103 protein-coding genes (2 of these 103 cut by a window edge) are annotated in these 115,343 nt (G+C 50.1%); 68 read left to right on the top strand and 35 right to left on the bottom strand.

Going from position 1 to position 115,343, the window contains the following annotated elements:
• From C557_RS0102455 to licT, 3 genes are all read left to right on the top strand, one after another.
• Positions 1-1,277 carry the 3' portion of a beta-glucoside-specific PTS transporter subunit IIABC gene (locus C557_RS0102455; RefSeq protein WP_018750235.1) on the top strand. 631 nt of this gene lie to the left of the window's left edge, so only the last 1,277 of its 1,908 coding nucleotides appear in the window; its start codon lies off the left edge, out of view; it ends in the stop codon at positions 1,275-1,277.
• A 1-nt stretch (position 1,278) separates the two neighbouring features.
• The gene (locus C557_RS0102450) at positions 1,279-2,727 is read left to right on the top strand and encodes a glycoside hydrolase family 1 protein (protein WP_018750234.1); all 1,449 of its coding nucleotides are present in this window, start codon (positions 1,279-1,281) and stop codon (positions 2,725-2,727) included.
• A gap of 78 nt (positions 2,728-2,805) precedes the next feature.
• A complete protein-coding gene (licT, locus tag C557_RS0102445) occupies positions 2,806-3,651 on the top strand; it encodes a BglG family transcription antiterminator LicT (protein ID WP_018750233.1) in 846 nt (281 codons plus the stop codon).
• Positions 3,652-3,692: 41 nt separating this feature from the next.
• Here licT and C557_RS22815 read toward each other — a convergent pair whose 3' ends face one another.
• The 4 genes from C557_RS22815 to C557_RS0102425 are packed head-to-tail and all read right to left on the bottom strand — an operon-like array spanning position 3,693 to position 8,274.
• Positions 3,693-4,349: a metallophosphoesterase family protein gene (locus tag C557_RS22815; RefSeq protein WP_240472902.1), complete on the bottom strand. Its 657-nt coding sequence runs from the start codon at positions 4,347-4,349 to the stop codon at positions 3,693-3,695.
• Positions 4,318-5,403 (bottom strand): ABC transporter ATP-binding protein, encoded by a 1,086-nt coding sequence (locus C557_RS0102435; RefSeq protein ID WP_040676286.1) that lies wholly within the window; start codon positions 5,401-5,403, stop codon positions 4,318-4,320. Before C557_RS0102435 ends, C557_RS22815 begins: the two co-directional genes overlap by 32 nt.
• 19 nt (positions 5,404-5,422) lie before the next feature.
• Positions 5,423-7,144, bottom strand: a complete 1,722-nt coding sequence (locus C557_RS0102430; RefSeq protein WP_018750230.1) for an ABC transporter permease — start codon at positions 7,142-7,144, stop codon at positions 5,423-5,425.
• A gap of 11 nt (positions 7,145-7,155) precedes the next feature.
• On the bottom strand, positions 7,156-8,274 hold the full coding sequence (locus C557_RS0102425) for an ABC transporter substrate-binding protein (protein ID WP_018750229.1): 1,119 nt from the start codon (positions 8,272-8,274) through the stop codon (positions 7,156-7,158).
• Between the two features lie 190 nt (positions 8,275-8,464).
• Here C557_RS0102425 and C557_RS0102420 point away from each other — a divergent pair, with 190 nt between their 5' ends.
• Positions 8,465-9,364 carry a LysR family transcriptional regulator gene (locus C557_RS0102420; RefSeq protein ID WP_018750228.1) on the top strand — a complete coding sequence of 300 codons (900 nt, stop codon included), beginning with the start codon at positions 8,465-8,467 and terminating at the stop codon, positions 9,362-9,364.
• 80 nt (positions 9,365-9,444) lie between these two features.
• Here the strand turns inward: C557_RS0102420 and C557_RS0102415 are convergent, their stop codons facing one another.
• Complete coding sequence (locus tag C557_RS0102415; protein WP_169338198.1) at positions 9,445-10,587, bottom strand: Fic family protein; 1,143 nt, start codon at positions 10,585-10,587, stop codon at positions 9,445-9,447.
• A 390-nt stretch (positions 10,588-10,977) separates the two neighbouring features.
• On the opposite strand from C557_RS0102415, the gene C557_RS0102410 reads away from it, so the two are divergent.
• From C557_RS0102410 to C557_RS0102270, 28 genes are all read left to right on the top strand, one after another.
• On the top strand, positions 10,978-11,337 hold the full coding sequence (locus C557_RS0102410) for a hypothetical protein (protein WP_154656108.1): 360 nt from the start codon (positions 10,978-10,980) through the stop codon (positions 11,335-11,337).
• 922 nt (positions 11,338-12,259) lie between these two features.
• Positions 12,260-12,763 (top strand): phage tail terminator family protein, encoded by a 504-nt coding sequence (locus tag C557_RS0102400; protein WP_026263257.1) that lies wholly within the window; start codon positions 12,260-12,262, stop codon positions 12,761-12,763.
• Positions 12,753-12,953: a hypothetical protein gene (locus C557_RS0102395; protein WP_018750223.1), complete on the top strand. Its 201-nt coding sequence runs from the start codon at positions 12,753-12,755 to the stop codon at positions 12,951-12,953. Before C557_RS0102400 ends, C557_RS0102395 begins: the two co-directional genes overlap by 11 nt.
• A complete protein-coding gene (locus C557_RS0102390) occupies positions 12,946-14,274 on the top strand; it encodes a phage tail sheath family protein (RefSeq protein ID WP_018750222.1) in 1,329 nt (442 codons plus the stop codon). The genes C557_RS0102395 and C557_RS0102390 overlap by 8 nt, the downstream gene beginning before the upstream one ends.
• 13 nt (positions 14,275-14,287) lie before the next feature.
• On the top strand, positions 14,288-14,764 hold the full coding sequence (locus C557_RS0102385; protein ID WP_018750221.1) for a phage tail tube protein: 477 nt from the start codon (positions 14,288-14,290) through the stop codon (positions 14,762-14,764).
• A gap of 24 nt (positions 14,765-14,788) precedes the next feature.
• Positions 14,789-15,208: a phage tail assembly chaperone gene (locus tag C557_RS0102380; protein ID WP_018750220.1), complete on the top strand. Its 420-nt coding sequence runs from the start codon at positions 14,789-14,791 to the stop codon at positions 15,206-15,208.
• Between the two features lie 192 nt (positions 15,209-15,400).
• Positions 15,401-17,413 carry a rhomboid family protein gene (locus tag C557_RS0102375; protein WP_018750219.1) on the top strand — a complete coding sequence of 671 codons (2,013 nt, stop codon included), beginning with the start codon at positions 15,401-15,403 and terminating at the stop codon, positions 17,411-17,413.
• On the top strand, positions 17,410-18,087 hold the full coding sequence (locus C557_RS0102370) for a LysM peptidoglycan-binding domain-containing protein (protein ID WP_018750218.1): 678 nt from the start codon (positions 17,410-17,412) through the stop codon (positions 18,085-18,087). The genes C557_RS0102375 and C557_RS0102370 overlap by 4 nt, the downstream gene beginning before the upstream one ends.
• Before the next feature lie 15 nt (positions 18,088-18,102).
• Positions 18,103-19,059 carry an XkdQ/YqbQ family protein gene (locus C557_RS0102365; RefSeq protein ID WP_018750217.1) on the top strand — a complete coding sequence of 319 codons (957 nt, stop codon included), beginning with the start codon at positions 18,103-18,105 and terminating at the stop codon, positions 19,057-19,059.
• 5 nt (positions 19,060-19,064) lie between these two features.
• A complete protein-coding gene (locus tag C557_RS22810; RefSeq protein ID WP_026263256.1) occupies positions 19,065-19,526 on the top strand; it encodes a DUF2577 domain-containing protein in 462 nt (153 codons plus the stop codon).
• Complete coding sequence (locus C557_RS0102355; RefSeq protein ID WP_018750215.1) at positions 19,523-19,921, top strand: DUF2634 domain-containing protein; 399 nt, start codon at positions 19,523-19,525, stop codon at positions 19,919-19,921. The genes C557_RS22810 and C557_RS0102355 overlap by 4 nt, the downstream gene beginning before the upstream one ends.
• A complete protein-coding gene (locus C557_RS0102350; protein ID WP_018750214.1) occupies positions 19,914-20,993 on the top strand; it encodes a baseplate J/gp47 family protein in 1,080 nt (359 codons plus the stop codon). The genes C557_RS0102355 and C557_RS0102350 overlap by 8 nt, the downstream gene beginning before the upstream one ends.
• Positions 20,986-21,573 (top strand): putative phage tail protein, encoded by a 588-nt coding sequence (locus C557_RS0102345; protein WP_018750213.1) that lies wholly within the window; start codon positions 20,986-20,988, stop codon positions 21,571-21,573. The genes C557_RS0102350 and C557_RS0102345 overlap by 8 nt, the downstream gene beginning before the upstream one ends.
• Positions 21,570-21,857 (top strand): hypothetical protein, encoded by a 288-nt coding sequence (locus tag C557_RS0102340; RefSeq protein ID WP_018750212.1) that lies wholly within the window; start codon positions 21,570-21,572, stop codon positions 21,855-21,857. The genes C557_RS0102345 and C557_RS0102340 overlap by 4 nt, the downstream gene beginning before the upstream one ends.
• Positions 21,857-22,747, top strand: a complete 891-nt coding sequence (locus C557_RS0102335; protein ID WP_018750211.1) for a pyocin knob domain-containing protein — start codon at positions 21,857-21,859, stop codon at positions 22,745-22,747. The genes C557_RS0102340 and C557_RS0102335 overlap by 1 nt, the downstream gene beginning before the upstream one ends.
• Before the next feature lie 16 nt (positions 22,748-22,763).
• Complete coding sequence (locus C557_RS0102330; protein WP_018750210.1) at positions 22,764-23,045, top strand: hypothetical protein; 282 nt, start codon at positions 22,764-22,766, stop codon at positions 23,043-23,045.
• Positions 23,046-23,509: 464 nt separating this feature from the next.
• Positions 23,510-24,502 (top strand): SseB family protein, encoded by a 993-nt coding sequence (locus C557_RS0102325; RefSeq protein WP_018750209.1) that lies wholly within the window; start codon positions 23,510-23,512, stop codon positions 24,500-24,502.
• A 414-nt stretch (positions 24,503-24,916) separates the two neighbouring features.
• Positions 24,917-26,407 (top strand): protein adenylyltransferase SelO, encoded by a 1,491-nt coding sequence (locus C557_RS0102320; protein ID WP_018750208.1) that lies wholly within the window; start codon positions 24,917-24,919, stop codon positions 26,405-26,407.
• A 231-nt stretch (positions 26,408-26,638) separates the two neighbouring features.
• Entirely contained in the window at positions 26,639-27,790 is a 1,152-nt protein-coding gene (locus C557_RS0102315) for an MBL fold metallo-hydrolase (RefSeq protein ID WP_018750207.1), read from the top strand.
• Positions 27,791-28,319: 529 nt separating this feature from the next.
• A complete protein-coding gene (locus C557_RS0102310) occupies positions 28,320-30,119 on the top strand; it encodes a sensor histidine kinase (protein ID WP_018750206.1) in 1,800 nt (599 codons plus the stop codon).
• Positions 30,112-30,867 (top strand): response regulator transcription factor, encoded by a 756-nt coding sequence (locus C557_RS0102305; RefSeq protein ID WP_018750205.1) that lies wholly within the window; start codon positions 30,112-30,114, stop codon positions 30,865-30,867. Before C557_RS0102310 ends, C557_RS0102305 begins: the two co-directional genes overlap by 8 nt.
• A gap of 23 nt (positions 30,868-30,890) precedes the next feature.
• The gene (locus C557_RS0102300; RefSeq protein ID WP_018750204.1) at positions 30,891-31,844 is read left to right on the top strand and encodes an ABC transporter permease; all 954 of its coding nucleotides are present in this window, start codon (positions 30,891-30,893) and stop codon (positions 31,842-31,844) included.
• Between the two features lie 135 nt (positions 31,845-31,979).
• Complete coding sequence (locus tag C557_RS0102295; RefSeq protein ID WP_018750203.1) at positions 31,980-32,834, top strand: carbohydrate ABC transporter permease; 855 nt, start codon at positions 31,980-31,982, stop codon at positions 32,832-32,834.
• 34 nt (positions 32,835-32,868) lie between these two features.
• Entirely contained in the window at positions 32,869-34,389 is a 1,521-nt protein-coding gene (locus C557_RS0102290; protein ID WP_018750202.1) for an extracellular solute-binding protein, read from the top strand.
• 20 nt (positions 34,390-34,409) lie between these two features.
• A complete protein-coding gene (locus tag C557_RS0102285) occupies positions 34,410-36,482 on the top strand; it encodes an alpha-glucuronidase family glycosyl hydrolase (protein ID WP_018750201.1) in 2,073 nt (690 codons plus the stop codon).
• A 24-nt stretch (positions 36,483-36,506) separates the two neighbouring features.
• Positions 36,507-39,962, top strand: a complete 3,456-nt coding sequence (locus C557_RS0102280; RefSeq protein WP_018750200.1) for a glycoside hydrolase family 2 TIM barrel-domain containing protein — start codon at positions 36,507-36,509, stop codon at positions 39,960-39,962.
• 24 nt (positions 39,963-39,986) lie between these two features.
• The gene (locus tag C557_RS0102275; RefSeq protein ID WP_018750199.1) at positions 39,987-41,636 is read left to right on the top strand and encodes a glycoside hydrolase family 43 protein; all 1,650 of its coding nucleotides are present in this window, start codon (positions 39,987-39,989) and stop codon (positions 41,634-41,636) included.
• Positions 41,621-42,679, top strand: coding sequence for an NAD(P)-dependent alcohol dehydrogenase (locus tag C557_RS0102270; protein WP_018750198.1), 1,059 nt, complete (start codon positions 41,621-41,623; stop codon positions 42,677-42,679). The genes C557_RS0102275 and C557_RS0102270 overlap by 16 nt, the downstream gene beginning before the upstream one ends.
• Before the next feature lie 87 nt (positions 42,680-42,766).
• On the opposite strand, the gene C557_RS0102265 is transcribed toward C557_RS0102270, so the two are convergent.
• Positions 42,767-43,681, bottom strand: coding sequence for a phosphatidate cytidylyltransferase (locus C557_RS0102265; RefSeq protein ID WP_018750197.1), 915 nt, complete (start codon positions 43,679-43,681; stop codon positions 42,767-42,769).
• A gap of 98 nt (positions 43,682-43,779) precedes the next feature.
• Here C557_RS0102265 and C557_RS0102260 point away from each other — a divergent pair, with 98 nt between their 5' ends.
• Together C557_RS0102260 and C557_RS0102255 are read left to right on the top strand one after the other, a co-directional pair.
• Positions 43,780-44,316: a hypothetical protein gene (locus C557_RS0102260; protein WP_018750196.1), complete on the top strand. Its 537-nt coding sequence runs from the start codon at positions 43,780-43,782 to the stop codon at positions 44,314-44,316.
• Positions 44,317-44,448: 132 nt separating this feature from the next.
• The gene (locus C557_RS0102255) at positions 44,449-46,833 is read left to right on the top strand and encodes a GH36-type glycosyl hydrolase domain-containing protein (RefSeq protein WP_018750195.1); all 2,385 of its coding nucleotides are present in this window, start codon (positions 44,449-44,451) and stop codon (positions 46,831-46,833) included.
• A gap of 73 nt (positions 46,834-46,906) precedes the next feature.
• Here C557_RS0102255 and C557_RS0102250 read toward each other — a convergent pair whose 3' ends face one another.
• The 4 genes from C557_RS0102250 to C557_RS0102235 all read right to left on the bottom strand — a co-directional run bounded on the left by C557_RS0102250 (position 46,907) and on the right by C557_RS0102235 (position 50,331).
• Positions 46,907-47,602, bottom strand: a complete 696-nt coding sequence (locus tag C557_RS0102250; RefSeq protein WP_018750194.1) for an ABC transporter permease — start codon at positions 47,600-47,602, stop codon at positions 46,907-46,909.
• Positions 47,586-48,518, bottom strand: a complete 933-nt coding sequence (locus C557_RS0102245) for an ABC transporter ATP-binding protein (RefSeq protein ID WP_018750193.1) — start codon at positions 48,516-48,518, stop codon at positions 47,586-47,588. The genes C557_RS0102250 and C557_RS0102245 overlap by 17 nt, the downstream gene beginning before the upstream one ends.
• Before the next feature lie 138 nt (positions 48,519-48,656).
• Positions 48,657-49,622: a sensor histidine kinase gene (locus C557_RS0102240; RefSeq protein WP_018750192.1), complete on the bottom strand. Its 966-nt coding sequence runs from the start codon at positions 49,620-49,622 to the stop codon at positions 48,657-48,659.
• 1 nt (position 49,623) lies between these two features.
• Positions 49,624-50,331, bottom strand: coding sequence for a response regulator transcription factor (locus tag C557_RS0102235; RefSeq protein WP_018750191.1), 708 nt, complete (start codon positions 50,329-50,331; stop codon positions 49,624-49,626).
• A gap of 265 nt (positions 50,332-50,596) precedes the next feature.
• Between C557_RS0102235 and C557_RS0102230 the strand changes: the two genes are divergently transcribed.
• Entirely contained in the window at positions 50,597-51,136 is a 540-nt protein-coding gene (locus C557_RS0102230) for an NADPH-dependent FMN reductase (RefSeq protein WP_018750190.1), read from the top strand.
• Positions 51,137-51,253: 117 nt separating this feature from the next.
• Here C557_RS0102230 and C557_RS0102225 read toward each other — a convergent pair whose 3' ends face one another.
• Positions 51,254-52,576: an MATE family efflux transporter gene (locus C557_RS0102225; RefSeq protein WP_083930072.1), complete on the bottom strand. Its 1,323-nt coding sequence runs from the start codon at positions 52,574-52,576 to the stop codon at positions 51,254-51,256.
• Positions 52,577-52,854: 278 nt separating this feature from the next.
• Here C557_RS0102225 and C557_RS0102220 point away from each other — a divergent pair, with 278 nt between their 5' ends.
• Complete coding sequence (locus tag C557_RS0102220; protein WP_018750188.1) at positions 52,855-53,916, top strand: LLM class flavin-dependent oxidoreductase; 1,062 nt, start codon at positions 52,855-52,857, stop codon at positions 53,914-53,916.
• 217 nt (positions 53,917-54,133) lie between these two features.
• Positions 54,134-54,541: a DUF6944 family repetitive protein gene (locus C557_RS0102215; protein ID WP_240472901.1), complete on the top strand. Its 408-nt coding sequence runs from the start codon at positions 54,134-54,136 to the stop codon at positions 54,539-54,541.
• A 42-nt stretch (positions 54,542-54,583) separates the two neighbouring features.
• Here C557_RS0102215 and C557_RS0102210 read toward each other — a convergent pair whose 3' ends face one another.
• From C557_RS0102210 to C557_RS0102195, 4 genes are all read right to left on the bottom strand, one after another.
• On the bottom strand, positions 54,584-55,654 hold the full coding sequence (locus tag C557_RS0102210) for a saccharopine dehydrogenase family protein (protein WP_018750186.1): 1,071 nt from the start codon (positions 55,652-55,654) through the stop codon (positions 54,584-54,586).
• A complete protein-coding gene (locus tag C557_RS0102205) occupies positions 55,651-57,114 on the bottom strand; it encodes an MFS transporter (RefSeq protein ID WP_018750185.1) in 1,464 nt (487 codons plus the stop codon). The genes C557_RS0102210 and C557_RS0102205 overlap by 4 nt, the downstream gene beginning before the upstream one ends.
• Positions 57,115-57,267: 153 nt before the next feature.
• Entirely contained in the window at positions 57,268-57,699 is a 432-nt protein-coding gene (locus tag C557_RS0102200) for a MarR family winged helix-turn-helix transcriptional regulator (protein WP_026263252.1), read from the bottom strand.
• A gap of 131 nt (positions 57,700-57,830) precedes the next feature.
• Complete coding sequence (locus C557_RS0102195) at positions 57,831-58,883, bottom strand: bifunctional transcriptional activator/DNA repair enzyme AdaA (protein WP_018750183.1); 1,053 nt, start codon at positions 58,881-58,883, stop codon at positions 57,831-57,833.
• A gap of 225 nt (positions 58,884-59,108) precedes the next feature.
• Here C557_RS0102195 and C557_RS0102190 point away from each other — a divergent pair, with 225 nt between their 5' ends.
• From C557_RS0102190 to C557_RS0102165, 5 genes are all read left to right on the top strand, one after another.
• Positions 59,109-60,167, top strand: coding sequence for an agmatine deiminase family protein (locus C557_RS0102190; RefSeq protein WP_018750182.1), 1,059 nt, complete (start codon positions 59,109-59,111; stop codon positions 60,165-60,167).
• Between the two features lie 16 nt (positions 60,168-60,183).
• Complete coding sequence (gene aguB / locus C557_RS0102185; protein ID WP_018750181.1) at positions 60,184-61,068, top strand: N-carbamoylputrescine amidase; 885 nt, start codon at positions 60,184-60,186, stop codon at positions 61,066-61,068.
• Positions 61,069-61,205: 137 nt separating this feature from the next.
• The gene (locus C557_RS0102180; protein ID WP_018750180.1) at positions 61,206-62,135 is read left to right on the top strand and encodes a DMT family transporter; all 930 of its coding nucleotides are present in this window, start codon (positions 61,206-61,208) and stop codon (positions 62,133-62,135) included.
• 283 nt (positions 62,136-62,418) lie between these two features.
• The gene (locus tag C557_RS0102170; protein WP_018750178.1) at positions 62,419-62,652 is read left to right on the top strand and encodes a hypothetical protein; all 234 of its coding nucleotides are present in this window, start codon (positions 62,419-62,421) and stop codon (positions 62,650-62,652) included.
• Between the two features lie 181 nt (positions 62,653-62,833).
• The gene (locus C557_RS0102165; protein ID WP_018750177.1) at positions 62,834-64,297 is read left to right on the top strand and encodes a hypothetical protein; all 1,464 of its coding nucleotides are present in this window, start codon (positions 62,834-62,836) and stop codon (positions 64,295-64,297) included.
• Positions 64,298-65,276: 979 nt separating this feature from the next.
• Here C557_RS0102165 and C557_RS0102155 read toward each other — a convergent pair.
• Entirely contained in the window at positions 65,277-65,948 is a 672-nt protein-coding gene (locus tag C557_RS0102155; protein WP_018750175.1) for a hypothetical protein, read from the bottom strand.
• Positions 65,949-66,603: 655 nt separating this feature from the next.
• Between C557_RS0102155 and C557_RS0102150 the strand changes: the two genes are divergently transcribed.
• The 5 genes from C557_RS0102150 to C557_RS0102130 all read left to right on the top strand — a co-directional run bounded on the left by C557_RS0102150 (position 66,604) and on the right by C557_RS0102130 (position 70,039).
• Positions 66,604-66,807: a hypothetical protein gene (locus tag C557_RS0102150; RefSeq protein ID WP_040676337.1), complete on the top strand. Its 204-nt coding sequence runs from the start codon at positions 66,604-66,606 to the stop codon at positions 66,805-66,807.
• 234 nt (positions 66,808-67,041) lie between these two features.
• On the top strand, positions 67,042-67,803 hold the full coding sequence (locus C557_RS0102145; protein ID WP_018750173.1) for a hypothetical protein: 762 nt from the start codon (positions 67,042-67,044) through the stop codon (positions 67,801-67,803).
• The gene (locus tag C557_RS0102140) at positions 67,800-69,008 is read left to right on the top strand and encodes a glutathionylspermidine synthase family protein (protein ID WP_018750172.1); all 1,209 of its coding nucleotides are present in this window, start codon (positions 67,800-67,802) and stop codon (positions 69,006-69,008) included. The genes C557_RS0102145 and C557_RS0102140 overlap by 4 nt, the downstream gene beginning before the upstream one ends.
• Entirely contained in the window at positions 69,009-69,650 is a 642-nt protein-coding gene (locus C557_RS0102135) for a hypothetical protein (RefSeq protein WP_018750171.1), read from the top strand.
• Positions 69,647-70,039, top strand: coding sequence for a DUF350 domain-containing protein (locus tag C557_RS0102130; protein WP_018750170.1), 393 nt, complete (start codon positions 69,647-69,649; stop codon positions 70,037-70,039). Before C557_RS0102135 ends, C557_RS0102130 begins: the two co-directional genes overlap by 4 nt.
• A gap of 91 nt (positions 70,040-70,130) precedes the next feature.
• On the opposite strand, the gene C557_RS0102125 is transcribed toward C557_RS0102130, so the two are convergent.
• Positions 70,131-70,562 (bottom strand): MarR family winged helix-turn-helix transcriptional regulator, encoded by a 432-nt coding sequence (locus tag C557_RS0102125; RefSeq protein WP_040676335.1) that lies wholly within the window; start codon positions 70,560-70,562, stop codon positions 70,131-70,133.
• A gap of 290 nt (positions 70,563-70,852) precedes the next feature.
• Between C557_RS0102125 and C557_RS0102120 the strand changes: the two genes are divergently transcribed.
• Positions 70,853-71,347: a glutathione peroxidase gene (locus C557_RS0102120; protein ID WP_018750168.1), complete on the top strand. Its 495-nt coding sequence runs from the start codon at positions 70,853-70,855 to the stop codon at positions 71,345-71,347.
• Between the two features lie 72 nt (positions 71,348-71,419).
• On the opposite strand, the gene phnE (C557_RS0102115) is transcribed toward C557_RS0102120, so the two are convergent.
• The 4 genes from phnE (C557_RS0102115) to C557_RS0102100 all read right to left on the bottom strand — a co-directional run bounded on the left by phnE (C557_RS0102115) (position 71,420) and on the right by C557_RS0102100 (position 75,151).
• The gene (phnE, locus tag C557_RS0102115; RefSeq protein ID WP_018750167.1) at positions 71,420-72,265 is read right to left on the bottom strand and encodes a phosphonate ABC transporter, permease protein PhnE; all 846 of its coding nucleotides are present in this window, start codon (positions 72,263-72,265) and stop codon (positions 71,420-71,422) included.
• Positions 72,262-73,083 carry a phosphonate ABC transporter, permease protein PhnE gene (gene phnE, locus C557_RS0102110; protein WP_018750166.1) on the bottom strand — a complete coding sequence of 274 codons (822 nt, stop codon included), beginning with the start codon at positions 73,081-73,083 and terminating at the stop codon, positions 72,262-72,264. Before phnE (C557_RS0102110) ends, phnE (C557_RS0102115) begins: the two co-directional genes overlap by 4 nt.
• Positions 73,080-73,883 (bottom strand): phosphonate ABC transporter ATP-binding protein, encoded by an 804-nt coding sequence (phnC, locus tag C557_RS0102105; RefSeq protein ID WP_018750165.1) that lies wholly within the window; start codon positions 73,881-73,883, stop codon positions 73,080-73,082. Before phnC ends, phnE (C557_RS0102110) begins: the two co-directional genes overlap by 4 nt.
• 272 nt (positions 73,884-74,155) lie before the next feature.
• Positions 74,156-75,151: a phosphate/phosphite/phosphonate ABC transporter substrate-binding protein gene (locus C557_RS0102100; protein WP_420805383.1), complete on the bottom strand. Its 996-nt coding sequence runs from the start codon at positions 75,149-75,151 to the stop codon at positions 74,156-74,158.
• A 201-nt stretch (positions 75,152-75,352) separates the two neighbouring features.
• Between C557_RS0102100 and C557_RS0102095 the strand changes: the two genes are divergently transcribed.
• From C557_RS0102095 to C557_RS0102080, 4 genes are all read left to right on the top strand, one after another.
• The gene (locus tag C557_RS0102095) at positions 75,353-77,005 is read left to right on the top strand and encodes a bifunctional metallophosphatase/5'-nucleotidase (RefSeq protein ID WP_018750163.1); all 1,653 of its coding nucleotides are present in this window, start codon (positions 75,353-75,355) and stop codon (positions 77,003-77,005) included.
• 117 nt (positions 77,006-77,122) lie between these two features.
• Complete coding sequence (locus C557_RS0102090; RefSeq protein WP_018750162.1) at positions 77,123-77,758, top strand: class I SAM-dependent methyltransferase; 636 nt, start codon at positions 77,123-77,125, stop codon at positions 77,756-77,758.
• The gene (locus C557_RS0102085) at positions 77,759-78,037 is read left to right on the top strand and encodes a hypothetical protein (RefSeq protein WP_018750161.1); all 279 of its coding nucleotides are present in this window, start codon (positions 77,759-77,761) and stop codon (positions 78,035-78,037) included. It abuts the gene before it with no gap.
• 173 nt (positions 78,038-78,210) lie between these two features.
• Positions 78,211-79,905, top strand: a complete 1,695-nt coding sequence (locus C557_RS0102080; RefSeq protein ID WP_018750160.1) for a methyl-accepting chemotaxis protein — start codon at positions 78,211-78,213, stop codon at positions 79,903-79,905.
• A gap of 147 nt (positions 79,906-80,052) precedes the next feature.
• Here the strand turns inward: C557_RS0102080 and C557_RS0102075 are convergent, their stop codons facing one another.
• A complete protein-coding gene (locus C557_RS0102075) occupies positions 80,053-80,589 on the bottom strand; it encodes a phosphatase PAP2 family protein (RefSeq protein WP_018750159.1) in 537 nt (178 codons plus the stop codon).
• A 165-nt stretch (positions 80,590-80,754) separates the two neighbouring features.
• Entirely contained in the window at positions 80,755-81,906 is a 1,152-nt protein-coding gene (locus tag C557_RS0102070; protein ID WP_018750158.1) for an MGDG synthase family glycosyltransferase, read from the bottom strand.
• A 702-nt stretch (positions 81,907-82,608) separates the two neighbouring features.
• Between C557_RS0102070 and rlmN the strand changes: the two genes are divergently transcribed.
• The 6 genes from rlmN (at position 82,609) to C557_RS0102035 (ending at position 87,401) form a co-directional block, all read left to right on the top strand.
• Positions 82,609-83,661 (top strand): dual-specificity RNA methyltransferase RlmN, encoded by a 1,053-nt coding sequence (rlmN, locus tag C557_RS0102060; RefSeq protein ID WP_018750156.1) that lies wholly within the window; start codon positions 82,609-82,611, stop codon positions 83,659-83,661.
• Between the two features lie 43 nt (positions 83,662-83,704).
• Entirely contained in the window at positions 83,705-84,421 is a 717-nt protein-coding gene (locus C557_RS0102055; RefSeq protein WP_018750155.1) for a copper homeostasis protein CutC, read from the top strand.
• Between the two features lie 97 nt (positions 84,422-84,518).
• Positions 84,519-84,968 (top strand): MarR family winged helix-turn-helix transcriptional regulator, encoded by a 450-nt coding sequence (locus tag C557_RS0102050; protein ID WP_018750154.1) that lies wholly within the window; start codon positions 84,519-84,521, stop codon positions 84,966-84,968.
• A gap of 145 nt (positions 84,969-85,113) precedes the next feature.
• A complete protein-coding gene (locus C557_RS0102045) occupies positions 85,114-85,746 on the top strand; it encodes a nitroreductase family protein (RefSeq protein ID WP_018750153.1) in 633 nt (210 codons plus the stop codon).
• An 84-nt stretch (positions 85,747-85,830) separates the two neighbouring features.
• Positions 85,831-86,781, top strand: coding sequence for a ring-cleaving dioxygenase (locus C557_RS0102040; RefSeq protein WP_018750152.1), 951 nt, complete (start codon positions 85,831-85,833; stop codon positions 86,779-86,781).
• Positions 86,778-87,401: an alpha/beta hydrolase gene (locus C557_RS0102035; RefSeq protein ID WP_018750151.1), complete on the top strand. Its 624-nt coding sequence runs from the start codon at positions 86,778-86,780 to the stop codon at positions 87,399-87,401. The genes C557_RS0102040 and C557_RS0102035 overlap by 4 nt, the downstream gene beginning before the upstream one ends.
• A 309-nt stretch (positions 87,402-87,710) precedes the next feature.
• Here the strand turns inward: C557_RS0102035 and C557_RS0102030 are convergent, their stop codons facing one another.
• The 8 genes from C557_RS0102030 to C557_RS0101995 all read right to left on the bottom strand — a co-directional run bounded on the left by C557_RS0102030 (position 87,711) and on the right by C557_RS0101995 (position 96,849).
• Positions 87,711-88,487, bottom strand: a complete 777-nt coding sequence (locus C557_RS0102030) for a hypothetical protein (protein WP_018750150.1) — start codon at positions 88,485-88,487, stop codon at positions 87,711-87,713.
• Positions 88,450-89,550 (bottom strand): AAA family ATPase, encoded by a 1,101-nt coding sequence (locus tag C557_RS0102025; protein ID WP_018750149.1) that lies wholly within the window; start codon positions 89,548-89,550, stop codon positions 88,450-88,452. The genes C557_RS0102030 and C557_RS0102025 overlap by 38 nt, the downstream gene beginning before the upstream one ends.
• Before the next feature lie 74 nt (positions 89,551-89,624).
• On the bottom strand, positions 89,625-90,251 hold the full coding sequence (locus tag C557_RS0102020; protein WP_018750148.1) for a polysaccharide deacetylase family protein: 627 nt from the start codon (positions 90,249-90,251) through the stop codon (positions 89,625-89,627).
• Positions 90,252-90,285: 34 nt separating this feature from the next.
• Entirely contained in the window at positions 90,286-90,960 is a 675-nt protein-coding gene (locus C557_RS0102015; RefSeq protein ID WP_018750147.1) for a succinylglutamate desuccinylase/aspartoacylase family protein, read from the bottom strand.
• A gap of 147 nt (positions 90,961-91,107) precedes the next feature.
• Positions 91,108-92,532: a 6-phospho-beta-glucosidase gene (gene ascB / locus C557_RS0102010; RefSeq protein ID WP_018750146.1), complete on the bottom strand. Its 1,425-nt coding sequence runs from the start codon at positions 92,530-92,532 to the stop codon at positions 91,108-91,110.
• A gap of 22 nt (positions 92,533-92,554) precedes the next feature.
• Positions 92,555-93,187 carry a beta-phosphoglucomutase gene (gene pgmB / locus C557_RS0102005; protein ID WP_018750145.1) on the bottom strand — a complete coding sequence of 211 codons (633 nt, stop codon included), beginning with the start codon at positions 93,185-93,187 and terminating at the stop codon, positions 92,555-92,557.
• A gap of 13 nt (positions 93,188-93,200) precedes the next feature.
• Positions 93,201-94,901: a glycoside hydrolase family 3 protein gene (locus C557_RS0102000; RefSeq protein WP_018750144.1), complete on the bottom strand. Its 1,701-nt coding sequence runs from the start codon at positions 94,899-94,901 to the stop codon at positions 93,201-93,203.
• A gap of 22 nt (positions 94,902-94,923) precedes the next feature.
• Positions 94,924-96,849 carry a beta-glucoside-specific PTS transporter subunit IIABC gene (locus C557_RS0101995; protein ID WP_018750143.1) on the bottom strand — a complete coding sequence of 642 codons (1,926 nt, stop codon included), beginning with the start codon at positions 96,847-96,849 and terminating at the stop codon, positions 94,924-94,926.
• A gap of 205 nt (positions 96,850-97,054) precedes the next feature.
• Here C557_RS0101995 and C557_RS0101990 point away from each other — a divergent pair, with 205 nt between their 5' ends.
• On the top strand, positions 97,055-97,912 hold the full coding sequence (locus tag C557_RS0101990) for an AraC family transcriptional regulator (protein ID WP_018750142.1): 858 nt from the start codon (positions 97,055-97,057) through the stop codon (positions 97,910-97,912).
• Between the two features lie 77 nt (positions 97,913-97,989).
• Here the strand turns inward: C557_RS0101990 and C557_RS0101985 are convergent, their stop codons facing one another.
• The 3 genes from C557_RS0101985 to C557_RS0101975 form a co-directional block, all read right to left on the bottom strand.
• On the bottom strand, positions 97,990-98,820 hold the full coding sequence (locus C557_RS0101985; RefSeq protein WP_018750141.1) for a carbohydrate ABC transporter permease: 831 nt from the start codon (positions 98,818-98,820) through the stop codon (positions 97,990-97,992).
• On the bottom strand, positions 98,820-99,698 hold the full coding sequence (locus C557_RS0101980; protein WP_018750140.1) for a carbohydrate ABC transporter permease: 879 nt from the start codon (positions 99,696-99,698) through the stop codon (positions 98,820-98,822). The genes C557_RS0101985 and C557_RS0101980 overlap by 1 nt, the downstream gene beginning before the upstream one ends.
• 75 nt (positions 99,699-99,773) lie before the next feature.
• Positions 99,774-101,096 carry an ABC transporter substrate-binding protein gene (locus C557_RS0101975; RefSeq protein ID WP_018750139.1) on the bottom strand — a complete coding sequence of 441 codons (1,323 nt, stop codon included), beginning with the start codon at positions 101,094-101,096 and terminating at the stop codon, positions 99,774-99,776.
• Between the two features lie 225 nt (positions 101,097-101,321).
• Here C557_RS0101975 and C557_RS0101970 point away from each other — a divergent pair, with 225 nt between their 5' ends.
• Both C557_RS0101970 and C557_RS0101965 read left to right on the top strand, forming a co-directional pair.
• Positions 101,322-103,082 carry a cache domain-containing sensor histidine kinase gene (locus C557_RS0101970; RefSeq protein ID WP_018750138.1) on the top strand — a complete coding sequence of 587 codons (1,761 nt, stop codon included), beginning with the start codon at positions 101,322-101,324 and terminating at the stop codon, positions 103,080-103,082.
• A 14-nt stretch (positions 103,083-103,096) separates the two neighbouring features.
• Positions 103,097-104,620: a response regulator gene (locus C557_RS0101965; protein WP_018750137.1), complete on the top strand. Its 1,524-nt coding sequence runs from the start codon at positions 103,097-103,099 to the stop codon at positions 104,618-104,620.
• A 36-nt stretch (positions 104,621-104,656) separates the two neighbouring features.
• Here C557_RS0101965 and C557_RS0101960 read toward each other — a convergent pair whose 3' ends face one another.
• Positions 104,657-105,667, bottom strand: a complete 1,011-nt coding sequence (locus C557_RS0101960; RefSeq protein WP_018750136.1) for an LLM class flavin-dependent oxidoreductase — start codon at positions 105,665-105,667, stop codon at positions 104,657-104,659.
• Positions 105,668-105,828: 161 nt separating this feature from the next.
• Between C557_RS0101960 and C557_RS0101955 the strand changes: the two genes are divergently transcribed.
• The 7 genes from C557_RS0101955 to C557_RS0101925 all read left to right on the top strand — a co-directional run.
• Positions 105,829-107,541 (top strand): sensor histidine kinase, encoded by a 1,713-nt coding sequence (locus tag C557_RS0101955; protein ID WP_018750135.1) that lies wholly within the window; start codon positions 105,829-105,831, stop codon positions 107,539-107,541.
• Between the two features lie 126 nt (positions 107,542-107,667).
• A complete protein-coding gene (locus C557_RS0101950) occupies positions 107,668-109,242 on the top strand; it encodes a response regulator (protein WP_018750134.1) in 1,575 nt (524 codons plus the stop codon).
• 297 nt (positions 109,243-109,539) lie between these two features.
• Positions 109,540-110,460 (top strand): ABC transporter permease, encoded by a 921-nt coding sequence (locus C557_RS0101945; protein ID WP_018750133.1) that lies wholly within the window; start codon positions 109,540-109,542, stop codon positions 110,458-110,460.
• Between the two features lie 21 nt (positions 110,461-110,481).
• Positions 110,482-111,417 (top strand): carbohydrate ABC transporter permease, encoded by a 936-nt coding sequence (locus C557_RS0101940; RefSeq protein ID WP_018750132.1) that lies wholly within the window; start codon positions 110,482-110,484, stop codon positions 111,415-111,417.
• A 62-nt stretch (positions 111,418-111,479) separates the two neighbouring features.
• Positions 111,480-113,045 (top strand): extracellular solute-binding protein, encoded by a 1,566-nt coding sequence (locus C557_RS0101935; protein WP_018750131.1) that lies wholly within the window; start codon positions 111,480-111,482, stop codon positions 113,043-113,045.
• A 15-nt stretch (positions 113,046-113,060) separates the two neighbouring features.
• Entirely contained in the window at positions 113,061-115,145 is a 2,085-nt protein-coding gene (locus C557_RS0101930) for a beta-galactosidase (protein ID WP_018750130.1), read from the top strand.
• Positions 115,146-115,323: 178 nt separating this feature from the next.
• Positions 115,324-115,343, top strand: the 5' portion of a protein-coding gene (locus C557_RS0101925; protein ID WP_018750129.1) for a helix-turn-helix transcriptional regulator. 931 nt of this gene lie beyond the right edge of the window; only the first 20 of its 951 coding nucleotides appear in the window; the start codon lies at positions 115,324-115,326; its stop codon lies beyond the right edge, outside the window.

Genomic DNA, 115,343 nt, shown 5'->3' with positions numbered 1-115,343 from the left:
ACTATGGTGGACAAGTAGTACCGATTATTTTGATTGTCCTGTTCATGGGCTATATTCAACGGTTCGCTGATAAAGTCTCACCTAATGTAGTAAAGGTGTTTCTTAGTCCGCTGATCGTGATTTTAATTACAGGGCCGGTAGCATTGTTGGCGCTGGGACCGATTGGTGTTTTTCTGGGTAATGGATTGACACAGGGAATTCTGCTAATTCAGCAGCACGTTGGCTTTATTGCAGTCGCGATTCTGGCGGTATTAATGCCCATCTTTGTATCATTGGGCATCCATAAGGTTTTCATTCCGATCATGGTTTCAACCATTGCCAACCCGGGGTATGATATGCTGATTCTGGTTGCGCATCTGTGCTCCAACTTTGCCCAGAGTGCGGCGTCGCTTGCCGTAGCAACGCGCGCCAAGAGCAAGTCTTTGCGTCAGCTTGCTGTCTCGTCAGCGGTAACGGCCTCCTTTGGTATTTCCGAGCCGGCGCTTTACGGAATTACGATGAAGCTGAAGAAGCCCCTATATGCTGCTATGGCCGGGGCGGGGATTGCCGGGATATTTGCCGGTCTGATGCAGCTGAAAGCCTATGTTCCTGTAGGCCCCGGGTTTGCCTCACTCCCGATGTTCGTCGGGGAAGGAAATAACTTCCTTATCGCGATTTTGACGCTGGTTATTTCATTTATAGCTACATTCATTATCGCTAGGATTGTTGGATTTAATGAGCCTGCGGATCCAGACGTACAAGCTGTGAAAAGCCCCCCGGTTTCCGAGCCGAAGACGGGTGCATTCACCCAGCCGGAGTCCGCAGTCAAGCAGCAAACGGTGGAGCTGTATGCCCCGATTCAGGGCCAAAGCGTTCCGCTCAGCGAGGTGTCAGATGAAGTGTTTTCCCAGGAGATGATGGGGAAAGGGGTGGCCTTTATACCTGAGCATCCTGTTCTTTATGCGCCTATGGACGGTACGGTTTCTCCGCTGTACAAGAGCAAGCATGCTCTGGGTCTTGTCTCGGATAATGGCGTGGAGTTGCTGATTCATATCGGCATCGATACCGTCAAGATGAAGGGCGCTGGCTTCAAGGCTTTTGTCAATACGGGAGATACTGTCTCCAAGGGAGACAAGCTGATTGAATTCGATCTGAATGCGATCAAGGAGTTTGGTCTGGACACAACAACGATGATGGTTATAACGAATACGGAGCATTTTTCCAATATAACGCCAACTATTTCGCCAAAAGTCCAGCCTGGCGATGTGATCATGACTTTAACAAAGGGAGAGGTCTAGGATGACTAACTTATATCAATTCCCGGAAGGATTCCTCTGGGGAGGAGCAACAGCGGCCAACCAAATTGAAGGGGCCTGGAATGAGGATGGCAAAGGAGTCAGCACTCTCGATATGTATACCGGGGGCTCCATCAACAAGAAGCGCAGAATTACTTTAGAATTGGACCCGGCAGAGCGTTACCCTACTCATGAGGCGATTGATTTCTATCACAGATATGAAGAGGATATCAAGTTATTTGCCGAGATGGGCTTCAAAGTGTTCCGGTTCTCTATCAATTGGACGAGAATCTTCCCCAATGGGGATGAATTGGAGCCGAATCAGCAGGGTCTTGAGTTCTATGATCGCATCTTCGCGGAGTTGAAGAAATACAATATCGAGCCTTTGGTTACGATTGCGCATTATGAATTTCCGTTTCACCTTTCCAAGACGATTAATGGCTGGGCGAGCAGAAAAATGATTGATCACTATTTGCGTTATTCCGGACTCATTATGGAGCGGTATAAAAATGATGTTAAATACTGGCTGCCATTTAATGAGATCAATTGCATTACCTTGCCGCTAAAAGCCTATCAGGCAGGGGGCATTATATATGATGAGAGCGGCGAATTAATTGATTTGACCAAAGACAATGCCCAATTGCGCTTCCAGGCGCTGCATCATCAATTTTTGGCTTCGGCCTTAACGGTCAAAAAAGGCAAGGAGATTAATCCGAATTTTCAATTTGGCTCAATGCTGACCCACTTCACGTTTTACCCGCTGACATGTAATCCGGAGGATATCATGCTGGCGACACGTGAAATGCAGATGAAAATTTACTTTTGCTCCGATGTGCTTCACCGTGGATACTATCCATCCTACTCCCGGCTCTTCTTCCAGCAGGAGGGAGTTGACCTCCATATGGAGCCTGGGGATGAGCAAATTTTGCGTGAGGGAACGGTGGATTTTACGTCCTTCAGTTACTATATGTCGGTCTGCGTAAGCTCCGATCCGAATCAGGAGCAGACAGGCGGGAACCTGTTAGGGGGAGTTAAAAACCCTTACCTGCAGGAGAGCGAATGGAAATGGCAGATTGATCCGATTGGACTGCGTTACACCCTGCATACCTTGTATGACCGTTACCAGGTGCCATTGATTGTGGCAGAAAATGGACTGGGTGCCGTGGACACCGTGGATGAGCATGGGAAGATTAATGATGATTATCGAATTGATTATTTAAGAAAACATATCAAGGAAATGAAGCAGGCCATTGCTGAGGGCGTGGACTTGATTGGCTACACAAGCTGGGCGTGTATCGATTCGGTCTCCCTGGGTACGGGTGAAATGAAAAAACGCTATGGCTTCATTTATGTGGACAAGCACGATGATGGTACCGGGAGCTTGAGACGAATCAAGAAAAAATCGTTTGACTGGTACAAGGAAGTCATTGCAAGCAACGGAGAGAAGCTTTAACTCCAGCCAGATGGACTCAGGGCCTGTGATCAAGGCCCTGAGTTTATGCATGTTAAAGGAGGCAGCTTAATAATAGTCATGAAAATTATTAAAATTCTGAATAACAGTATTGTCCTTGCCGTGAAGGATAGTGGGGAAGATGTTGTGGTCATGGGCAAAGCCATTGGCTATAACAACAAGGTAGGCAATCGCATCGACTCTTCCCAGGTGGAAAAGGTATATGTTCTTGAGGATCAGTCCGTGTCGCAAAATCTGATTAAATTGCTGGAAAATACTCCTCCAGAATACCTGGAGATTACCCGGAGAATCGTTGAGGTGGCGGAGAAAAAGTTAGGGGTAAAGCTTTTTGATTCCGTTTATGTGTCGTTAACAGATCACTTGCATTTAGCGATAGAGCGCTTCAAGTCGGGAATTACATTGCAGAATCGGCTGCTGTGGGAGGTCAAAAAGTTTTATCCCAAGGAATTTGAGATTGGTCTGTTAGCCCTCAATGAGATCGAGAAGAGTCTCGGACTGAATCTGCCCGAAGAAGAGGCGGGCAATATCGCCTTTCATATCGTGAATGCGCAAAATAGCGAAGGGAATTTGCAGGACATCATTTTTGCGACCACCTTTGTCAAGGACGTCACAAAAATAATTAACCACTTCTTCGCCATAGAACTTGATACTAATTCTATCAATTACTCACGCTTTGTGACACATTTGCAATTCCTGGCTCAGCGTTTACTAGATGATCGAGCTGTTGATTCCGGTGATTTCTTCCTTTATGACAACATCAGTTCAACCTTTGCTAAGGAGCACCAATGCACGCTTGTGATCACATCCTATATTGAGAAGACGTTCAAATTTAAATTAACGAAGGAAGAGCAGATTTATCTAACGATTCATATAAGTCGTCTGCTGATGAACGAGACGAAGATGTAGAAGAGCCGCAGTCAGCATAGTGCGGCTCTCATATTTATGATTTATTCCAGGATAAATCTGGTCGTTCCTACGTTGTATGGTGGTAAGGCGGATACCGACCACTGCCAGCCTTCCGTCAACTCGACCAGACTCAAAAAATAGCCGTGACCAGCCCCGGTGTCTATACCTAGCTTGCCCTCCCCAAACCACAAGTGGTCTGGCTGCAGGCCAAAGCGGTAAGTAGAGGTATGGCCAAATACGACGATTTTGCCCGGCGGGCCGGGGGCCTTGAAGAAGGGCTCGCGTATCTCTGTTAAATCCTCGGGAGTTTGTTCCTCTAGTGAAATGCCTGGCCGCAAGCCCGCATGAACAAACAGAAAACGTTCATAATCTGCCCATAGCGGCATCCTGGCGATCAACTCCTGGTAATAGGTTGAAGCCGCTCTAGGTTCAGCGGTATTGCTTGGCACTTGGTTCAGCCACTTGCGCTCGTTATTTCCCTGAAGGGCGATGGCTCCATCTGTACATAGCTTATGCACCAGATCTAAAGTGCCTACAGAATCCGGCCCTTTATTTACATAATCACCGAGCAGGAATAGCCGATCTGTTTGTGGATTATACCCTGCAAGATTCAGCAGATATTCCAGCAAATGACCATAGCCGTGAATATCGGAGACAGCAAACACTCTACTCATCGCCCGCCATAGCGCGAGCTGCATACAGCATGACATTCTGCGCAGGAACCCGAAGGGTCAACCGGGCGCCCGGCTCTAACCTCCTGTCATGAAATAAATGGAGAGATTGCCCGTCATCGGTCTTCACAATGAATCTCCATCTTGTGCCCTCATAGATGGCCTGTAACAACTCCGCTTCAAATAGATTATCATTAGTCGGCAAATGATCCTGACAAACAGCAAGGTTCTCTGGATGAAGCATCATAACTCCTTCTCCTGAATAGGCGCCGGGAGTTATCTGCACTCCCTGAATCGGGGTGTCTGCTGCCAGCGTAGCCAGCTTCCCGTGAGCTGCAAATTGAACTCTTAATCGGTTGTGATAGCCCATCAGTTGCGCTACCCACGGGGTAGCTGGACGTTCAAACAACTCATCTGGCGTTCCGATTTGATCAATGCGGCCTTCCCGGAGCACCAGAATTCGATCGGCGATGGTGAATGCCTCCATGCGGTCATGCGTTACATAGAGAGTGGCAATAGACAGTTCTCTGAGCAGACTGGCCAGCTCCCCGCGCATATCTGTCCGCAGCTTGACGTCCAGATTGGACAACGGCTCATCCATTAACAGCAGCCGGGGGCTTGTCGCTAGTGCCCGTGCGATCCCTACCCGCTGCTGTTGGCCGCCGGATAGCTGGGCTGGCAGCCGTTCCAGCAGTCCGTCCAGCTTCAGTAGCGATTGCAAATGCTCCAGACGGCTTGGCATTTCGGTTTTGTTGACTTTGCGCCGTTTCATACCGTATTCAATATTTTGCCGCACGGACATATGCGGCCACAGGGCATAATCCTGGAATACCATATTAATGGGTCGATGTTCAGGAGGCACATAACGTCCCTTTCCCTTTTCTACGGTAACCCCGTTTATTTCGATCTCACCATCATCAATCCGGGTCAATCCAGCTACAAGCTGGAGCAGCGTCGATTTCCCGCAACCGGATGGACCCAGGATACAGATGCGTTCGCCCTCTTGGACCTCGAATGAAATGGGCTTTAGCACTTGCTGCGCGCCATATGCTTTTGAAACGTCCTTCAGCTTTAAAATCATACTCAAGTGAATAACCCTCCTACACTATCTCTTGGTTGCGTTGACCGTCCAAACGTCGAAATAGCCATTTTCCCGCTGCTTGCAACGCCACAATCAGCAATACAACGACCAGGCAGCTGACTACAGTAGCAGCAGTTGCATACCCGTATCTGGAAAATTCAAAGGCCCGATCAATGACTAGCGGCATTAGCGAGTAATTCGCGGGCTTCAGCATGGAAGCCAGAGCCAGATCGAAGATACTAGTGCCAAACGAGGCCAGCGTGGCCATGAGCAGCGACTGACGTACGAGCGGCAGTACAATGTGCCGCATTCGATCCAACACACCCGCCCCCTGAATGGCCGCAGCCTTGAGCATGGTGCCTGACAGTGCTCCGAACGAACCCATTTGCACGCGCACTGCGTAGGGAATGGCTCCGGCAATTCCGGCAATGACCAGTAATGCCGGTGTGCCATACAAGTGAAGGCCTAGTGGCTCCAGCCACTTTTGATTCCAGATGAAGATATATCCTATCCCGAGTACAACCCCTGGAACAGCCAGTGAAATGACGGAAAACAATTGCAGTGCCGACTTGAAGCGTGATTCCGTGAAGCTTAATACATAGGCAGTGACGAAGCCGATTAACATGCTGAATACAGCTGCGGCCGCTGCAATCGTTAACGAATGATAGAGTCCCTCTACATACTCAAGCAACCGATGATCACCAGCTACGCCGTTGAACAGATTAAAGTAATGCTCCAGGGTCAGATTTCCTGCGGCAAGTCCTTCTCCCATCTGTTTAAGCAAGGATACCGCAGCGCTGGTCCCTATCGGGATGCCTAGACAGATAAGCAGGAATCCGCCAATCACAAGGTTGTAGGCCCAGGCATGCCGGGGCTTCTCTCTAACCGTTCGGACGGCTTTGGCGTTCAGGAAGTCAAAGCGCGAGCGGCGTAAAGCGAAGAATAGCAACGCCATGGCAAGAGCGAGCAGAATAACAAGATAAAAGGCTAACACTCCAGCCATATCAAAACGAACAGGCGATTGATAAATAGCCGAATAAATGGAGTAGGTCAACGTCGGGAATTTATAGACGGTCGCGAGAGCGGCGGGAAGACCGAAATCCCCGATGGTATCCATAAATACCAGCGTCCAGCCAGCAAGAAAAGAAGGCAGAGCCAGAGGGAAATCGACGGTTCTCCAGACGGTAAAAGGCTTGGCGCCGTTCAGTCTGGCTGCTTGGCCAAATTGCCGGACATTCCATTCTGTGGCGGAAACAATTGCCAAATAGGCCAGTGGAAATTTGCTGAGCGCCATAACAAAGACAAGCCCGGATGGCTGGAAAATAAACGATGTGACCCAGGTCCAGCCAAGCCATTGATGGACCAGACCGTCGGCATTGGCGAACAGCACCCAACCTTGAGCAATCATAAACGATGGAGCGATCAGCAACAGCCAGGCTGCTGTATCCAGCAGCCGGCCAGCCGCGAAATTCCATCTGGCACGCACCGTGGCGAGAGCCCCGCCTATCATGGTTCCAAAGGTAGCGGAGCCCAGGGCGAGCAATACCGAATTCCAGAGCGACTGCCGCCATAGTGGGCGGTGAAAAATTTCAGTAATGAGGCCGAACCCGCCATATTCCAGCTTTCCAAAGAAAAAGCCAGGAAAGACAACATTAATGAGAACAGCCAGCAGTGGCAGAAAAATGAAAAGGAAGAGGAGGAACGTAACCGTGCCTCCCCAATGTGCTTCCGTAGATTTCATCTTAAGGGCTCCTACTTTACGTTTTGATCGGCGAACCAGGTTTTGATTTCAACCTCATGCTCTGCTGCCCATTCGGCTGATGGCAACAAGAACTTACCGTTTGGTTCACGTTCGGTTCGCCCTTCAACACCTTTAACCAGCGGGGTGAAGAAGCTTTGTGTAGATTCGAGCTCGGTCAGCATTTTCTGGGTTTCCGGTTTAAGCATATATTCGACAAAGGCCTTGGCTGCTGCCGGATTTTTCGTGTCCTTACTGATGGCAGCAACGCGCAAGCTTCCCGGTGCGCCTTCCTCCGGCCAAATAACTTCAACCGGCTCGCCCGTCATTTTTAACTCATAAGCATTATGCTCTTGCAGGGCGGCTACCTGAATTTCTCCGCTGAGCAATGCCTTGCCAACCGGACCATTCTTGGGATAAATGTGCAAGCCATCCTTAAAACGTTGAGCGTATTTGGCCTTTCCTTCTTCAATTCCCCATTTCTCGAACAAAGCAGATACAAGCGGATAAGCAGGGGCGGCGACTGCCGGATCAGCATGTCCAACGGGGCCCTGGAAGGCAAAGAATTCATCCCAGGTTTCAGGCGCTTGATCAGCAGTGACCAGCTTTGTGTTATAGGCGATGACACCGGAGGCGTGCAGGCCTATTGGGAAATAAGCGAGATCGCTTGGAACGTACGAAGTGCCAAGCTCAGACAGATTGGCAAGATTATCCGGCTGCCAGCCGGTTAGCAAAAAGTCGCGGTCGGCTAAATTCCGTACGGAGCCGTGCCCGTCCATCATCAAGACATCCCATTGCGGGTTGCCTTGCTCAGCCTCAATTTTGGCCAATGCTTCGCCACCGCCGTAGTGAACGGCTTCTATTTTGTAGCCGGTCTCTTCCGCAAATTTGGGCGCAATGAAGTCAACAAAATCGTTGCCGTATAAATAAATCGTTTTGCCCGTGTCTTCAGAAGTCCCTGTGGACGGCTCCGTTGAAGTCGTCTCTTGTGGAGAATGATTAGCTGTTGACTGGCCCGCGTTCTTATCGTTGCCCTTCAAGTCACCGGGGTTATTCCCGCAAGCCGAGAGCAGCAGAATGACGGATACGAGCACCATCATTAGTAGACTTTTGTTCTTGCTGTTTGTTTTCATGTCACCCTCCAATTTGTGTATTAAATTTAATTTCTTTCGCTTCTTTGTTTACTACTCCAGTCTATCCAGCTCGTATCATCCAAAAATTAACCCCACGTTAATATAAAGTTAAATAAAATCTATAATATATAAATTAAGATTGATAATATCAATCTTATATTTTGAACGATCATCTATAGGGGGAGCTCTTATGAACTTGCAGCAGTTGAGAGCCTTTGTACTGGCCGTTGAACTGCAAAAGCTGTATTTAGTGGCGCAAAAGCTAAACATTACACAACCAACGGTGACCTTCCATTTGAATAAGCTACAAGAAGAAGTTGGGGTATCCCTGTTCCATACAAAGTCGTACCACGTGATTAAATTGACCGAAGCAGGGAGAGCCTTCTATCATTATGCTGCTCAGATCAGTGCGTTATCTGCGGAAGCCGAGTCAGTCATGGCCGTGTATCAGGGAGTTCACGCGGGGAAGCTGGCGATAGGAAGCACGCATACACCTGCTACATACATGCTCCCACCACTACTGGAGCGGCTTAAACAAAGCAATCCTGGTCTAGCCATTCTTCTCGACGTCAGACCGGCCCCTTTTATCCTGGAGAAAATCAAAAAATACGAGCTTGATCTGGGTATCATCTCGCAGACCTCCATTGAGGATCCTGATCTCATTGTGCTGCCGCTGAAGAGGGATGATCTGGTTCTTATTTGTTATCCCGGGCATCCGCTTGCTGCCATAGAGGAGCTGTCGCCCGAGGATATAGCTTCTTACCCTTTCATCTCCCATGAAGAAGGCTCAATCAGCCGCAGGCTCATTGACAGCTGGGCGGATCAACAGGGTATTCCATTAAATATAACCATGGAGGTATCCAGCTCCGCAGCGCTGAAATCAGCCGTCATGCATGGAATCGGTTTCGGCATGGTTGCCGAGGCAGGTATTGGGACGGAGCAGGCCGAAGGACATTTGATTGTCCGGAGAATTCCTGGCTGGGCGGAGCAGCGGTTCATCTATGCTGTGCGTCATCGGAATAAGCTCGCCAGCCCGGCGATGCGAATGTTCTGGAGGGCTATGGAGGAGGAGTGGGAGGGCAAGCGCTGACTGGGGAAAAAAGAGGTGTATCATTGAGTACAATGACGGTAGCCGTTCCTGATGGAACAGCACCGTTTTTTATACTTCTTTTAGCTTTCAAAATACTTTGCTGGAATATAAAAATAAGCAGGGCGCTCTCCCCGTTGTGCAATAAGTGACACATCGAGCAGATCCTTTATTATTTTTCTTATCGTGGCAGGCGATTTGCCGAAAATATCGGAAAGCTCCTTAATCGTAAGACCCGTATGGGAATCAAAAAAATGATTTTGAGCCAGAGTAAACATCAGCTCTTTATGGCTCTCCGTCAGTTCCTTCAATTTGGCTTCTTCTCTAAGCTTCTCCGCTGCCATCAGCAACAACTGACTTTTTTCCTTGAGCTCGCTGTTCATTTGCTCCAAGGTATCAATCATAATTTTAAGGAAGCATTCAATAAAATGATTCATTTCTCCATGGCTGCGAATGCTATTCGCGATTTCAAAGGCCTCCAGATATTTATGTTTATAGATGTTGCACCCTCTGGACAAGGATAGTGTTGAAATACTTCCTAATCCTTTGGTCAAATACATACTGCTGATAAACCGGGAGGTCCTTCCGTTTCCATCATAAAACGGATGGATATAGCCGAAATAGAAATGCCCGATAGCTACTTTAATTAGATGGGGAACCTCATGGTTGTCATTCATAAATTTCAGCCAATGCTGGGTTAAGTTGATAATTTCAGATTCCGGGGTAATTCCTTCATGAATTACTTTTCCCGATCCTGACTTTTTTAGAAGATAAGTAGCTTCTGCTCGGAAAATAGCTCCATCCGGCAGCTCGTGTGCTGCAATCTCCCCATTTGTTATATCATCATAAATTTGCCTAATGTCCTTGGGGGTGCTTGGCAAACGAACATCATCACTTAATAAATGAAAGTATGACTTGATCATACTATCGAATCTTTGGTTGGTTTTCTTGTTAAGTAAGACCTCCCGGGTGCTTCGGGCAATTTCTTCCCGGGTGCTTGTGACCCCCTCAAGCTGATTGGTATTATACAATTCATCAATTAAACATTCATGAATGAATTGTTGCTGCGCTACAGAAGGTAGTGTATTAAAGGTTTGGGCCAATAGATTAGAAGTAATATGTAAATCCTCAATCATATGCAACATACCATTGGATGGAATATAAAACAATTCATAGGTGTGACGCTGATTTATGGGCTTAATGCTTAAATCTACATGGATAGCCATCTCAGAGTGGAACCGGGCATCATAGGTTTTCTCGAATTCGCTAGCGCTCTTCTCATGAAAAACCTTGTGTAAGTATTTCATTCTCCTCCTCCTCCCTAATGAACAGATAAAGCAAATAAATGTATTTAGAATATATCGTGGTCAGTCCTATGTGTCAATTATGCTATTTTTTATTATATTAGACAGGATATCTATTTGCTAAACCTTCGCCGTTGCTTTCATCGGTTCTCTCCCTGCCCGGTTAGTAAAATATCCTCATCACAAATCGACATGCTCAAAATTTATTTTATAACCTAAATTAGGTATTTTATATCTATTTTCCTAAATATTACAACTATATAATTGCCCTGTAATAAAATTTTGTATGTGGAAAGGGAGATCAATTTGAAATTGAAGAGTTGGATTTCAGGTTTGATTGCAACAGCTTTATTATTCGGAGTAAGTAGCACAAGTTTCGCTGCAGAAAGTTATGCAAAAGTTGAACTTCAAAGTAAAATCACGAGTAAAACAAAGTCACTTTACACTTCTGAAGGAGGTCTTCTCGGTACTGTTGTTAGAGACACCACCGTGACTATTTCAAAACAAGGTAAGGATGTTTTGTTTTCTGTAACAGAAAAAAATGATTATGAACTAGTACCTAAATTCAAAGCTATTCCAAAATATCAAACTAAATTTGCTGATGGAACGAAGACAAATAATTTTAGAATTTCTGATAATAAACTTTATCTCAATGGCAAATTAGTAGATTAAAATGAAGGCGCCATGACTCTCGCTGCTGATACTGGAGGAGTATCTCAATACAGTCACTATTATAGCAACGATGCGTGTAGCTGACGCATATGATTATGTAAAACGACTCTAAGATGAAAGTAGAATTATTTTTAGACATAATGGTAATAGTTACTTACCATTATGTCTTTTGTATTGGAGGGAAGGATAATGTTAATAGTTCTCAGTCGTCTTTTGCATCTATTTATTTTTGGAGTGCTAATTTTTCGATATAGTAAGCAGAGATTTAAAAAACATAATTTTGAAAATGCTTGTTTGATAACTATTTCAGGAATATCACTTACAGTATTCGAAAGAGAATACATGTGGTTTTATCCGCTGTTAGTAATAGAGATATTACTATTTTTAAATTACATTGTTAGATCGTTCTTAGAAAATAAATAGTTTTCAAGGTGTTCTGGACGGTAGCATGATCGATTTTTTACCTATATCAGTTGAACTTAGGTTAAAGAAGTCTGCTTATCAGAATAATTACTGCAATTATACCAACTAAAATCAATGGATTTGTAACTTATCTCCAAAATTTCAAAACAATCAGACTCAATGTAATCGCCGGGATTGTTCCCATCCCCTTTATCTGTCCTCTCCCTGTCCGGTCTGTGGCCTGTGCTTGTCCGTTTATAGGCCGATGGCGGCCGGAATTCCGCGATACAATGATAGTGTAGAAGAAGAAGGATACAACAACATATAGCTTGTGCAGGGCCGTGAATGAGACTTTCACGGCCCTGCTGCTTTCTCGCCGGTTCCAGGTATTGGACCGGCTGTTTGTGTTGGCGGGACCCCTTGCATCGGTTCATAGAACCAAGGCAGGCGCTATAGAGGAAGGGCGACCTTAGCATGAGGCAAGTCGAGGTCCCTCACAGAACAAATGGGAGTGAAATATTTGGAGCCAGGCGGGGAGAGCAAATGCCAAGCGAGATGGAAGGCAGGTGAGGAGTTTATTTTGACACAGATGACTTTGAATGACGTTGTACAGAGCCTGGCTCATGTGCTCACTACCGGTATCCCGGAGATTCCCGTGCATACGGAGAAGCAGCCTGGGGACGCGGAAGGACCTTACTTGTTCGTACAACTGGCGAAGTCGGAGCAGAGCCGTGAGCTCCATCGCAGGTACAAGCGAACCCATTCGCTTGAAGTACACTTCGTCCCAGGCGGGGCCAATAGCCGGGTTTCTACCTATGAGATGGCGGAGCGCCTGTATGAGCTGCTGGCTGATTTTGGCACAGGCGATGGTCTGATGTCGGGTGCGGCCCTGGCAGCACAGTGGCAGGAGGATGGGCGGCTGCTTGTGCAGCTGACATTTACTCAAATTGTCTGGTCGCAGGCCAGCGAAGAGATCAAGATGGGAACGCTCCGGCAGGAGGGAGAGCTTAAAAATGGTGTTTAAGAAAAAAAAGGCGGACCAGCCTGTGCAGCGGACCTTTTCCAAGGCACAGCTGCTGGCAGCTAACCGTTTCAGTGGTGTGGAGAAGGATATTTTGCACGTCGCACTGACGGATGAGGCTGTTTATACGGCGGCTCAAGCGGAGCAGGCCGTGCAATCATTTATTCAAAGAGGAGTGAAGAAACATGGCTAATGGCACATGGACAACGCAAAATAAAGTATCGCCGGGGACATATATCAACTTTAAATCGGCGGCCCGTGCAGTGGGTACCGTGGGGGAACGAGGGGTGGCTGCTTTTCCGACACCATTGCCTTGGGGTCCTGAGGGAGTAATCCAATTGGAGGCGGAATCCTTCCTGCAAAATGCAGAGAAGCTGCTGGGCTTTGGAGCAGCCGATGCCAGAATCCGTCATATCGCAGCCGCTATGGCTCATGCCAGCCGAGTGCTCATTTATCGGCTTGGCGCCAAGGATGCTGAGCAGGCCAAGGCTACGGTGGGTGAACTGACCGTTACGGCCAACTACGGTGGTACGCGTGGTAACGACCTGCAGATGATTGTACAAGCTAGCGTCGATGAGCCAAATCGCTATGAAGTGCGCACTTTGCTGGAAGGCGAAGAAGTAGACGCGCAAATCGCAGGCTCTATTGAAGAGTTGACGAACAACGATTTCGTTACCTTTACCGGTAGCGGGGAATTGACGGAGACGGCCGGAACAGCGCTTGCGGGCGGTGTGGATGGTCCGGTAAGCAATGGAGAATGGACGGCAGCGCTGGCAGCTTTGGAAGCCGAAGAGTTCGACGTGCTGGGCGTGCCAACGGATGATGCGGCAATCAAGCAGCTGGCGGTAGCTTATACGAAGCGCCTGCGTGAGCAAGAGGGCAAGAAAATCGTTACCGTACTTTATAACCATTCTCAAGCCAATTACGAAGGGATTATCAGCTTGAAGAACAGCATCATTACGACAGATGGCGTAACCGTGGAGCCTATCTATCTGCTGTGGGAAATTACCGCCATGGAGGCCGCCGCCAATGTCAACGAATCCCTTACGTATACGGAAATCCCGAATGCAGCGGACGTATCGCCTAAATTGACCTATAGTGAAATGATCCAGGCGCTGCAAAACGGGGAGCTGGTGCTTACGGCCTCAAACGGCAAAGTGCAAATCCAGCAGGATATCAATACGCTGACCACCTTTACGCCGGAAAAAGCCAAGCATTTCAGCAAAAACCGCGTGGTTCGGGTGCTGGATACGATTGCGCGTGATCTGCAACGGACCTTTGCTTCGAGTTACCTGGGCAAAATTGGCAACCATGCGGATGGCCGTAATTTGCTGAAGGGCGAAGTGCTGAGCTACCTCGGCAGCTTGCAGGGCATTGGGGCGATCCAGAATTTCGATGCGGAGAGCGATCTTGAAGTGCTGCCAGGCAACGAAGGCGATGCCGTCGTGATCAACCTGAACGTACAGCCGGTGGACAGCATCGAAAAAATCTACATGACCGTGACGGTCAACTAAGGAGGATGAAATCATGGCAGGCTCTTTTTTTAATGTGAAGGATGCGGTAAGTGGCAAGCAAGCCAAGGCATTTATCAAAATCGACGGACGTACGGAAGAATTGTTTTATGCCAAAACGCTGGAATCTACGATTGAGAAGACCAAGGTAGACGTGCCAACCCTGGGCAGAACCAGCACACCCCAACGTTCAGCGGGTTGGAAGGGTACGGGGACGCTGACGATTTATTATGTTTCTTCCTTCTTCCGTAATCTGATGCAGGATTATGTCAAAAACGGGACGGACTTCTGGTTCGACCTGATGATCACCAATGAGCAGCCGGGGAGCGCTGCGGGCAAACAGACGGTATTCCTGCGCGGCTGCAACATCGACAGCATTATCGCGGCTAAATTTGATGCGACGGCTGACGACATGCTTGATGAAGAAATTCCGTTTACCTTTGAGGATTACGACATTATTGAATCGTTTGGCACCGTTCAGCCAAGCAACTAAACCAATTCAGGAGGAGATTCACGAATGAGTGCATTAACTGCTTTTTTTGCCCAAAATGCCGCCGCCGGACAGGTGGAGGAAGTCGTCGTTTCCGATCGGTTCAAAGATGAGCATGGAGCTGCCGTGCCTTGGCGGCTCCGCAGCATGACGGAGGAGGAGAACGAGACCATTCGTAAATCCTGCCAGCGCAAGGTGAAGGATAAGGGTGTAGTCAGCTACGAGACCAATACAGATGAGTATTTGGCCAAGCTGGCGGTCGCCAGCGTGGTGTTCCCTGATTTGAAGAACGCGGAGCTTCAGCAATCCTATCAGGTGATGGGCGCCGATCAATGTCTGCGCAAGATGCTGCTGCCGGGTGAATACGCTACGCTGGTGCAGAAGGTGCAACAAATTAACGGCTTCGACAAGAGCATTAATGAGCTGGCGGACGAGGTAAAAAACTAATCGACGAGGGCGATGGGGAGACGACCTGCGCCCTCTTTGCCTTAAACCGCTTCAACCTGATGCCATGGGAATTCGCTGCCCTGGGCATCAGGCAGAAGGCGGCTTTGGTCGCGATGATCCAGGAGATCATCAAGACGGAGAAGAAAGCAGCGAAGAGAAAGTGAATTTCCTGCCAGGAAAGAAGGTGAAACCTTGGCAAGTATTAATTTAATGCTTCAACAAAATACGCTTTTTCAAACCTATCTTCAGCAACAGAATGTAGCTATTGCTAATTCAAATATTGTGTTTCAACAAGTTAATAATATCAATCAAGCCCAGACCAAGCTAAATAAGACCATGGAGGATTCAACCAAGAAGGCGAATGCATTCATGGACATCTTTAATGGTCCGGCACTTGGGAAAATAGCGAAGTCAGGCAGTGCAATTCTGGGAAGTATGTTTAAAGATGGTGCGGATCAACAATCTGTTTTGGACAACATGTCCCTTCGAGCCGGAAGCTCGGGCGAAGGACAGGCCATCTTTGATCAAACAGCAGCGCAGGCTCTGAAATATGGTCAGGATGTGAAGACTGCTTTGGCAGGAACGCAGGGGTTCATGGCCAGCACCACCGACCCGGCCCAGCTGGAGCAACTGAACATGCTGGCGATGCGTATGTCGCAATTAAATCCTGACAAGGGATTAACAGGGGCCACCGATGCGCTATCCAAGCTGATGACAGGCGATAGCAAGTCCTTGGGGGAGGATTACCAATTTAAGGCGGGAGATCAGGCCTCGTTATCCACCGCATCCAACGCGGGAGATATTAACGGCATGATTGCGGCGATGGATACGCTGCTGAACAAGCAGGGAATTACGCAGGCTGCATTTGATACGATGTTAGATTCACCCGCCGTGAAATGGAAGAGCGTAGTGGATGGCTTTAATTTCCAATTAGCCTCTTTAGGACAGCAAGGATTGACCGCTCTGGGTCCGGCGATTGACTCACTCTTAGGGATGCTGAACAGCGAAGCGTTCAATCAGTTCATGAGTGGAGTAGGCGCAGCCTTTGGCTTTGTGGGCTCCCTTTTGGGTGATGCCATGGCAGGGGTTGCCTCCTTTGTAGGCTCGTTAACTTCAGGTGGCTCCTCTGCGAACATGATACTCATTGGAATGGGAGTAGCACTAGCTGCATTGGGCGTCATGCTATGGGCCATGGTGGCTCCGGTGGTCGCACAGGCTATTGCTTGGTTAGGTGTGAATTGGCCTATTCTGCTGGTTGTAGCTGCCATTGGGTTAATTATTGGGGCTCTCATCCAGTTTGGAGTGTCTGTGGAGTCTATCGTTGGCTTTGTTGTGGGCTTATTTTATGGCTTATATGCTACTATTTATAACTACGTTGCTATCTGCATCAATTTATGGATTTCCCTTGCAGAATTTCTAATCAATACTTTTGAAAATTCGATGTATAACATTAGGAAGTTTATCTTTGATATGGGACTGTTCTTTGGCGAACACATGTATAAAATGCTCCTAGCAGCAGAGGATTTTGCCAGCGGATTTGTGAGTATCATCCTGGACGCGGTGAATGGAGCCCTTGGAGGCATTAATTTACTCATTGAAGGGTTCAATAAACTGACAGGTTCTAATATTTCAGTCATTTCATTACTTAAGAAACCCGACATGCATATGTTGAGCGATAAGCTCAGAGTTAAGCTGGACAGTATGGTAGCTCCGGAGGCTCCAGGCGAGTCGACTCAACTGGGTAGAATGGAAACCAAGGATATACTAGGAGCCTTTAATCAAGGCAACCAGGCTGGGAAGAACCTCGTGAGTAAGGGAACGGATTTTCTCGATTCGGCAAAATCCAAGCTTGGAAATAATCAGGAAGAGATGCTCCCAGGCAGCCCAGGTACCAAGGATGCAGCTCAGCTAGGAACCCAGTTAGGAACTCAGCCAGGCATGAATATTTCTCAAATCGGGAACGTTGGTCAAGTCGGCAGTGTAGATCGCATTAATGAGACGGTGGATATTTCTTCGGAAGACCTCAAAATGATGCGTGAACTGGCAGAGGTAACTGCTATTCAGAACTTTACTACGCTGACACCAACGGTGACAGTCAACACAGGGCCGGTCTCCAAGGAAGTCGACATTCACACGATCGTGACGCAAATTGAACAGGTATTGGAAGAAGATATCGCCAACAGCGCAGCGGGGGTGTATGCATGAGCTATACATTAATGCTGTCCTATAACAATGGGGAGGAAAAGATTTTTTTACCGGTGCTCCCTGAGAAAATTGAAGTGAACCAAAGCGGCAACAGCAAAAGCTATGATATCTCCCAGCTTGGCGAGGTTCAGGTGCAAACGGGACATAAGCTGCTGGATATCTCGTTCTCCGGTATTTTCCCGGCACGCCCCCTATATGTAAGCGGACAGGAGCGAGGTGTCTTTCGTGAACCCGTGGATTATTACAAAACATTGGAGAACTGGCTATCTTACCAGAAGCCGATTCGCCTGACCTTTATCGGCTCCACACTAAATCTTAATCTGCCGGTGAGCATTGAGAGCTTTACGTATTCGGAATCAGGCGGGGCGGTTGGCGATATCAGCTATACCTTGAAGTTAAAGGAGTACCGCTTTTATGCCGCAAAGAAGACGTCAATAGAACAGCCGGGGGGGCCTGCAACCGCGGCTGCTCCGGCGGCAACAAATGCTCCAGCCCGGCCCGATACCAGAGTACAGCCGAAAACCTATACGCTGGTATCCGGCGACAGCCTGTGGAAGGTAGCGCAGAAGGTGCTGGGCAGCGGTGCTCGCTACAAAGAAATACAAAAGCTCAACGGCATTCAGGACAGTGAACTGCGCCGGTTGCCTGTCGGCAAGGTGTTGAAGCTGCCATGAGAAGAGGTGAGTCGTATGCTGCAAGTTTTACTGGATGATACGCTGGGCTCGGTCTGGGATATATCCGAGCTGGTCACAGAAGCAACCTGGAAAACCACGCGGGTTATTCAGCCAGGAAGTCTCGATTTCCGTATGATTGCCTCCACGCAGATCACCGTGGCTAACGGCAATATTGTCCGCGTGAAGTGGGATGAAGTTCCGTTGTTTTATGGATATGTCTTTTCCGTCAATCGCGGGCAGGGTGAGGAAATTTCGCTCAAATGCTATGACCAAATGCGTTACTTGAACGCTAAAGACACTTATGTGTTCAAGAATATCACTGCCGCAGCCGCCGTGAAACGGATCACTGATGATGTAGGCCTGAAATGGGGACATATTACGGATACGAAGTATGTTATTCCAACGCTGATGGGCGATGGGAAGAAGCTGCTGGATATCCTGTCGGAAGCTTTTGACAAAACGGTTATTAATACCGGTATTATCTATACGCTTTATGACGAGTTCGGAGCACTGGCCGTACGGGATTGTGCCAAAGAGATGAAGTTGAATTTGCTGCTGGGTGATCAAAGTCTGCTATACAACTACTCCTATGAGCAGAGCATCGACAGTGACACGTATAACTACTTCAAACTGGTGCAGGACAACAAGGAGACCGGGCATCGTAATGTGTACGCAGCCAAGGATGAAGCCAATATCGCCAAATGGGGCAAGCTCATTTATTACGATAAGGTGGATGACAACCAGAATGCGGCTCAAATTAACAAGCTGCTGGACATGCTCCAAAAGCTGAAAAACCGCGAGACGCGGCGGCTTAAGCTCGATGTGCTTGGTCAGCCGCAGCTTCGTGCGGGCTGTCTGGTTGGGGTGAACATCAGCACCCTGGGGATGAATCAGGACTTCCTGATTGACGAGTGCTCTCACCAATTTCGTGGGGGCGAATATACCACTTCTATAGATTTGAAGGTGATTTAATGGGGTTGGCGAACAAAATCCGTCAGCTTGGCGTCGGGGCGGTCGATGCGTCCAGCCCGGTGTCTGTGCTGTTCGGTAAAGTCATGAATACGGCTCCGCTGGAAATCCTGGTCGATCAACGGTTTACCATCGATCAGGATTTTTTGATTGTTCCGCAGCAAATGACCCGCTATGAATTGGATCTGACGCACCATCATACATTCGACGGAGGGGTAACCAGCAACGCATTGCTATCCCCTCTCGATTTGAAACACAACCATGTGATCGAGGGCGCGGCAACCGGGGATGCATTGTTAGACCCGATTGAATTAAGTCACAGTCACACTTATGTTGGTGGCGATACGGGGGAAGCACTGCCCGGAAAAATCGTCATCCGTGAAGGGTTGAAAGTTGGTGACAATGTGATGCTGCTTCGGATACAAGGCGGCCAGAAATACGTCGTATGGGACAAGGTGGTGAGCGGATGATCCCACAAGGAGGAAGCTTGAGGCCGGACACCGCTGCGGTGGAGCAGCCAAGCCGGACTTACAAGCTGGATGTGCGGCAAGGCCGTATGGGGGGAATGGTGGATGGACTGGATGCGGTAAGGCAGGCGGTTTATAAAATATTGCATACCGAGCGTTTTGCCCATTTGATCTATTCGGGAGACTACGGCTTTGAGCGGGCGGGACTGCTCGGAGGCAATCCCGACTTTGTGCGTTTGGAGTTAGGACGCCGGATTCGCGAGGCGCTGCTGGCTGATGAACGGATCTCGGATATTACAGAGTTCCGGGTAGAAATGCAAGGAGATGAGGCGAAGGTCAGCTTTACCGTACTGTCCGTGTATGGTGATTTTCGCATGGAGGTGAATACGAATGTATGAGCATGAAACCTATGAAGCTATTCTCTCCCGGATGTTGTCCCGGGTGCCGGGTACAATCGACAAGCGGGAGGGGAGCATCATCTACGATGCGTTAGCACCGGCGGCAGCCGAGCTGGCGCAGATGTATATTGAGCTGGATATCAACTTTGGTCTGTCCTTTGCGGATACCGCTAGCGGGGATTATTTATCGCGTCGCACCGCTGAATTTGGTGTAGATCGGCAGCAGGCTACGAAAGCCCGCCGAAGAGGACGTTTTTATGGAGCCCAGGATGCCCCCATCGATATTCCGCCCGGCAGCAGATTCTCGCTGAATGATCTGAATTATACGGCCATCTCGCGAATTACGGTTGGTGAATGGGTACTGGAATGTGAAACACCGGGAACTGAGGGCAATCAGCAATATGGTGCTTTGCTGCCGATTGATTATGTGCCTGACCTCGTTCACGCAGAGCTAGCCGATGTTATTATTCCCGGCGAGGATCAGGAGACCGATGAGGCCTTGAGATTGCGGTATTACGAGATTATTAACGAGCCGGCTTTTGGCGGCAATGTAGCGGATTATGAGCAAACTCTGAATAAGATGGAGGGTGTGGGAGCAACCAAGGTGTTCCCGGTCTGGAATGGCGGCGGCACCGTTAAGTGTACCGTGATCACTTCCGATTGGGATCAGCCGTCCGAAGCCTTTCTCGCCGAATTGCAAACGGCTATAGACCCTGCGATGAACCAGGGCAAGGGCTATGGTACGGCACCGATAGGGCACATCGTTACGGTGACTGGCGCAGCCGGTGTTGCTATTGACGTGGCGACAACGATTACACTCGCTGCGGGGACAACCCCGGGCCAAGTGCAGGCTCCAATAGAGGAAGCGATGACCGCTTATCTGCTGGGGTTGCGGCAAGGCTGGGCCCACGCTGAGCAAATTATTGTCCGGGTGGCCTTGATTGAGGCTGCCATATTGCAGGTTCCCGGGGTCATTGATGTGACGGAGACCAGGCTTAACGGGGCAGCGGGGAATCTCACACTGGCGGCTGACGAGATTCCGCAGATGGGGACGGTGACCGTTCATGCCTGAACGCATTTTGCCCTATCTTCCTGATTACTACGGAGAGGTGCTGGATTTTGTCCAATTGGCCCACACGGAAGATATGGAGCTGGATCAATTGGAAGGAGCGGTGGAGAAGCTATTTGCCGACCAATTTGTAAAGACGGCGGGGCTTCAGGCGATCAAACGCCGGGAGCGCATGCTGGGCATTCAAGCTGATCCGGCCACGGAAACCCTGGAGTTCCGCAAGCAGCGCATTTTGAACCGCTACCGGACGAAGCCTCCTTTTACCGTACGCTGGCTGCAAGAACAGCTGGACAAGTTGGTAGGCGCGGGTATGACCATCGTTTCGGTAGATCCGCCGAGCTTTGTTTTGTATGTGACGACCAACATTGAAAATGCGAACTTGTTCAAGGAAGTCCAGCACACCGTGCAGGCCATCAAACCCGCAAATATCCTTTACCAGCAAAACACTTCTATTAATACCACGGTTGGACTGAAAGAGCATCTGGTTCGGCGGGATATTGTGTGGAACTACAAGCTGGATGATTCATGGCAGCTAGGCGAGAAATCCTTTGCCACATTTGGAACGGAGGTTGAAGTTACATGATCACGGCATCTTTCAAGCAGGAGGTCGCCAACTATGTTAATACACGTATTGCCAAGGTTGTTTTGAATGAATCTTACGAGATTAACGAGTTTGAGCAAAAAGCGGTAACTGATTCAACGGTAGCCCTCAATTATATTGTTCCCGCCGCTAACGTTCCCGTCATTACACGGGTCGAGCTGCGGGATGCAGCAGATGGCATTCTGACTACCCATGAGGTCAATGTTCCGGTATCGTCGGACACGCTTATGCTGCAGACGGTAGAAGTTAAGGAGGTAGTGAACTGATGGCCAAGACAGATTGGAAAATGTCCGACACGGTGAAGCCGGCGGACATGAACGACATCGGGCAGGAGATCAATGATTTGCGTAGCGAGGTAGATAACATTGAGATTCCGCCCGCTAGCCTGACCACTCCGGGGATTGTGCAGCTCTCCAGCAGTGCGAACAGCAGCAGCGAGACCCTGGCGGCCACGCCGTTAGCGGTCAAAACCGCCCATGACGCAGCATTAGCCGCCCAAAACACGGCCAACGCCGCCAATTCCGCAGCGGCACAGGCAGGTACTGGCCTATCAACACATGCCAACAATACGACCATGCACATTACGGCGGCAGAGCGGGGGAAGTGGAATGGGGCGGAGAACAATGCTATAAACGCAAGCTTACCGAGAGCTACGCGGTCTGCCAACAATCTGAATAGCATCACAGAAAACGGTTTTTACGATGGGTACAGCATGGCTAATGCCCCAAGTACGGAATGGCATTATGTCGAGAATATCGTGCATTCTGCTAACCCCGGAGCTTGGAGATTTCAGAGGGCAACGAATTTTAATACAGGAGTTACGTATTGGAGGCAAATGAGAAGTGGAACATGGACAAATTGGAAAATATTTGGGGGTGGTGGAGTGAAAAGAGTATCTAGGTATACGCACACAAAAACTAGGGGCGGCCAATTTACCGTCACTATTCCTGCTGTTGACATGTCTAAAACATCATTAAATTTGTTAGGCTTTTCGACTTCATCATCCCAAAGTGAGAATGATTTTGACCCCGATGACTATGCATTGCGTATTGCACTTACTGACTCTACTACAGTAACTGTGACAAGCGAAGGAGCTGGAGAATCGGTAAGAAGTTTAGAAATAACTGTTTCATTTGAGGTCATCGAATATTATTGATCGAAGGGAAGTATAAATGATTAGAATGTTTCGTTCAAAAGACTACGTACAGGCTCATGAATTTATTGATTTTTCATCCATACAGCCGATTATCCAGCTTACAGGTATGGGTATCACAGTTGACTTTTCTAACACAGGTGATCTTCAATCCATTACGCTAAAAAACGGTACAACCACCATTGTGGCCGCTCCCGGGCAGTTTATCTACAAAACGAATACCGGAACGGTTGGAGTTTGTGAGTTGGAGTGGTTGCAAGATAATTACGTAGAAGACCCGCCAGTTATAGGTGCAAAATAACTATTAGGGCGCTCCGTAAGGCGTATTTTATGTGCAAAATAGCGATAACATTGAGGATTGCCATTGACGCAGGATATGGAGAAGTTTGGAGTGAGGATTTTCAAAGACGCAATTTCTCCTACCGAATGCTAAACATTCAGAAATCTGGTTTTAACATTCATCACAAAAGCGCTACGAATGACGATTGTACTACGTACTTCACGCAGGCCGCTCCTGGGGAATCCCCAAGATCGGCCTGTTTTTGTGTAATCTCACATTGAACTGATCTCCTCATCGGCCTGATGAACACTAGCTGTTCCTTTCATCAAACTCCTATCAGTTTTTGTCCACAACTACCCACAACCTGCATGGCAACAACCGCAATCACAACAACCGACAAAGGCATCTATGGTCCCTTTCCCCCTCCAGCCAACAAAGCTATACTAAAACCAACGTAAAAGAGCAGATAAGGGAGGAACCTAAGGATGAATGAGGAACGCAAGGATGAAATCGGCAGAAGATTTATTCTGAGCCCGGAGCTTGTAGTAGAGGAACTAGGTCAGCTCTCCATTCAGGAATTGAATTTTTTAATACATACCGCAAACAGGTTTAAAGAGGAAGAAGCCTTCCCTCATGTTTACCTCGACGAACGTATCCAAAGCTTTACCACTACCCTACACGATAAATTCAAGGCCGCCGAAGCACTTTATGTTGCATACGACAGAGCCACGCAGTACCCGTACATTGATGGTGAAGGCCGGGTGTGGATTTTTTCCCGGGAGGAATTTGCCGCCAGTGCCCAGGATTATTTTATGCAACAGCTTGTCATGCTGGAAATGAAGAGAATTGGACTGAAGGAGATCCTTCCTACTCTGGGTTTGTTTCATGTGTGGGGACTTCCGGGGATTTTACTGGATAATGGACAATATCATGTGGAACTCAAGCGCGATGAACTGCTGCCGCCGCCGGACTGGAGTGAAACGCCAGAGATTAATATTCCTGTGACCAATCCGGGGTTGCAACGAGCTCTCCTGCAATTTTTTCAGGGCCTTCATGCACCATCCGGAAGCCAGGAAGCGAGAGAACAACTGTTGAATGGGCTGGAAATGCAGATGCTTCATGAGGTGCTTCAGGCCAGATACCTGTTGCCTATGCAGTTACAGGAAGCAAATCCCTCGATCGCTGATGCAGAAGGACGCAAAACGTTAAAGGAAGGGACTGTGATTCAATTTGGCGTCTTGAGTGCCGAAGATGAATCCTCCTGGTTGCCTGCGTTCACAGACTGGCCCGAATTTGAAAAAGTGTACGACAAACACATCTGGAGCAGCAATATTGCCACCTATGAGGACCTGCTCGCGGTATCTGCCAATATGAGTGGTATTGTGATCAACTGCCGGGGCGTCGCCCTGCGCATTGATCCCGGCAACCGGGAGCGGATTGAAGCGTACCGCAAGGCACGTGATAGCAGCGAATATTAGTCCTGAGATGAGCTTCATTCCCGAACGAACTGGAAAAACTCCTGTTAATGTAGGCGAAAGCTGCAGAAGGACACCAGTTATATGGAATTTCTCCCGCTAATATCTGCGAAATGATTGATTTATGGCGAAAATAGGCAAAATATATGGAGGAATTCCAGCTAGACAGCAGATTTTCAGGAAAAAGCAGAAATTAACGTGAGGATTTCCAGCTAGCCATGTAGCTCGCCACCATAATGCAGCTCAGCAATCTATATAGCAAGCGACACGGCAACACAAACACGCGGCAAAATAGCCAACAACAACACAACAACACAACAACACAACAACACAACAACACAACAACGCAAAACAACAAAACAACAAAACAACAAAACAACAAAACAACACGAAAGACCAAAAGAGTGGAGGATATTTATGATGATGTCCGGGAAAAAAAACACCGGTTGGAACCTGAGCAACAGCTATACGGAATTACCCGACATGTTCTATACCCGTCAAGAGGCCAAGCCGGTCCGGTCGCCGCAGGCGGTCGTCCTGAACCGGGAGCTTGCGGAGCAGCTTGGGCTGGATGCCGAGGCGCTGCGCAGCGAAGAGAACCTTGCCGTGCTGGCCGGCAACGGACTGCCGCCCGGGGCGGAGCCGCTGGCTCAGGCCTACGCCGGGCATCAGTTCGGGTATTTCACGATGCTGGGCGACGGCCGGGCCTTGCTGCTGGGCGAACAAACCGCGCCTTCCGGCGAGCGGTATGACATCCAGCTCAAAGGCTCGGGCCGGACGCCTTACTCGCGTGGCGGCGATGGCCGCGCCGTGCTGGGGCCAATGCTGCGGGAGTACATCATCAGCGAAGCCATGCATGGGCTTCGCATTCCAACCACCCGCAGCCTGGCCGTCGTGACCACCGGGGAATTGGTGGTCCGCGAGCAAGAGCTGCGCGGCGCGGTACTCACCCGCGTCGCGTCCAGCCACGTGCGCGTCGGCACGTTCCAGTACGCCGCGCAATACGGCACGGCGAGCGACGTGCGCGCGCTCGCCGACTACGTCATCGGCCGGCACTACGCGGAGCTTGCCGGCCCTGATGCTGCGGCCGACGAGCACGGCCGCTATCTCGCGCTGCTGCGGGCGGTGATCCGCCGCCAGGCGGAGCTGATCGCCAAGTGGCAGCTTGTCGGTTTCGTCCACGGCGTCATGAACACCGACAACATGACCCTCAGCGGCGAGACGATCGACTATGGACCTTGCGCGTTCATAGACGCCTATGATCCGGCGACCGTGTTCAGCTCCATCGATTCGGGCGGACGGTATGCCTACGGCAACCAACCCAAGGTGGGAGCGTGGAATCTCGCCCGCCTGGCAGAGAGTCTTTTATCTTTGCTGCACGAGGACACCGGGGAAGCAGTCAAGCTCGCCGAGAGGGAATTGACGGTTTTCCATGATCATTTCCAAGCGGTCTGGCTGCAAGGCATGCGCGGGAAGCTGGGACTCTTCGGCGAGCAGCCGGAAGACGAGGCTTTGATTCAGCGTTTGCTGGAATTGATGCAGCTTCATCAAGCAGACTTCACCAATACGTTTCTGGCGCTGACCTTTGGCAGGCTGGAGGAGCCGAAGATGGCCGGTACACCGGAATGGGCAAGCTGGCTGGAGCAGTGGGAGACCAGGCTGGCTGCACAGGAGGAGAGTCGGGAGGCCTCCCGCCAACTCATGCTCAGCAGCAACCCGGCGGTCATTCCTCGCAACCATCTGGTAGAGGAAGCCTTGGAGGCCGCTGTTGAGCGGGATGATTATACCGTAATGCATCGCCTGCTATCCATATGGTCCGAGCCTTACGCTCATACAGAAGAGCAGGCAAAATATATAGTCTCGCCACCTGCCTGTGACCGTCCTTACCGCACGTTCTGCGGTACTTAAAGAACATAGAAAATGAAGATGTGGTGAACAATAGGAGCCTGCAACCGCATGGGCCTACACTCGCTGTTAAACCCGATTCTATGAAATACTTGAACCTAAAAAGGTTAAAATCCGGTTTAAAGGCGACCACTTTCGCTGTTTCAGCTCTATACCGGACCTCCGGCAATTGGTTCACCACACTTCCTCGTAGCTTTTTATAATTCCGCCAACAACAAAGGAGCAGTCATTCGCATGATTATTTTTCTCATTACCCTCGGGATCCTCATCCTGGGTATCTGGCTATTCCTTAGGCTGAACCCGGCCTTTGGAGGCAAGCCATCGCCGGAGCAGCTTCGCCGGTATGCCCAGTCTCCGAATTGGGACGGTCAGAAATTCGTCTATCCTGAGCCTACCCGCTCCTTTCATGCTTCGCCCGGCAATTTATTTTCGCTGTTACGCGATTATATTCGGGGGAACGATCGCATTCGCCCTACCCGGCCCCTTCTGGTCGTGAAGGTGGAACCCTCGGTATGGACAAAGCCTAATGGAGACAGCATTATTTGGCTGGGACATTCGGCTTTGCTGCTACATATTGGCGGCAAACGGCTGCTGCTTGATCCTATGCTGGGGCCGTCCCCCACCCCGGTTCCGCCCTTTGGCGGCAAACGTTATGCTCCCGAGCTCCCATTTGCTGTGGAAGCGCTGCCCCGGGTGGATGCCGTGTTAATTTCCCATGACCACTATGATCACCTCGACTACAAGACGATTACCATGCTTAAGGACAAGACCAAGCGGTTCATCGTGCCCTTGGGCGTGAGCTGCCATCTGGAACGGTGGGGGGTGAAGCCGGAACGGATCAGCGAGCATGACTGGTGGGATGAGCTGGAATGGGAGGGGCTTAAGTTCGTTTGCACGCCAGCACGCCATTACTCGGGCAGAGGCAGGGGCAAGCAGGATCGCAGCCTGTGGTGCTCTTGGGTAATTAGCTCACCGGAGCAGCGGGTATTTTTCAGCGGGGATAGTGGATATGGCCCCCATTTTCAGCAAATTGGTAAAAAATATGGCCCGTTCGACCTTGCTCTGATGGAATGCGGTCAATATGATGTCCGCTGGATCGATATTCATATGTTGCCAGAGCAGACGGTTCAGGCTGGTCTGGACGTGCAAGGGCAGTGGCTGCTGCCTATTCATTGGGGTGCATTTACCCTTGCCCTGCATGATTGGGATGATCCGATTCGGCGTGTGGTAGCGCAGGGGAGGATGAGTGGCATGCCCATAGCTACCCCCAAGATTGGCGAAATCCTGCCGCTTAAAGCGTTGGCAACTCCAGAGTTGACTCCTGTGAAGTCGACATCTCAAGAAATCCCGTCAGCCCCAGCAGAGTCGAACGCGTGGTGGAATTAACGCGGACATTTCATAGAACAAGAAGACTATATAGATCATATAGTCTCGTCTCCAAGGGTATTCCCAAAGTCGTATTTGGGGATACCCTTTTTTTGCATACCGAAACCATTAAGAAGTGCATGGGTTTTACCTGAGTCCTTAAAAATGAGGAGTTAAATATTACGAATTAGAAGTATCGAACGTGAGAGGACGATTCTATAATTAAATCAAGCTCCTGAAAGCGGATACAAATATCCGTTGGCTTTCAGAATAACGTGCTATAATTAAGGCTCAATTTAAAAATCAGTGCTTGCCAACAGGCATCTATAGAGCGGAGGGTCGTAGGGATTCTGGAGAAACGAAGTGGTCGCCTTTGCGAATGGATTTCAACCTTATAAGAATTTATTGAATCAGGAAAATCCATGAGGGGCAGCGATTGGAAGAACCCTACGAACCCGCAGCGCTTCATCGTGCACATGACAAGCAATGATTTCGGTCTTGAGCCATAATTAATAGCTAAATACTATTTTGAAGCCTGAAGGTGTGAGCTATGAAATCCATTTTGCAAGCGTTTGCAGATTATCTTCGGAGTCTGCGTCTTGTTCACAAACTGTTTATCGGCTATATCCTGCTCATCTGCGTTCCCTTTGCTGTGGTTGGTTTCATCTTCTATCGACAAATGTATATGAACCAACTGGATCATTTCAAAAGTGGCAAAACGCAAATGATAGAGCAGGCATACCGGAACCTGGAGGTGGATCTTACCAAAATTGAGGCGATGTATCCGCTGTTTCAAAGCAACACCAGTCTTATTGACTATTTGGGAGGCTTTAGCGCCGAGGATTGGGATCAAGCTTACCTTTATAAGCAAGAAATCGGCCCTACGTTTTCCTTTGCTTATATATCCAACCAGCTAGTCGACAAAATTACGATGTACAAATTCGATCCGAATGTGCCTATTTTGTCTCCCGAGATCGAGGATATCACCAGATTTACGGCTCAAGAGCACATAGAAGCCGTTGATCAGCTGCCTGCGAACAGAGGGATATGGATTTACGAAGCGTCTGGTGAACGTGATCGGCTGCCGTCTATTCGTTATTTACACAAAATGTATAATAACAGCTATACACGTACCGTCGGCTTGTTGCAACTGACCTTAAACGACGGGTTGATCAGACAGTTTTTCAATACACAGCAAACCAATGATGAGGTGCTGCGGTTGGTTGCAGACGCAAACGACCACGTGTTGTTTGAGGACCCCGGTCTGGAGCTTGATGAGGCAACCCAAAGCGAAATATTGTCTCGTGTTTCCGGGTCAGGCATTGCCAGCTTTTACACGAAGGACCATCGCTATCTGATTGGTGCGGCTCGTATTGAGCGTTTTGATCTCATATTGGTGGAGGCTTATAAAACGCGGGAAGCATTGAATATTGGCAAAGAAACTGGAATAGCCGCAGGTCTTGGCTTGTTGCTGCTTGTGTTGTTATCGGTCATGTATTTTGCGATTGCTTCGTCGATTACGCTGCGGCTTGTCCGTTTTTCCCGCCATATGAGAAAGGTCGATGATCCGAGAGACGCGATATATCCGGCCGACGATGGCAGTACGGATGAAATTGGTTATCTGATATCTGCTTATAATGCAATGATCAGAAGAGTAGATGAATTGAAGCAGGTGGTCACGCAAACGGAGCTGCTCAAGAAGGAAGCCGAGATCAAAATGCTGCAGGCACAAATCAATCCACATTTTCTGTACAACACGCTGGAGACGATGTGTATGCTGGCAGCCATGAACGAAGACAACGAAGTGGCCGACATCGGCTGGAAGCTGGGAAAGCTGCTAAGATACAGCTTGTCCAGCACCAAGGATGAAAGTACGCTGGGCGAAGAACTCGAAAATATCAGGCATTATCTTGACATCCACCGTATTCGGATGGGGGATAAGCTGGTCACCGAGTTTACCGTCGATGAGGAAGCACTGCTATTGCCTTGTCCAAGATTTATTCTTCAGCCCCTTGTGGAGAACAGCATTCTTCACGGGTTCCGAAATGTTCGCGGACCGGCGCGATTACATCTGGAACTGTTGGCTGAGGAATCAGGGGTCCTCCTGCGGATTTCCGACAGCGGGGCGGGCATTCCTGCAGAGCGGCTGACCATGCTCCGCGAAGTGCTCGAAGGGCGGCAGACGATGATGGCAACCTCATCCTCTGGAGGCATGGGGCTGCACAATGTGAATGAACGCCTTAAGGCTTTTTATGGCAGCAGGGCACAACTGGATATTCAGAGCACCGAAGGACAGGGAACCACGATTACGGCTTATCTGGTCAAAGGAGGGTGGGCGCGCCATGCTTAAATTGATGATCGTTGACGACGAAGCTATCATTGTCCAGGGATTGCAGCATGTCATTCGCCGGCTGAAGACACCGTTTACGGATATTGTCGGGGTTAGCGACAGTGTGGAGGCGCTGCGTATGGTCGGAGAGTTCAAACCGGATCTTCTGATTACGGATATCCAGATGCCAGAGCTAAACGGACTGGACTTGATTCAGTCCATTGCGGACAAGAAGGCCGCTTCCAGATTTATTATTTTGACCGGTTACGAGACGTTTGATTATGCCAGGAAGGCGGTACGCCTTCAGGTTGCGGATTATTTGCTGAAACCGGTTGATCCTCTGGAGCTTTCGGATCTGCTGAACCGGCTGTCACTGGAAATTGTAGAGGAGAGAAGCCGTGTACAAGCAGCAACAGACCCGGAAGAGTCCGCGAAGGATCAGGACAGCAATCATAACATTCGCAGATTCAAAGACTTTATCCAGGGCAATTACATGAGGGATATTTCGCTGGAAGACGTAGCAGAGTATCTGAACCTTCATCCCAGCTATGTATGCAGCTTGCTGAAGCGAGAGACTCAACAGACCTTTGTGCAATATTTGCGGGCATTTCGGATCGAAAAAGGTAAAAAGCTTCTGCGCGAGCTGCCGAACCTCCCGCTGGAGCAGGCCGCAAAAGCTATCGGCTTTAGAAGTCAAGCTCACTTCTATAAAGTGTTCAAGCAAGAGAGCGGAGTTACTCCCGGAGACTACAGAAATATGAAGGATTAGGTTGAAATGATAGGGGTGGTTTTATGAATGTAGCTAAAATCCAGGCAAGGGCAGTGAAGCCGAGATTGGGAAGCCGTTCCAGGTTCGGCGCCGTCTGGAGATATCGCTGGTTGTATGCGTTTATGCTTCCAGGCATCCTGTATTTTATTGTTTTCAAGTATGTTCCGCTGTGGGGCTTAATCATGGCCTTCAAAAATTATCAGCCCTACGCGGGGCTTATGGGCAGCGAGTGGGTGGGCTTTGAGCATTTCCAGCGGTTTTTCGGTATGGAAGAATTCTGGCAGCTATTCCGCAATACGCTCCTGCTGGGGTTATACAATACGGTGATCTATTTCCCGATCACGATTGTGCTCGCCCTGCTTTTGAATGAGATAAGAAAAGAAGCTTTCAAAAGAGTGGTGCAAACGCTTGTGTATGTGCCGCATTTCCTGTCATGGGTGGTCATCGCCGGGATATCTTATGTGCTGCTGTCTACTGAAAACGGTATCATCAACAGTGCCATTACGGCTCTCGGCGGACCGTCGATTGAATTCCTGACCAGCACCGACTGGTTCCGCCCGCTCATTATTCTCCAGCTGATCTGGAAGGATGCCGGCTGGGGGACAATTATTTTCCTGGCGGCGCTGGCAGGCGTAAATACGCAGCTGTATGAAGCAGCAAGAATAGATGGGGCCAGTCGGTTCAGATTGCTGTGGCATATTACGCTTCCATCCATTCGCAGCGTGATTGTGGTGCTGTTTATCCTGCGGATGGGGACCTTCCTGGATCTTGGCTTTGAACAAATCTTCCTGATGCTGAACGCGATTAACCGCGAGGTTGGTGAAGTATTTGATACGTATGTGTACCGGGTAGGGCTGCTGCAGGGACAATTCAGCTATAGTACCGCCGTAGGCTTGTTCAAATCCGTAATCGGCTTTATATTGGTCGTTCTCACGAACAAAATCGCCAAAATGTTTGGCGAAGAAGGAATCTATTAATGCGAGTTCTAAAAGTCGGGTTTACAGCTAGTCCCAGGTGAATTCAAGATTCGATGTCGAATTTACTCCTCGAACAGCTTCGTCCGGGGAAGATGACTTTTTGAACAACCTCTATTAGGAAGGAGGCGAGAGCCTATGCATACCCATCCCACCTTACTGAGCAGACTGTTTGACGTTTTTAACTATGTGTTGCTGAGCCTTGTGGGGCTGGCCATGCTTTTACCCTTTGTTTATGTAGTGATCACTTCGTTTTCCAATCAGAACACGGTGTGGCCCACTGAATTTTCCCTGGACGCCTATCGGTATATTTTTTCTACTCACACATTTATGCAGAGTCTCGGGGTTTCCGTATACATTACACTGGCGGGAACGTTCCTCAGCTTGCTGACAAGCGCGCTGATGGCGTACTCGTTGTCCTACAAGGTTCTGCCCGGAAGAAGCGGCATTCTTATGATGGTTCTGTTCACGATGGTATTCCAGGGGGGGATGATCCCTACGTATTTCGTCGTCAAGAATCTGCATATGCTGGATACAACCTGGTCTTTGATTATTCCCGGGATGATCAGCGCATTTTATTTGATTGTCATGCGTGATTTCTTCTCCAACGTACCGCACGAATTGCTTGAATCCGCAAAAATCGATGGTGCGCATGAACTGATTGTATTGCTGCGAATTGTACTGCCGCTGTCGCTTCCTGCAATGGCTGCCTTTGGATTATTTTATGCGGTAGGGATCTGGAATCAGTATTTCAATGCCATTCTATATATCAATACGCCGGACCTATGGCCGGTCCAGGTGATTCTCAGACAGATTGTCATTCTGGCTTCCGGCGGACTTGGCTCAGGAGACGGAGCAGAGAGTGTAGCCTACTATGGGCAGGGGGTTAAAATGGCCGTGATCGTCGTTTCGACGCTGCCAATTATGATCGTCTATCCGTTTTTGCAAAAGCATTTTGCCAAAGGGGCTTTAATGGGCTCGGTGAAGGGCTGACAAATTGATGTTATTCAAAAGGGAGGCAATAGGAATGACACTTAAAAAAAGTATACAGAAAAAAATGGGGGCGGCGATGCTTGTTCTGGCTCTAGCCGGCTCTCTGCTGGCAGGGTGTGGCTCCAACGAGGCCAGCCAGGCAGACCCCGGCTCAGCCAATCAGCCGCTCAATATCAAGATGACCTTGAACTTTGACGGAAAAGAAGTTCCGCAAAAGGATAACGAAGTCGAGCAGGCCATGGAGAAATATACGAACACATCGCTTGATTTCACTCATATTTCCAGCAATGACTTCTGTACCAAGCTGCCGGTCATGATTGCCTCCGGTGAACTGCCGCAGGTGCTGGCGAGCTGCGGTGCGCCTAATCAGTCCTATCTGATTACGGCTGCCCAAAACGGCGCCTTCTGGGACATTACCGATCTTATTAAAGACTATAAGAATTTGGCCTCTATGCCGCAGCTCGTCTACGACAACGTATCCATCGAAGGCCGATTGTACGGGATACCACGGTTCCGTCCTGTATCTCGCTATACGTTCGTGTACCGTCAGGACTGGCTTGATCATCTCGGCATGCAACCGCCACAAACAGTTGACGATTTATACCAGATGTTAAAAGCGTTCACAGAGCAGGACCCGGATAACAACGGTAAAAATGATACCACAGGCGCTACACTTATGATCATCAATAATACGCTCTCCTTCGACTTCAGCCCGGCTTTTGGAGCTCCAAACAATTGGAGCGAGACCAACGGGAAGTTTGTGAAAGCGGAAGAGACGCCAGAATACCTGGAATATCTCAAGTTTATGAAAAGGCTTTACGATGAAGGGCTGATTAACAAGGATTTTGCCTCCATTGATGTGGGACAAAATGAAGGGAATCTGGAGAACGGCAAAGCCGGTGTAATCAATGCCGCAACCAACAATGTGCTTGGCTTTCAAAGCCGTGTCGAGAAAGTGAACCCCGAAGCAAAGCTGGACTTTGTCAGCGCGCTGGAAGGGCCGCAGGGAAAAAGAGTATCTGCGGACCGAGGCTCCAACGGGATTCTGATGTTTCCGAAAGCAAGCGTAAAAAGTGAAGAAGAGCTGAAGCAACTGCTGACTTTCTTTGACAAGCTGGCGGATCAGGAAATGGCGGACTTGCTGGAATGGGGAATTGAAGGCAAGCATTATGAAATGAAGGATGGGAAGGCGGTTCGTCTCAACCAGGAGCTTTATGATGATGAGGTTTCCTTCCCGTACAATAAGCCTCTCGTTACGGTACCTTTAACAGCAATTAAAACGCCAGGCGATCTCGACCCGATCTCCGAGAAAGTGATTCAGGTGGAGAAAGAAAATGAACAATATGCGGTCAAGGACCCGACGATGAGTCTGGTATCCGATACTTGGGCAGAACGTGGTGCAGAACTGACGCAACTTCTGATCGACGCCAAGGTGAAATTCATTATGGGCAAGCTGGACGAGAACGGCTGGAAGGAGCAGCTTGAGAAATTCAAGCAGGTTGGCGGCGACAAGGTAGCTGAAGAGTATGCCGCCGCATTGGCCAAATCGAAATAGCAAAAAGTGGAGGTACTTTCATGCAATTGCCAGGCAATCACAGTGAGGTTTACAAATGCTGGCTGCGGTACGCGGCGGTCACTGATCCGGCAAGCCTTGAGGAATACCGGAAATGGTGCGGGGAGCTAGTCTCCCCGGCCACCGCCGGCCTTGTGCTTGAATCGGCGGTGTCGGAGCTTCAGCAGGGCATGTTATCGCTGATCGGTGTGGAGCCGCAAAGAAGGTCGGACCCGGAAGCCTCTCATTATATGCTGCTGGGAGTCGGGGGACAATCGGGCGCCATTGACGAAGCTTTATCACCCTTGTCTGACTCGTCACCAGATAGTTATGTGCTCAAAACCTGCTCTTTGAACGGGCGGAAGTGTCTGCTTGTTGCCGGGAAATCGGAACGCGGAGCCTTGTATGCAGCTTTTCACCTGCTCAGGCTTATGCAAATGGGAAGCACGCTGGAGGACCTGGATATTCAGGAATCCCCCTCGAACGGACTAAGGATGATCAACCAGTGGGACAACATGGATGGAAGCATTGAGCGAGGTTACGCGGGGCAATCCATTTTTTATGAAAATAACCGGATTGTCGGCGATTTAACCCGCGTCAAGGATTATGCGCGGCTGCTCTCCTCTACGGGAATCAATGCGATCTCCATCAACAATGTGAATGTCCATCATTACGAAACCATGCTGATCACGGAGTCGCAGCTGCCGGAGGTGGTCCGGGTCGCTGAGGTCTTCCGCGAATATGGGATTACCACGTTCCTGAGCATCAATTTTGCCAGCCCGATTCAGGTCGGGAACTTGCCTGTGGCTGACCCGCTTGTTGAAGAGGTCAGAATGTGGTGGAGGAAGGCGGCCAGCGATATTTACCGGGTGATTCCTGATTTCGGCGGTTTTCTCGTCAAGGCGGATTCCGAATCGCGTCCCGGGCCGTTTACGTATGGACGCAACCATATTGATGGAGCGAACATGCTGGCGGAAGCGTTACAGCCCTATGGAGGCATCGTAATCTGGCGCTGCTTTGTCTACAACTGTCAGCAGGACTGGCGCGATCGCAGCACGGACCGGGCCAGAGCAGCATATGATCATTTCACCCCGCTTGACGGCGGATTCCATGATAATGTGATCCTGCAGATCAAGAACGGACCGATGGATTTTCAGGTCCGTGAGCCCGTATCGCCGTTGTTCGGGGCCTTGCCCTCGACCCATCAGATGCTGGAGCTGCAGATCGCCCAGGAATATACCGGACAGGCGAGACATGTCTGCTACCTGGTGCCACAGTGGAAGGAAGTGCTGGAATTTGACACCTTTGCGCGCGGAGAAGGGTCCGAGGTAGCCAAGGTAGTATCCGGGACGCTGTTTGGCAGCAAATTAGGCGGCATTGCGGCTGTATCCAACATCGGGAATGACGAGAACTGGACGGGGCATGTTTTGGCCCAGGCCAATTTATACGGCTTTGGCCGTCTGAGCTGGAATCCGCAGCTGACCCCCGAACAGATTGCCAGAGAGTGGATTTATCTGACGTTCGGGACCAAGCCCAAGGTAGTAGAGATTATTCTGCATATTCTGCTGAACTCCTGGCAGACCTATGAAAATTACACGGCCCCGCTTGGCGTTGGCTGGATGGTCAACCCGAATCATCATTACGGGCCCAACGTCGACGGTTACGAGTATTCCCGGTGGGGAACCTATCATTTTGCCGACAGGGACGGAATAGGCGTGGATCGAACCGTGAAGACGGGAACCGGATATACGTCTCAATATCACCCGCCTTATGCAGAGCTTTATGAATCGCTGGATACCTGTCCGGACGAATTGCTGCTGTTTTTTCATCATGTTCCATACTCCCATAAGCTGCATTCCGGTCAAACGGTCATTCAGCATATTTACGACACGCATTTTGCCGGTGCGGAGCAGGCAGCGGGTTTTCTGGAGAAGTGGCTGACTCTGGAAGGAAGCATAGACGCCGGGCAATTTGAAAATGTTCGTTCCCGGCTTCAGGAGCAGGCGCAGCACGCCCTGGAATGGCGGGATCAAATCAATACGTATTTTTTTCGCAAATCGGGTATGGCCGACGAACACGGACGAACAATTTATTAGGAACAGAAGAGAGGGCGAAATGCGATGAATCACAAGCTACGGTTCAATGATGGATGGTCATTTGCCAAAAGTAGTCTGGAAGTGGCGGGTCCTGCCGGCCTGAGCTTTGAACCAATCGATATTCCCCATGACTGGCTGATCTACAATACGCTGGATTTGTACGAGAACAGCATCGGCTGGTACAGGAAGACATTCGATTATGCAGGTGGCGATGAGGAAGTTTTATTGGCCTTCGACGGGGTTTATATGGACTCTTCTTTGTACGTAAACGGACAGCAAGTCGGGGAATGGAAATACGGCTATTCATCCTTTGAACATGATATCACGGCGGCGCTGGTGACCGGGGAAAATGAGCTTTTGCTCAAGGTAGTGTTTCAAAGTCCTAACAGCAGATGGTATTCCGGCGCCGGGATTTATCGCAATGTCTGGCTGAAGCTGCGGGGCCGAAGTCATATCGTTACCGATGGCCTTTATATTTCTACTGCCCGGCAAGGGGATGAATGGCAGGTGGATATTGAAACCGAGCTAAAGCTTGATCGCAATGCGCTGCTCTCTCATACCCTCTTGTACAAAGGGGAAATCGTTCAGTCCAGTGTGGAAGAGGTCTCGCCAGCAGCAGGAACCGGCTTGGACAACGTCATTATAAATCTGCAAAAAATGGCGATTTCTCATCCGCAGCTTTGGAGTACGGAAGCGCCGCATTTATATTCGCTTGTGACCGAACTGCGTCTCCCTGAAGCAGCAGCGGGTGATTTCCCCACCGGCCCGGTGGTTGAAACTGTCGCTCAATCCATCGGCTTCCGTGACATCTGCCTTGATCCCGATACAGGGTTTTTCCTGAACGGAAAGCACATGAAGTTAAACGGGGTTTGCGAACACCATGATCTGGGTGCTCTTGGAGCGGCATTCAGCAAGGAAGCTATGCGGCATCGATTGCGAATTTTACGAGAGATGGGTGTCAACTCCATCCGGACGGCTCACAATATGCCGGCACCCGAACTGATGGACCTGGCGGATGAGATGGGATTTCTGGTCGTATCAGAGGCCTTTGATATGTGGGAGAGACCGAAAACGACTTACGATTATGCCCGTTTCTTCAAGGATTGGGCCACCGCAGACGTCAAGAGCTGGGTCAGAAGGGACCGCAATCACCCCAGTCTGCTGCTGTGGAGCATCGGGAACGAAATCTATGATACTCATGCAGATGAAAGAGGGCAGGAAATCACCAGGCTGCTGATGGAGGAGGTGCACAAGCACGATCCAAGGCAGAATGCCCGGGTGACGCTGGGTTCCAACTATATGCCGTGGGAGAACGCGCAGAAATGCGCAGATATCGTCAAGGTTGCCGGCTACAATTATGCGGAGAAATACTATCGACAGCATCATGCCGAGCACCCGGACTGGGTCATCTATGGCAGTGAAACGGCATCGGTCGTACAGAGCCGGGGAGTGTATCATTTCCCGTTCGAGCAGTCCATTCTGGCCGATGACGACGAGCAATGCTCGGCGCTGGGGAACAGCTCGACCAGTTGGGGGGCGAAGTCGGCAGAGGCCTGCATTATAGCAGAAAGGGATAATCCGTTCTCCCTGGGCCAGTTCATTTGGACCGGGTTCGACTACATTGGTGAACCAACTCCGTATCATACGAAAAATTCCTATTTTGGCCAGATTGATACAGCTACGTTCCCTAAAGACTCTTATTACATCTATCAGGCGGCATGGACAGATTACCACAGCCGTCCAATGGTTCATCTGTTCCCGTACTGGGATTTCAATCCCGGGCAAATGATAGATGTTCGTGTCTGCTCGAATGCCCCTCGGGTGGAGTTGATTTGCAACGGCGTTTCCGTTGGCAGCCGCAAGCTGGATCACAAGCATGGGCAAGAACTGGCCGGCTGGTGGAGGCTTCCTTATCAGACGGGGGAACTTCAAGCCATTGCTTACGACGAACACGGCCAGGTCATTGCTACCGCTGTCCGCACCTCTTTCAAGGACGCAAGCCGGATCAGGCTCAAGCCGGATAAGGAGTCGTTAATTGCGAATGGAACAGATCTCATTTTCGTGGAAATCACAATGGAGGATGAGGATGGCCGGGCGGTGGAGAACGCGAATAACCGGGTGCTTGTTGAAGTGACCGGGGCGGGCCGACTGGTAGGCCTCGATAACGGCGACAGTACGGATTACGATCCGTACAAAGGCCTTAGCCGCAGACTATTCAGCGGCAAGCTGATGGCGATTGTTGCGGCTGGCACTGAGCCGGGTGCGATTCGGATGAAAGTGAGCTCCAGGGGCATGAACAGCCGGACGCTGGAATTGGTTGCCCTGCCTTGCACGGCGGAAGAGCTGCAGGGAGTCTCCGCTCAACAGAGCAATCGAGAGATGCCTGTTGTACTGGGGAATCATGACGAAATTCCACTGCGCAAAATCGAATTGATTAGCAGTTCGGGCCAGCAACTTGACGCAATGAAGCCTGAGATTGAGGTGGAGGCAAAACTGCATCCGCACAATACCACCTATACAGAAGTGGCATGGAGCGTGGTTAATGACGCGGGTATCCCTTCCAATCTGGCGCGGATTGAAGGCGATGGACCTATCGCACGAATTGTGGCGCTTGGAGATGGCGAGTTCCGTGTTCGCTGCACCAGCAAGAACGGCAGCGACAAGATCAAGTTGATCTCTGAACTGGAATTTACGGTTACCGGGATCGGCATGGCGGGGAAAGACCCGTACAGCTTCATCTCCGCCGGATTGTATGATTACAGCTTGGGAGAGCTTGGCAACGGCAACGAGAGAGGTGTAGCCACCAGCAGGGACGGGGAGACCCGGGTAGGTTTCCGGAATCTCGATTTTGGCTCACATGGCTCTAATGAACTCACCATCCCGATCTTTGCCCTGACCAGCGAGCCTTACCCGCTGCAGATTTGGGAGGGGATACCGGGCGAAGCAGGCAGCGTATTGCTGACCGATACCGTGTATCAGAAGGAAACAAAGTGGAATGTGTACCAGGAGGAAACGTTTCGTCTGAACAAGCGCCTATGCGGCATCACTTCCATTTGCTTTGTATTCCGGCAGAAGGTTCACATCAAGGGCTTTTATTTTACCCGTCAGAACCGGGCCTTTGAGCAAAACGCCGCAGCGGATTGTGATCATATCTATGGCGACAGCTTCAAGATCGTGGACGGCTGCGTCGAAGGTATCGGCAATAATGTCTCCCTGGAGCTCAAGGAGCTGGACTTTACGGCGGAAGGGGCTTCAAGGCTGGTCATTTACGGACATTCGCCAATCGACAAAAATACCATACACGTGCGCTTCTCCGGACAGGATGGCGAGAGTCGGCAGCAGTTGATTGAATTTGCGCACTCTGACGGCTACGTGGAGAGAGAGTACTCTTTGAACAAGGTGACAGGAATACAGAATGTAACATTTATTTTTTTGCCGGGAAGCCAGTTTGATTTTGGCTGGTTCCGGTTTGAGCGGTAATCTGGAGAGGAGAGAACTCCTGAAATGAACACGATTGTGAATCCCATCTTGCGAGGCTTTAATCCTGATCCATCGATCATTCGCGTCGGCGAAGATTATTATATTGCCACCTCAACGTTTGAATGGTATCCCGGCGTTCAGATTCATCATTCCCGGGATCTGAAGCATTGGCGATTGTTAACGCATCCGTTAACGCGGAGCAGTCAGTTGGATATGCTTGGAAATCCCAGCTCTGGAGGCGTTTGGGCCCCCTGTTTGAGCTACAGCAACGGAATTTACTATCTCGTGTACACCGATGTGAAGAGTCATATCGGACCGTTCAAGGATACGCATAACTATCTTGTGTATGCTTCTGCGATTGAAGGGCCCTGGTCAGAGCCGGTTTACCTGAACAGCAGCGGCTTTGATCCGTCCTTGTTCCATGATGAAGATGGCCGGAAATGGCTGCTCAATATGGTATGGGATCATCGCAAGGGACGAAACCACTTCGGCGGGATTGTGATACAGGAGTACGATGAGGAGCAACGGAAGCTGGTTGGCCCGGTGCATACGATCTTTCACGGTACCTCGCTTGGTCTGACAGAAGGCCCGCATCTTTACCGCCATGGCAGCTATTATTATCTGCTGACCGCAGAGGGCGGCACACGTTATGAGCATGCCGTTACGATGGCCCGTTCTGAGCCCATCCTGGGACCCTATCAGGTTGATCCGGCCAATCCTGTGTTGACTTCCCGCTTTAATCCCGAGCTTCCACTGCAGCGGGCGGGGCATGCGGATCTGGTTGAGACGGCTGCGGGTGAATGGTACATGGTTCATTTATGTGGCCGGCCTCTAGCGTCGTCCCGAATGTGCAATCTTGGTCGGGAGACGGCGATTCAGAAGGTGGTGTGGACGGAAGACGGTTGGCTGCGGCTGGCTGGAGGGGGTTGTGAGCCGCAAGTGGAGGTTGAAGCTCCAGCAGCTTTGCCGGAGCATTCATTCCCCGGGCAATCTTTACACGGTACAGGTGTTGACCATTTTGACAGCAAGACGCTAGCAATTCATTTCAATACCCTGCGCGAACCGGCAGACGAATCATGGCTTACGCTGCGGGAAAGACCGGGATATCTGCGCCTTCGCGGCCGGGAATCGTTCTCTTCCGCTTATGGCCAGAGTCTGGTTGCCCGCAGGCAGCAGTCCTTCATCGCGGAGGCAGAGACGGTGATCGAGTTTGAACCGGATAACTACCAGCAGATGGCCGGGCTGGTCTACTACTATAATGCCCGGAACTGGTATTATTTGCGGATTAGCCGGGACGAAAAGCTAGGCAAAAGTCTGGCCATCCTGACGAGCGATCAGGGGGAATATGATGAGCCGCTGGATCAGGAAATCTCGGTAGATGGCTGCGAGCGCGTCTATCTTAAGCTGACGCTTGATCATGAGCGGGCACAATTCTATTACTCGACAGATGGCGTTGATTGGAGGGCTGTTGGTCCGGTGCTCGATGCCGGGCGTATGTCTGACGAGAATGCGGAATCCAGACATGGGGGAGTTCTGCTGGATCAAGGCTTTACCGGCGCGTTTATCGGTGTTTGTGTGCAGGATTTAAGCGGATGCAGACAGCATGGGGATTTTGATTATTTTACATACCGGGAGTATGGAGAAAGAGGTGAGCATTTATGGCGGCTGGCATGATGAAGGCAGCGATCATGGATGAACCGTTGTCTATCGCTGTCAAGGAAGTGGCCATCCCCGTTCCCAAGGAGAACGAGGCATTGATCAAGGTATATTGCATCGGCATATGCGGATCGGACGTGCATTATTACGAGCATGGGAAAATTGGCCGTTACGTGGTCAAGGAGCCGATCGTGCTGGGGCATGAGCTGGCCGGCGAAGTGGTGGGGGTAGGCGTTAATGTGACAAATGTAGCGGTGGGCGACCGGGTGGCGGTGGAGCCGGGAGTGACCTGCGGGCATTGCGATTATTGCAAAACAGGGCGCTACAATTTATGCCCGGATGTCGCTTTCCTGGCAACGCCTCCGGTGAACGGAGCGTGGGCGGAATACATCGTGATGCCAAGCGATTATTTGTTCAAGCTGCCGGCAACGATGAGCTATGAGGAAGGCGCGCTGCTGGAGCCGCTGTCCGTTGGCTTTCACGCCTTGCTTCGCGGCCAGGCCAAGCCGTTTGACCGGCTGCTGATCACAGGCCTTGGTCCGATAGGCCTGCTGGCGGGTCAAGCGGCGAAGCTGTTCGGTATATCCGAAATCTATGGTACGGATATGGTGCCGCTCCGGCGACAGATGGCCCTCGACATGGGCTTCACCGCAGCGCTTGATCCATCCAGCGAGGATGTCCAGGCGAGAATTGCGGAGCTGACGGGCGGAGAGGGAATCACTCTCATTGTCGAGTCGTCGGGCAATGCCCGGGCGATGGCTGATACGATCAAGCTGGTCCGGCGCGGCGGAACCATTGTTTTTGTTGGCTTGCCTGCTTCGGACACTGTGCCGATGGATATGGGCCAACTGATCGACGGTGAAATCGATGCCTATGGCGTTTTCCGTTATGCCAACACCTATAAGCCAGCTATTCAGGCGCTGCAGCATGCTTCCGTGGATATGAGGAAGATCATCACTCATCATTATGCACTCGATGATATCAAGGAAGCGGTGGAAACGGCGCGAACGGAGAAGGACACGAGCATCAAGATCATGATCTATCCGAATTTCAACAAGTAGAGGAAGCTTTTCCGTCAAGTTCCTCGAGTCTGCCCCAATAAGAAACGGTCGTGTCAGGGAGTTATCCCGGCGCGGCCGTTTTCTATGCTACATAAAGTCGAAGAAATATCGGGTCACATGGAGGAATACGGGAGATGTATACGTCAAGCTGTCTACCAGGCTCAAATAAATACTTGCCCGATGATTGGTTTGATCCTCACGGCCCATGCGCAGATCGCGCTTGAGTACGGAGACCGTGAGGCTGCCGATGAAGCCCCCCAGTCCTATCAGGCTGCCTGCGAACAAGCCAAAGGAGGCCCCGAGTGGAGTAAAGAATGGCGCCAGTATATAAGCGGCTCCCGTCGTCGCCAGCATGGCCACAATGAAGCCTTCCCAGGTCAGGTAGGGATTCGCTGTCGGAGCAATTTTATGCTTTCCGATATAGTAGGAGGCCAGGTAGTGCACAATATCGTTAAGCTGAGTCAGCACGACGAGCAGCAGCACCAGCCCTGCGCCGTATTGCGGTGTGGCGAAGGGGAAGAAAGCCAGATGGCTAAGACCAAAGACCATCAGCATCAGGCCCCACTGCACTCGGCTTACGCTGCGCAGGAATCCTGCCGTACCTTTGTTGATGATCCGGGGGAGTGGCAGGAACAGGAACACGTATACCGGAATAAAGATAATGAACATCCCGTACCATTCGATATATATCCAGTAGAACTGCGCGGGAATGGATAGATATGCCCATAAATACAACCGGCGCTCAGCCTTGCGTGAACGAATCATGGAAAAGTATTCCTTCAGCGCGAAGAAGGAGAGCAGCATGATACCCAGCAGAGATATGATCGGGTTGAACAACGTGGCCAAACATAAAATCAGCCACATGCCCCACCAGGTCCACAGCCGCTGGCCCAGAATAGAGTAATCCTTTTCGCGATTCCGCCGTTTGAGTACGAGATATATAGCATGAATGGCCGCCAGGGACCAGAATATAACGATCATTGTCCATTGCAAATTGTTCATTGTTTCTGTCGCCCGCTTCCCTCAGGAGGTAGATTCCACCAAAGGAATCATATGTTATTATGGAGGAATAGTCCATACTTGATAAGGGGATTTCATCGATGTTAGAGCAACGTTCAGTGTTTATTTTGCTGACGAATACAGGTACGTTATTCACGAAAATGATTAAGGGCTATACCAGAGCCCCATATAATCATGCTTCCATCTCCTTTAACCGGGAGCTGTCGGAGCTTTACAGCTTTGGCCGGAAGAACCCGAACAACCCGCTGAATGGCGGATTTGTGAAGGAGGACATCAAGACCGGAACCTTTAGCAAATACCCTGATACCACCTGCGTGATCTACGAGCTGAGGGTAACAAGCCGCGAGGTGGAGAAGATGGAGCGGGTGCTGAACCTCTTTATTCGCAAGCGGGAGAAATATCTCTACAATATTCTTGGTGTCATTGGCATTGCCCTGAAGGAGCCTGTCGAGTTCAGTAATTCGTATTTTTGCTCCCAGTTTGTCGCTGAGGTGTTGGAGCGCTCCGGCATTAAGCTTTGGAACAAGCTGCCCGCCCTGGTGACGCCCGATGATTTTCGGCAGTGCGAGCGCCTGAAGCTGGTGTATGAAGGGAAGCTCAGTAATTACGAGTCTTAGAGGCAATATAAAAGGTCAGCTTTTAATCACGAAGCGTATCGAAGAAAAATTCTATGGTTCACTACAGTTATACTTTCGATATATAATATACTTGTCGACAAGTACACAATATTAAGGAAAAGAGGGTTAACGATGTTCAGAGCAACGGAGGATCAGGAATTTTATGAGCTGCTGAGCCCTACAATATTGCCCAAGGCTTCGGGCTTTCTATGGAATGAATCCATGATGATTCACATGAACTGCCGTGGCTATGCGGTGGCTCAATTTATGCAGCCGGAGCCGGCGAAGTATTCCCATGCGCCCAACCTGGAGGCCAAAACATTCATGCAGCCGGAACAGCCCTATTATGCTCATCATCCGGGCCGCTTTGTTTTTGTAAAAGATGAGAACACCGAAAGCGTATTCTCGGTCCCTTATGAGCCGGTGCGCGTAACTACAGACAGCTATAGCTTCGCGGCCGGGAAGAGCCGTATCGTTTGGACCGTCGAGCATCAGGGCGTACAGGTGGAAATGACACTCAGCTTGCCCAAGAAGGATCCGCTGGAGCTCTGGCGCATCAAGGTCAAGAATACCTCGCCAGCAACGAAGAAGTTAAGCGTGTACCCGTACTTTACCGTAGGTTATATGTCCTGGATGAACCAGGCGGGCGAATATCTTCAGGAGCTGCAGGCTATTGTATGCTCTGCCGTGACCCCGTACCAGAAATATCAGGATTACGATAAAATTAAAAATTTCCGTGATAAAACCTTTCTGATTGCCGAACAATCGCCAACCTCCTGGGAAGTATGCCAAGAGGCATTTGAAGGCGAGGGTGGCATTACCATGCCGTCTGGACTCCTTCAAGAAGAGTTATCTGGTGGCGATGCCCGGTACGAGACACCGGTGGCGGTGATGCAATATCGTCTGGAATTGGCCCTGGGAGAAGAGAAAGAGTATCGTTTCTTGTTTGGTCCTGCGCAGGATGAAGAGCAGATTGCCCAGATTCGCGAGACGTATTTCCTGTTTGGCCGGGAGATGGGCGAGGATGGCTTTAACGCAGCCTTGCAAGAATATGACCAGTATATCCGGGAGGGCCAAGGGTGCCTGACTATCAGTACACCTGATTCCGATTTGGACAACTTCGTCAACCATTGGCTGCCGCGGCAAATTTATTATCACGGTCAGACGAACCGGCTAACCACTGACCCGCAGACCCGTAACTATTTGCAGGACCATATGGGCATGAGCTATATCAAGCCAAAGGTTGCGCGGGCGTCCTTCCTGACGGCAATGAGCCAGCAGGAAGCGAGCGGAGCGATGCCGGATGGCATTGTGCTGCACTCGGATGCCGAATTGAAATATATTAATCAGGTACCGCATACAGATCACTGTGTCTGGTTGCCTATTTGTCTCGCCACGTATCTCGATGAGACGGGAGACTATTCAATTTTGGAAGAACAAGTCCCATATGCCGGCGGTGAGGAAGTGACCCCGGTGTACGAGCATGTGGATCGCGCCATGCGCTGGCTGATGCATGATCGTGACGAGCGGGGATTGAATTACATCAATCAAGGGGACTGGTGTGACCCCATGAATATGGTGGGGTACAAAGGCAAAGGCGTCTCAGGATGGCTAACGATCGCTACTGCCTATGCATTCCAGGTGTGGGCCGATGTTTGTGAACAAAATGGCCAGGCTGAGCAAGCGAAAGCTTACCGTTCTGCTGCGCAGGAGACGAATGAGGTTGTCAACCGTTATCTGTGGGATGGAGAGTGGTATGCCCGGGGCATTACAGACGATAATGTTGTATTCGGGATCAGCACGGACAAGGAAGGCCGCATCTTCATCAACCCGCAAGGCTGGTCGCTTCTTAGCGGCGCTGCTGATGCCGACAAGCAGGAGAAGCTGATGCGGGCTGTACGGGAGCAATTGGAGACGCCATATGGTGTGGAGAAGCTGGCTCCTTCCTATACCGCGATGCGGGAGGACGTGGGACGTGTGACCCAAAAGCATCCGGGCTCGGCCGAGAACGGGGCTGTCTATAATCACGCTGCTGCCTTTTACATTTATGCTTTGTATACGGTAGGCGAGCAAGAGGATGCGTTCCGGTTGCTGCGCAAGATGCTGCCTGGACCAGATCGGGACGACATGGTTCAGCGCGGCCAGCTTCCGATCTTCATCCCGAACTATTATCGGGGGGCTTACCGTCAATTTCCACGCACAGCAGGGCGCTCCAGCCACCTGTTTAATACGGGAACGGTGCCGTGGGTGTACCGCTGCCTGATCGATGGATTGTTTGGCTTACAGGGGACCAAGGGCGGTATTCACATTCGTCCGCAGTTGCCAAATACCTGGCCAGCAGCCAAGGTAACTCGCAGCTTCCGCGGAGCGACACTGCATGTTGAAATGAAGCGGGAAGCCGGTGCGGCATCTGTGGAGGTTTATGTGGATGGTCAGCAGGTAAAGGATGGCATACTGCGAGATGTGCAGCAGGGCCGGGAGTACCAGGTGTTGGCGAAGCTGCCGCTGGAAGGCTAGGGCTAATTAAAAGAGATGAGATAAAAAGCGCAAGCTTGGAGGAGTTCCATCAAGCTTGCGCTTTATTTTGTGCTTACCCAACGTCTACCCGGTCGATATTGCGGAAGCTGAAGCAGGTAATAATGATGCCCAGCACAGACAGTGACAACGGGATGGCAATGATCGAGCTGAGTGTAAAGCCAGAGTTGTTGGAGCACACGAGTAAGACGATAACGATGGATGAGATGATGGTCATAGGAACGGACTTCTTAGGCAGTCCGATGACCAAAGGCAGCAGGCTCATTCCGGCAGCTCCGAAGGCTTGCATCAGCACATGAAGTCCGTGGCTAAACAGTAATTCCGTGGTAAGAGAGCCGGGTATATATCCGACCACGGAGTTGATTGCGACAAACAGCGCGTCGATCAACAGATTAGCAATAACAACATTAGCGAAGGTCCAGACGAACACCATTGCCAGCTTGACGAAGATCAGCTTCTTACGACTGATAGGGTAAGAGAACATCAGGGCAATCGTTTTATCCTTAAACTCATTAATCACCAGCTTGGACAATAATACGGAAGCATAGATGATGAAGGTGGCTCTAACCATCAGATCAATAAATGCCAGCATTTCGGGTATCGTTGTGAAGTCAGGCTCCTCTAGGCCTGACCCTCCGACAAAATACATAATCCCTGCCAGCCCGGCAATGATCACATAAGTAACGATAGATCCCCAGACGTAGCTGTCAAAGCGTCCTTTCTTAAGCTCCAGCTTAATGAGCTGCCACATGCTGATGACCTCCTTTAATCATATCGAAGAAATATTCCTCCAGGCTGTGATGCTTGCGGTTGATGGACTGGATGGGCACATCGTTGGCAATCAGCGCTTTGGCCAAAGCCTCGGGAGACAGCTTGGCATCATAGATGCGAATGGTGTTATCACCCATTTGCTTGATATTTTCAATATCCAGCGTATCCACCAGGACAAAAGCAGCGAGACTAACGTTAGAGGTTACGATCTCTACATATTCGGTAGTGGAGGAATGAACCGTGTCCATGGATACCTCCCGCAGCAAGTATCCACGATCAATGACGCCAATCGTATCCGCCACTTGTTCAACTTCGGAGAGCAGGTGGCTGGAGATCAGGATCGCTGTGCCCCATTCGTCGCGAATCCGGACAAAGAGCTGGCGCATTGCTTGAATGCCTTCCGGATCAAGCCCATTGATCGGTTCATCCAGCAGCAGCAATTCAGGTCGGGTAGCAATGGCCCGGGCAATGCCCAGCCGTTGCTTCATGCCCAGGGAGAACTGTTTCACTGGCTTGTCATGAGTTCCCGCCAGTTGCACCATTTCCAGCGCCTCCTGAATGCTCTCTTTCCTATAATATCCCATGTATTCGGCATGTAGCTCCAAATTTTGCTCAGCGGTCAGCTTTTCATAAAAGACCGGCGTTTCAATGATATGACCCATGCGCTTCAGATGCTCTGTAGAACCTGGCAACAGCTTTTCGCCAAATATCTCAATCTCGCCGCTTGTCGGCTTGACCAGGCCGAGCAGCATTTTCATTACCGTCGATTTACCGGCTCCGTTAGGTCCAAGGAACCCGTAAATCTCGCCACGACGCAAATTCATGTTAACTCCTGACACGACTTCCGCAGGTCCGTAGCTTTTCGTGAGCTGCCTGGTTCTGACTAATTCCTTCATGGTTTCACTCCCTTTGCTTTATCTATTCCTATCGTAACGGGGGAAACTCTCTTTTCTATTTCGGACTTCTTACTTATTTCTTAAGTTGGCCAATCAACCGGGGGCCTGGCTGCTATAAGGAAAGGAAATGCAATCTAATCAGGCCCGCTCTGAGCGGGGCAACACGAGGGTGAAGCAGGTGTGAACGTCCGGCGTGCTCTCCAGTTCAAGCCTGCCGTCCAACCGTTCGGCTAACCGCTTGGCGATGGTCAGACCCAAACCGCTGCCATGGATGTTGCGATTGCGTGAATCCTCCATGGTGTACATCCGCTCAAACACACGGGACTGTTCCTTGGGTGAAATTCCTCGGCCCCGGTCGATGACCTGAATGCGAACTTCCCTCTCATCCTCTTCAAGCAACAGGCCGAGGTAGCGCCCGTCAGCCCCATAGCGCATGGCGTTGGATAGCAGGTTGTCCAGGATTCGGGATAGGGCCTCTGCATTGCCGTAGACCCATACTGGATGCTCCGGCAATTGGATATTTACCTGGAAGCCCTGCTCTGACAGCAGGTCGAAATAGGCAAGAATGCGCTGGCGGCTAATCTCTCCGGCATCTATAACGGATAAAGGAATGTCCAGATCCCCGGACTCCAGCCGTGCCAGGTCGAAGAAGGTATTGATGAGCTGGTGGACCTGTACGGTTTTCCTGTGTATTTCTCCAAGCATACGCTGCTGTTCATCTTCAGAAAGGTCCTTTTGCTGGGAGAGCATTTCGGCGTAGCCCATAATGACGGTCAGCGGGGTTTTCAAGTCATGAGACACATTGGATAACATCCTCCGCATCGCCCGCTCTGTACCCGCATAATCTGCTGCGGATTGACCTGCCCGGTCCAGCAGAGCGTTAATGGCCTGCAGCAGCTCTCGCAGCTCAGGCAGAGGGGTTACCGTAAGAATGCGCTCCTGGGTCAGGGGCTTGCGGGCATCGGTGAAAGGCAGCAGCTTCTTATGGATATAAGTAAGCTCCCTGCGCAACGTGCGGGTTGTCCTATATTGGTGAGAATACAGCATCGCGAGTATGATGAGAGGAATCAGCAGCAGCCATGGCAGCCAGGAGTATTCTGTCATTTCACCCTTCCCCCAGTCGATAACCGATGCCCCATAAGGTCCGAATATACCGGGGATGTGAAGGGTCGTCCTCAATTTTCTCACGCAGTCTTCTCATATGTACATTAATAACGTTGTCGTCATTGTAGTATTCCTCGTTCCAAACCTGCTGATACAGCATGGCCTTGGTATATACTCGGGTCGGATGCTGAAGGAACAGCTTCAAGATTTGAAACTCCTTGGGGGTAAGTAAAATCTCCTGATCGCGTTTTGTTACCGTAAAATTATCAGGGTCAACCGTCAAGTCGCCCAAGGACAGCAATCGCGGTGTAGGGCTTTGCTCCGCCTGCTCCTGACTGGTATACAGGGTCGCCCGGCGGATAGAGGCTTGGACACGCGCAGCCAATTCCATTAATGAGAAGGGCTTGGCGATGTAATCATCTGCGCCAATCCGCAAGCCCAGTGCTTTATCGACCTCGTTGTCCTTGGCGGACAAAATCAGAATGGGGACCCGGCTAAGTCGGCGAATATGCTCTAATACTTCCAGCCCGCTCCGTTTAGGCAGCATAAGATCAAGCAGTACTAAGTCGTAGCTGCCCGGTGCGAATTGCTGAAGTGCTTGTTCGCCGTCACTGACGAGGGTGATGTCATAACCCTCCTTGGTCAAGTAATCCTGAACCATCGTGCTGATGGCGGGGTCATCCTCAACCATGAATATTTTGCCTTCCATAATTTCGCCTCTTCCTGCTCCGAATTTATCCCTATTCTAAGCCAGGGCGTATTTTTCCACAAGAAAGAGACCTTACAAAAATAATTTCACAAACTTTTAGTAAGTTACTTGACAAACGAAACCAAAGAAAGTATGATAATCTCACATTCAAATAATTCATATTAAAGTTATTGGAGAAGTTAAAAGAAATATGCTGGTGGTGTGACGGATGGGTTTTTTGGGTAAGTTATTTAGTAGGTCTACCAATATCGAGGAGGAAAAAGTCATGTCGAAGTTGAATATCGGAATCATTTTGGGGAGCACACGCGAAGGCCGGGTTAGTCCGCAAGTAGGAGAATGGGTTAAGAAGCATGCAGATGCCCGTGGCGACGCCAACTATGAGATTGTTGATATCGCTGATTACAAGCTGCCATTGCTTGGTGAAGCGGATGCTTCCGAGCAAGCTGCGGCCTGGAATGCCAAGCTGAACAGCCTGGATGGCTTCGTATTCATTGTGCAAGAATATAATCACAGTATCTCTGCTGCCTTGAAGAATGCCCTGGACTATGCTCGTGAGGCATGGAACAACAAATCCGCCGGGATCGTTAGTTACGGCTCCGTAGGTGGGGCTCGTGCGGCTGAACATCTGCGCGGCATTTTGGGTGAATTGCTGGTGGGAGACGTACGTGTACATGTGGCTCTGTCTCTGTTTACTGATTTTGAGAATGCCAGCACGTTCAAGCCTGCCGAATTGCATTTGACAAACTTGAAAGAAATGCTGGACCAAGTGAATGCTTGGGGCGGCGCTTTGAAAACTCTGCGTTAAAAAACGGGCGTTGATCAGAAACAACTTCAAATCCCCCGCCTCTTTAGATAGAGACGGGGGATTTTTTTAGGATGACTGCGGGAGCATGCGCCTGGCCCGGCTGAACTCAAGATTCTCTTATATTAGCTTATGAGCATACCATTTCTCCCCGCGGAACCGCCAGAGGAAGATCAGCCCGCGGACACCCCACTCGCTGCACATCGCCAGCCAGACGCCGAGAATGCCTAACCCGAAGGTAATCCCGAGGACGTAGCCGAAGATGACGCGGAACAGCCACATGGTCAGCATGGAGGAGATGGAGGTAAACCGCGAATCTCCGGCTGCCCGCAGGGCCGAAGGCAAAATGAAGCTAATTGGCCAGAGCGGAAGCTGGGCAATCAGGCTGACCAGCAGCACTAGGAAGATGTCGCCAATGATTTCCGCTGGCGGCTCAAAGAGATGCACCAGTGGGTAGAAGAACGGCATCAGGATGAGACTGAGTACGGCCAGAAAAATCGAGCCCAGCCACAGGAAGGACTTGATGAACTTGCGGGCGTCCCGGATGTTGCCGCCCCCGATGCACTGACCCACTACGGTGACAATCGTAAGCGACAGGGCTGAGGCTGGAATTTGAAATACCCCGGCCAGTGCCCCGGCTATGGCATTGGTGGCGATGGCGTAGGTGCCTAGACTGACGATGAAGACTTGGGTCAGCAGCTTGCCGCCATTAAAGAACATCTGCTCCGCAGCAAAGGGAATCCCGATGAACAGCATTTTACGAAGCATTTCGATCGGGAACTGGACCAGGTCACGCAGATGCAAGTGCAGCGAGGTCTCTACCCGGAACAGATAGTACAACGCACATCCGGCTCCCACATACCGGGCAATATTCACTGCCAGGGTCATGCCGAGCACACCCATATCGAGCAGGGTAATGAACAGGACATTCAACAGCACATACAGCAGGTTCATGATCAGCGACAGGAACAGAGAGGCCCGGGTCTTGCCGATGCCTCGCAACGATGCGCACACCGCCTGAACCATAGCCAGACCCGTATAAGAAATGCTGCTGCCGATGAGATAGACGCGGGCGCTTTCCAGAACCTCCGGCGAGGCCGCCCCGAACAGCAAGTTGAGCACGGGTTGGTGGAAGGCGATCAGCAGCAAGGCGATCGCGACAGACAGCAGAGAGACCGTGGTAACGGTAGCTGCCGCTGCGCGCGATACGTTGCGATCATTACGGCTTCCCTTGTACTGGGCGACCAGGACTGTGCCGCCGGTGGCGACCGCAACAAATACATTGATCAGGAAAATATTAAGAGAGTCGACAATGTTGACCGCACTGACAGCAGCCACACCCGAGGAACTGATCATGGCAGTATTAACCAGATTGAGGCCGACAATAAAAGCCTGATCTATCAGAATGGGGACGAACAAGGCGATGATTTGACGGTAATCCATGGATTCGCCCGACAAATGCTTTTCGAGAAGCGCATGGCTTTTTTGCCTTAATCGAAGTCCTGGTTTCTGCTTGGCAAGGAATTGTTTCAAGTCATCACATTCTTTTCATAATTTATTGTAGGTAGTTCAAAAAGTCATCATACTTTTGAACACACATAATGAAATAGAAATTTTCGTTCGCCTGTATATTGACCTAGTTTACCGGAAAATATTGTCTTCGTATAGGCCCGTGGAATAGGCTTCACTGAAATGATAAACATAAAATGGAGGAATGTAACATGGAAATTGGCATTAGTACCTTTGTAGAGACGACTCCCGATGTGGTTACGGGGGAAGTCATCAGTCATGCGCAGCGTCTGCGCGAAGTGGTAGAGGAGATCGTGCTGGCTGATAAGGTCGGCCTGGACGTTTTTGGCGTGGGGGAGCATCATCGCCAGGATTATGCCGCTTCTTCTCCCGCCGTGCTGCTGGCTGCAGCCGCACCGCAGACCTCACGGATTCGGCTGACCAGCGCGGTTACGGTATTGTCCTCCGATGACCCGGTGCGTGTCTTTCAGGATTTTGCCACTTTGGACGGCCTGTCGAACGGGCGGGCCGAGATTATGGCCGGTCGCGGCTCCTTCATTGAGTCCTTCCCCCTGTTTGGTTACGATCTGGACGATTATGACGAACTGTTCGATGAGAAGCTGGACTTGTTACTGAAGCTATGTGCTTCGGAAAAAGTCACCTGGGAGGGCAAGCATCGTCCGGCCATTCGCAATCTGGGGATTTATCCGCGTCCAGTCCAGCAGCCGCTTCCCGTATGGATCGGCAGCGGCGGGAACACCGAATCGGTCATCCGCGCCGGCTTGCTTGGCTTACCGCTAGTGCTGGCTATTATTGGCGGACGTCCGGTTCAGTTCGCACCGCTGGTGAAGATGTATAAGCGGGCAGCAGCTCAGGCTGGACATGATGCCTCCAAGCTAACCGTCGCTTCGCATTCGCACGGGTTTGTTGCTGAGCGGAATGAGGTTGCGGTTGAGAAGTTCTTCCCCTCTACACAGGCAGCTATGAATGTGATCGGCCGTGAACGTGGGTGGGGACGATATGATCGGGGCAGCTACGATGCAGCGCGCAGCCCGGAGGGGGCTCTATACGTGGGCGATCCGGAGACGGTGGCGAACAAGATCATCGATTTGCGCAAGCGGGTTGGCATTACCCGGTTTATGCTGCATTGTCCGCTAGGCACGATGCCGCATGAGGACGTGATGCGCTCCATTGAACTGCTTGGGACCGAGGTTGCTCCGCGAGTCCGTGAGGAAATTGCCCACTGGGAGGCCGCTGGCGAGGAAGAAGCCTGACTGGTGCTCAGCACGTAAAATAACATCAGGTATCATCGCCAAGGGCTTACCAAGGCAAAAGCCTGCCATTTTCCCGCCATTTTAATGGGGGTGCGATTGGCGCTCCAGAGGGTTTTCCGAAAATAAGGATCGGGCCTAACCCGGTTCATAGCTTCCCTTCGTATAATGGAAAAGAACACCTGCGCTTGACGCAAGTGAATTCGGAAAGAAGGGGATTATGATGCCAGCCGGGCCTTCGAGAAAGTCCGCCAGCTCCAATACGGTCAGACCGTTGGTCAAGGGAGGACGCCCGCGTCGGTCTTCCCGCAGATCATCGTCAGCCTGGAGTGGCCCATCGCTTATTGACAAGCAGTTGGTGGCTTACGCCTGGCTACAGGCGATCGGTACCAATCTCGCCGCGATTGGTCAGTCCAAGTCCTTGTCGAGCCGAAGAAGCGTGCGGGAGGAAGGTGATCGCCTCGTCATCCTGGGCAATACGCTGCAAGCGATATCCAATGGGGCGCAAGCGGATCTAATTTTGCAAAAGGGGCCGTCAGAGAGCAATCAACTGAATTCTTTCGGCAGCCTGCTGCAAGCCTTGGGAGAGGCACTGCAGGTTTTCACGGATCTCACCGATCCGGGCTAAGGGAGCTGGGGAGCTTGAATTCCTATGGCTCCCTGCGTTTATTCAAGAGACTCCTATCTCGACCTGGATTTCTTTCCCCAGAGCAGCCAGGACATGCTTAAGCTCAAACAATTGCTCAATGTGATAGACCCCATGCGACAGCTCCGAGCGGTATAAGGCTTCGCTAATGATAGCAGCCATCTTGGCCGTAATCCAGGCTTCATGTTCTCCTTGAAGGAAGCCTTCGGCCAAGGCAGGCTGTTCTCTATACGTCCCCCGCGCATCTACCTTGACGGCATAACGTGCCTTGCCCAAGTACGGTTTGCCAAGTAGCCAAATGGCTGCTCGGCGAATGGGGCTCAAGTTCAGCCAGCGAAGCATCCCGGCCGCTTTCAGCCCGGCAAGCAGACGGGTGATAGCTGCGGAATCCAAGCACAAACGTGTGACAACCGTAGGAACCCCCAAGGTGACGGGGAGTACATGCTGATCGGAGAAGTTGAAGCGATATGCCATGCGAGGCGCTGCTTCTCTGCCAAAGCTGATTTTTTTGCCGTCAGTAAAGCTGCTTGCCTCAACGGGTTTCCCTTCCTCTAGAACGAGGTAGTCGGCATTCATATTATCAATAGTCCATTCGATGGCCGCCTGCCCATGCTGATCGCCTAGCCCTAACAGGATGGAAATGTCTATGGAATCCGTGGAATCCAGTAGAGAGTGGACATGGTGGGCCAGAAGATGGGTCAGTCCGGGAGCCAGTCCCACGCTTAGAACGGCTGTTGCTCCGCCAGACAAAGCGTGGGGATGGCATTGTTCTACCTGGGCCAAAAAGGAATAATCAGCCGATATATCGACATAATGAGTCCCGCTTTCCAGGCAAGATTGCACAAACCGTGTATCCGCCTGATCCAGACACATCACAACGAGCCTGGCCTGCTCCAGCAGACTTGAATCAGATGGACACCGGGCATCGAATTGCATGGGCTGGACCCTTCCACCGGTAGACTGGCTGAACTTCTGAGCGCGTTCCAGACTTCTTCCGGCAGCATATACCTTTCCAGGGAATAGCTCCCCAAGCATACTCGAAATAACCTGCCCTACCTGCCCATAGCCCCCGATTACGATGATTTGATCCTTCATGGTGACTTCTCCTCTCTGCTATAAGCATGGCGTTGAGCGTGTTTAGCAATGCGTGAGCGGCTTGAGGGACCATTCCCTCGATAAAGCCGGAAGCTCCATAGAATCAAGGCGGCCGCAGCCATATATATGCTCGTCCCAAAGGCTTCCTGAATGGAACGGGACATAAGGGGGCCGGCCTGAACATCGATGCTTCCAAGCCCGAGAGCAGCCCCTAAGGCCATTCCCAAATTGCGCGTCAGGGCGATCATTCCCGAGATCGCCCCGACATGCTCTTGGGGCGTGTGCCGCATGATAAAGCTGTTATTCGGGGAGGCGACCAGCCCCATGCCAAGGCCAATTAGCGCAAGCACGAAGCATATTCCCCAGATCGGCAGGTCGCCTAAATAGAGGAAGAATAGAGCCGACCCTCCGCCCATGGCGGCTAATCCCAATGACACCAAGCTTCCAGGACCAAGGGTATCGGACCCGTATCCGGCAAGAGGTCCGGTAATGGCTAGCCATAGTGGATAGAAGGCCAGCACGCCTCCTGCCAGAGAGGGAGTCAGGCTCCCTATGCCCGATAAATAGAAGGGCAAGGTAACCAGCCCGTGATTGGCTATGGCAAATGAAGCTACACTAACGATAAGCCCGGCGCCCACCTGGGGAATACGAAGAGCCTGTATCGGCAGGAATGGGCGGTGCTGGTAGTGCTCCCAGCCAACCAATAGCAATAAGGCCGCCAAAGAGACGGATAAAGGGCCGATGGATTCAAGAGCAAGCCATCCTTGCGCACCTGCTTGGGAAAGGCCGTATACGCCGGAGGCCGTTGAAATGATGAGCAACAGCACACCAACAGGGTTGGAAGCCGCCTGCCCGCTTTGCGGCTCCTGTTGGGGGATATGGCGGAATGCCAGCCAAATTCCGAGCAGAGCAACGGGTACGTGCAGCAAGAACAGCCACCGCCAATGGAGCCATTCCGCAATCATGCCCCCGATGGCAGGGCCACACATGGCCCCAAGTGCTACGGCTGTGCTGACCATGCCCAGCGCTCGCCCCCTGCGTTGCGGCGGCAGGTGAATGGTGACCAGCGCAATATTTGTCGCTTGAAACATCGCAGCCCCTACCGCCTGGAGCAATCTGAATCCAAGCAAGGGTAGAATGCCGGAGGCCATTGCCGTTAAGAGAGAACCAATGGTAAACAATACGAAGCCGTAATTATGGATGCGGCGGTAACCCCATCGTTCTCCAAGCTTGCCCATAACCGGAAGCAAGGAGGTGATAGCGAGCAGGTAGCCGGTGGTTATCCATGAGACGCTCGCCGAATCGGACTGAAGTGCTTCCGCCAAATACGGTAGCGAGATATGGACAACGCTGGCGGTATAATGAGACAGAAAGGCCCCTATGCAAATAGCAACCAACATTCCCGATGGGGAAGCCACCGGGGGGACCGTGGCGGTAGAAGAGCTTTGATAAGTATGCATGGTGAGCCTCCTTTCCTGGAGAACTATATTAGAGAACCAAAAAAAGTATAGCAACTAAACTAAATAAGCAAAAAAATACTCCACCTGAAAATCAGTGTATGCCCAAAAAACACAGGGTCTTGGTATAAGGTCAGAGGGTCGCCTTCAATTTCCTTATTGCTTCAGGAAGTCAGCGAATTTCTCGATGCCCCTCTCAAAAATTTCGATTTCTTCTTTACTGAATTGAGCGCTTAGCTGCTCATAAAAATCATGGTGCAACGCTTGGTGAGCAGCGACAGCTTCACAACCCAATCCGGACAGTGAAATCAAAGTGCTGCGCGAATCGGAAGGATGCGGCGAACGGATGACCAGTCCCTTCGGCTCCAGGCGGGCTATTAGCTGGGTGACCGCACCCTTGGTCACACCCAGCCTCGCAGCCAGCTCACTCATCAGCACATTGCCCTCAGGGCCAACCGCCTCCAGCGTATGGATTTCACTAGGAGTGAGCAGACCGGCCGCACCAAACGACAAGGGCTGGCGCTCAAGTCGGCGAAGCTGCATAATGAGTCGGCCGATGCCCATTTTTCCATTATTATGTTTTGGCATAGGGTTAGAAGGCTGAGTATTCATGAAAATTAGTATAGTTGCTAAACTTAATGGATGTCAAGTCAGAAGTTCAGGCGAGGGGGCATCCAGGTAAATAACGGGTAGTTATGCGCTGGATGAAGGTGCTTATTTCACAATGCTTCTGTACGCTTCTCGTGATTTAACAGCCAGCCTTTACGCGACACACCACCGCCATAGCCGCCGAGATCGCCATTGGAATTAATGACACGGTGGCAAGGAATAATCAGCGCGAGCTGGTTAGCCCCGTTGGCCTGGGCAACGGCCCGGTAGGCAGTTGGCTTGCCAATGGCGATCGCCAGCTCGGCATAGGAACGTGTCTCACCCGGCGGGATTTGCTGCAATTGCGCCCATACCTGTTGCTGGAAGGGGGAGCCCAGCAAACATAACGGTGTCTTGAAATCGGTAAGTTTGCCATCAAAATAGAGGGTCAACTCCCGTTCAATAGACTGGATGGGTTCTGTCACCCCGGGAATGATCGCTGCCTTGGTCCGGTTCCGCAATCGCTCCACCTCCCGTTCCAAGCCGCGGCGGTCGATGAACTCCAGGAGATACAGGCCCGCCTCGTCCGCAATGGCCATCATGGGGCCAAGCCGTGTGTCTATCCACGAAGCATGGAGAATTTTGCCCCCGGTGAGCCGGGTTGGGGCAGCGCCCATAATGCGGGAGAATGCATCCCGGAAGCCGCTGCTCGATTCATAGCCGGTAGAGAGCTGGGAATCGATGACTGGGCTCCCGGCGCGGATATTCTTCAGAGCCAGTCCCATCCGGCGAGCACGGGCATACTCTACGAAGGTCATGCCAAAGCGCTTCTTGAACTGACGCCGTGCCGTCGATGCGTCGACAGACAGCTCCCGGAAGTCGGCGTCCTTCCACCGCTTCTCCGGATTGGCCTCCACCGCCTCCACCAACTGTCTGACCAGATCGGAGACATGGTTGGGATGCGACAGAGGACGGCAGCGCTGACATGGACGGAAGGAGGCCAATAAGGCCTCCTTGGCCGTTTCGTAAAATTCGCAGTTCTCGAATTTGGGCTTGCGTGCGGGACAGGTGGGGCGGCAGAAGACACCGGTCGTCTTCACTCCGACGTAGAATACCCCTTCGTATTCCGATTTTTTCTGGAGCAGGGCTTGATAATAGAGTTGTTTTTGTTCCGCAGATATCATCTTGCATAGGCCTCCTTGCCTTAGTCTTACTTATCTAAATTATAGCTTTGGGCCGGGGTTGCTGCCGCCGAAAATCGGGCATCTATTTTTGAAGGCTTCAGGCGGGCTGCAGCGGGCAAGACTTCCATTGTAGATAGGCATGTTTTGTTATATGATAGCAGGGTAAAATGGGTATTCCCAGCATGACGAAGCTTGTCAATTAACAATGTGTACGTGGAGGAACCGATGTATCCTAAAAAACTAAACTATACGATGCCGGCTGAATGGACGGCGCATGAACGTACTTTTATTTCCTGGCCTGTACTGGCCTCCATGGTGTACCCGGATCGCTATGAGGAAGTATGTGGGGGCTATGCTGAATTTATTGAGGCAATTGCCGAATTTGAGCCGATTACGGTGCTTGTGAATTCGGCCGATATGGAGCGCGTGCAGGGTCGCTTTGTCGATACTGGCAACCCGGAGGGGAGCACGAAGGATCAAATCAGCTTTTTGCCGATCGAACATAATGATGCCTGGCTGCGTGATAACGGCCCCACCTTTGTAGTCGATTCGCAAGGTGAACTAGGCGGGGTGAACTGGGGCTTTAATGCCTGGGGCGGCAAATATTCGCCTTGGGACCTTGACGATGCGGTGGCCCCGCAAATTCTGGAGGCCATGAACGTTAAGAAATTTGATGCTCCGTTGGTGCTGGAAGGCGGCTCTATTCATACGGATGGAGAGGGAACTCTGCTCACCACGGAGGAATGCCTGCTGAACCCCAACCGTAATCCGCAGATGAGCCGGGAAGAGATCGAAGCTGCGGTGAAAAATTATGTCAATGTCGAGCGGATCATTTGGCTGAAGCGTGGCTTGAGCGGCGATGAGACGGACGGGCACATCGATAACGTGGCTTGCTTTGCCGCGCCGGGCAAGGTTCTTTTGCAGGTTTGCGACGATCCAACTGACGAGAACTACGCCATTACGCAGGAGAACCTCGCTTTGCTGAGCGAAGCTGTGGATGCGCAAGGCAGGAAGCTGGAGATCATTCCGATTCCCCAGCCGCCTAAGGCGTTCCATGAAGATACGCGCCTGACGCTCAGCTATCTGAATTTTTACTTTGTCAATGGCGGCATCATCTTGCCGGTATTTGGCGGAGAGGCCGCAGAGACTGATCGCCAGGCCGTGAAGATACTGGGTGAACTGTACCCGCAGCGGCGAATTCGTACGGTAAACGGCATGGCCATTATTCGCGAGGGCGGCAACGTGCACTGTACCACGCAGCAAATGCCCGCAGGACGACATTAAGCAAAGGAGGGCTATCATGAGCAAGAGACAGGTGAAGGTAGCAGCCACACAAATGAGCTGTTCATCCAATAAAGAAGAGAATATCGCCAAGGCAGACAAGTTGGTCAGACAAGCGGCCCAGCAGGGAGCGCAAATTATTTTGCTGCAAGAGCTGTTTGAGACACCTTATTTCTGCCAAAAGGAAAAAGCGGATTACTACGCTTACGCCACTGAGCTGGAGGAGAACGCGGCAATTCGTCATTTTCAGCAAGTAGCGAAGGAGCTTCAGGTAGTGCTTCCAATCAGCTTCTACGAGAAGAAGAACAACGCTCGTTATAACTCGCTGGCGGCCATTGATGCAGATGGCGAGATACTGGGCCGCTACCGCAAGAGCCACATCCCCGATGGCCCGGGGTATGAAGAGAAATTTTACTTTAATCCGGGCGATACGGGCTTTAAAGTATGGAACACTCGTTATGCCAAGATCGGTGTCGGCATTTGCTGGGATCAGTGGTACCCTGAAGCGGCTCGCTGCATGGCCCTGATGGGGGCAGAAATTCTGTTCTACCCGACAGCCATCGGCTCAGAGCCACAGGACGGATCGATTGACTCCAAGGACCACTGGCAAATGTGCATGCGGGGTCATGCTGCCTCCAACCTCGTCCCGGTGATCGCTTCCAATCGAATTGGCGAGGAGACGGATGAGGATTCTGCGATTACCTTTTACGGATCTTCCTTTATCGCCGGGCCGCAGGGCAATATAATTGCCGAAGCGGGCCGTGCCGAAGAGACGGTTCTGGTCGCGGAGTTCAATCTGGATCAACTGGAGACCCAGCGGATTGAGTGGGGAATCTTCCGTGACCGCCGCCCCGAGCTGTACAAGGTGATTGCTTCGTATGATGGTGAATTATTGATTGATTAGCTCCTTGCTGGAGCAGGACATATTTAAGCTGAGATGGTAGCCGCTAATATCGCTATGTAAGAGCCCCCATGCCTGGCCAAGCCGTGATGGGGGCTCTTGGAGATTTTATACAGAGACGAGAGAAAGAAGGGATAGGAGTGGGACGATCACTGTATTTGGCTTTAATTTTGCTAAGTTTGATTTGGGGCGGCTCTTTTTTCTTTGTTAAAATTCTGCTGCCAGACTTTGGCCCGTGGACCATCGCCTTTTTGCGTTCGGCCTTTGGGCTGGCGACAATTACCGTAATCATGGTTATGTTGCACAAATCATTTGGCTTGCGGCAGATCCCTTGGGTGCTCATGGTAGTGATGGCCCTGATCAATACAGCGATTCCTTGGGCCTTGATTGCATTTAGCGAGACGCGGCTGACAAGCAGTATAGCGTCGGTGGTTAACGCGACCACGCCTTTATGGACACTGGTGGTGGGCGTTGCGATTTTTGGCGTGGCAGCGACTCGCACCCAATGGCTGGGGATGGGCTTGGCTTTTCTTGGTTTGCCTATTTTGGCGGGCTTTAGTCCAACCTCACTGGCTTCGGTGGACCTGCTAGGGTTCGCTGGTATGCTGGGAGCAACCTTATGCTACGCGATAGGCACACATCTGTCCAAACGCTTGTCCGCCGGACTAACGATGTACCAGATTACGTTTGGCACATTAATCAGCGCGATGCTGGGCAGCGGCTTGATGGCCCTCCTGTTCGAGCGAAACTCTCTGGCACCGCTGGAAGCCCCTGCTACACTTGGCGCCGTCATCGGCTTGGGTGTATTTGGCTCCGGGATCGCCTATATTTTGTTCTATTTCATGGTGCAGAAGGGCAGTGCCCAATTCGCTACAATGGTGACCTATCTGGTGCCAGTGAGCGCTATTTTCTGGGGCTTTACACTGTTAGACGAGCCGGTGAGCTGGCGTCTGCTGGTTGCCTTGATTTTCATCCTTGGCGGAGTGTACCTTGCAGGTCGAGGCGGGAGACAAGACAGGAAGCAGCAGGTATCGGTCGCAGAGGCACCAAGCAAGAGAAGCTGGAGCTAGCGGGTAAGGATGACAGATTGGAAACGGGACCAGCCAGCGTTACGAAGAGATAAGCTATTTGAGGGAGCAGTGATATAGCTTAGAGGCTGTCCAATAAGTGTCTAAATGCAAAAAAGGGTTGGGCGAGAAAACATAAAGTTTTCCGGCCAGCCTTTTTTTGCCTGCTTGTTTTTGTGGAAATTAGGAAATTACACCAGTGTCATATGTTTTGAGCAGGATTTGAAGGGAGAAGAGGAGAAGGAGGAGAAGGTAGAGAGTATGTCAATTCAAGGAGGTCAAACTATTGGTAGAGCATGATGATTTGGAGAAGGAGAAAGAGCAGCGCAAACTCCAAGACCCGGCACAGGTCGAGGCCTTGACGCAACGTCTGGATCAGGTCGAACAGACACTGGAGCAATCGAGGAAACTGAACAGGACTGTATCCAGAGTCGTTATTCCGGTAATTATCGGCATTGCTCTTGTCTTTGGTCTGTTGGTACTGATTGGTATTCTTCAATTTATAAGTGGCGGAAGCTAGTACGGGAAATTAGGAAAAGTCAACAACTGCTGCACGGTTACGGTTAAGAAACAATCAGCTTACCAATTCATTCATAAGCTGATGTAGCTCTTTTCAAAAAGATCGTCTTTTCCCCAGTTGAACCCTTGCTTGGGCCCCTGCATAGCATATAAGACAATTGCGGGGAAAGGGGCGCGGCTCCATGACAGGAACTGAATTATCGGCAATTCATATGGTGTACCTGTCCTTTATCGTGTTCATTATGGCCCTACTGATCCGGCGGCGAGATACCACTATGATCTGTGTGGTGGGGATTTTCACATTAGGCCTGCTGGCCACGGAAACGCTTAGCGGTTCGATCTCGGGAATATTTCAATCATTTGTTTATGCGACGCGGGAATTGATGGGGACGATTATGATCATCTCCATTATTGTGGCGATGAGCCGAGTGCTGATTCTCACTGGCATCAATGAGACGATGGTGGCTCCTTTGACGCGTTTCTTACGCACGCCAGCCATGGCTTATTGGGGAATTGGCCTGATTATGATGGTAACCTCCTTGTTCTTCTGGCCCTCTCCGGCGGTAGCGCTTGTGGGTGCGGTGCTCCTGCCGGTGGCCATACGGGTAGGACTGCCGGCTTTGGGTGCAGCGATGGCAATGAACCTGTTCGGGCATGGCATTGCTTTGTCCGGGGACTACATTATTCAGGGTGCACCCAAGCTGACTGCTGATGCGGCGGGGCTGCCTGTCAGCAGTGTGATGTCGGCCAGCGTACCGTTGGTCATTGTGATGGGGGCGGTAAGTACGATTGCCGCTTATTGGATGATGCGACGTGATCAGCGTAACGGCACATGGCGTGACGGCCTGGTGAAGTTGAAGGGAGCTGATGGAGGACTGGTTGAGAGCCGTCCGACAAGCGAGGAAAGGCGAAAGGATAGCAAGGAGGGGGACAACTCCGAGGAAGGCACGGACGGCGTACTCCGTCCACGGGTCAGAAGATGGCTTGCCATTTTGATTCCACTGCTATTCGCTGCGGATGTTGCCGCGATGTTTGTGCTCGGGCTCCAAGGTGGTGATGCTACTGCATTGGTGGGCGGAACAGCCGTGCTCATCCTGATCGGAGTCACCTTGCTTGCGCACCGTGATCACGGCCTGGAGAAGGTCACCTCTTATCTGATTGAAGGCTTAACCTTTGGCTTCAAGGTATTTGGCCCTGTGATTCCGATTGCGGCCTTTTTCTATCTGGGGGATGCCGCATTTACGGAGCTATTCGGGCAGGTCCTCCCGGCGACCTCCCACGGCATCGTGAACGACCTTGGCCTAGCACTGGCCAGTGTCGTCCCGCTAAACGGCAGCGTTGGCGCCATCACGCTCGCTGTCACCGGAACGATTACCGGCCTGGACGGCTCCGGCTTCTCGGGCATTTCGTTGGCCGGTTCCATCGCCCAACTGTTTGGCACCGCCATCGGTGGTGGCACGGCCACACTGACGGCGCTGGGGCAGGTTGCCGCCATCTGGGTTGGCGGCGGCACCTTGATCCCGTGGGCGCTCATCCCCGCTGCCGCCATATGCGGCGTGAGCCCGTTTGAGCTGGCCCGCCGCAACCTGAAGCCGGTGCTCATCGGCCTGGCCGTGACCACTGTGGTTGCGATGTTCATGGTGTAGGGAAGGAAGGTTGTAGGAAGGTCGAGGGAAGGATGGAGGATGAAGAAGCGGGGGAGCATGGGGAGGAGAACGGCTTGGGCTGGCATGAAGTTGGTCCTAGCTCCGGCACTGGCTTTAGCTCTAGCTCTAGCTCCGGCCTAGCCCTAGCTCCAGCCCTAGCTCCGGCCTAGCCCCGGCCCGAGCCCTAGCTACGGCCTAGCCATAGCCCCGAGAGCTGGCCGCCCTAGTCCCCGGCCCTAGTGCTGTGTGCTGCGGGGAATAAATGCTTAGCTGTATAACTTTATAGGGAAATTCTCATGTTAATTTTACTAAAATGAGCAAAATTAGAGGTTTATAGGGAAATCCTCCATCTAATTCACCCGAATTCGGCCCTAATGGGCAATTTAGGCAATATTATATGGAGGATTTCCAGCTAATAACAGTTTCCATTATAAATAACAACAATTAGCGGGAGATTTTCAGATTGTTGAGAAAGTTGGTTTTCTGTACATCTCGCATAGATGAGCCCTTAGCCTATAAGGGTTCTTCTCCATAGAAATGGTACGTTACGCCCTTTCTCAACAGTCTGAGATTTTCCTGCTAAGTTCGTTAAGTTCGCTAAGTTCGTTAAGCTTGTTAAGCCTTGTACTTATCACTAATCCTGCTTACCTCTGGCTGCTCTCACACTCCCGGCCAATGCCCCATTCACACTCTTCCAACTTCTGCATCCCTCTGGCTGCTCCCCACACTCCCAGCTAGTGCACCTGTAGCCGTCTTTCACACTCATCTAACTTCTGCCTACTTCTAGCTACACTCCACCTCTCCTCCGACCGAACTCATCTCTCTATCGAACTCCTCCCTCACTTACGCCAATCCTCCACTGCCAGGACTCGCATCCTGCCGTTCTCTCCCCACTCCGCCTCCATCGTGGTTCTCCCAACGCGCGGTGCTTCACTGTATAACGGGGCGGTCGAACCACGTGCACCTGCTGCACCTACTATTACTCCAAAAAGTTAAGTGCGCCCCGCACCAGTTCATATCCCACAATTCGCTGCCCGCTGCCGCGATAGACGGGCTTGATCCAGCCATTGGCCTGCAATTTACGCAGCATAAGTACGGCTGTTTTGTGATCTAACTCGAAGTGCTGCTTCACATCGATCGGACGAATGGGACGTGCTTGACGGGCGGCTAGTCGAATGATCTCTTTCTCCGCGATCAAGCCACGTGAGACGGGAGCTTGGGCGGGAAGATAGCGGCTTAACACCATGCGCAACAAATTGATGCACAAGTCCGGGCGCTGCTCAACGTCATCATAAGCCAATGAAATCACCTGATAGCCCATCGCATGCAGGAAGGTTTCCCGATTGAGCTCACGGCAGTATTTTTGCCGATCCATATCCCTCACATGAACCGAGTAACCCTTAATCTCCAGTAGCAGCTTTACTTGTCCCGGCAACCAGGCAAAGTCGGCAAAAAAGGGTCTTCCTCGCCAATCACCCACTTCATACTCAGGGTGTAAGCCTGCGAAATCACCACGAAGCGGCCACCATACCTGCCTTAGAAACACAGACTCTGCATGGGCATGACCTCGCTCCAGCCTTGCGCGGCGTTCGCCACTTCTTGCCGCGAGATGCTTTTCCATAAAGACAGCATAGCTTTCTTCATAACTCATCCCAGTTCACCTAACCTCTCTTATCCCGGCAACAAGCCGATTCAATGGTAGTCAGTTCTCTCGAAAAAACCACCGCTGACAAAAAAACGTCCCGCACTATCTCCCGAACTGTGATTCAGGGCGCTGCACCCGTGAGGGTTGGCGCCGCCCTGTAACCAGTCCTTGGAGCAACTGTGCGGGACGTGCTTCGTCTTGTCCTTAGTATAGAGCAGATCGGAAAACCTCGTCCAGACCTATACTATTTCGTTTTCTAATGTTTCCCCGTGCATTCATCCTCAGTAGCCTGTCTACAGATGAAACTAAGCGGTCGTCATTGCGTATCAATACATAGCGTGTTTTTTAATAGTTTTTTAAAGAATTGTGGTTTGCTCACTGCGTTGCTGCAGACAGTTTAATTCCCGTGCATTTTAGTACACAGGGTTTATTGTTATGCTTGCAGCGTTCGCCTTTGGGAATGGATTTCTACTTAAAAATTTGTTGAATCAAAGAAATCCGTGAGCAACAGTGCTCGTAAGAACATTTTTTCGTCCACTTCTTTGCGTAAATCATAAGTTCAACTTATAGCTGGTAGCCGGATTTAAATATTATTTATTGTTAAGTCTTCATGTATATTTGTACAATATCCATAGAGAGGGTGGTTTGTTTGGTGCAGGAAATGAGTGTGAAATTGTATGAGAAGCTTCCGGGTGGAGAATTGAAGGAGCTTGAAGAGCGCGTATGGAGCGGTAATATGATTGCGGCGCTGGAGCATGTTAATTATCTGGTGGTAGACAAGCGGGAATTTGAGACGGTGGAAGGTCGCTTGAATGTGGATGAGGGCAAGCTGGAGCTACTGCTCGTACCGATTGCACACGACTAAGTATAACTAAGTATAAGCAAATATCGCTAGGTCTGGGCAAATGCCGCTGAGTTTGGGCAAAACCACTGAGCCTGAGCAAGTAACGCTAAGCTTTAATTAGGTTTTTTGACTAAGTCAGTTTGGATTTATACCTAAGTCTGACCAGGTAAGAATACACACGATATGCACGATAAGCAGGGATAAGCAGCACAAAAAAGCAAGGTTCTTGGCAAGTTCGTAAGGAGGGAACCGGTTTTGACTAATAATGAAAAAACAACATCCCCAGAGAAAGCAACTTCAGCAGACCAGCAACGGAAGCATTCGGAGCGGGAGTCCGCAGGTTCGAAGTTTTTGACATCCGAGGGCAAGCCGCTGCGTGTATTGTCCACCTCGCTGGGCATTGCGCTATTGGCGAATGCCTTCTTGATACCCGGCTCGGGAGTTACGGCTGCTGGCACTAGTGCTGGCGGGGAGGAGCCCCAGCTTGTGGCTTGGTCAACGGAGGAAGTAAAGCAGTATTTTGATAAAAATGTAGACTGGAGTCTTCCGCTTCCGGTAGAGGAAGAAGAGGAAGGGACCGCAGAAAGTGCAGAAGGAAGCTCCGGCTCGGGTAGTGGTAGTGGAACGTCTGCCAGCCCGGTCGTCTACCATTCCGGGTTTGGCTGGGACGATATGCTGCTATATCATCTGCTGTTCAACAGCGGAGCTAACTACTCGTCCAGCCGCTGGCATGAAAATAATCGCGGGTACTACGCTGGCACGTCAACGCCCTATAAGCCCAAATCCTATTCCAGTGATACATTTCAGAATAAACAAACCGCGGGCTCCGTCGTCCGGCCAAAGACATCTACATCTTCGACCGGGTCTATTGTTCGGCGCTCGACCTCGTCAAAAGCGGGAGGAATCGGGGGCAAGTCTAGCGGTTTGGGTTCATCTTCCGGCTCCTCCGGTTCATCCAAAAGCTCCATTTCCGGCTCATCCTCGGGTCGTTCAAGCAAAGGGTTCTTTGGCGGATGACGGGCGAGAACAGCAGCTCTGTATTTGAGGTCGTTGGTCAGCCCCATGCCAATCGGGAGGAGCGGGTGCGGCAACTCGCTGAATTGGGCTTTACCTGGGCGGATATTGAGGAAGAGCAGTATTGGATGGATCAATTGGTACTGATGCCGAAGTCGCTGTATATGGAGTTGGAGCAGGCAGCGGCAAGACTATGGACTATTCTGGATAAAACGGTACGTTATATCCACCTGCGGCATGATTTGTACGAATTAATTGGCATTCCGCCGGTGCTATGGACCATGCTTGATGAATTGCCAATGCCGGAGCCAGGGCTCATTAGCCGTTATGCGCGGTTTGACTTTGCCATCTCAAGCGAAGGAGCCATCAAGCTGCTGGAGTTGAACGCCGATACGCCGACCGGGTACGTCGAGTCCTCGATTGCCACGCCTTGGCTGATGGAGCAAGCAGGCTACACTTCACCCAATGCTCGCATGAAGGAGCTTCTTGCCGAGGCCTGGGCAACGGAACAGCCTGATACGGTGGCATGCATGGAATATGGACAACACTTGGAGGATTCCGGGACGATTGAAGCCTTGGGACGTCACAGCGGGCTCAAGCTTCATTATGAGGATTGCTTGGAGTTATGGGTCGATGAAGGGACGCTAAAGACCAAGGACAATCGTATCGTCGAGCGGATGTTTGCCTTATATCCAAAAGAATGGATGGCTGTGGACGATGCCGGGGAAGCACTCAGCTATGCCATTGAGACGGGAAGGCTGACAATATTCAACGGACCGCATAGTATTTTGCTGCAATCCAAGGGTCTGCTGGCAGCGGCTTGGGGACTTTACGAATTGGGACTGCTGTTCAACGATCAAGAGCGTGAGGCGATTGCGAAATACGTATTGCCCACGTATAACAAGCCGGTTTTCTCCGGCAGCTTCGTTTCCAAGTCAATGTTCGGGCGCGAGGGAGGCTCGGTACGGATGTTTGATGCCGAAGGTCAGCTTGAACTGGAGGATCAGGAGGGGTTTGACAGCAGTGTGTTATTTCCTTCGGTCTATCAAAAGAGGGCAGACTTGGCGCGCATTCAGACGGCTTATGGAGAATACCACCTCTTGACCGGCCTGTTCATGCTGAACGGAACCCCTTGCGGCATGCTGGGGCGGGCCGGCGGGCTGATTACCGGCAATGCCAGTCACTTTATCCCGTTGGGAGTGAAATAAATGTACGTGCACAAACAGAATAAAATTCGGCGAAGTGGGGTGGCCGCCTTGCTTCTGCTGCTCATGCTGGCGCTTAGCGCTTGCGGAGGACAATCAAATCTTTTCTCCGTAGATCGTGGAAGTGAAGCGGCCTTAACGACCTCACGCGTGCCATGGGACTATAAAATTGTCGAAGCCACCGTAGGGGATTTGGTGGGAAGCGATATGACGATTCTCCCGGACAACGATTTGTTGCCTAATGATAATAACTACGCTACCGGGGATCGGATATGGGTGCTTCAATTCATGGACGCCGAATTAACCACAGACGAAAATCAGAAGAATGAGGTACGCCTGTCATCGTGGACAACGCTCAAGACCTACTCGGATCAAGCGGCGGCCGAGCAGGATTTGGCTGAGCTGAAGGTATCCATCACTACCGAAGTCGGCTTGGTAGGGGTGTACAAGACCGAGTATCAAGGCAAGACTCGGGCCTTTGCCGTGCTGGAGCTGCCGACGGGCAACCGGATTAAGCAGCCGATTGATGATGCGCGTTACACGGTGTTGGAGAAAGAAAAGAAGGCTTTAGTCGTGCTGGAGGAAGTGCATGATTTTGCCGATTATGATTTAGCATTTGCCAAATTTCGGGGGTGGGCGGAATGATAATAGCCATCAATATCCTGATTAGTGTGGTCGCGATGATCCTGCTGCAATTGTTGGGAATGGTTGTATTTAACTGGATGACGCCATATCGTGATATGGATGAGCTAAAGAAAGGTAATGTGGCCGTCGCCCTGGCGCTCGGTGGAAAATTTCTGGGTACGGCGATTATTTTGGGGGTATCCGCCTTTACAAATACGTCCATAGTGCATATGGTCATTTGGTTTGCAGTAGGGTACATTTGCTTGATTGCTTCCTATTGGATTTTTGAGCTGGTGACACCGGGCTTTAACGTCTCCGAGCAATTAAAGAAGGGGAACATTGCCGTCGGCACGCTGCTATGTATGGTGTTTATTGGCATGGCGTTTGCCGTGAGCAGTCTGATTATCTAAGCTGGCATGAAGCAGTCAGGCTCCTTCAATATAATAAAGAACGGCAAGGCAGGAAGGTATCTTCTGTCTTGCCGTTTTTTATTGTAGCTGACTATTCGCGGTCAGGCCCATCTCCAAGCTTGCCTAGAAAATCTTGAATTTGCCGGTGCATGGCCGTGACGTCTTCCAGATTGACCTGAGTATCAGCGAAAAGTCGCAGAGGAACAGTGCATGCCTTCTCTTGCAGCTTTTTGCCGGTCTCGGTCAACCGGATAATGACATTGCGTTCGTCGGCTTTGTCCCGGGTACGGGTAATCAGGTCCATGCCCTCCAGCTTCTTGAGCAAGGGCGTCAGGGTTCCGGAATCAAGCATTAATTCAGTCCCGAGCTCCTTGACGGTGACGCCATCCCGTTCCCACAAGGCTAGCAGTGTAATATATTGCGTGTATGTCAATCCTAGCTCTGTAAGCAGGGGCCGATACAGCCTCATGATCTCGCGGGAGCAAGTATAGAAAGCAAAGCATAGCTGGTTGTCTAATTTCATCAGCCCGCCATCGATCAAGTCCTTGGACGATAAGCTCTGTTCTGTCCATTCATCCAGTTCCATTTTTTCTCACCCACCATTTAATTGTGTGCAATCTATTTGTTGTGCAGCCATTATAGCATCCTTGGAGACAGCAAGTAAAGGAGTCATTCACCTGTGCATTGATAAGCATCATACCCGCTACATCTTTATATCCTTTGTCCAATCGTAGTTGGATTTGACATAGATAATTAAATTGCATACAATTGAATTACACTAAATTAAAAAATAAATTTATGGAGGTTATGTGGATGTCTCTGTATGATATCGAAGTGAAAACGATTCAAGGTCAAGTGCAAACGTTGGAGCCTTATCGCGGACAGGTGCTGTTAATTGTGAATACGGCAACCAAATGCGGCTTTGCACCACAATTCAAGGGCTTGCAGAAGCTGCACGATACCTACAAGGATCAGGGCTTTTCCGTGCTTGGCTTCCCTTCGGCGCAATTTGCCAATCAGGAGCTAGCAACGGATGAAGAGGTTGCCCAGGCTTGTGAGCTGAACTTTGGCGTATCCTTTCCGTTGTTCTCCAAGATTGATGTGAATGGCAAAAATGCGCATCCACTCTTCCAGTACCTAACCGATGAGGCGCCAGGATTATTGGGCTCCAAGGCGATTAAATGGAACTTCACCAAATTTCTGGTCGATGGGCAAGGTCAGGTTGTCAAACGGTTTGCTCCAGCGGATGAACCTGCCAGTATTGAGGCGAATATCCGCGAGCTGCTGAGTACCAAAGCGAACGTATAGCTCCAGCAAACAAGCGGCCTCCCTTCCTGTGAAATGCAGGAAGGGAGGCCGCTTGTTGTTCTGGGGCTAAAGCTAAACCAATTTCTTGCGTAATGCGCCAGAAATGAGGTCCAGTAGGGTGATCATGACGATAATGCCCAGCAGGATGATGCCGACGCGGTCCCAGTCCCGGGAGCTTAGGGCAAAAATCAGTGGTGTACCGATGCCGCCGGCTCCGATGACCCCAAGAATCGTAGCAGAGCGAAGGTTAATCTCGAAGCGGTACAGCGTGTAAGAGAGGAAGCCTGGCAATACCTGTGGCAGTACGGCGAACCACATAATTTGCAGACGGGTGGCTCCGGCAGCCAGAAGGGCCTCGGTAGGCCCTTGATCCATGTTCTCGATTTCATCCGCGAACAGCTTGCCCAGCATGCCGACAGAATGAAGTCCGAGTGCCAATACACCGGCGAATGATCCCGGCCCCACGGCTTTGATGAACAGCAGAGCCATAACGATTTCCGGGAAGGTGCGGACGAAGCTCAGCACCATCTTGCCCGAGCCGGAGAACCAGCGCGTTCGGCTCATATTGGCCGCTGCCCAGAAGGCGAAGGGAACACAGATCACGGTTGAAATAAAGGTGCCCAGGATCGAAATGCTCAACGTTTCAAGCAACCCCCGCAGCAGGTCCTCACCGTCTGGCAAATAGACGTAATTCCAATCCGGAGAGAAGAGTCCGGTAAGGATCGACTGGGTAATTTGCCCTGCCGTTTCCTTGATGCCGTTCATCGGGATGCCTGAGAAGGCCCAAATATAAATCAAGGCAAGCAGCAGGTAAATCAGCACGCGATAGCGGCTCTTTTTTGGCTTGGCTATTTTATGGCGCCAGTTCGTGGAAGGGGGGTTATTTGGCGTTGGCGTATGGGTCGTATTTGTCGTCATAGCAACTTCTCCCGCAATTTGGTACTTGCATAGTCGATAAGCAGGACAACAGCGAGTGTGAACAAAATAATGACACACGTCTTGTCGTACTCCAGAAATCCTAGCGTGACTTCATAATAGTGACCGATCCCGCCGGCGCCCACCAGTCCAAGGACTGCGGCGGCCCGAACGTTGATTTCAAAGGCGTACAAGACGTAAGACATAAAGTGCGCCTGAATTTGTGGTACTACGCCGAAGAAGATACGCTGGATGGAAGAGGCCCCGACAGAGGTCATGGCCTCCAGAGGGCCACGATCGATGGTTTCCAGCGATTCATAAGTCAGCTTGCCAATCAATCCGAACGAGAACACGGATAGGGCGAGCATACCGGGCAAGGGCCCCAGACCAAAGATGGCCACAAAAATAGCGGCCAGCAGCAGATCCGGGATGGTTCGCACCAGGTTGAGCACGAATCGGATCGGCTGATATATCCAGGCGCTGCGGCTAAGGTTGCTGGCACAGAGCAGGGCTACCGGTATAGCGAGAATGGCTCCAATGGTCGTTCCGATCAGCGCCATACGGATCGTCTCCAGCATGGCGGGTACGATGTTGTCGAAGTAGCTCCATCTCGGCGGGAACATTTCCCGCAACAGGTCGAGCATGTTGGGAGAGCCCTGAATCAGCTTGCCCAGCGTAGCCTCGGTATTGACTGAGCTGCCCCAGAGCAGCAGCAGAATAATGATTCCCGTCAAATAGTGCTTTAGCTTGCTGGGCGCCTCAGGGCGCTGCGGGCTGCTGCCGGCCTGAACGCCATTGTGATGCGGCGGAAGCATGCTCATCGGGCCCGGGCCTCCAGTTCCTGCTTATCTTGTAAACGACTTGCCAATAATTCTTCGTCATCGATCGGGCGGCCGTAAATCTCTGCGAAGCGTTCATCGGTGGCTTCGGACACCGGGCCGTCGAACACGACCTGCCCGGCACGCAGACCGATAATGCGGGTGGCATATTGGCGGGCCAGATCGACGAAATGCAGGTTGATGATCGTAGTAATACCAAGCTCGACATTAATCCGCTTCAAGTCGTCCATGACCTGCTTAGTGGTCAGAGGGTCCAGCGAGGCTACCGGCTCATCCGCCAGGATGATCTTGGCTTCCTGTGCCAGGACTCGGGCGATGGCTACCCGCTGTTGCTGCCCACCGGACAGTTCATCCGCCCGGGAGTAGGCCTTCTCCACGATATTAACGCGATCCAGAGCCTGAAAGGCCAACTCGATGTCAGCTGCGGGGAAGCGGCCCAGCAGCGTGCGGAGGGTAGAATGATAACCTACACGTCCAGCCAGCACGTTGCGCAAGACCGATGAACGCTTCACCAGGTTGAAGCTTTGGAAGATCATGCCTACATCGCGGCGTATCATGCGCAGCTCTTTGCCCGCTGCCTGGGTAATCGATTTGCCATCAATCACGATATCGCCAGAGGAGATATCGTGCAGCCGATTCATAGAACGCAGCAAGGTAGACTTGCCAGCCCCGGATAGGCCGACTACAGCGATGAATTCGCCTTGTTCAATGCGCAGATTGATCTGATCCAGCCCTTTAGTGCCGTTCGGATAGGTTTTTGAGACATCACGTAATTCAATCACAGAAAAACTCCTTTATTTTAGAGGTTGTTCAAAAAGTCGTCCTCCCAGGACGGAGTTGTTCTAGGAGGAAGCATAAGCCTCCATCCTGTAAACCTGACTTCTTGAACACGCACTATTAGAAAATAATCTGACAAGAACACACAGCCAGCCACGAGCGCGGGGGCACTCCGACTGGCCGGCATCGTCTATTCGCCGCCCTCTATTGATCTTCGCGGCATAAACTTAGGAATTAACGAGGGTTGAATGATTGTGTGAGACAGGATGTCCCTGAACTACTCCGTTCTTACCTTTTCGTTATACTCACGAACCGTATCAAAGGCACTGTCGCTCGATTCCACATATCCTTCGTGGGTATAGATATCGGAAATGATTTGGTGACCTTCTTCATCCTTGCCGATATCAATGAAGGCATCCTTCAACTTCTGCACCCACTCGGCGCTCATGTCAGAGCGGACGGAAATCGTATCGTTAGGAATAGGCTCGGTATACGTCAGGACCCGGGTATCTTCAAATACCGAAGGGTAATCCGCTTTTACGGTGTTACGTGCATCTTGGAATATCGCAGCGGCATCGACATCGCCGTTCAACACGGCGATAACGCCTTGGTCATGTCCCTTGACCGTAATGGCCTCGACATCGGCTAGCGGATCCAGTCCGGCAGCGAGTAGCGCACCGGCAGGCCATACGTAACCGGCAGAAGAAGTTACATTTTGGTAGGCGATTTTTTTGCCCTTCAAATCTTCAATAGATTGAATCTTAGAATCTTTCTTGACGATGATCATCGCCTTGTAGAAATCAACCAGTTCATCCGTAGGAGCGCCTGTCTCATCCTGAACGCCATACCGCTGGGCTTGTAAAATAACCTCGGCAGCGCCCTTATCCTTGGCCAGCACATAAGCGGTAGGAGGCAAGAAGCCCACGTCCACTTGCTTGGAGGCCATAGCCTCAATAATCGTGTTATAATCGGTGGATACGCTAACCTTTACAGGAACGCCCAGACGGTCTGTCAGCAGCTTTTCCAGCGGCTTGGCCTTGGCTTCCAGCGTGTCGGCATTTTGTGAAGGGACGAATTGAACGGTCAAGGTTTCTGGAACATAGCCTGTATCGGCAGGTTGCTCGTCAGCGGTCTTGTTGCTATTTGTTGTGGCGGCGTTGGTTTGTCCGCTTTCTTTAGATGTATTCCCGCCATTGTTGGCCGGAGCGGTGTTCCCACAAGCTCCCAGAACAAAGGAAAAAATCAGAAATAAAGGTAGAATCAACTTCGTAATCTTCTTCAATTCAAATGACCTCCACTTTTTAGGTTATATGTAGATTATGTGAATACTATAAAAGACTTTTGTTATCATTCCGTCAGAAATAACACAGCCTTTTGTTAAATTTGCAATTATAGTAATTTTTACATAAATATAAACCAGTCTTGATAGAATGGGATAGTACATCTATCCCGGATATAAAGGTGGGCTAAGCCGATGACAGAAAACAAATCTATGAATGATTCGATGGTGGCATTAACCAATAAGGTGAATTCCGCAGAGCTGATCTATCAGATTCTAGTAACTAGTGATATTCACGGTTCGATCTACCCCACTGACTATCGGACGTCAGAGGAACAGCCATGGGGGCTGGCCAAGCTGGCTACCCTCATCCGGCGCGAACGCCAGCGGTATCCCGGACTGCTGTTGCTGGACAATGGGGATTCGTTGCAGGGGACGCCGCTGTGCTCCTATTTTGTCAAATACCGGAAGGATGAGATGCATCCGGCCATTGAAGTGATGAATAAACTTGGTTATGACGCCGCTGTGCCAGGCAACCACGAGTTCAATTATGGTGCGGAAGTGCTGCGTCGGGCAGTTGAGCAGTCCCGGTTCCCGTGGCTATCAGCGGGAATTGTTGAAGCGGAGAGTGGAGAGCCGGCTTTTGGCAAGCCTTATATTCTGCAGACAACAGAGGAAGGCATCCGGATAGCTGTACTGGGAGTGACTACGCATTATATTCCTAACTGGGAAAACCCTAGGCACATTGCCGATTGGACATTTCGGGATGTGTTGGAGACCGTGAAGGCGTGGGTTCCCCGTATTCGCGACGAGGAGCGGCCGGATTTGCTGATTGTGAGCTACCATGGCGGATTTGAATGCGATCTGGACACCGGGGAGCCTAGCGAACGCCTGACTGGGGAGAATCAGGGATCGGCCATTTGCCGGGAAGTGCCGGGTATTGATATCCTGATCACCGGCCATCAGCATCGCCGGATTGCGGGCGAGATTGAAGGCGTAACGATTCTTCAACCTGGCTATAACGGACAAGCTCTAGGCAAGCTTGTAGTCCGGTTTCAGCATCATCAAGACGGCTGGAGGATCGCAGGGAAAACGGCGGAGCTTCTTGTTCCGGATGCGGATATTCCGGCTGATGAGCAGGTGCTTGAATGGATTGCCCCTGTCGAGGCGGAGACGCAAGCCTGGCTGGATCAGCCTATCGGTTGCGTAAATGGGGATATGAGCATTTCCAGTGCTTTTGAATGTCGGTTGGCTGATCATCCGTTCATTGAGTTCGTGAACCGGGTACAGATGGAGGCGGCCGGGGTAGATATATCCAATACTGCGTTGCTTAGTGAGCAATCGGGTGGCTTCCAGGGCAGTATAACGATGCGGGATGTTCTTACGAACTTTATGTACCCCAATACGCTAACCGTCCTCCGTTTAACGGGAAGGGATATTCGAATGGCGCTGGAGCAGACGGCCGGTTACTTTGTGGTTGATGATTCCAATAAGGTAGCTATTAATCCCGACTATATACAGCCCAAGCCTCAACATTATAACTACGATATGTGGGAAGGCATTGAATACGAGCTTGCGGTAGATCGACCTGCCGGGGAGCGGGTGGTCAAGCTGAACTATCATGGTACCCCGCTGCCGGATGAGACGGAAGTGGATGTCGTTATGAATAACTACCGGGCGGGCGGAGGCGGAGATTATGAAATGTACCGGGGCAAGCCGATTATTCGGGAAATTCAACAGGATATGGCAGAATTAGTAGCCGAATATATCGCTCGAACCGGAACGATTGCTGCGAGTTGCGATCAAAATTGGCGGGTCACCGTGCAAGGTGTGGGTGTGATCTGTTAAGATAGCAAAGCATAACCAAGGCAAGGCCAACACTTACATAAGTTGAATTCAAGAATAGACAGAACAAGCAAACACAAATTCAGCTTATTAAAGACAAGGAAGAGGGAGCGCGCTGTGATGAGTTCGAATGGTACCATAAGTCCGGCGATTTCCATCGTAGTTTTGGGGGTTGCCTTGCTGGCGGCACTATCCATTGTGTACCGAAGCTGGCGTAATGGCATCTCCCCGATGCCTAGCCCGGCAGTGGTACGCCGGGCAGCCGTAAGGGAGCTGCGAAAGCTGCTGCGGACCAGTGCTCCTGACACAGCCAATGGCATCTCCAGGGAGCTTGATGCTGCTGTGGAGCATGGAACGATTGTCGAATCGGGATCGGGCTGGGGGTCGTTGGCGCTGGACCTTGCCCGTGCCTTCCCGAAGCGGCAGATTATCGGCCTGGAGAACTCCATCATTCCGTGGCTCTTTTCTCGTCTGGCAGCCCGCCTGAGTGCTGTTCGGAATGTGCAGTTTGATCGCAGCGATATCTATGGATACTCCTATAAGGATGCAGCGGTGGTCGTCTGCTATTTGTATTCCGGGGCGATGAAACGACTTGACCCGATTTTGCGTGCCGGGCTTGAGCCTGGCACATGGGTGGTAAGTATTTGCTTTGCGCTTCCGGGCTGGCGGGCTGCTCATGAGATCACCTGCAGTGACCTGTACCGTACGAAAATATATTTCTATCGGATAGAACCTGATGAGAAGGAAGGAATTTAAATGAGTGATTCTGTGAATGAGCAGGAATTGGTTCAGTATATTGCTGGACACGTCAAGACTACTGTCGAGAATATTCGGCTGGTGTTGAAGCATGAGACGGACTTTATTGACCAGGCTCATCAGAAGGCCAAGGGCGAGGTGGACATCGATGGGGATGAACTGGTGGACTATGTGCTTAGTCGCCCGGATATCCAGCTGGATGAGCTGACGGTCGATACTATTCTTGATTTGGAGATGGATTTTTTAATTGAAAAGGGCCTGGCCGGCTACGCCGATTAATGCTGGAGAAGGATCACGAGCATGGAAGTTACCCTAACTCAATAACCGCAGAAATTTACGATAAATAAAACTGGTTCAGCGCCCTAAATATTGGGGGCGCTGGGCTTTCTTTTGCTACAAATTTGCAAGGCTGGGCTTTATGATGGGAACATACTAGTTAGGGGGACAACCATGTGCAAATACGTAGCATCGGTACTAAAATAAGTCTTATAGTAATTATTATCGTACTTCTGGTCGCCGGTAGCGTGGGGCTGGTGGCGAAGTGGCAGATGGAGAGCGGGATTAAAACGTTTGCTACTGCCAAGGCCAAAAGTGATGTCCAGCTGACTAGCAGGTATGTGGATAGTAAGTACCCGGGAAGCTGGCATGTAGAGGGGGAGAGCCTCTACAAAGGCGATGTCGAAATCAGTGGCAACTTTGAGCTGGTGGACGAGATTGGGGAAATGACTGAGGATACGGTCACTATATTCCGGGGGGATACCCGGGTGTCGACTAACATTTTGGCAGAAGGTGAGCGGGTGGTCGGAACAAAGGTATCCGATCAGGTTGCCGAGGTTGTTTTGAAGCAAGGCAACAGCTATTACGGGGAAGCCGAGGTGCTGGGCCGTTCGTATCAAGCGGCATATGAACCACTTAAAGCAGATAATGGCGAAGTTATCGGCATTCTCTATGTAGGGGCCTCACAGGAGCAAATCGAGATCATTCAAGCTGCATTTGTTAAATATAACACCGTGGTAGGGCTGATTGCGGTGGTGCTATCAGTGGCAATTGTGCTCGCTTATATGCGGCGAATTAGCAAGCGACTGGGCCGCATTACGGAAGCTATGGGTAAAGCCGGGGCTGGCGATTTCACTACGGTAGTTCATGATCCGGCCCAGGACGAGATCGGACGTCTTAGTGCTGGCTACAACCAAATGGGCGCCAGCTTGCAGCAGCTTGTGCGGCAGGGCCAGCTAACCTCGGACAAAATGGCTGGGGAAGCTAGGGCATTGCAGCATGTGGCAGAGCAGGCCACGACGGATTCGGCACGAATTGCGGCTTCCATTGAGCAGGTAGCCGCCGGGGCTGAGGATCAAACGCAAAGCATGGCCGAGAACGCCCGGGCGATGGAGGAGATTGCGGTTGGCATCCAGCAAATTGCCGAGCATGCCGCTGATGCCGCGGAACTGGCCGGGCAATCCAGACAACATGCCGAGGGTGGCGGGAATCAAGTCCGTCGTACCGTGGAGCAGATGGATTCCATCGATCGCTCCGTGCAGGTCAGCGGCTCGCTGGTTCGTCTCTTGAATGACAAATCTCAGGAGATCGCTCAGATGATAGGGATTATTCAGGGAATTTCTCGTCAGACGAACTTGCTTGCACTAAATGCCTCAATCGAAGCGGCTCGTGCTGGTGAGGAAGGCCGGGGATTTGCGGTCGTAGCCTCAGAGGTACGCAAGCTGGCCGAGCAATCGGAGGCTTCATCAGGCCGAATCGCTGAAGTGATGAACGAGATTGACTCGGATATCAAGGAATCGCTGGCGGCGATGGACGAGGTGATCCGGGAGGTGGAAGTCGGATTGTCCTTGACACGGGAGACGGATCGTAGCTTTGCGGGGATCGCTGCTTCAAGCGGGCAGATTGCTGAGCGAATCGAGCAGCTTGCAGCTACAGTCGAGCAAATGTCAGCAGGAATTCAGGAAGTGACGGCATCCGTACAGGTGATTGCGGATATTGCCCGTGCTGCGGGAGATGCTTCGCAAGAGGTGACCGGAGCCTCTTCCAATCAGCTAGCTTCGATTGCCGAGATCAATGCTTCTTGCGTTTCGTTGTCGCAAGTATCCACCGAGTTGCAGCAGGTACTCAGCAAATTTAAGATTCAGGCATAGTAAGTCACGTATAAATCAATTGAACAACTTATCATCGTGAACGACATGACCCGTCTGCGGCTGCTCTGGAAGCAGTCGCAGACGGGTCATACTGCGTTCGGCGTGCCTTGGGCTGGCGGTTTCGCTGAACACTGCAGCTGTTCGGCCTCAGGCTATTCCTGTACCGAGCACAAGCAAGAAGGCAGTTAACGTCCCGACCAAGGCTCCGGCCAGCACGTCGGAGGGATAATGAACGCCCAGATAAATGCGTGACAAGCCGACCATGCAAGCCAATGGCAGGAGAACTTGAGCGAGAGAAGGAGCCGCGAAGAGAAAGGGAATCAACGTAGAGAAGGCGGCGGTGGTGTGCCCGGAAGGGAAGGAATAGTCTTTGAGCGGGAGGATCGAAATCTTCGCTTGGGCTAGGGCATGATAAGGGCGGACACGCTGGAATCTTCTCTTGATCAGTACGGCCAGCAGATGGCTGATGATCAAAGAAGACAAGCTGAGCCAACCGGCCCATTGCCAGATGCCGTTGGCGAACAGAATGACCGAGATGGTGAATGGGACCGTGAACGCTGCACTGCCCAAATGGGTCAGTGCTTTCAGAACACGGTCCAGTAGAGGGTGGCTTAGTGAATGATTGCACCAGAAGAACAACCGGTTATCATATTCACGCAGCCTGACATAATAACGGTGTCTCATGTTTACCACGTCACTCCCATGCTTTGAGATTAGCGGGAGGCCTAGCGTGCCTCCATAGGTACATTAAGCAATAGACACGCTTATATCAGTCGAACAAATGATTTAGGCTATGAAGCTGAAGCAGGCGAGAGATGTTCTTACGATCGACCGATATCATCTTGCTGCCTATCGGCTATCGGCAAGTATTGTCCATTGACCCGTCAGCCGCAGAACCTCATGCACGATAATGTCGGTGGCATGACCGGCCGCCAGCGCATCATATTGTCTTAGCATTTGCTCTCTCTTCACGGTGGAACAGAGAATCTCTTGTACTTGTTCCCCTAGACGGCGGGAGGATGAAGCGATGACGGCTGCTCCCCTGCGTTCCAGATAGCGTGCGTTCTCCCGTTCCTGCCCGGAAAAAGGTTTATAGATGATGATGGGCGTGCGAATTTGAATCGCCTCGGAGAGAGTGATGCCCCCGGCCTTGGTGATGATGCACGAAGCCTGACGCATGCGGTCATGAACAGCTTCCACATAACCGAATAGCCGCAGCCGCTCATCGTTCCCGAAGCGACGCTCCAGCCGCCGTCTCAACTTGTCATTGCCACCACAGATGACATCGACCTGCACATCTGGCATCGCCAAAAGGTTGCGGATTATAAGCTGGATATCCGGCAGGGGAATGTGAGCTCCCATCATGACCAGGACGGAACGGATCTGCTCCTGTCCCATCGGCTGTGATACAGGAAGCGACGAGACAGGCGTTCGCTCGTAGAACGGCTCCCGGACCGGAATGCCGCTGACCGTAATAGCCTCCGGGCGTACACCGCGACGCACCATGTCTCGTTTCAAGTCCTCGGTAGCCACGTAGAAGCGGTCGGCTTCAGTGAAAAGCCAGCGGTTGTGCAGACTGAAATCGGTCACAACGGTGAATAGCGGCACGTGAATGCCGTGCTTCTTCAAGTGAGCGGAGATACCACCAAACGGAAAGGTGCTGATAATCGCATCTGGCCGTTGCTCCTTAAGAATGTTTATCAGCTTCTTCATGCCAAGCATGTTGCCCCATTTGGCGAGTGCGTTGGTCTGCTCCAGATTGCGGGTGGCATAGTAGCTCCATCCGTAATAATCCAAGCCATAGGCTGAAAAGTACGGACTGTATAAATATAAATGCCGGGACAGTGAGTTCATGCCCGGATGAGCTTCTTGATATAGATCGATGATACTGACCAATCCTGCACCATAGCGGTATAAGGATTGCTCCAGCGTACGCGCTACCTGAATGTGACCGTTGCCATATCCGGCAGTGAGAATGACAATATGTGCCTGATGCTCCATATTGGGTTGCCCGCCTTTCCATCCATAGATAAAAACACGTTCACCGCAATTAGTGTGAATTTAAAATAGTTTGAACAACCTTTATCAGTATATGCAGGATTCATACCTATTACTTTAGAGTCTTATTGTTATCTCCGTTTCAACGAATGCGGCCCTATTGTTAGCGTGGTGTAAAGCGGCTGCCAATGAGAGGGGATGAAGCAAAACTCTTTTCGATCCCGACATATCCTACATAAACCGTTATAATGGAAAATAACATCATGCGCAAGTAGGCACTACAGCTGTAGCGGAGGATGAAATGAAGGAGTTCAAGGAGAGGCTCGGGCCGAAGAGCATATTCGCGAAAATCAAAGGCTCCAGCGGCGATACGAAAAATACCGTCATAGAGCGGAGGCCGGCCTGACGTAATTCTCGACGTGGAAAATGCTGCCTGCACGACTTGTCCTTACTCACGCTTGGCAGCAAAATCATGGCTTATTTCTGCTTTGGCGTTCTGCTGCTGGGGATTTCCTACATGTACCACGGGTATCCAGTTATCTAAATGAGCGGGATCGCGCATCATGGAAGAAGCAACCTCAGGCGCCGCTGGCAGCGGGCAAGATTTGACGAACTATGAGTGCGCTTTTTTACCTGTAGCCATCGGGTAATCAGGTTCTGTATAATGAAAGGATAAATTCAAGATAGGCTAGAAAGAGGACTTGCATGAATACACAACAATCAATTTATGGTTTAACCAGGGATCAGCTTGCTGCATGGCTGCTGGCTCATGGACATAGAAAAGGGCGGGCCGAGCTTCTGTGGGAAAGCCTGTACCGTAAACGGCTCACAACGTTCGAAGACATGGACGAGGTTCACTCCGACTGTCTCCGTTTAGTGGAGGAGCATTTTGCTGTTGAAACGTTAGGGGAGCATGTCCGGCAGGAGTCGGTGGATGGGACGATTAAGTTTCTGTTCCGGCTACAGGACGGTAACCTCATCGAAACAGTGCTGATGCGGCACAAGTTTGGCTTGTCCGTTTGCGTAACGACGCAGGTTGGCTGCAATATAGGCTGCAGCTTTTGCGCCAGTGGGCTTTTGAAAAAGAGTCGGGATCTGACTAGCGGTGAGATTGTAGAGCAGGTAATGAAGGTGCAGTTGCATTTGGATCGTCAAGGGAAAGACGAGCGGGTCACTCATATTGTCGTTATGGGCATTGGTGAGCCTTTTGACAACTATGATCATGTCACGGACTTCCTGCGTGTGATTCAGGACCCCAAGGGATTGGCTATCGGACCACGCCATATCACGGTATCGACCAGTGGACTGGCGGATAAAATTGTAGAGTTCGCGGATTCGGACCTGCAAGTGAACCTGGCGATATCGCTCCATGCTCCCAACAATGAGCTGCGTACCCGGATCATGAAGATCAACCGGGCCATCCCGTTGGAGAAGCTGATGGCAGCTATTGATTATTATTTGAGTAAGACGCGGCGCCGCTTGACGATTGAGTACATTCTGCTCAAGGATGTTAATGATGGCACGGAACAAGCCCTTGAACTGGCAGAGCTGCTTGGCGAACGCTTCGTCAACGTTAACCTGATTCCTTATAATCCGGTGGATGAACATGGGCAATATCAGCGGAGTGAGCATGGTTCGGTGTTGGCCTTCTACGATGTGCTGAAGAAGCAGGGACTTAGCGTCAGTGTACGGCTGGAGCATGGCGCCGACATCGATGCGGCTTGCGGCCAATTACGGAGCAAGCAGCTTAGCAGATAGATAAGTTTAACTAAAGGAGAGGCCTAACAAGCAAGAGGGGGAAATGATTCTGAAGAAGCGGAGTGAAGGCATGATTTTGGAGGTCATTGCAACCTGTGCAGAGGATGCGATCATAGCCGAGGCGAACGGAGCGGATCGGCTGGAGTTGGTTACTGCCATGACGGAGGGCGGTCTGACTCCGGGCATCGGCCTGGTGCGCCAAGTCCTAAAGTCAGTAAATATTCCCGTTCATGTCATGGTGCGGCCGCATAGTCGCTCCTTTGTGTATAGTGAAGCAGATATCCAGACCATGGAGGAAGAGGCGCGCGCGGTTGAAGATGCAGGTGCAGCAGGTATTGTGTTTGGGGCTTTAACGGAAGAACGCCAGATCGATGAGGTTGCCTTGGCCAGAATATTGGCAGCATCAGGAGGCATGAATGTGACATTTCACCGTGCCTTTGACGAGTTGAGGGATCTCCCGGAAGGTCTGCATACGCTGTTAAAGCATCCCCAAGTGAATCGGGTGCTCACCTCAGGCGGGCCTTTGCCTGCTCCGCAAGCAACTTCTGAGATCAGGCAACTGGTGGAGCTGGCCCACGATAGCTCACTTGTTATCCTGGGGGGCTATGGTCTGACCCTGGAAACGGTGGAACGCTTCATTTCAGATACCATGGTCACGGAAGTTCATTTCGGTTCGGATGTCCGTTTTGGGGGAAAAGGCTTGTCTCCTGTCGATCCGGATCGGCTGAGTGCATTGTCTAATTGCTTGAAACTTTACTAGATTTAAATGGCGGCTTGACAGTCGTCTGATTTTATATTATCTTAATATCAAGATAAATCAAATTGAGACATCTAATGTTCACGGAGGTGAGCTAAAAATGAGTGGCAATCGAGACAAGAATGATGCGCTCCAGCTGTTTGTTGTATTGTCCCGAGCCAGCCAGTGGATTCATGCCCATAGCGATCAAGCAATTCGCAAATATGGATTAACCCGGACCGAGTTCGGCGTGCTGGAGCTGCTCTACCATAGAGGACGTCAACCGATTCAGCAGATTGGCAACAGGGTATTGATGAGTAGTGGTAATATTACATATATTGTCGACAAGCTGGAGAAGAAGCAGTTTGTAACCCGACAATTCTGCGCAGAGGACCGGCGTTTGGTCTATGCTGAGATTACGGAGAAGGGCAGAAAATTTATAGAAGAGATTTTTCCGCAGCATACCGAAGTCATCGAGCAGGCGGTTAGTGGACTTTCCGTGGAGGAGAGGGAGCTTGCTGCAGCTTTGTTGAAGAAGCTGGGTAAATCCGCTCAGGCAGGCTATAAATAGCCCGACCAGCTCACATAAATGAAGATGATTTAGGCAGCGTTATTTATGAATAATATCTTAATTTTAAGATTCTTCATATTTAATATAATTGAAGAGTTTATACGACTGTAGGCTTATCAGCACATATCCTGGGAGGAATCAGAACATGAATGAACATGACTTTACGGCTATTGTTAAATCCCGTCGCTCGGCGAATAAATTTATAACCGGTGTAGAAATTGAAGATCAGGAACTAAATGAAATCTTTAATTTAACTAAATTTGCTCCGTCAGCCTTCAACTTGCAGCACACCCACTATGTTGTTATTAAGGACCCTGGCATGAAGGAGCGGATATATAAGGTTGCTAACAAGCAATATAAGGTTCATACAGCTTCAGCTGTCATTTTGGTGTTAGGCAAGCTGGATGCCCATAAGGACGTGGCAACGATGAATGAAGGACTGTTGAATTTGGGCATTCTCAGCAAGCAGGAATACGATGCACTGGTTACGGATACAATCGAATTCTATGAGAGTCGGGGAAAGGAATTTATGCGGGAGGAAGCCATACGCAGTGCCAGTCTGTCGGCTATGCAGATGATGCTGATTGCCAAGGACAGGGGCTGGGATACTTGTCCGATGATCGGCTTTGATGCTGAGGCGATGTGTCAACTGCTGCATGTACCGAATAACTACATCCCGGCGATGATGATTGTTATTGGCAAGGAAGACAATTCCAGTCCGAGATCACGAGGTTACCGTAAGCCGGTTGGTGAGTTTGTCAGCTATAACCGCTTCTGAATATATAAAAAGTGCGTGTTCAACAAGTCGGGTTTATGTCTAGGAAGACGACTTGTTGAACAACCTCTAAAAGGAGGAATACAGATGGTACGACCAACTTCCGGAATCCACCATATTACGGCGTTTGCTACCGACCCTCAGGCTAACGTAGATTTTTATGCTGGAGTGCTCGGGTTACGATTAGTGAAAAAGACAATAAATTTTGATGCTCCCGAGGTGTACCATCTTTATTTTGGTGACGAGTCCGGGAGTCCAGGGACCATCATCACGTTTTTTCCATCACGTGGGGCACGTCGTGGCCGGGTAGGAGCCGGTCAGGTAGGTACTACAACCTACGTTATTCCTACAGTTAGCATGGATTTTTGGCGGCATCGACTGCAAAAATTTGGCATCTCGACAACGGAAGTGGTGCGGCTAGGAGAAGCCTACCTGCATTTCAGGGACCGTGATGGCTTGCAGCTTGAACTTGTTGAGCGCGATGCCGGACCACTCAGCACTTGGAGCTTCGGCGGCGTGCCTGCCGACCAGGCAATCAAGGGCTTCGGCGGTGCCGTTCTGTACAGCGCCGCGCCGGAGAAGACAGCGCATTTGCTGGAGACGGTGCTGGGCATGAACAAGCTTGCTGAGGATGAAGCTTATGTCCGCTTCAAGGCCGGAGGCGAGCTTGGGAATATCATCGATATTAATGTTAAACCGATGGATTATGGTGCAGGGGGTGCGGGAACGGTACACCATATCGCTTGGCGAGCCCAGGATTTTGCCGAGCATGAGGCTTGGCGAGAGCATGTGGCTGATTATGGCTATCGGCCGACGCCTGTGGTGGATCGGCAGTATTTCCATGCCCTGTATTTCCGCGAAGAGGGCGGAATATTGTTTGAGATAGCTACCAATCCGCCGGGCTTCGCCAATGATGAGGCACCCGAGCATTTAGGCGAGAAGCTGATGTTGCCTGCATGGTATGAGCCGAGCCGTCAAGCTATTGAGCAAAATCTGGACCCGTTTGAAGTACGGGTGCTCAAGGAGGACTTGTCATGATGCAGCACTTGTTTAAGCCGGCAGTACGAGAAGGGAGTATTTCAAATAGACCGGTACTGCTGTTGCTTCACGGAACGGGTGGAGATGAACGGGACTTATTGCCGTTGGCTGAGCTTATTGCTCCTTCATCGGCCATACTTAGCGTAAGAGGAAATGTGCTTGAGAACGGGATGCCCCGCTTCTTCCGGCGATTCCCCTCCGGAGCATTTGATGAAGAGGATTTGTTGCTCCGCACCCGGGAGTTGCATGATTTTCTGGATCAGGCGGCAGCCAAATATGGCTTTGATCGCGAGCAAATCGTGGCGATCGGCTACTCCAACGGAGCGAATATTGCGGCAAGTCTGTTGTTTCATCACCCGGGGACTTTGCGTGGAGCCAGTCTGCATCATCCCAAGGTACCTAGGCGTGGGGTGGAGTTGCCGGAATTGAAGGAAGTCCCTGTATTTATCGGCGCGGGGCGCCAGGACAGAATTTGCTCTCCTGAAGAGACCGCGGAGCTGGATCAATTGTTAAGTGCCGCAGGTGCCCGGGTGGAGGTACACTGGGAACCGTATGGTCACCAACTGACCGAGACAGAAGTCCAGGCTGCGGCAAATTGGTTTGAACGAAATTTTCAATGAAAAAGGGCTCAATCTAAAAATCAGTGCTTGCCCCAACAGGGATATCTAGAGCGGAGGGTCGTAGGGATTCTGGAGAAACTTAAAGCTTTCTGAAAGAAAGCTACATCGAAAGCCTACGCTTGGTCGCCTTTGCGAATGGATTTCAACCTTATAAGAATTTATTGAATCAGGAAAATCCACGAGGGGAAGCGATCGGAAGAACTCTACGAACCCGCAGCACCTCATTGTCCAAATGACAAGCACTGATTTGGGTTTTGAGCCAAAAAAAGAAATCGCTAATTCAGACCATTAAGTCAAATTAGCGATTTCTTAGTAGTCTAAAAGCCTGCTATCATAATCGTAAATAAACATTGCACAAGTGCATAATACATAAAGATATCCCATACGTAAATATTCCAGTTGTTTATTTAGCAAACTGACGGAGTCTATTTCGCTCCAAGTTGAAGATATTTGCGTATTTTCTCCCAGTAACATTTTTGCTTTCTGAATATTTTGAACAATAACAGAACCGCAGTCTACTCGATTTATGGCAAATCGTTGATAGTTTCGTCCCATAGATTCCCGATTGACTCTGGCTTTATAACTTCTGCTTCTTAATTCATCCATAGAAACGGTCCGATCGTTATATTCAGGGTCAGGGATAGAATTCATATGATAGAAAGACTCCACCATAGGATAATTTAAGTATAACTTCCCCATATCCGATGATTCACAAAAATAATTCTGCATCTTTTTAATTTTTTCTTCACTAAACAAGGGATCATGGGGATCCAAATCAAAAATAAGTAAAATATCCGTGTATCTATCATCAAAGATATACTTTTTCTGAAAATCACTTTCCCTCGATTTGAGCACTTGAAGTAAATCAAAATTATCTTGATGTTCGCCGCTTGTGAAAAATTCCTGATATAGGACGTAAATATTAGTATGGTAAGAGACAATCTGATATTTTGCATCTAGTTCTGGGTAAAGACCTATGAGTTTGGACATCAGTTTGTAGTCTGTTCTTTCACCCTCGACAAGAACCAAAATTTTTTTCTTGGGTGAACTACTCATCAAATTCACCGCTAATATAAAGTTTTTCAAGGTTGTGCCCTTCACGCAGTTCTCTTTTGGTAGCGTTGGCAAAAGATACGAGCATATCTGGTGTGAGAATAAAGTAACAGTCAGGTCGCATGATTTTGTTGGATAAAAGATTCGTATTATGCGAGGTCAATATGGTTTGAAAATTTTGTGCCTGTTGAAGCATCTGTACTATTGCTTCAGACAGCTCTACATGGTAATAAGCATCAAATTCATCAATAAACAGCAAAGATAATTCGTGTGTTGTTTTTAGCCAGTAAAAGATCGTATATAGAGCCTTTGTACCGTTTGATGCAGTTTTCAGGAATGGGAGAGGCTTTTTATGATTAAAGTAAAGTACTCGATCACCTGATGGATTTTCTTTAGAGATAAGCGATCCTGAAACTCCAGATTTATTCAGAAATTCTTCAAATTCTTTTACATAATTCCCTTCAAAGATAAAGTTAATGTAGTCAGAACTGTCCGTTTTATAGCCTATATAACGATTCTCATCCAGGCTTCTGAACCATAGCATTCGGGATACAAACTTTACAAGGGAAGATAGCTCAGGTACATCTTCAGTTTTGGAGTTGCTAACGATATAACGCAATACTGAAAGATTATTCTGATGAAATTCAAAGTTTAGAGAGGGGGCATAATTTTGCAGTCCAGAAAAATCTCCTTGTTTTGTCTGAAAATCATATGAAAATACAAGTTTATCGTCAATACTTACTGTCTCATACATAAGCTCACGAAAATCTGATTTGCGATAACAATAAGCTACCTTTGATTGGTTAAAATTGAACACATACCGAAACTCTGCATAGTTTGTATCGCTGTCGGCATTAAGATAAAAGTTATAAACACCGGGCGTTACATTATTATCAGAGAGATGTGAAGCTATATCAAAAATAGCAAGCCCGAGATTTGTCTTACCAACTGCATTTTTTCCATAGACGATGAGCTTGTTTAAAATACCATCTTTAACGCAGCTTGTGTTAAATTTATAGTCCCTCACATCGGTGAAATCAAGAGCAACACGTTGCGAGAAATTCTTAAAGCCTTCAACTTCAAAGCGAATTAACATTATAACACCTCACTTTAGTAACAGTATACCCTTTTTACATGTATGATACGAGATCTGCCGCAAAAAAATTACGATTACCTGGCTAACTGCAACAATTCGCTGACCGTGACAAGCTTATAGCCTTCGGCAGTCAGTTCTTCCGTTAAGATGCGCACCGCGTCAATCGTTTGAGAACGGTCGTCAAAGCCGTCGTGGAACAAGAGAATGCTTCCAGGCTGTATCTCTTCGCGGGTCTTGTCAACGATATGCTGCACACCGGGCATTTCCCAGTCGGTAGCTGCTCCGTTCACGGCTCCAATGGCTGGATAGCCGAACTCCCCTCTGCTGATGGCTGCGACTTGCTCGTTAAAAGCTACATAGGGAGGACGAAATACGCGAGGCTTGCTTCCGGTAAGCTGCACAATTAGTGATTCTGTCTGGCGAAGCTCCTCGCGGCATTCATCCGGGGTAATCTTCGGTAAGCTGGGGTGGGAGTAAGTATGATTGCCGATTTCATGTCCCTGGGTATGTACCGCCAAAGCGGTGTCCGTGCTTTGCTCGATTTGCTGACCAATCATAAAGAAGGTTGCCTTCCCTTGGCAGCTTGCGAAAATGTCCAGCACCTGCGGGGTATATAGCGGATTAGGGCCATCATCGAAGGTGAAGGCTATGGCCTTCTCAATAGTGGGTACACGGGTAATAACATCGTAGCTTGAAGACATACGGCTGCAGCTCCTTTTAATATGAGTGAAGCCATTATAGCATACGCGCACCATGCAGAAACTGCATTACAATCGACTCTTGATATCGAATTCGACTGCGCAGCGGCAAGCTCCAGCAGGTTTCCACCGTAACGGCCCGAGCCCCCAACCCTGCCAAAGCCATCCGGGCCGAGCCGCCTAGCGGCTTCACACGCAGATTGAAATGATGGGCTTGCTTGGAGATCGTCTTGTTCGTCTGGGCAATGATGGTGCCTGCCATGCCTACAGCACGGCTTCCTTTATGCGTGATTAGGGTTTGGCCTAAATATTTGGCATTTACCTGCGATAATCCATTGGCTTCATGCAGATCAAGATACCAGGAGGGTTGATATCGACGCGCCAGCTTCATCCATGCGGCAGACACAGGATGCGTGGCGAAGCCGCTGGCATAGCGGGGAAACGTTCGATTTAAATCGGGGATACCTCTAATTCTCTTACGATATGCCAATTGATTCATAATAGGTGCAATAATAAGCGTGCCGCGACGAAGCTGTATTTTGCCTGATTGAAGTCTGCTGATAATGTTCTGAGCCGCACGTATACTTGCTATTTCATTACCATGTATGCCGGCCGAGATGAGCATAACCGGCCCGTTCCGCAAGGAACGCACAATATGATATGGCGTCTGATACGAAGTACCTTTAGCTAACATGGATCTTGAAATTCGCATCCCTTGGCCCCCTTGCTTGTTCATTTCAAATATTCTATGCCGAACCTGGTGGACCGCATCACGTTATCAGCCTGGAAAATATAAAATGAGCCTTCCCCTATTTCATCGTAAGGGAAGGCCCGGTGCTGATTCATGAATGAATTACAGCTACTCTATTACTCCGTTATTCTTGATCACGTTCTGATACCAATAGAAAGATTTCTTTCTTCTTCGTTCCAGTGTGCCGTTACCTTCGTTGTCCAGGTCAACATAAACAAAACCATACCGCTTGCTCATTTCACCGGAAGAGGCACTGACGATGTCGATACATCCCCACGAGGTATAACCGATTAACTCTACACCATCAGCCACAGCCTCCTGCATAGCTTTAATATGTTTTTCCAGATAATCAATTCTATAGTCGTCGTTGATGCTGCCATCTGCTTCGATCCGATCCGTTGCGCCCAGGCCATTCTCAACGATAAACAAAGGCTTCTGATAACGGTCATATAACGTATTCATGGTAATGCGCAGCCCGAGCGGATCAATCTGCCAGCCCCATTCGCTTGTGGGCAGATAAGGATTAAGGGCAGACCCAAACACATTGCCTTCCGTCGAAGGGGCTGAATCAGGCTTAGCACTAATCGAGCGGCTGGAGTAGTAGGAGAATGATACATAATCAACCGTATGCTTCATCGCCTCCAAATCTCCGTCTGCAATATCAAGCTTGATGTTATGTTCATGAAAAAACCGTTGCACGTAAGAAGGATAAGCTCCTCTTACTTGTACATCCGTGAAGAAAAACTGTTCTCTATCCTTCTCCAGGGCTGCCCATACATCTTCAGGGTCACAAGTAAACGGATATACATTTCCCGCGGCCAGCATGCAACCCACCTTGTTAGCGGGATTGATCTCATGCGCTAATTTAGTAGCCATTGCCGAGGCAACCAGTTGGTAATGCGCAGCTTGATATTTAACCTGTTCTTTATTTTCTCCAGCTTCAAAAACAAGACCTGCCCCGATAAACGGAAGATGCAGCAGCATATTGATTTCATTAAATGTAATCCAGTATTCAACCTTCTCCTTGTACCGCTTAAATAAAACTTCACAATATCGCAAATAACAATCAATCACCTCTCTGTGACGCCAGCCGCCATATTTCTTGACGAGCCCAAGCGGCGTGTCGAAGTGATTCAAGGTAACCAGTGGCTTGATGCCGTATTTGAGACACTCGTCAAAAATTGCATCATAAAAGCGAAGCCCCTCTTCGTTGGGCAACTGTTCATCACCGTTCGGAAAAATGCGTGGCCAGGAGACGGACAGTCTAAATACCTTATATCCCATTTCAGCCAGCAACTGAATATCTGTCTTGTAATGATGATAGAAATCAATGGATTTATGACTTGGATAATACTCATATTTACCTTCATGCGCCAGGGCATAAGCCCCATCCAGCATACATTTCATCCGGTCGCCTTTAACAGGGAGCAGGTCAACAAGGGAAAGTCCCTTGCCTCCCTCTCTGAATGCCCCTTCGCTCTGATTAGCCGCGATGGCCCCTCCCCACAAGAAATCATCCGGTAATGCCTTCATATTCTTCGCCCCTCTTCAGCTACTAAATTTCTAACAGATCTCTAAATGAGTCCAATCGATAAGTTGCAAGATCATACTGTGCAGCGTCTCCAAGGGCAGCCGAATCCATATTGGCATTTACCGCAGCCTGGATTCCTGCCAAGGCGTCCTCCACAACCAAACAATCCTCCCCGGTAATATCAAGATACTGAGCAGCTTTTATAAACACTTCAGGATCTGGCTTGGACTTACTAATATTGGTGCCATCTGACACAGCATCAAAGAAGTCACCGAGACCAATCCGTTTCAATATGAACCGCGCATTTTGACTGGAAGAGCCGATCGCCAGCTTTATGCCCCGTGCTCTCAGTTGAAGCAACGTGTCTTTCACTTCATCGCTTAAATCAGCGGGAGACATTTCTTTCAATAGCGACTTGTAATAATTGTTTTTCTCTTCAGCCAGACTCAGCTTCTCTGTCTCCGGCAATTCACCGGGATAGTTCTCTAAAATGATGTTCAAGCTTTCCATACGACTAACTCCACGCAGGCGGTTGTTCACTGTTTCATCAAAGTTGATCCCAAGCGAATCCGCTACTTTCTTCCAGGCTAAATAATGATAAGCATCCGTGAAGCAAATCACTCCATCCAAATCAAAAATGATCGCTTTATACTTCATCAAGCAACCCCCCTTATAATTTGGTATCCCAATACGAGCAGAAGGGATCGATGGGATTTTTGCCTTTAAATTCGCTTTTACCTACCATTTTTTCTACAATCTTCTTCGGATTAAACTCATTTGCCGTATAGGCATTGATGTACGTCTTGATCATCGGCACGTCCTGCAAATGATACGGGTTGGCCACTGAAACAAAGATTGTAGGAATTTCATGGACAAACCACGGAGTATCCAGGCCCATAGGCGGCAACCAATTAATTCTTACCGTCGTCTGGTTGCTTGCTGTCTTAATATTGGCAAAATACAGAACCAGATCGTATTGCTCTCTAATCTCGGCAATCATTTTTTTTCGGAACAGGTCACTATGGATTTGAGCATCAAACGTATCGACCTGAAATCCTTCTTCCTCCAGGGATTGGATAAATAAGCGGCTAACCGGAGGTTTTCCGCTGGCACTTACGAGGTCGCCAAGTACAAAAACGATCACTTTTTTATAGGCTGTCTTATCAATGGGAAGAATATGCTGCGTATCCTTAACAAGGGTTATCGATTGATCCGACAGTTCTTCCGCCCATTGCACATGTTCCGCACATTTAAGAATATTCAGGCCTTCCTTGGGAGGCATCAGCTTGTTTTCTCTAGCTTTGCTATGGAGCTTCAAGGATGCTTTAGTGGCCAGAATTCTCGATACTGCCTCATCCAGTCTATCCTGTGACACTATACCGTTATCAATTCCAGTCTTCATAAATTGATAATCTTCCTCCATATTCCGCGTGAAGAGAATCATATCACAACCCGCAGCAATAGCTCCCGGAAGTAAATCCGCTCTCCGTCCGGCGGCTGCAAAGCCGACCATTTCAGTCGCATCGGTTACAATCAGTCCGTTAAATCCCAGTTTATGGCGAAGTAATCCCTGCAGCAGCTCTTTTGACAAAGAAGCAGGCTTTATTTCCTCGTCCTTGATATCCGGAGAGAACATTCTGGTATACGCTGGCTGAAGAATATGACCGGCCATCACTGTTTTTGCTCCGCGCTCGATCATCCCCTTATAGACTAGACCAAATGTAGCATCCCATTCTTCTACCGAGAGTGAGTTGACCGAAGCTACCAAATGCTGATCCCGATCATCTACGCCATCACCAGGAAAATGCTTGATGGATACAGCCACATCATTTTCCTGACACCCCTTCATATAAGCACTGGCCATATCCAGCACCCTTTGCGGATTTGAACCATAGGTCCGTACATTGGTAATCGGGTTTGCATAATTCATATCAATGTCAACTACCGGTGCAAAGGCCCAGTTGCATCCCACAGAACTGCCTTCTCTTGCTGCGACAACACCCAAACGATAGGCATTCTCTACGTTGTCACTGGCAGCGATCTGAATCTGTCTGCCATAGAAGGTTCCATCATTGCCAATTCCGTCGCCTCCTGCTTCAAGATTTGCTGCAAGCAGCATTGGAATCCGGCTTTTCTTTTGTAAAAACTGATGGATATCGTAGATTTTTCCGCTATCTCCTGGCCGATACATCATAGCCCCCGGCTTGTACGTATCCACAATCTGTTCCAGAACGTTGAAATCATCGGAATCCCCGTGTAAACAAAATAACTGACCCATTTTTTCCTCTACCGTCATATTTGCAAGCGTGTCTTTCACCCAAGCGATGTCCTCGTCGGAAAGAAAAAACGGATTGCCTTTGAAGTTGATCATGTATGGAGTTCTCCCTTTCTATCTATGATTTGTGAACGGTGAGTAATATATCGTTGTAATCAACGGCGGTCTGGGTTGTTCCCGTAACATCCGCAAAGTTAGCCGTGTTGGCGACAATAACAGGGGTAACCGTTGAATAACCGGCTTGTTCAATTTTGCCAATATCAAATTCCAGCAACAACTGCCCCTTAGCCACTCGATCTCCTTGGTTCACTTTTGGAAAGAACACGCCATCCTTCAGTTTAACGGTGTCTTGTCCAACATGAATCAGCAATTCAACGCCGTTGTCGAAAGCCAAGCCTATTGCATGCCCTGTCCGGTAAAAACTGATCACATCCGCATCAGCAGGAGCGAATAATTTGCCTTCGGTTGGTATAATAGCTACGCCTTTACCCATCGCCTCTGTCGAGAAGGCTTCGTCCTTAACCTGACTTAACGGGATAACCTCACCCTTCAGCGGGCTAACTATTTCTTCATCGTCCTTGGAAGCATTCACTGACGGAGCTTCTCCCTTTACGATCGTATTATTCTGGGGCGTCTCCTCATCCTTGAACAAGAGATAACCTAAAATAAAGGCGATGACCATGGCTCCAGCCGTAACTATCGCCAACCGGATGACTCCCTGCATGGAGCCTGTCTCCGGATCAATAAAGCTGGGAAAACCAAAGACCCCCAGACCGCCGATAGCAAAAAACTTGATACCCAGCACCATTGTGGCCGCACCGGCAATTCCTGTCGCTATGCAGCTAATAATAAACGGTTTTTTGCGCGGCAATGTAATTCCATAAATCGCCGGTTCAGTAACGCCAACCAGACCGGAGAAAAAGGACGGCAAACTAATCGCTTTCAGCTTCTTATCTTTTGTCTTGAAGTAGATCGCAAGCACAACCGCCGCCTGTGTAAAGGAAGCTGTAAAAGTCGCGGCAAAAATAGTGTCGTAACCAATTGTCAACGTATTATTAATTACAATTGGAATCAATCCCCAATGCAAACCGAACATGACAAATACCTGCCATAATCCGCCTAGAAACAACCCGTATAAGATTGGGCTTATTTCGTTAAGGGCTACTGTTGTTGCACCAACTGCATTGGATGCCCATGTTGAAAGGGGGCCGATGACAAGCAAGGCTAAAGGAATTGTAACTAACAATGTACCCAGAGGTACGAAGAACATCTTGATAATTCCCGGAGAAATTCTCTTGAAGAACTTTTCGATTTTGGACGCCAGAAACACAGATACGATGACAGGAATGACCGTGGAGGAATAGTTGAGCAGTATAACCGGTATCCCTAAGAAGGTCATATATACCTTGGATTCAAATAAAGTCCCGGAGAACAAGGTAGATATAGCTTCCCCGTCAGCCGCAGCAATTAATGTAGGGTACAGCATAATTGCCCCAATCGCAATCCCTATAAATTCATTAGCCTTGAATTTTCGAGCTGCGGTTAGCCCAAGAAAAATGGGAAAGAAGTAGAAAATCGCATCCCCGGTTGCTTGAAGGATAATATAGGTTCCGTCAGTTTCAGTCAGCACACCGATGGCCACCAGCAGGGCCAGCACACCTTTAAGAATCCCTCCCGCAATCAGAACGTTCAGGATCGGAGTGAATACTCCCGAGATCATATCAATGAATTTGTCAAATAACCCTTTTTTTTGATTTGATTCTTCTTCGTTTGCTTCATTCGTCCGTGGTGCTTCCCCCAGACTTTGCATCACTACTTTATATACATCCGGCACATGAGTCCCGATAACCACTTGATATTGCCCGCTGCTTTCGAGAGCGGTTACAACACCTTCCGTGTTTTTTAATACCTCGGTATTCGCTTTACTTGAATCTTTTAATTGAAAACGCAGTCTTGTTACACAATGCGTTAAAGAATTAATGTTGCCTTCCCCGCCTACATTCTGCACGATGATGCTTGCTAAATCATCATATTTGCTTGCCACAGATATTGCCTCCCTTATATTTCTTTCTTTACGTATAATATTATTGCTTTTATTCCTTACTTTCTTTCCAATGCTCAGCTTATTTTTAGGCAAAAATTGATTTTTTGTAATATGTGTAAAAACCCCCAGGTGGACTGGAGGTTCAGGAAAGCGTATAACTATAATAATAATGATAGGTCTGGCAACTGGAACAGGAGGATCTAAAATGGAGAAAGGATTTTACGAAATCAATCGGATGGTCAAAAATTACCCTTTAAAGATCGTTCCTCATGAACAAGTATTGATGATGGGCCAATCCATAATTGCGAAGCATTGGCACAGAAGTATAGAAATCGTCTATGCTTTGGGAGGAGATATTAAATTATGGATAAACGGTGAAACTAAGCAATTGCATTCAGGTGATATAGAAATTATCCATAGCAGTATGCCACATGCTTATGAATACGGTGAGTCCAATCGCGGCTGCAGTATTCTAATTTCCTATAATTTCTTGAAGGAAATTTATGAAGAAATCGATGATATTCGCTTTGTGTTGCAAAAAGAAAACATCATTTACCCGCGATTGCAGACGATTATGTCGAGTATGTCGGAAATCTACATCAAGCAGGAGGAATTTTACAATCTACACCTAAGAAGCCTTCTGTATGAATTGATGTATCTGCTGCTGAGTCATTTCAAAGTTGAGAAAAATCAAGTTATAGAGGTTTTCTCTGAAAAATATGCGGATAGGTACAAAAAAATCATTGACTATATTAATAACAATTATATGAGAAATTTAAGCCTGGAAGAAATTGCGAATGTATTTGGTTTTAGCAAAGCCCACTTCTCCAGAAGCTTCAAAAAATATATGAAGATTGGTTACAAAGATTATTTAACAAGTGTTCGAGTTTATTATGCCAGAAAGCTCATTCTGGAAACGGATCTATCCATGCTGGATATTTCGACCGAAACAGGTTTCAGCGATGCAAAAGCCATGATCCGCGAGTTTAAAGAAATATTTAAAACCACGCCGCTTCAGTATAGACGACTGCATAAAAGTACAAACGGCACACATGAGTCATAGTCAAGGGATATTTACTGAATAATGTAAAAACGCGGGCCATGGAGCTTTCTCCGTGGCCCGCGTTTCTTGACAAGCGATTATCCCTTCACCGCACCCGCGGTCAAGCCGCTGACGATGTATTTCTGCCCGAATAAATACAGGATAAATACAGGCAGTGAGGTGAGCACCAGGTTGGCGAAGATCAGGTTCCAATCCCGGCTGTATTTGCCATAGAAATTGTAGATTGATAACGGCATTGTCCAGGTGGAGCTATCCGTCAGGAAGTAGAGCGGAATGGTGATGTCATTCCACACCGACATAAATACCATAATAGCTACCGTAGCATTCACCGGCAGAATCAGCGGTGTTACGATGCGGAAGAATACGCTTAACACACTCGCTCCTTCCAGGAAAGCCACCTCGTCGAGCGATTTAGGGATCGTCTTGATGAAGCCGCTATACAGGAACACGCTGAATGCGGTGTTGAGGGACGCGTAGATTAAAATAACGCTGGATATGCTTCCATAGAAGCCCAACCATTGCACAATGCGAATCGTAGTAATCGTCGACATCGGGGCAATCAGGCCCATGAAGAAATACATGTATAACGTGTTGGCCAATTTCGTATCCCGGCGGGCCAGAATAAAGGCCGCTGCCGAAGAGGCAATAATATTGATGATTGAGGAAATCCCGGTAATGATTACGCTGTTCATAAATGCGCGGGGAATGCCGCCCTCTTCAAACACCTGGGCATAGTTGGAGAACATCCATTTCTCCGGAAGCGCCAGGGAGAAGCTGAGCACCTCGGCGCTGGTCTTGAACGAGCCAAAAATCATAATCAGAATTGGAAAGATAATCAGTAGTGAAGCCAGCAGCAGCAAGGCCTCCACAATATAGTTGCGTATCGCCAGCTTGCGAGTGAATCCCATTATTCAGAGACCTCCTTACGCCGCATAAAGATCAGCAGCGGGATAGCGATGATGGTCACGGCTACGAACAGCAAGGTATTGATTGCCGTCCCAAGCCCCCAACTGCCTTCACCAAAGGAGCGCAGAATAATTGTTCCCACGACCTGAGAGGCATTTCCGGGTCCACCGCCCGTTAATACAAATACTTCCGAGAAGACCTTGAGCCCGCCAATTAAGGTAAGCATCAGGTTGATATTGATAGCCGGCAACAGGAGCGGCAACGTGATATTCTTAAATTTATTCCAGGAATTAGCCCCGTCGATGGTGGCAGCCTCGTAATAATCCTGGGAGATGGATTGCAATCCGGCCAGATAGATAGCCATCTGGAAGCCTGCATTCTGCCAGATCGAAATGATCGCAATCGTCCAGATAACAATGGCGGGATTGGTTAGCCAGGCCTGGCTAAGTCCATGTAGGCCAATGGCTTCCAACAAGCGGTTGATGGTACCTTCGGTCCGCAGCATCGGCGTGAACACGATTCCAATAACCAGAATACTTAAAATAGAAGGAGAATAGAAAATAGCACGCAGCAGGTTTCGCGTTTTCAAACGCATGTTCAATCCGACGGCCAAGAGTATCCCGATCAGATTCTTGCCCAGTACAGTCACCACGGCAAAGATCAAGGTGTTTTTCAGTGCCAGGGTGAGCGTCTTGTCATTAAAAATCTTCGTGAAGTTCTCCCAACCGACAAAATTAATGTCCAGCCGATCCAGCCGCCAGTCGGTGAAGGAATAATAAAAGCCCGCGAATGCAGGAACCACGAAGAAGATCGAGTAGATCAACAACGCCGGCAGTACGAGGTAATAGGAATACAAGCTTTTGATTGATTTTGTCTTCATGTCTCACACTCCATTATAGCTTGGTGCAGCATAAGGCTTGATCACCTTATGCTGCCTGCTATGTTTCCTTCCGATTTAGAAACCGGCGATTTCTTTATCTTTCATCAATTGCGCAAACTTCTCATCCCAGTTCTTCAATACTTCTTCCGGTGTCAAGCCGCCGGCAAACTGGTCTTGCAGCAAGCGGTACAATTCACTGCGGTCAACCAGCATGAAGGCATCTGTCGTCAGCACTGTCTTCTGAGGTGTAATGTAGTTGTCTACGATTTCTTGCTTATACTCTGGCAACTCCGGTGTATTGACATCGCTCAGATTCGATACATAACCCTTCGAGTCCACGATTTTCTGAGCGACTTCTTTCTCAGCCAGGAAATTCAGGAACTGCTTGGCTTCTTCCAGATGCTTGGCTTTCTTCGGAATGAACAATTGACCGCCTAGTGGACTTGCGCCAAGTCTTGCATTTTCGATAGCTGGAATTGGGAACACGCCAAGCTTCATGGATGGATCTTGTTCAGCAACCCCTTCAATCAGCCAGTCACCCATGAACATCATGGCAACTTCTTTGTTCAGGAATTTACCCACAGCCATATCGTAGCTGTCGCTTAACACGTCTGCATTGGTATAGCCCTTCTTGTATAAATCGTATTGCTGCTGCAAGAAGGTTTGAAACTCGGGAATATCGGACCATTTCCGCTTGTTGCTGTTCAGTTCGTCGAAGTAAGTAGGTTGGGCTTTTGTGATAAAGTCAGCGAATGCTGCTGCAGGCCAGATATTTGCTGCCCAGGCATCCTTGAAAGGCATGAAAATAGGAGTAACCCCACTGGCTTTGATTTTCTCACAAACCTCCAGGAATTCTTCATAGCTGTTCGGAATGGACAAGCCCAGGTCTTCAAAAATTTGCTTGTTGTACACGACCCCTTGCATCCCGGTATCCTGGCTGACATGGAAGCTGTACACATGTCCGTAGGCCGACAATACGTCTTTGTTTTGAATCCGGCTGACCCATTCCTCGTCATCAAGAATTTCAAAATTCCGTTCCAGGTTAAGATCGGTAGTCGCACTAGCCAGGTTGTACTGAATCAGGTCCGGTGTCTCTTCAACCGCCAGCTTGGTTTGCAGTACGGTGGTCGTTTGCTCCGCTGGAATCAATTGCAGGTTAACCTTGATGTTGGATTTTTGTTCAAACTCGTCAAGGATGTCTTGTTGTATGAATGCGGAGTCCTGAGAGCTCTTGGAGATAGCCAGCTCAAGGGTAACCTTGTTTCCTTTGGCGGCGCCTCCGTCTTGTCCATCGCTTGCGCTGTTGCCGGATTTGGAGTTGCCTCCGCAGGCGGCTAGCGAAACGGCTAACAGACCCGTAATAACCAATGTAGCCGTTTTCTTGATTTTGTGCTTCAAGGTAAATCCCCCCGTCTTTTTATGTGTTTTTTTGAATCCGTTTACAACTAGATTATAGAGTGCGTGGCTCGTAAGGTACATGTCTGTGGGTGACTACTTATGTGTAAAATTCTGAACTTGAAACCGTTGTCATCCAGTAAACGGAAGTGGTACAGTTAGAGCATTAAGCCTGCATTAGAATCGAAGGTTGTATTCAGGCGCGGCAAGGAGGCTCTTCACCCTGCAATGAAACCTTATATCTTGGGCAAAGCGCAGTTCAGCTTGCAAACGAAAGTATTCTTGACCTTTGTTGCCTTGCTGTTATTTATACTTGGCTGCTTTATCGTCTACGTCAACCTGATGGTAATCAAGCCGCTCAAGGAGCAGACAGTGGAAGACAAGATTGCAGCAGCGGCGAAAGTAAGCCAGCAGCTAGACGATTTTATTGATAGTCAGAACCAACTGTCTCAGCGCATCTTGTCAAGTAGAGATATTTTTTCCATTTTGGATCGGGGCTATCAATCTGATTTGAACATCGAGCGTTTGAATCAAAGCCGCAAGCTCAAGGACCTGATGTTCCAGGCTATCGGACCCCGGATGAACATCAAGGATATGATTATCTATGACCAGCAGGGCCAGCAGATCGTTTCCTATCTGGGAGAGCCTACGCCCTCGTCATCATTGCAGCCTTTCCTGACCGCCAGGCAATTGGAGGAAGGCGGGAATGACAAAGGGTTTGTGCTGGTTCGATATGAAGGAGCCCTGTCGTTCATCAGGCCGATCAGCAACCAGAATGGCAAAGTATTTGGCTATCTGTCCATCGTGATGAACCAAATGGATTTACAGAGAATTACCGGAGGTGGCGGGTCAGGGAAAATCTATGTACTGGATGCTGAAGCCCATCCCATCGCGGGTCGCGATCAAGAGAAGGAGCCTGCCGAATTAAGTATGGGCGACGCTTCGGAGGGAATGTATACCGATAGCTTTGATAACTATGTCGCTTATGTCCGGTCCGAGAGCACGGGATGGACAACCTATCTGGTCACGCCAAAGCAGGATGTGCTCGGGTCCGTTAATTCGGTGCAATATATCTCCATGCTGCTGATTAGCTCTTTGTTGCTGATTTCGTTTGTATACATCTATCTGACTACACGGAATCTGCTGCTGCCGATCCGCAAGCTGCGCAGCCAGATTTGGCGTATCAGCTATAGCAATATGAATATTAAGATGGAGAACCGGGCTCAGAACAATGAGCTAATCTTGCTGAATGAAGCCTTCGAGGATCTGATGGAGCGCCTTCAGGAGTCGATCGAGCGGGAGAAAATAGCGCTGCATGAAGAGGTCAAGGCGCGGAATTCAGCTCTCCAGGCGCAGATTGCACCGCATTTTATCCACAATGTGCTTTATCTGATCAGCATCGCTGCTCAGGAAGGGAAGACACAGGTGGTATCGGATATGTGCAAGCATTTATCAGACAGCCTGCGCTATATTGTGTCCTCTCCCTATGCGCATGTCACGCTCGCCGATGAACTGGAGCATACGCGGCATTATCTGGCTCTGGTGCAGCAGAAATATGAGGAAGACCTGGTCTGGGAGATTGAGGCGGACGAGCTTGCTCATAGCATTCAACTGCCACGGTTGGTGCTCCAGCCTTTTGTTGAGAACTGCATTGAGCATGCATTTGAACATAGTGACCCGCCTTGGCGAATCAGCATCACAGTGAAGCAATTCAACGGATTATGGGCTGTAGAGATTAAGGATAACGGGGCGGGCTTCCCGCCAGGCAAGATTCAGGAGATCATGGAAACATGCCGAGAGGATGGAGCGGAGGAACGGGACCATCGCAATAGAGATACGAAGCTTGGCAATATGGGTATCGTCAACAGTGTCCATCGGTTGAAGCTGATGTATCAGAACCGGCTATTTTTCAATATCTTCAATCACGGGGAAGGAGAAACGGGGGCCACGGTGCAGATCATCGGGTCGCTGACGCAGGACTTCTATTGAGAGAGGGGAGTACCATGTACAATGTCATGATTGTGGAGGACAGCAAGCCGATTTTACGAAATATCAAGACCCTGCTGAATTCGCTGGGGCTTCCTATCGAGATAGTACGAACGGCAGGGAATGGAGAAGAGGCCCTGGAGCTGCTCCAGCAGCAGTCCGTCGATCTGGTATTGACCGATATCCGCATGCCGAAGATGGATGGTCTGACCTTGATTGAGCGGGCCAAGCCGATTCAGTCCGAGCTGTTATTTGTGTTAATCAGCGGCTACAACGATTTTGAATATACACGTAAAGCCCTTAACCTGCAGGTATTTGATTATTTACTTAAGCCGGTTGAACTCAAGCAATTGTCGGAAGTCATGAATCGGGCCATGGAACGTCTGGACCAGAGAACCTCGGGTGGAGCGGAGATGTTGAAGGAGATCATCGATCCGAAATATTACACTCATTTGCGGCTTGGCGACCAGTTTCAGCATTATGGGAACATCATTCTGCTGCTTCGGAGGCAACCCTTCACGGGAGAGAGCCAGTATTGGACGCGGGATTTCATTCAGCAGGAGCTGAATGAAGCTCTGTCTCCCTATCCTTGCTGGGTATTCCCTACCCGGACGTCCAAGGAATTCTTGGTCCTGATGCACAAATCGGCCTTGGGGACCTATTCTTCAGTCTTTAGTTGCCTAGAGACGGTTCGCCGCAGCATGGAAGCGCTTGGGCTTGAGGCGGCGGTTGGAGGACAGCTGCAATCGTCCGACCCTGTGGACTTGCCCAAGGACTATCACCGGATATCCGGAATCCTGGATGAAGCGCAGCGTATTCACCAGCCAATCGTGGTTGACACCGAGGTATCGCTTCCGATCATTCAGCCCGACTCTCACGGACTGGACCGGGCTGAGGCCTCCATGTTCATTGAATTGGTTCGCGGCAAGCGCAAGGAACAATTCCTGCTCAAGCTGAATGAGTCGCTGGGCAAGTGGCAGGGGGAGAACATCAGACTGATTGAGCTGGAGCGCTTTATCGGGCTGTTGGTGGATGCTTTCGCGCAGGCCGGTGCAGAGCAGGATCATCAGTTTCGCATCGAGCTGGAGACCTCGGCAGCCCAGCTGCTCGGGCAGGAGAGCTATGATGCATTTTGTCGGGAATTCCAGGAGTGGGCAAAACAAAGCTTTGATGTTGTGCAATCACAAAACCGGAAAAGCGCGGAGGAATTGTTCCGACAGATCGAGGAGTACGTGAAGATGAATCTCTATTCCTATTTGTCCATCACGGATGTAGCGTTGAAATTCCACGTCAGTCCATCTTATATCAGCCGCATTATGAAGAAATATACGGAGAGAACCTTTGTTCAATACTATACCGAGTTGAAAATCCAAGAGGCTTGCAGGCTCATGGCCAGCAAGCCGGAGATGAAATTTCGCGAAGTGTCGGACGTGTTATCCTTTAGCGATCAGCATTATTTCTCTAAGGTATTTAAGGAATATACGGGGTATAGCCCCACGGAATACAAGGAGAAGGTCTTGCTTGGCTTGCCTCAGGAGTAACAGCCGGGGCAAGGACATAAGAAGCAAGCCCTCTCTTCATCGCTTCTCGCCAAATAGCTCGGCCAGCAGCTCATAGGAGCGTAATCGGGCCTGATGATCATAGACTTGGGCGGATACAATGATCTCGTTCGCTTTGGTGCGCTCAATCATCTGCTCCAGCCGGGCAGCAACCGTCTCAGGAGAGCCGATGGCTGCATAGCCTAGTTGGCGCTCGACCAGAGCTTGCTCCTGCGGTGTCCAGTCCAGGCGATCCGTAGGCGGACTAAGCTGGGCGGTGCGCCGCCGAATCAGATTCAGGAATTGCTGGTGTTGGGAAGTTGCCAGATATTGAGCTTCCTCATCTGTATCCGCCACAATGGCATTGATACCGATCATGGCGTAAGGCTCAGTCAAACCAGCGGAAGGCTGAAAGTTCGAGCGGTACAAATCCAGTGCGGGCATCAGATAATCTGGCGCGAAGTGGCTGGCAAAGGAGAACGGCAGTCCTAGCTGTGCCGAGAGCTGGGCACTAAAGCCACTGGAGCCGAGCAGCCAGATCGGAAGGTTAAGCCCTTCGCCGGGAATGGCTCTTACCCGCATTGTGGAGTCTGATGTGGGCTGGAAATAGCTGCGCAGCTCCCCAAGCCGCTCCGGAAAGTCCTGACCATCGCTGCCTGGGCCGCGGCGAAGCGCCTGTGAAGTAAGCGGGTCGGAACCGGGTGCCCGTCCCAGGCCAAGGTCAATCCGCCCGGGATAAAGGGATTCCAGTGTACCGAACTGCTCAGCAATAATCAGCGGCGAATGGTTGGGCAGCATGATGCCGCCGGAGCCAACACGAATTGTGCGGGTGCCTCCGGCTACATGACCGATGACAACGGCGGTCGCCGAGCTGGCAATGCCAGGCATGCTGTGGTGCTCGGCCAGCCAGTAACGATGATACCCCCAATTTTCAGCGTGGCGGGCCAGGTCCAGCGTGTTGCGCAGAGACTCGGTGGCTGTGCTGCCGATGGTAATCGGCGCCAGGTCGAGAATGGATACGGGGATGTCTAAGAGATGCGACTTAGTCATATATCTAATCTCCTTTTTGAATTCGCAATTTATGAAAGCTGAAAATAAAAGGCACTGAGTCATATAAGGCTCATTCAATTTATTATAATCCAAATTTGAACAAGAACGAAACTGCTGGATTTTGCTTGTCACTCAGCTTACTCCCCGGGGAGGATGGTTATATGAAGAAATATATCCCGTTCACCTATAAAATGCTCATTCCCTACCTGTTGCTGGTGTTGTTGACAGATGTTATTCTCGGCTATGTTTCATATTCCATGCTGGTGGAGTCCCGTACGGAAATGGCTGAGACGAATATTCGCACAGGGATGGAGCAGGCAAGAAATAATATTCGCTATCAGATGGATGAAATTCAGCGAATGTCCGACACCCTGTTCGGTGACTTGGCGTTTCAACGTGCCTTACAGACTCGGGGAGAGCCGTATGATATTTATCTGGTCATGATGGATGTCATCGTGCCACAGGTCACCGCACCACTCAAATTGTTCGGCAATGATATCCGTCTGATGCTATATACTCTCAATGACGACTTGAACATGGTGGCAGGCGATCATTTGGAGGAGCCGATCTCCGAGAGCGATTATTATATCTTTCCTTTTAAGGAGATGGAAAGCGCGGCATGGTATAGGGAATTGAAAGAATCCGGGCAGGACAACACTTGGGTTCAGGTCGACACCGATGGGCAGCTTGGCAATATCTCGCATATGCGGCGTTTAATCTCGTATAACGGCAACATAACCCTGATTGGTTACCTTCGGATCACCGCTTCGCTGGATGATCTGTTTGGCGATTTCTCTACCTTCCCGGTAGAGGAAGGAATTACGGTACGCCTCTTACATAAGGCAGCAGATCGTAAGCTGCTTTATCAACGGGGAAGCGCGGCGGCGGGTGCCGGCGTTAATGGCTACCTGAGTTTGTATGAGCCGATTCCGGGTTCCGATTTCATCATCGAAGCGCTGGTGCCAGAGGCTTATCTGAAGAAGGACGCAGGCCGAATGCAGCAGGTAGTCTTGACCGTGTGCGGCATCAGCTTTATCGGTATGACCGTGATCGGGCTGGTTGTAGCCCGCTTGTCCGGCCGGAAGATGAACCGGATTGTCCGGCTGGTCCGTTCATTTCAGGATGGGAACTTCCAGAAGCGAATTCGGTTCTCTGGCAATGATGAATTTGTGCATATTGCCGACGCGTTTAATGTTATGGCCGACGATATTCAGAAGTTGATCAACAGTGTGTATGTGCAGGGCATTGAGAAAAAGCAAGCAGAGCTTAAGGCGCTGCAAGCGCAAATCAATCCGCATTTTCTATATAATACATTGTCTACGATTAGTAGCTTGGCTAACTTGGGCGAGACCTCCAAGGTGACTGAGATGGTACAGGGCTTGTCGCGCTTCTACCGGCTGACCTTGAATCAGGGAAAGGTGGTTACCACGCTGCAAAATGAGTTAATGCAGGTAGAAACCTATCTCGACATTCAAAGAGTCAAGTATGCGGGGGCCTTTGCGGTACATATTGATGTGGAGCCTGAAATTTTGCCGATTCCGGTCATGAAGCTGATTCTTCAGCCCTTTGTGGAAAATACATTCAAGCATGCCTGGTTTGGGGAGACCATTACCATTTTAATCGTGGGAAAACGGCGCGGACACCAGATAGAGCTTAAAGTTATCGACAACGGAATCGGTATGAAGCCGGAGGTGGCAGCACGTTTGATCGAGGGCCCCACCCACTCAGGTGGCTATGGGGTGAAGAATGTCCACGAACGAATTCGACTAAGATACGGCGAACCTTACGGAATCCGAATTGCCAGCATATTTGGTGGGGGGACGACGGTGCAAATAAAAATTCCATTCACTCCTGCATCGGCACCCGATCCATAACCTGATTTCCAGCAGAAACCGTAAATCGGTGAATTTGTATCACTTTTCATTGAATACCGCTATGTTCAGGGCTAGAAAGGGCTATTATGCTCAAAATGGGAGTATTTTAGCGCGGAGGAATGCGTGATGAATGTCAATGTATTGTTGGTCGATGATGAGGCGGTTGATCTGGAATGGCTTCGGCGAAGAGTGGCTGGCAGCGGGCTTGACTTGCAGGTTATTGCAGCCGTAAACAGCGGCTTCAAAGCACTGAAGGTGATGGAACACGAGCAAGTCGACTTGATTCTGTGTGATATTCGCATGCCGATTATGTCTGGAATGGAATTCGCCCGGAAAGCCAAGGAGCATGCTCCAGGTGTGAAAATTGTGTTTATCAGCGGGCATGAAGACTTCGAATATGCCAAAGAGGCTATTAGCATAAGCGCATCTGGATACCTGCTGAAGCCGGTGGGCGATCAAGAACTCTATGAGATGGTTGGTGGATTATGTGACACGATCAGACGGGAGCATGAGCAGGATCGCACGTATACCGAAGCTTTGACCCTGCTGGGTGAGGGCATGTTGCTGCGGTGGCTGAATGGAATTTCCCCCGAGCAGGTTACAGGACATGTCCAGGGGCTGATAAGCCCGTTGCTTCAGGTGGGCACGGTAGCCGCCATCATAGAAGTGGATGATGTGCAATGGAAGGCAGGGGGATTGCCGAAGGAGGAGCGGGACCATCAAATCCATAAGGTCTTTTCGTTTGTACAGTATTTTGTTTCCGAGATGAAGCTGGGTACATTTATGATTGATCAGCCGGCCCGGTACGTTCTGTTGGCGGGGATGCCGGAGCCTCTATTCCTGGAATGGCTTGAGGAGTTAGTCCGGGCTGTGCGGCAGATCTCGGCGTTCTCCGTAACGGTCGGGGTAGGCACAGAGGCTCGAACGGAAGAGGAACTGCGTGATTCATACCGGCGAGCTCAGGCTGCATTAAGCGCCAAGTGGCTGGTTGGCAAAAATCGGCTGATTCGCGAGAACCGGTTATTGACGCCCGGGAACCGTTGGGTCTCGGAGCAAGTGGATGATATCCTGAAGCGGATGCTTAAGGCTATTCTAAGCTATGACCTGGTTGGAATTGATGATTGTCTGGTGGAACTCTTCTACCAGGGCCAGCCGTTAGCTTATAAAAATGATGCGTATGATTTGATTATTCAAATCACCGCGAAGCTGCATGCCGGACTACGGGAGATTCATGAGGATTTGTACGAGCTGCTCAGCTGGGATACGAAGCAACCCGAGCTTCTGTTCCAGTTCGAGACGATTCATGATATTGTCTCCTGGCTACGCAAGAGGTTCTTTGAATTATCCGAATTGCTATATGCCAAGAAGACGAAGCAGAAGCGCAAGCTTATCGAAGAAGTGATCCATTATGTCGAGGATCACCTGGAGCAGAAAATTACCTTGAAGGAAGTGGCCGCTCACTTCGACTTCAGCCCCAATTACCTGGGCTATTTGTTCAAGGAAGAAACCGGGGAGCATTTCAGCGACTTTCTGAATGAACTCCGAACCAGGCGGATTTGCTCATTGCTGCAAGATCCGGGATACAAGATTTATGAGATTGCCGAGCGGATGGGCTACAGAAATATTATTTATTTCAATCGCCAGTTCAAGCAAGCCACCGGCATGACGCCGGGGCAATATCGCAAAGCACTCCGAGTTTAAGGGTAGCTGCTACATGTGGTCAGGGACGCGTGAGGCCTGTTTGCAGGTCGGAAGCGTCCTTTTTTTGTAAATACCGGGAAGCCAAGGGGCAATCGTGGAATTAGTATTAGGATTAGTTGTTTTACTGAATCCCTTTGGTAAGCGCTTAACTTTATACTGTTTTTATATAGACAATCATCTAAAAGCGTGGCGAACAAGTAAACGGAGAGCCGGTATGGAGTTGAAACAGCGAGTGTAAGCCCATATCGACCGCAGGCCACTATTGTTCATCCGGCTTTTAAAGGGGGAGCTCGAACCATGAAGCTAAACAGGCTGTGGAACGATATCAAGAAATATAAAATACTGCTGCTTATGCTCGTACCAGCCGTATTGTTTTTTCTGCTGTTCGCTTATGTGCCGATGGCAGGGATTGTATTAGCCTTCAAGCAATACAACTACACGGGCGGGGTGTTCGGAAGTCCATGGAATGGGCTTGACAACTTCCGCTTCTTCTTTGAATCAGGGGATGCCTGGCGAGTTACGCGCAATACCGGACTCTATAATCTTGCCTTCATTATAGTGAACAACGCACTCCAGATTTTTGCCGCTATTTTGTTGTTTGAGGCAGCGGGCCCGTGGTTCCGAAAGCTAACGCAAACGGTCATGTTCCTTCCTTATTTCATTTCATGGGTTGTCGTTGGGGCTATTGCCTACAATCTGTTCAACTATGATTATGGCACTATCAACGTGCTTCTGGGTGCTATCGGGCTGGAGCCTCTTGATATCTATAATACGGCATCATACTGGCCGCTGATTCTCATCGTAGTATCTGCGTGGAAGGCGCTGGGTTACGGCACGATCATGTACTTGGCCGCGATTACCAGCATCGATACGGAAATGTATGAAGCGGCGGAAATTGATGGAGCGAATGTCTTCCAGCGAATACGTCGGATTACCATTCCCAATCTGTATCCTACAGCTATCATTCTCATGCTTCTGGCTGTGGGCAATATTTTCCGAGGGGACTTCGGTATGTTCTACAACATGGTCGGTAACAACGGACTGCTGTTCTCCTCCACCGATGTCATTGATACCTTTGTATTTCGCTCGCTGACAACCTCAAATGAAATTGGCATGTCGGCGGCGGCAGGCTTCTATCAGTCCATACTGGGCTTCGCTACGATTATGCTGGCCAACTATGCGGTGCGTAGATATGATCCGGATCGCGCCTTATTTTAACCTGCGGAGGTGAAATCAAACATGAGATTGAACGTACCAAAAATCATACCGGCACCATTGTCTGTGAGCAAGAAACGCCTGGCCCCGGATCGCTTGCTGCTGCAGCTGCTGGGGTACACCGTGCTGACGTTACTGACTCTCTTTTGCCTGTTTCCCTTCATATTGGTGATCTCTTCGTCTCTGACGGAGGAGAGCAGCATTATTGAGCACGGATTTCAGCTTATTCCCTCTACCTTCTCTCTGGAGGCTTATGCGATTCTTTTTAAATATCCGGAGGAAATGCTGAAGGCTTACGGAATTACGATTAGCGTGACCCTGCTTGGAACTTTCTTTGGCTTGTTTCTAACCTCTATGACGGCCTATGTGCTATCCAGAAAAGATTTCAAATGGCGGAACCGCTTCTCTTTCTTCTTTTTCTTCACGACCTTGTTCAGTGGAGGGCTGGTTCCGTGGTATTTGCTGATCGTTAACTATCTGCAATTGAAGGACACGCTGCTGGTGCTTATTTTGCCGATGCTGATGAATGTTTTCTATATCATTGTCATGAAGTCGTTCATGAGCAGTATCCCGGAAGGCATTATTGAATCGGCCAAGATCGACGGAGCCAATGATTTTCAAATTTACCTCCAGTTCGTTCTTCCGTTATCGAAGCCGGCTCTGGCGACTATCGGGTTGTTTATCGCGCTGGGCTACTGGAATGATTGGTACAACGCGCTTTTGTTCATTTCCAACTCTGATCTGATGCCGCTGCAATACTACCTGTACCGCCTGCTTGGCAATATGGACGGCATGCGCAAAGCCATGATGGCCGCCGGGGCGGTTATGTCCTCGGATATCCCGACGGAGAGTCTGAAGATGGCGATGACTATCGTAGCTACGGGACCTATTATGATCGCATATCCTTTTATTCAGCGTTACTTCGTGCAGGGGTTGACGATCGGTGCGGTGAAGGGGTGACCTCAGGGCAACCTGGTTGCTAATAGATACATTCATCTTATTCTTTAGGGGGAATTACAGTCATGAAACCAAACAAGAGCTTCATGGTTCTGCTTGCCGTCATTTGCGTACTGGCCGCTGTGCTCTCTGCATGCGGGAGTAGTACGGGGAATGAGACAAATCAAGGGAAGGAAGCGGCTGCGCCGGGTAATACTGGAGCGCCTGAAGTGACCGAGGGAGCGGGGGATATCTCCAAGGAAGCGACGCTTAAGCTGCTGATGATTGGCAGTAAGCCAACGGATTATGATGAAGTGTTCGGAGAATTGAATCGACTGTTAAAGGAGAAGATCAACGCTACCGTAGAAACGGAATTTCTCGATTGGGCGGATTGGACGCAAAAATATCCGCTGAAATTTGCCGCCAATGAGGATTTTGACATCGCTTATACGGCGAACTGGGCCTTTTACAATGATCAGGTGCTAAAGGGCGGATTCCTAGAGTTGACGGAAGAGATGCTGCAGCAATACGCCCCCAAGACCTGGGAATCGTTATCTGAAGTTGCATGGGAGCAAGCGAAGGTCAACGGCAAGCTGTACATGGTGCCCAATAACAATCAGGAAGTTACGGACAAGGTGGTGCTAATTCGCGAGGATTTGCGAAAAAAATACAATTTGGACCCGGTGAATAGTCCGGAGACTTATGCGGCTTACTTAAAGGCGATTGCTGGGGAGAAGGGCATCAGCCCATTTGGAGCCAAACCGGCAGATGGCTGGAAGTGGCATGAGTTGGACCAAATTTTGCTGGAACAGCAAAACGAATGGAATTTGGTCGATTATAATTTCCCGCTGGGCTACAAGCTGGATGACCCCTCCGGCCAAGTCTTTAATGTGTACGATACGCCGGAATTTACACAGCTCATAGAGTATTACAAGGACCTGGCGGATCATGGGGGCTGGTCCAAGAACATTGTTAGCAATAAAAATGATGTCTTTCAGGATATCAAAGCCGGTAAAATTTCTTCTTATTCGCATAATCTCGGAACCATTTCCAGCAATATTGGTGAAATTCGCCGCGACAAGCCGGAGTTGGAGGTGGGCATAGCCGACTTAACCCCAGACAAGAAAAAGATCGGGGCCATCTCGACGCAAAATGGCATGAGCATTCATGCAACCTCCAAGCAACCCGAACGTTCACTTATGCTGATTGATTTGCTCCAGAACGATAAGGAAATTCATGATCTGACGATGTATGGCATAGCCGGCAAGCATTACGAGCCTGTGGGCGACGATAAGTACAATCCGGGTCCCAGCTACGCGAATTATACGGGTTTCTCCGTATGGGGCTGGAACTCCCTGTTGAACCGTACAGATGCTTCGTATCCGGAGGAAGGTACAAAAATGCTGGAAGAGTGGCAGTCCAAGGTGTATCATTTTCCGCTGGAGACCTTTGTATTCGACGACACGAAGGTGAAGAACGAAGTAGCGAACGTAGGAAATGTCATGCTGCGTTATGCGATTCCATTGGAATATGGCCTTATCAAGGATTTGGAGAAGGGGCAGGCTGATCTGATCAAGCAATTGCAGGCAGCGGGACTCGATGTCATTCAGCAGGAACTGCAAAGTCAAATTGACGCATTTCTTGACCAATAAGGAGAGGATGATTCCATGAGTGCAAGAAGGATGAAGTATCGGCCTATTAGCGAGAAGCTTCCCGTATTTATGCATGGAGCCGATTATAACCCCGATCAGTGGCTGCACGACTCACAGGTGTTGGCCGAGGATATACGCCTGATGAAGCTGGCGAACTGCAATGTCATGGCCGTCGGGATATTCTCTTGGGCGATGCTGGAGCCGGAGGAAGGAATTTACCATTTTGCATGGTTGGATCAGGTACTCGACAATTTGGCAGACAACGGCATTTATGCCTGGCTGGCTACACCCAGCGGTGCCCGCCCTGCCTGGATGTCGGAGAAATATCCCGAAGTGTTGCGCGTCGAGAAGAACCGCGTGCGCAACCTCCATGGGATGCGGCATAACCATTGCTTCAGCTCTCCGGTCTACCGCGAGAAGGTAGCGCAGATCAATAGCAAGCTGGCCGAGCGTTATTCCGATCATCCGGCCATCGTTGGATGGCATATCTCTAATGAGTATGGCGGGGAGTGTCATTGCGATTATTGTCAGGAAGCCTTCCGCTCCTGGCTCAAGCGCAAATACGGTTCCCTGGATGCTCTGAACCGTGCCTGGTGGACGGCCTTCTGGAGCCATACGTACACCTCCTGGACGCAAGTGGAATCTCCGGCCCCGCATGGCGAGACAATGGTGCACGGACAAAATCTGGATTGGCGCCGTTTCGTCTCGGATCAGACCATCGATTTTTGCAAGCATGAGATGCTTCCGCTCAAGCAAGCCAATCCAACGTTGCCTTGCACTGTAAATATGATGGATTTGTACGAAGGACTGGATTATCGTGAGTTCGCCAAGGCGGTGGACGTAATATCCTGGGATGCTTATCCAACCTGGCATGCGGCGGAATCCGATGCCAAGATAGCCTCCTGGTTCGCGTTCAATCATGACCTGTTCCGCTCCTTGAAGCAGAAGCCGTTCATGCTGATGGAGAGCACGCCATCCTTAACCAATTGGCAGCCTGTCAGCAAGCTGAAGCGGCCGGGGATGCACAAGCTATCCTCCTTACAGGCGGTAGCACATGGCTCGGATACAGTGCAGTATTTCCAATGGCGGAAGAGCCGGGGCTCCAGCGAGAAATTCCATGGTGCGGTAGTTGATCATGTCGGTCATGAGCATACCCGTGTGTTCCGTGATGTAGCCTCCCTCGGGGAATCGTTGTCGCGGCTAGCTGATATTGTAGGCACTTCGGTTCCGGCAGAAGCAGCCATTTTATTCGACTGGGATAATCGGTGGGCTATCAAAGATGCTCAAGGCCCCCGCAACCAGGGGATTCATTACGAAGAGACAGTGGTGCAGCATTACCATGCCTTATGGGAAAAGGGGGTGCCCACCGATATCATAGGTGCATTTGATGAGTTCGACAGCTATAAGCTCATCATTGTTCCTATGGCTTATCTGCTTCGCAAAGAAACGGGTGACAAGCTGGAGCAATTCGTCAGAAATGGCGGTACGCTATTGGCGACATATTGGACAGGGGTCGTTGACGAAAATGATCTTTGCCACCTGGGCGGATTTCCGGGTCCTCTGCGCAAGACGGTTGGCGTATGGGCGGAGGAAATCGAGGGATTGCATGATCATGAACGCAATGCACTGGTTATGGTTGAAGGTAACTCACTAAATCTAAGTGGTGTGTTCGAGATCCACGAGCTTTGCGAGCGTATCCATGTGGAGGATGCCAAGGTCATTGGAATGTATCAGGATGATTTCTATGCTGGAGAACCGGCGCTGACCGTTAATGAGCTTGGCAAAGGCAAGGCCTATTACTTGGCGGCACGTGTCAGCGATTCTATCTTCTATGAAGAGTTATATAGCCGGCTGGTTCAGGAGGCGGGAGTTCGACAGGCCCTGGAGGTTGACTTGCCTCCAGGGGTCACGGCGGGACTAAGAACGGATGGGGAGTATGAATATATCTTCGTGCAGAATTTCTCCGGACAATCGGCCCTTGTTGAACTGCCCGGGACCCCATTCGAGGATGCCGAAAGTGGGGCATCGTTAACGTCAAGCTCTATAGAGCTGCCGGTGAATGGTATTTGTGTTCTGAAGCGTAGGGCAAGCCTGGTTTAGCAGCTTAAGGTCGGTATAGTTATAAGAGATAAAGCAGCCGCCCCGTTAAGGGGATCGGCTGCTTTTGCTTGATGGACCTCTATAGCGATGCTTCTCAATAGCGTGTTGTATAATCTAAATAGTAAAAAGCGAAAGATGATAAAAAATATCCAACTGGAACAAGGGAGTGCAGCTTCGATTGAATAAAACAGAGCGTCT

The organism is Paenibacillus sanguinis 2301083 = DSM 16941 (assembly GCF_000374825.1).
GTDB classification, from domain to species: Bacteria; Bacillota; Bacilli; order Paenibacillales; family Paenibacillaceae; genus Fontibacillus; species Fontibacillus sanguinis.
The sequence above is the reverse complement of the archived record's forward strand: the minus strand, read 5'-3'. Positions and strand labels throughout refer to the sequence as shown.

What these genes read in the sequence shown, in the direction of transcription:
- C557_RS0102450 (WP_018750234.1), top strand. Translation starts at nt 1,279, where the DNA reads ATGACTAACTTATATCAATTCCCGGAAGGATTCCTCTGGGGAGGAGCA.
- licT (WP_018750233.1), top strand. Translation starts at nt 2,806, where the DNA reads ATGAAAATTATTAAAATTCTGAATAACAGTATTGTCCTTGCCGTGAAG.
- C557_RS22815 (WP_240472902.1), bottom strand. Translation starts at nt 4,349, where the DNA reads ATGCAGCTCGCGCTATGGCGGGCGATGAGTAGAGTGTTTGCTGTCTCC.
- C557_RS0102435 (WP_040676286.1), bottom strand. Translation starts at nt 5,403, where the DNA reads ATGATTTTAAAGCTGAAGGACGTTTCAAAAGCATATGGCGCGCAGCAA.
- C557_RS0102430 (WP_018750230.1), bottom strand. Translation starts at nt 7,144, where the DNA reads ATGAAATCTACGGAAGCACATTGGGGAGGCACGGTTACGTTCCTCCTC.
- C557_RS0102425 (WP_018750229.1), bottom strand. Translation starts at nt 8,274, where the DNA reads ATGAAAACAAACAGCAAGAACAAAAGTCTACTAATGATGGTGCTCGTA.
- C557_RS0102420 (WP_018750228.1), top strand. Translation starts at nt 8,465, where the DNA reads ATGAACTTGCAGCAGTTGAGAGCCTTTGTACTGGCCGTTGAACTGCAA.
- C557_RS0102415 (WP_169338198.1), bottom strand. Translation starts at nt 10,587, where the DNA reads ATGGCTATCCATGTAGATTTAAGCATTAAGCCCATAAATCAGCGTCAC.
- C557_RS0102395 (WP_018750223.1), top strand. Translation starts at nt 12,753, where the DNA reads ATGGTGTTTAAGAAAAAAAAGGCGGACCAGCCTGTGCAGCGGACCTTT.
- C557_RS0102390 (WP_018750222.1), top strand. Translation starts at nt 12,946, where the DNA reads ATGGCTAATGGCACATGGACAACGCAAAATAAAGTATCGCCGGGGACA.
- C557_RS0102385 (WP_018750221.1), top strand. Translation starts at nt 14,288, where the DNA reads ATGGCAGGCTCTTTTTTTAATGTGAAGGATGCGGTAAGTGGCAAGCAA.
- C557_RS0102380 (WP_018750220.1), top strand. Translation starts at nt 14,789, where the DNA reads ATGAGTGCATTAACTGCTTTTTTTGCCCAAAATGCCGCCGCCGGACAG.
- C557_RS0102370 (WP_018750218.1), top strand. Translation starts at nt 17,410, where the DNA reads ATGAGCTATACATTAATGCTGTCCTATAACAATGGGGAGGAAAAGATT.
- C557_RS0102365 (WP_018750217.1), top strand. Translation starts at nt 18,103, where the DNA reads ATGCTGCAAGTTTTACTGGATGATACGCTGGGCTCGGTCTGGGATATA.
- C557_RS0102355 (WP_018750215.1), top strand. Translation starts at nt 19,523, where the DNA reads ATGATCCCACAAGGAGGAAGCTTGAGGCCGGACACCGCTGCGGTGGAG.
- C557_RS0102350 (WP_018750214.1), top strand. Translation starts at nt 19,914, where the DNA reads ATGTATGAGCATGAAACCTATGAAGCTATTCTCTCCCGGATGTTGTCC.
- C557_RS0102345 (WP_018750213.1), top strand. Translation starts at nt 20,986, where the DNA reads ATGCCTGAACGCATTTTGCCCTATCTTCCTGATTACTACGGAGAGGTG.
- C557_RS0102340 (WP_018750212.1), top strand. Translation starts at nt 21,570, where the DNA reads ATGATCACGGCATCTTTCAAGCAGGAGGTCGCCAACTATGTTAATACA.
- C557_RS0102335 (WP_018750211.1), top strand. Translation starts at nt 21,857, where the DNA reads ATGGCCAAGACAGATTGGAAAATGTCCGACACGGTGAAGCCGGCGGAC.
- C557_RS0102330 (WP_018750210.1), top strand. Translation starts at nt 22,764, where the DNA reads ATGATTAGAATGTTTCGTTCAAAAGACTACGTACAGGCTCATGAATTT.
- C557_RS0102325 (WP_018750209.1), top strand. Translation starts at nt 23,510, where the DNA reads ATGAATGAGGAACGCAAGGATGAAATCGGCAGAAGATTTATTCTGAGC.
- C557_RS0102320 (WP_018750208.1), top strand. Translation starts at nt 24,917, where the DNA reads ATGATGATGTCCGGGAAAAAAAACACCGGTTGGAACCTGAGCAACAGC.
- C557_RS0102315 (WP_018750207.1), top strand. Translation starts at nt 26,639, where the DNA reads ATGATTATTTTTCTCATTACCCTCGGGATCCTCATCCTGGGTATCTGG.
- C557_RS0102310 (WP_018750206.1), top strand. Translation starts at nt 28,320, where the DNA reads ATGAAATCCATTTTGCAAGCGTTTGCAGATTATCTTCGGAGTCTGCGT.
- C557_RS0102305 (WP_018750205.1), top strand. Translation starts at nt 30,112, where the DNA reads ATGCTTAAATTGATGATCGTTGACGACGAAGCTATCATTGTCCAGGGA.
- C557_RS0102300 (WP_018750204.1), top strand. Translation starts at nt 30,891, where the DNA reads ATGAATGTAGCTAAAATCCAGGCAAGGGCAGTGAAGCCGAGATTGGGA.
- C557_RS0102295 (WP_018750203.1), top strand. Translation starts at nt 31,980, where the DNA reads ATGCATACCCATCCCACCTTACTGAGCAGACTGTTTGACGTTTTTAAC.
- C557_RS0102290 (WP_018750202.1), top strand. Translation starts at nt 32,869, where the DNA reads ATGACACTTAAAAAAAGTATACAGAAAAAAATGGGGGCGGCGATGCTT.
- C557_RS0102285 (WP_018750201.1), top strand. Translation starts at nt 34,410, where the DNA reads ATGCAATTGCCAGGCAATCACAGTGAGGTTTACAAATGCTGGCTGCGG.
- C557_RS0102280 (WP_018750200.1), top strand. Translation starts at nt 36,507, where the DNA reads ATGAATCACAAGCTACGGTTCAATGATGGATGGTCATTTGCCAAAAGT.
- C557_RS0102275 (WP_018750199.1), top strand. Translation starts at nt 39,987, where the DNA reads ATGAACACGATTGTGAATCCCATCTTGCGAGGCTTTAATCCTGATCCA.
- C557_RS0102270 (WP_018750198.1), top strand. Translation starts at nt 41,621, where the DNA reads ATGGCGGCTGGCATGATGAAGGCAGCGATCATGGATGAACCGTTGTCT.
- C557_RS0102265 (WP_018750197.1), bottom strand. Translation starts at nt 43,681, where the DNA reads ATGAACAATTTGCAATGGACAATGATCGTTATATTCTGGTCCCTGGCG.
- C557_RS0102260 (WP_018750196.1), top strand. Translation starts at nt 43,780, where the DNA reads ATGTTAGAGCAACGTTCAGTGTTTATTTTGCTGACGAATACAGGTACG.
- C557_RS0102255 (WP_018750195.1), top strand. Translation starts at nt 44,449, where the DNA reads ATGTTCAGAGCAACGGAGGATCAGGAATTTTATGAGCTGCTGAGCCCT.
- C557_RS0102250 (WP_018750194.1), bottom strand. Translation starts at nt 47,602, where the DNA reads ATGTGGCAGCTCATTAAGCTGGAGCTTAAGAAAGGACGCTTTGACAGC.
- C557_RS0102245 (WP_018750193.1), bottom strand. Translation starts at nt 48,518, where the DNA reads ATGAAGGAATTAGTCAGAACCAGGCAGCTCACGAAAAGCTACGGACCT.
- C557_RS0102240 (WP_018750192.1), bottom strand. Translation starts at nt 49,622, where the DNA reads ATGACAGAATACTCCTGGCTGCCATGGCTGCTGCTGATTCCTCTCATC.
- C557_RS0102235 (WP_018750191.1), bottom strand. Translation starts at nt 50,331, where the DNA reads ATGGAAGGCAAAATATTCATGGTTGAGGATGACCCCGCCATCAGCACG.
- C557_RS0102230 (WP_018750190.1), top strand. Translation starts at nt 50,597, where the DNA reads ATGTCGAAGTTGAATATCGGAATCATTTTGGGGAGCACACGCGAAGGC.
- C557_RS0102225 (WP_083930072.1), bottom strand. Translation starts at nt 52,576, where the DNA reads ATGGATTACCGTCAAATCATCGCCTTGTTCGTCCCCATTCTGATAGAT.
- C557_RS0102220 (WP_018750188.1), top strand. Translation starts at nt 52,855, where the DNA reads ATGGAAATTGGCATTAGTACCTTTGTAGAGACGACTCCCGATGTGGTT.
- C557_RS0102215 (WP_240472901.1), top strand. Translation starts at nt 54,134, where the DNA reads ATGATGCCAGCCGGGCCTTCGAGAAAGTCCGCCAGCTCCAATACGGTC.
- C557_RS0102210 (WP_018750186.1), bottom strand. Translation starts at nt 55,654, where the DNA reads ATGAAGGATCAAATCATCGTAATCGGGGGCTATGGGCAGGTAGGGCAG.
- C557_RS0102205 (WP_018750185.1), bottom strand. Translation starts at nt 57,114, where the DNA reads ATGCATACTTATCAAAGCTCTTCTACCGCCACGGTCCCCCCGGTGGCT.
- C557_RS0102200 (WP_026263252.1), bottom strand. Translation starts at nt 57,699, where the DNA reads ATGCCAAAACATAATAATGGAAAAATGGGCATCGGCCGACTCATTATG.
- C557_RS0102195 (WP_018750183.1), bottom strand. Translation starts at nt 58,883, where the DNA reads ATGATATCTGCGGAACAAAAACAACTCTATTATCAAGCCCTGCTCCAG.
- C557_RS0102190 (WP_018750182.1), top strand. Translation starts at nt 59,109, where the DNA reads ATGTATCCTAAAAAACTAAACTATACGATGCCGGCTGAATGGACGGCG.
- aguB (WP_018750181.1), top strand. Translation starts at nt 60,184, where the DNA reads ATGAGCAAGAGACAGGTGAAGGTAGCAGCCACACAAATGAGCTGTTCA.
- C557_RS0102165 (WP_018750177.1), top strand. Translation starts at nt 62,834, where the DNA reads ATGACAGGAACTGAATTATCGGCAATTCATATGGTGTACCTGTCCTTT.
- C557_RS0102155 (WP_018750175.1), bottom strand. Translation starts at nt 65,948, where the DNA reads ATGAGTTATGAAGAAAGCTATGCTGTCTTTATGGAAAAGCATCTCGCG.
- C557_RS0102150 (WP_040676337.1), top strand. Translation starts at nt 66,604, where the DNA reads ATGAGTGTGAAATTGTATGAGAAGCTTCCGGGTGGAGAATTGAAGGAG.
- C557_RS0102140 (WP_018750172.1), top strand. Translation starts at nt 67,800, where the DNA reads ATGACGGGCGAGAACAGCAGCTCTGTATTTGAGGTCGTTGGTCAGCCC.
- C557_RS0102135 (WP_018750171.1), top strand. Translation starts at nt 69,009, where the DNA reads ATGTACGTGCACAAACAGAATAAAATTCGGCGAAGTGGGGTGGCCGCC.
- C557_RS0102130 (WP_018750170.1), top strand. Translation starts at nt 69,647, where the DNA reads ATGATAATAGCCATCAATATCCTGATTAGTGTGGTCGCGATGATCCTG.
- C557_RS0102125 (WP_040676335.1), bottom strand. Translation starts at nt 70,562, where the DNA reads ATGAAATTAGACAACCAGCTATGCTTTGCTTTCTATACTTGCTCCCGC.
- C557_RS0102120 (WP_018750168.1), top strand. Translation starts at nt 70,853, where the DNA reads ATGTCTCTGTATGATATCGAAGTGAAAACGATTCAAGGTCAAGTGCAA.
- phnE (WP_018750167.1), bottom strand. Translation starts at nt 72,265, where the DNA reads ATGACGACAAATACGACCCATACGCCAACGCCAAATAACCCCCCTTCC.
- phnE (WP_018750166.1), bottom strand. Translation starts at nt 73,083, where the DNA reads ATGAGCATGCTTCCGCCGCATCACAATGGCGTTCAGGCCGGCAGCAGC.
- C557_RS0102095 (WP_018750163.1), top strand. Translation starts at nt 75,353, where the DNA reads ATGACAGAAAACAAATCTATGAATGATTCGATGGTGGCATTAACCAAT.
- C557_RS0102090 (WP_018750162.1), top strand. Translation starts at nt 77,123, where the DNA reads ATGAGTTCGAATGGTACCATAAGTCCGGCGATTTCCATCGTAGTTTTG.
- C557_RS0102085 (WP_018750161.1), top strand. Translation starts at nt 77,759, where the DNA reads ATGAGTGATTCTGTGAATGAGCAGGAATTGGTTCAGTATATTGCTGGA.
- C557_RS0102075 (WP_018750159.1), bottom strand. Translation starts at nt 80,589, where the DNA reads ATGAGACACCGTTATTATGTCAGGCTGCGTGAATATGATAACCGGTTG.
- C557_RS0102070 (WP_018750158.1), bottom strand. Translation starts at nt 81,906, where the DNA reads ATGGAGCATCAGGCACATATTGTCATTCTCACTGCCGGATATGGCAAC.
- rlmN (WP_018750156.1), top strand. Translation starts at nt 82,609, where the DNA reads ATGAATACACAACAATCAATTTATGGTTTAACCAGGGATCAGCTTGCT.
- C557_RS0102055 (WP_018750155.1), top strand. Translation starts at nt 83,705, where the DNA reads ATGATTCTGAAGAAGCGGAGTGAAGGCATGATTTTGGAGGTCATTGCA.
- C557_RS0102050 (WP_018750154.1), top strand. Translation starts at nt 84,519, where the DNA reads ATGAGTGGCAATCGAGACAAGAATGATGCGCTCCAGCTGTTTGTTGTA.
- C557_RS0102045 (WP_018750153.1), top strand. Translation starts at nt 85,114, where the DNA reads ATGAATGAACATGACTTTACGGCTATTGTTAAATCCCGTCGCTCGGCG.
- C557_RS0102040 (WP_018750152.1), top strand. Translation starts at nt 85,831, where the DNA reads ATGGTACGACCAACTTCCGGAATCCACCATATTACGGCGTTTGCTACC.
- C557_RS0102035 (WP_018750151.1), top strand. Translation starts at nt 86,778, where the DNA reads ATGATGCAGCACTTGTTTAAGCCGGCAGTACGAGAAGGGAGTATTTCA.
- C557_RS0102025 (WP_018750149.1), bottom strand. Translation starts at nt 89,550, where the DNA reads ATGTTAATTCGCTTTGAAGTTGAAGGCTTTAAGAATTTCTCGCAACGT.
- C557_RS0102020 (WP_018750148.1), bottom strand. Translation starts at nt 90,251, where the DNA reads ATGTCTTCAAGCTACGATGTTATTACCCGTGTACCCACTATTGAGAAG.
- C557_RS0102015 (WP_018750147.1), bottom strand. Translation starts at nt 90,960, where the DNA reads ATGCGAATTTCAAGATCCATGTTAGCTAAAGGTACTTCGTATCAGACG.
- ascB (WP_018750146.1), bottom strand. Translation starts at nt 92,532, where the DNA reads ATGAAGGCATTACCGGATGATTTCTTGTGGGGAGGGGCCATCGCGGCT.
- pgmB (WP_018750145.1), bottom strand. Translation starts at nt 93,187, where the DNA reads ATGAAGTATAAAGCGATCATTTTTGATTTGGATGGAGTGATTTGCTTC.
- C557_RS0102000 (WP_018750144.1), bottom strand. Translation starts at nt 94,901, where the DNA reads ATGATCAACTTCAAAGGCAATCCGTTTTTTCTTTCCGACGAGGACATC.
- C557_RS0101990 (WP_018750142.1), top strand. Translation starts at nt 97,055, where the DNA reads ATGGAGAAAGGATTTTACGAAATCAATCGGATGGTCAAAAATTACCCT.
- C557_RS0101985 (WP_018750141.1), bottom strand. Translation starts at nt 98,820, where the DNA reads ATGGGATTCACTCGCAAGCTGGCGATACGCAACTATATTGTGGAGGCC.
- C557_RS0101980 (WP_018750140.1), bottom strand. Translation starts at nt 99,698, where the DNA reads ATGAAGACAAAATCAATCAAAAGCTTGTATTCCTATTACCTCGTACTG.
- C557_RS0101970 (WP_018750138.1), top strand. Translation starts at nt 101,322, where the DNA reads ATGAAACCTTATATCTTGGGCAAAGCGCAGTTCAGCTTGCAAACGAAA.
- C557_RS0101965 (WP_018750137.1), top strand. Translation starts at nt 103,097, where the DNA reads ATGTACAATGTCATGATTGTGGAGGACAGCAAGCCGATTTTACGAAAT.
- C557_RS0101960 (WP_018750136.1), bottom strand. Translation starts at nt 105,667, where the DNA reads ATGACTAAGTCGCATCTCTTAGACATCCCCGTATCCATTCTCGACCTG.
- C557_RS0101955 (WP_018750135.1), top strand. Translation starts at nt 105,829, where the DNA reads ATGAAGAAATATATCCCGTTCACCTATAAAATGCTCATTCCCTACCTG.
- C557_RS0101950 (WP_018750134.1), top strand. Translation starts at nt 107,668, where the DNA reads ATGAATGTCAATGTATTGTTGGTCGATGATGAGGCGGTTGATCTGGAA.
- C557_RS0101945 (WP_018750133.1), top strand. Translation starts at nt 109,540, where the DNA reads ATGAAGCTAAACAGGCTGTGGAACGATATCAAGAAATATAAAATACTG.
- C557_RS0101940 (WP_018750132.1), top strand. Translation starts at nt 110,482, where the DNA reads ATGAGATTGAACGTACCAAAAATCATACCGGCACCATTGTCTGTGAGC.
- C557_RS0101935 (WP_018750131.1), top strand. Translation starts at nt 111,480, where the DNA reads ATGAAACCAAACAAGAGCTTCATGGTTCTGCTTGCCGTCATTTGCGTA.
- C557_RS0101930 (WP_018750130.1), top strand. Translation starts at nt 113,061, where the DNA reads ATGAGTGCAAGAAGGATGAAGTATCGGCCTATTAGCGAGAAGCTTCCC.